A 115343-nucleotide genomic window follows, 5' to 3' on the forward strand; every position below is an offset into this window, starting at 1 on the left:
CCCGCGCCGCCCGCTGCAACAGCGCCTTGGCCCGGACCAGATCGCCCAGTTGCGCCATGGCAATTCCGCGCAATGCCAACGCCGGCGCATCGTCGCGCAGGGCGACCCGGTTCAACGCGCCGAGCGGATCCCCCGCCGCCAGTGCCTGCGCAGCAGCCGTGATCAGCGAATCCATTGCAGCCCACTCCCACCGTCGAATGCTCGACGTTGAGTCTATCTCACCACCGCCCATACAGACGCCGGAACGCACACGACGCCGTCGAACAACAATCGAGCCGTGCGCATCAAGCCACACCCCGCCAACTGGCCATTGTGCAGGCGCAACTCGACGGTGAACTCGCCCGTGGGATGCTCGACCGACAGTCGCTTGACCTCGCCCTCACCCACGCTGGCCAGTCCCGCTGCCACGCTGCCCTCAAGCAAACAGGCCGCCGCCACACTGACCGCCCCGAACACACCGATGCTGGTGTGGCAACGATGGGGAATGAACGACCGGGTACTGAGCGCGCCACCGGATCGGGCGGGCGCGACGAGGCACATCTTGGGCACGTTTCGCGCGCGGACATCGCCCAGGTTCATGCGCGGCCCGGCCTGCAGGCGGATCGATTCGAGACGGGCCTTCAGATTCGTATCGGCGTCCAGTTGCTCCGGGCTCGCGTAGCCACTGCAACCGAGGTCTTGGGCACGGATGATCACGACCGGCATGCCGTTGTCGATGCACGTCACCTCGACACCGTCGAAGGTGTCAGTCACGTTGCCGGTCGGCAGCAGCGCGCCGCAACTGGAACCTGCCACCTCTTCGAATTCGACGATCAACGGCGCACCCTGCCCCGGCACACCATCAATCCGCGCATCGCCTGAATAGCTGACCTCGCCATTGGCCGTGGGCACGTGCGCCACCGCCATCTGCCCGGTGTTTTCCATGAAGATCCGCACTGGCGTGACATCGCCTGTCACAGGCACCAGCCCGCGCTCCAGCGCAAACGGCCCGACACCGGCGAGGATGTTGCCGCAGTTCTGGCCATAGTCGACACGCGCTTCGTCGACCACGACTTGAGCGAACAGGTAGTCAACATCGGCCCCGGCGCGTGCGCTGGGCTTGATGATCGCTACCTTGCTGGTCAGCGAGTCACCGCCACCGATGCCATCGATCTGCCGCGCGTCCGGCGAGCCCATGACCGCCAGCAGCACACGGTCGCGAAGTGCCGGTTGTTCCGGCAAATCACGGGCCAGAAAGTACGCCCCTTTGGAGGTGCCACCGCGCATCAGCAAACAGGGAATGCGTGTCTGGCTCATGCTCAGTCCTCGAGTTCGTCGAGGCTGTCGATGTAGCGCAAACCTTTTTCCGCCAGCCGCGTGCGCATGTTGTAAATATCCAGACCCAGTTCGCCCTTGGCCAGGCGCAAGGCTTTCTGCTCTTCCAGATCGGCGCGTGCGCGGCTGGCCTCGACCACCTGCGGGACTTCGGCACGACGCACGATCACCACGCCATCGTCATCCGCCACCACCACATCGCCCGGGTGCACCAGTTGACCGCCGCACACCAGCGGCAGGTTGACCGAGCCGAGAGTCTCCTTGATCGTGCCCTGGGCGCTGATTGCCCGGGACCAGACCGGGAAGCCCATCTCGCGCAAGGTATGGGTGTCGCGCACGCCGGCATCGATGATCAATGCCCGCACGCCATGCGCTTTAAGCGACGTCGCCAGCAGGTCGCCGAAGTAACCGTCGGTGCACGGTGACGTGGGCGCCACCACCAGAATGTCCCCCGGGTGGCACTGTTCCACGGCCACATGGAACATCCAGTTATCGCCCGGCGCGACCAGCACCGTCACCGCCGAACCGCTGATCACCGTCCCACGTTGAATCGGCGTGATCGATGACGCCAGCAAGCCCTTGCGGCCTTGCGCTTCATGAATGGTCGCGACGCCATAGCGCTTCAACTCATCCACCAGCGCCGCCTCGGCCCGGGGAATGTGACGCACGACAATACCGGTTTTGCCGATGTGCTCGCTCATGCCAGGTTCTCCGTGACACGCGGGAAGATGCTCTGGTAACCCTCGCCGTAAACGATGTTGCGGGTAGACGTAATGCCGACGTTGCGCTTGGCCTGTACGCCGCGCTGCAGGGCGACGCGGGTGTAGTACTCCCACAGGTGTTCCTGGCCGGCCATGCACTGGATCGCCGCGTACTTTTTGTCCCAGACATCGGTGATGTCCAGCAGCACGTCCGGGCGCCATTCGCATTGCTCGGGCTGATGCGGTTCGAAGCTGTACACCGGCGGTGCGCCGACAATCTTCTCGCCCGGCTTGTAGCCTTCGGCCTGGGCGATGATGCGCGCCTCTTGCGTCAGGTTCATGGCCAATGGGTGATCGTAGTTGTAAGGGTCTTTCAGCGAGTGGCTGAGGACAAATTCCGGCTGGACCTTGCGGAACACGTCGGCCAGGCGAAACAGCGTTTCCTTGTCAGCGCGCATCGGGTAATCGCCGATGTCAAAGAACTCAACACTGGCCCCCAGGATATCCGCGGCGGCCTGAGCCTCTTCGCGGCGTGCAGCCTTGACCTTGTCTTCGCTCATCTCTCCTTTGCGCCACAGCTTGGCGGACTCGCCGCGCTCACCGAACGACAGGCAGACGATGTGAACGTTGTAGCCCTGTTGCGCATGCAGTGCGATTGCACCGCCCGCACGCCAGACGAAATCGGCAGAGTGTGCGCTGACAACCAGCGCGTTTTTCGGTGATTCGATCATTGCGGGTGCTCCTCCTGCGTGTCGAAAGAGCATCGCACCCGCACGTGCCGGCGGAGTAATGCGTTCGAGTGTTCGAGGTATGCGTTTTTTTTATTGCCACTCCATCCGGGCAACGGCATAGTCGTCGACGACATTTGATTGCAGAGCATGAACCGCCATGGAGCCTTCGGAATTCCCCAGCCTGATGCACGTCCGGGCCTTTGTCCGGGTGGCCGATCACGGCAGCGTTTCCAAGGCCTCGGTGGCGTTGTATCGCGCCCAGTCAGTGGTGACCCGGGCCATATCCGAACTGGAAACCCGGCTGGACGTGCCCCTGTTCGAACGGCACGCCAACGGTATGCGTTTGACCGACTTTGGCGAGCGCTTGCTGCCACGGGCACGCCGCGTTCTGGCCGAGCTGGACAGCGTGCCGAAACTGCTGGGCAACCCGGACAAACAGGCCGTCGAACCGCTTTATCTGTTCCAGGCCCGGCGCCTGCAAGTCTTCGTCAAACTCTGCGAAACGCACCACATGCAGACGGTCGCCAGCCTGCTCGGCCTGAGCCAGCCCGCCGTCAGCTCGACGCTCAAAGTGCTGGAAAGCGGGTGCGGGCAAACGCTGTTCGAACGCACGCCTCGCGGGTTGCAGCCGACGCGCGCCAGCCTTGAAATCCTCTTCCCTGTTCGCCGCGCACTGAACGAACTGCGGCATATCGAGACCGACATCACCGCCATTCGCGGGGCCTTGCAAGGTGTGGTGCATGTCGGCGCCCTGCCCTTGGGCCGCACGCGCATATTGCCCGAGGCGATTGTCCGCCTGATGGCCAGGCATCCCGGGATTCAGGTGATCACCAACGAAAGTCCGTTCGATCTGCTGGCGACGGAACTGCGCGCCGGTGACGTCGACTTTATCTTCGGCGCCCTACGCTCGGCGGCCTACGCCAGCGACCTGATCGGCGAATCGTTGCTCACGGAAGAAATGGTGGTGGTGGCGCGGCGGGACCATCCGCTCTATGCGAAAAGCGCGTTGCAGGATGAGCTGAGCGGCGCCCGCTGGGTGTTGCCTCGGGCCGGTTCACCCGCGCGAACAATGCTCGACGATTGCTTTACGGCGTTCGGCATCGCACCGCCCCGGCCCGTGGTGGAAAGCGCCGACATGGCGATCATTCGGGGGTTGTTGTTGCGTTCGGACATGTTGGCGGCGGTGTCCGCGCACCAGCTGGAACAGGAGATTGCCTCCGGCGAACTGTGCATCCTGCCGCTGGAGCTGAAACAGACCACCCGCGCCATCGGCCTGACCTATCGCAACGGCAGCCTGCACTCACCCGTGGCGCAAGCCCTGATGGACATGATTCGCCGGGTGATTCAAGAACAGACCTCCGAACGACACACAAACCTGTAGCAGCTGGCGAGTCACGAGATGCAGTTGACCTTGTAGCAGCTGCCGAGCTTGCGAGGCTGCGTTGGACTGCGCAGCGGCCCCCGAGGGCGGTCCTGCGGACACGCAACGCAGCCTCGCAAGCTCGGCAGCGGCTACAGGTTGTCAGCAACAGCGGCTACAGCAGGTTCAACGGATAGCTCACGATCACGCGGTTTTCGTCGAACTCGTTGGTGCTGAAGTCTTTACGGATGCTCGAGTTACGCCATTTGACGTTGAGGTTTTTCAGCGCCCCGCTCTGCACCGTGTAGGCCAGTTCCGATTCGCGGCCCCATTCCTTGCCGTCGGTAATCGCGCCGGTGTGCACGTTATCGCCGCTGATGTAGCGGTTCATCATCGTCAGGCCAGGGACGCCGAGGGCGACGAAGTTGTAGTCGTGGCGCAGTTGCCAGGATTTCTCCCGGGCGTTGTCATAGCTGGAGTTGTAGCTGTCGTTGGCCAGGGTGCCACCGCTGGTGCCATTGACCCGCATCCACACGCTGTCCCCGGTGAGTTTTTGCAGCCCGACGTAGAACGTGCTGCCGCCGTACCTGGCCGAGAGCATGGCGAAGCTGGTTTTGTTGTCGAGGTCGCCCGCCAGCGCGCTGCCGCTTTCCTTGCCGTTGAAGAAGCCAAGGTTGGCGCCCAACGTCCAGTCACCAAGCGGCTGACTGTGGTTGAGGCTGAAATACTGCTGCTGGTAAATGTCGCTGAGTTCCGAGTACCAGACACCGACCTGGGTGTGCTTGTCGTTGAAGCTGTATTCACCGCCGCCGAAGTTGAAACGGTCCGACGTGAACGACGCTTTGCCGTTCATGGACATGTCTTCCATGCTCGCATCGTTGCGCGGGCTGTTTTGCTGGAACTGGCCACCGTAGAGCGTCAGGCCACTGATTTCAGTAGACGTCACCTGAGCGCCGCGGAAGGTTTGCGGCAGCGAACGGCCGTCATCCGAGCGCAGGATCGGCAACACCGGCATCCATTCGCCGACCTTCAATTCGGTTTTCGAGAACTTGGCTTTCAGCGCCACACCCAGGCGACCGAAGTTATCGGCGGGACGACCGTCATCATGGATCGGCAGCAATTGCGTACCGCCGGTGCCTTTGCCGCCGTCGAGTTTCTGCGAGTACAGGCCCAGCACATCGACGCCAAAACCAACGAAGCCCTGGGTGAACCCGGACCTGGCGTCGAGAATGAAGTTCTGGGTCCACTCCTCTGCCTTACCTTGCGGGTAGGCCGGGTTGGTGTAGTTGCGGTTGATGTAGAAGTTGCGCAGGTTCAGGTTCGCACTGGCATCCTCCAGGAAACCGGCGGCGGAACCCTGTTGCGGTAGCGTGGAGACCACGGCCAGCGTGAACAGGATTCGAGGTTTGACGGTGTTTTTCATTGTTATTGTTATCCGGTTTTTGGGTATAAAAATCCGCTGCGCCCAAAAAGGTCGGGCGCAGTGAGCTCAATCAAGTTCGTTGCAAGGGCGTCCAGAAAGCGCCGCCGGAGACTATCGGAGGGTTAGCGCGGGGCTTTGCCCGCCACCGAATACAGCACCTGCTGATTCCGGGTTTTCATGAAGTCCTCCAGGCTTTGCCCGCGCATTGCGGCGTAGACCTGCAGGTTGGGAATGCCCAGCACCGCGGCGAGCTTTTCCAGCACGAAGAAGATCGCGCCGTACTGGATCAACCCACGCCAGTCACGACGACGCAGCAAATCGCGCTCTTCGTCCGTCAGCCCGGCTTCATCGAACAGCACGTCGGGCGTTTCGAGAAAACGCTGACGCCACTCGGGTTCGATCATGCGATGCAAAAACTTGTTCAGGCGATAGCCCTTGGCGCTGCGCTCCAGCGTGAACGGATACGTCCCTTCAAGCTTCTCGATACCGGCCAACTGGTGCTGCATGTGCTGCAAATGGCGGGCATTGATGTCGGCAGGCACCGGTCGGTCCTGGTTTTCCAGGAGCAAGGTGGCGATACCCGTCATCGACGGCAGGTAATAATCCTGGTGCAAATTCTTCACCGTGGCTGACAGCGCACCACGCATGATCAGCCAGGTAATCACCTCCGAACCTTCCAGCCCGCCGAGGGTGGCGAATTCCGCCAGGGTCATCTCGGTCAGGCGGATCGGGTCGTTGACCAGCAGATCAATGAACTGCTGATCCCACTGCGGATTGTTGAAACCGCAGCGCTCGCCATGCACCTGATGGGACACGCCGCCCGTGGCGACGATGGCGACCTTGAGGTCCTCCGGATAACTTTCGATGGCCCGGCGCAGGGCCAACCCCAATTTGTAGCAGCGCAACGCACTGGGGATGGGGAACTGCAACACGCCGACTTGCAGCGGTACGATCTCCACCGGCCACTCGGGCGTGCTCGGCAACAGCGCCGACATCGGCGAGAAGAAGCCGTGGTCCAGCGGTTTGTCGCGGAAGAAACTCATGTCGAACTCGTCGGCCATCAGGCTTTCGCCGATGTGTCGCGACAGCGCCGCATGCCCGCCAATCGACGGCAGTTCACGGGGATTGCCGCCCTCGTCGGCGACCTCGTAACGCTCATCGACCCCCAGGGAAAACGCGCCGTAGTGATCGAAGAAAAACGAGGTCACATGGTCATTGAAGATGTAGAACAACACATCGGGTTGTTGCTCTTTCAACCAGACCTTGATCGGTTCGAAGCCTTCGAAAATCGGCGCCCAGGCAGCCTCGTTCTGTTTGTCGTGATCGACCGCGAAGCCGATGGTGGGTGTGTGGGAGACAGCGAGGCCACCGATGATGCGTGCCATGACGAGTTCCTTTGTTCAAAAAAAGTTTAGTGCGCAACCAATGCCCGGCTGACCCGGCGCCGCGCATGACCGTTGGCCAGAATCGCCAGGGCCGCAATGAAGGCCGGCAGGCCCAGCAAGGCGAACAACAGCGGCAGGCCCAAGCCCAGGCTGAGCACCGCGCCACCGATGAGTGAGCCAAAGATAGCCCCGAAACGGCCGATCCCGAGCATCCAGCTCACACCCGTGGCGCGGAAGTCCGTCGGGTAGTAGCCGGGGGCAAACGCGTTGAGGCCGGTTTGTGCACCGCTCATGCAAAAGCCCGCGGCAATCACGCCGAACGCCAGCAGGCTCGACTCCAGGCTGAAGGCGCCCAACAACAGAATGAACGCACCGCCCAGGGCATACGAGGTCGCAATGACCGTGTTCGGATTGCGTCGATCCATGGCCCAGCCGACCACGATGGCGCCAACGGTGCCACCGATCTGGAACAAACCGGTGATGGTCGCCGCCCGTTCAATCGACAAACCACCTTCGCGCAACAGCGTCGGCATCCAGCCCATGGTCAGGTAGATCACCAGCAGACCCATGAAATAGGTCAGCCACAGCGCCAGCGTGCCAAACCGATAGCCCTCGCTGAACAACATGCGCACCGGCGCTTTGTGCTGAACCTGAGGTTCGGCCAGGGTGAAATTCGTGGTCGACGAAAAGGTCCCGCCCAACTTGTTCAGCACCTTGGCGATCTGACTGGCCGGCGCATTGCGAGCCGCGAGAAAACGTGCCGACTCCGGCAACAACAGCCACAGGAACGGCAGCAGCACCAACGGCAAGATCCCACCAGCGAGCAGCACCGATTGCCAGCCGTGGTGTGGAATCAGCCACGCCGCGAGCAAACCGCCCAGCCCCGAACCCATGTTGAACCCGGTGAACATGATGGTGATGAACAGCGAGCGATTACGCTCCGGCAGGTATTCAGACAGCAGCGTGGTGGTGTTGGGCAACGCAGCGCCCAGCGCCACGCCGGTCAATAACCGCAATGTCGCCAGTTCATAGGGATTGCTCGCGAACGCACATGCCAGGCTCAGGACACTGAAACCGGTCACGGCAAACAGCAGCACCTTTTTGCGCCCGATACGGTCGGCGTAAGGGCCGGCCGTCAACGCACCAATGGCCAGGCCCACCATGCCGGCACTCATGACCGGGCCAAACGCGGCTTTCGACAGCCCCCACTCCTGAATCAGGGAGGGCGCGATAAACCCCATGACCGCGACGTCGAAACCATCAAACAGCACAACGAAGAAACACAGGCTCATGATGAGCCACTGGTATCGGGCAACCGGTCGGTTGTCGATCCACGCTTTGATATCGACCGTCTCGTGACTCATGCTTTTCACCTTCTTATTTTTGTAGAAGTTCCGGCAGCAGAACGCTGGGCGTGACTCTAAGGCCGCAAGCGCCTGCCCCGCCTCTGGGAAATCCTTAAGCGGGTATCGGTTTTTCTTATCGGGTGAAAAAACTGCGTGAGTGCTGCGGGCCGGCTTACCCCCAGCCATGGGCCTCTTCGATGAAGTGCAGCACCGCACTGGAACGCTCATCAATGCGTGAAATCAGCGACAGTTCACTGACCATTTCTGGCTGTGCCAGCGGCACGATCCGCACGCCCGGCATCGTCAACCGGGCCATGGTTTCCGGCACGATACTCAGGCCGATCCCCGCCGCCACCAGCCCGGGAATACTCATCAGCGACGGGACATACAGAATGTTCTCGGGGTGCAGCTGGTTTTGCCGACAGGCCTGAAGCGTGTGGGAAGTCAGGCCGATGCCGGCTGCGTCCTGAAGGAAGACGAATTTCTCGTGCCGCAGTGTTGCCAGCTCGCCGGTAAAACTGTCCGCCAGCTCATGGTTGTCCGGGATCAACAGCACAAGGCTCGACTGACTGAAGTGATGCGTGCGCAAGCGGTCCGGCAAGTGGTCCTTGAACACGCGGGCAAATCCCAGGTCGAGTTTATGGTCGAGCAACATGTCGAACTGCGCGCGAATACCCGCGTCCACCAGCGACACCTTGACCTCGGGAAACGTGCTGAAGTAATGCCTGAGCAACTGCGGCAGGTTGGCCTCGAGCAGGGCCGAGTGGTAACCAATGTTGATCTCGCCGACTTCGCCACGCCTGGCACGCCGGGCAGCGGCCGTTGCCAATTCGCTGGACTCGATGGATTGCCGCGCATGCGGCAAAAACGCCATGCCGGCAGCGGTCAGCGCCACACCGCGGTTTTCACGGCGGAACAGCGCCAGCCCCAATTCGGATTCAAGCGTGCGCATCAGCTGGCTCAACGCCGGCTGCGCGATGCCCAGTTGCTCAGCCGCCCGGCTGAAATGTTGCAAGTCCGCCGCCACGACAAAGGCTTTAAGGTGACGCAGTTCCATAACGCTCACTCATAAGGTTGGCTTATCTATTTGTCTGGATTTCGATAATTATTCTGCAAGCGAGATGCGCTAACGTCTACCCACTTCAACGATTCCTGCCCAAGCCGGAACGTGTGAGTACTCCATAACCATAAAAACAAAGACGAGCACCTCTATGAGCACGACCAGTCACGAGACTCATGATTTGCGCATGCCCCGCAAAGCGGTGACCGCCGCAACCATCGGCACCGCCCTGGAATGGTTCGACTTCACTCTCTACGGAGCGGTATCGGCGACCATCCTGCCCAAGCTGTTCTTTCCGGCCATGGAACCCACCGCCGGTTTGCTGGCCTCGCTGGCAACGTTCGGCGTTGGCTTGGCTGCACGGCCATTGGGGGCGATTACCTGCGGTTACCTCGGCGACAAACTGGGTCGCCGCAACCTGATGCTGGCCACCGTGACGATGATGGGCCTGGCCTCGGTGATGATGGGTTTGTTGCCCACGTATGGTCAAATCGGGGTCTGGGCGCCCATTCTCCTGGTGCTATTGCGGATCATCCAGGGCTTCGCGCTGGGCGGTGAGTCCACCGGGGCGCAACTCATGGCACTCGAACACGCCTCCCCCGACCGCCGTGGACGGTATTCGGGGTTACTCGGATTGTGCTCGCCGCTCAGCCAGATTTTGGCCAACGCCGTGTTGATGGGACTCGCCGCAACGTTGAACAGCGAACAATTCGAAAGCTTTGGCTGGCGCATTCCCTTCCTCCTGAGTTTTGTCCTGGTGGTCGTCGCGATCTTCATCCGGCTCAAAGTCGATGAGACACCGGCCTTCGTCGCCTTGAAGAAAACCCCGGTCAAACAGGAAAAAAGTCCGCTCAAGTCCGCGCTGGGCGGTCATTACAAAACCATTGTGCGGTTGATGCTGTTCTTCTGCTCGCCTGCAGCCCTGTTTTATCTGATCGTGATTTTTTCCCTGAGCTACCTTACCAAGCACTTGGGCATGAGCCAGTCCATGGGCTTCATGTCTTTGATGGTCGCCAACGTCTGCGCAATTTTCGGTGCACTGGCTGCGGCTACCTGTCAGATCGCTGGGGCCGGAAAAAGGCCTTGATCCTCGGTTCGTGCATGACGCTGCTGATCCTGATGGTCTACTTCCCGATCCTGAACACGCAAAACGTCAGCGCCATCATGGCGATCATGGGACTGTTCCTGGGCTTCACCCAGTTCCAGAGCGGCATCCAGCCCGTGGCATTCGCAGAAGCGTTCCCGACTCAGGTCCGTTATTCCGGCTCCGCCCTGGCCTACACCGGCGCCAACCTGCTGGTCGGCGGCCCGATGCCGATGATCGCGGTGTGGCTGATGAGTCAGTCCGGCAATTCACCCTGGCCACTGGTTTCGCTGTGCGCCGTAATCAACCTGATTTCCCTGGCCATGATCGTCATCGGCCCTGAAACCCGCGGCATCGACCTCAACGCCGTCACTGAACAAACGCCGGCCGACCACAACGCCACCGCCATCCTTTCCAAATAAGCAGCAGGACGACCATGAACCGCACCGTCTTCATCCTCAACGGCCCAAACCTCAACCTGCTGGGCCGCCGCGAGCCGCACATCTACGGCCACACCACCCTCGAACAGATCCGCCAAAGCAGCCTGTTGCTGGCCGATGAACTCGAGCTGGCGTGCGACTTTCGCCAGACCAACCACGAAGGCGTGATGGTCGACTGGATTCAGGAAGCGTTCGAACAAGGCGCGGCGCTGATCATCAACCCGGCGGGGTTTTCGTTTCATTCGATCCCGGTGCTGGATGCGTTGAAGTTGATTGAAGCGCCGTTGGTTGAGCTGCACCTGTCGAACATTCATGCGCGGGATGAACTGCATCGGCATTCGATCATGTCCGGCGTCGTCGACACCGTGATCTGCGGCCTCGGCGCCGAGGGTTATCCGCTCGCCATCCGTGCCGTCGACAGCCTGCTGCGCAGCAAGATCGTCGCCCGGTAAATCCCGGCTCACCTGCAAAAAAAGCCCCGTTCCTTCAAAAGAAACGGGGCTTTTCTTTGATCAACGCGATCCCCTGACACCCGCGTGCTTGACGCTTCACGTCATTCAATGGGACAACGTGCGCAGCCTCAACGGGCACCACGAGCATCAAGGACGAGGCCTCCCCCCCCCATGAAAACCTTATTGTGTTTACTCATCGCCATCGGCGTTGGCGCCGCGTTGCAAGTTGCCGGCGTACCACACGGCCTGTTGCTCGGCTCGATTCTCGCGACGGCGTTGCTCGTCAGTAACACCGGTTTTGCGCCGAGGCTGCGCTTCGGCCTTGGTTATGTGCAAATCGTCCTCGGGATCGCCACCGGCCTGATGTTCAAGGCGTGGGACAGCCAGGTCGCGGCCGCCATGCTGCCCAGCCTCGGCTTCCTGTTGGTGTGCCTGTCGGCCCAGATCGCCGTCGGCGGTTGGTGGTTGTACCGGGTGTCGGGGTGGGACCTGAAGGATGCCCTATTGGCCGTCTACCCGGGGGCATTGGCGGCGGTGTTCGATTTGCTGGAGTCCGAGCGCGCGTCGAGCAAGGTGATTGTCGTGCACCTGGTCCGGCTGCTGCTGATCACCGTGCTGGTGAGTTTTTGCATTCCGGGGGTTCCCGGGGTGGCGCTGGTCGACAACCGTCCGCTGGACGCTGGCAACCTGCTGCCCCTGTTGACGCTGATCGTCGCGAGCATCGCCATCGGCCGCGTGCTGTTAAAGGGCGGCGTCCCCGCACCGTTCATGCTCACCGCCATTGTGGCCACCGGCGTCAGTATCAAGCTCGGCTATTTCCAGAACTTCCACATGCCCGAATGGAGTGTCGATTTCGCGACGGTCATCCTCGGCATGCTGATCGGTTCGAAGTTCAAGGGCATCAGCCTCTCGGAACTGGTTCGCCACGGTCGCGCCGGGCTGATGTCCATCGCCCTGATGCTGCTGATTGCCGCTGCGTTTGCCGGGCTGGCCGGCCGGAGCCTGGGCAGTGATCCCTTGTCGTTATGGCTGGCGTACATGCCCGGCGCCATCGAGACGATTGCCATTGTCGCGTTCAGTGGCGGGCTCAACGTCGTGTTTATCCTGTCTCATCATCTGGTGCGGATGGTCGTGCTGCACTTTGCACCGGCCCTGCTCATTCAGGCGCGGCGCTGGCGTGAAAGTGCCTGACCGGAGGGGGCGGCGTGTCCAGCGTCGCCAGGTTATTGCCCAACAGCACCGGTGATTCGCCGGTGATTTCGCGCAGCAGCGCGGTGATGACCTCCCCGCTCACCGAACCCCGCATCTGCAGCAGATCCGCCACCATCGTTACGGCGAGCCAGTATCGATGCACCAGGCAACTGGACCGGGCGATGGCGCGGGTTTCGGCGTCGAGCAGCTTTCGGGCGGGCAGCAAGCTGATCAAGGCGTAGCCCCGGCGCTGATCGCCCTGACCGCTGCCGCGCAAGAGTATGTCGGATGGGCTGTGCCGGTAGACGGCTTCGGCCACGGGACCGGCGAAGCAGTCGATCAGGTCACGTTCAATGGGGTCGATCATGGAGGGCAGGTATTCCGCGATGCCGGGCGGCTCCTTTGCCGGATGCGGCACAAGGTAGTCCGCCTCGACCAGCCCCTCCGCCGGTTGCGGGTTGCCCCGTAGATCGAACATCGGCCCGGCGAACGCTTCGGCATGGGTGCGCACCGTGACGCGCTCGATGTGCTGGCCGTTCCACCAAAAGGCCAGCACATGCCCCGCTTCGTGGATAGCCGTGCCGCGCAGGCGCTTGTTCATGGTCGGGTCCTCTCCCCTGACAGCCGGTTTTATCATCGGCCCCGCCCCAGGGCCCCGATAAAAGATTATAGCTATCGCGCACCAATAGTCCGGCTATTAGCTGACTTCAAATCCGACGTCTACCCTTATCCGAGCGCTGGCGCCATAAGCTGGCCGGTTTAGTGCTGATAAGGAGACAGGAATGAGTCCGAAGCTTGACTAGGCCACCCGTGGGCCATCGCGCAGACCACTCGATTAACGCTGTTCAGAATGCCCGCGTGGTTAAAACAGTCGGTTGATTCAACCGTTGGCCCCTGCCGCCCCTGTCATAGATTCCGCTCGTTAGCTATCCAACGCCCATCCCGGGCGCGATAGCCGGATGAACACGACCAAAGGTAGCTCACACATGGCAAATGAATCGAAATGCCCCTTCAATCACGCCGCTGGCGGTGGCACGACGAACCGCGACTGGTGGCCGAACCAACTGAATCTGAAGATCCTGCACCAGCACTCGTCCCTGTCCGACCCCATGGACGAGAACTTCAACTATGCCGAAGCGTTTAAAAGCCTGGACTTCGGGGCGGTCAAACGCGACCTGAACGCGCTGATGACCGATTCTCAAGACTGGTGGCCGGCGGACTTCGGTCACTATGGGCCGCTGTTCATTCGCATGGCCTGGCACGCAGCGGGCACCTACCGTACGGGGGACGGCCGTGGTGGTGCCGGTTCTGGCCAGCAACGTTTCGCGCCGCTGAACAGCTGGCCGGATAACGTCAGCCTCGACAAGGCGCGCCGGCTGCTTTGGCCGATCAAGCAAAAATACGGCCGGAATATTTCCTGGGCCGACCTGATTGTGCTCACCGGCAACGTCGCGCTCGAGTCCATGGGCTTCAAGACCTTTGGTTTTTCCGGTGGCCGTCCGGACGTCTGGGAACCGGATGAAGACGTGTACTGGGGTTCGGAAAACAAGTGGCTGGGTGGCGACACCCGCTACGACAAAGGGCAAAAACCCGTGGAGGCGCCCGGTGATGTCCCGCTCGTGGCCGAGCCCGGTCGAAATGAAGACAGTCGCACTGAGGGGGGGCGCAATCTGGAAAACCCACTCGCCGCCGTCCAGATGGGCTTGATCTACGTTAACCCCGAAGGCCCTGAAGGCGAGCCAGACCCGGTCAAGTCCGCCCTGGACATCCGCGAAACCTTCGGCCGCATGGCCATGAACGATGAAGAAACCGTGGCGCTGATCGCGGGCGGCCATGCCTTCGGTAAAACCCATGGCGCCGGCCCGGCCGACAATGTCGGGCCCGAACCCGAAGCCGCGGGCCTGGAAGCCCAGGGGTTTGGCTGGAAAAACAGTTTCGGCACCGGTAAAGGCCCGGACACCATCACCAGCGGCCTGGAAGTGACCTGGACCACCACGCCGACAAAATGGAGCAACAACTACCTGGAAAACCTGTTCGGCTTCGAGTGGGAGCTGAGCAAAAGCCCGGCCGGGGCCAACCAATGGGTCGCCAAGAATGGCGCCGGTGCCGGCACCATTCCGGATGCCCACGACCCGTCGAAACGTCGCAATCCGACCATGCTGACCTCGGACCTGGCCCTGCGCTTCGACCCGATTTATGAACCGATTGCCCGGCGCTTCCTGCAGAACCCGGATCAACTGTCCGACGCGTTCGCCCGCGCCTGGTTCAAGCTGATCCACCGTGACATGGGGCCACTTTCGCGCTACCTCGGCCCGGAACTGCCGAGCGAAGAACTGCTGTGGCAAGACCCGATCCCCGCCGTCGACCACGACTTGATCAACGACGGCGATGTGGCCGCGCTCAAAAGCAAAATCCTGGCCTCTGGCCTGACGGTTCCACAGCTGGTATCCACCGCTTGGGCGGCTGCTTCAACTTTCCGTGGTTCCGACAAACGCGGCGGCGCCAACGGCGGACGCCTGCGTCTGGCCCCGCAAAAATCCTGGCAGGCCAACCAACCTGAGCAATTGGCGAACGTACTGTCGAAGCTCGAAAACATCCAGCGCGAGTTCAACAGCGGCGGCAAGAAAGTTTCGCTGGCGGACCTGATCGTGCTGGCGGGTAACGCGGGTGTCGAACAGGCCGCGAAAAATGCCGGCCACAGCGTGACGGTGCCGTTCACCCCCGGGCGGATGGACGCCTCCCAGGAACAGACCGACGTCGAATCTTTCGGCTTCCTGGAGCCCATCGCCGACGGCTTCCGCAACTACCTCAAGACCCGCTACCGCGTGCCGGCCGAACACCTGTTGATCGACAAGGCGCAACTGTTGACCCTCACCGCGCCAGAAATGACCGCGCTGGTGGGCGGCCTGCGCGTGTTGAACACCAATGTCGGGCAGACCAAGCACGGGGTGTTCACGAAGCAGCCGGAGGCGTTGACCAACGACTTCTTCAAGAACCTGCTGGACATGAGTGTGGAATGGAAACCGGTGTCAGAGGCGAATGAGGAGTTCGAAGGCCGTGACCGCAAGACCGGTGAAGTGAAGTGGACCGGGACCCGGGTTGATCTGGTCTTTGGTTCGAATGCGCAGTTGCGTGCGCTGTCTGAAGTCTATGCGCTGAGCGACTCGAAAGAGAAGTTCGTCAACGACTTCGTGGCGGCGTGGACCAAGGTGATGAACCTGGATCGCTTTGATGTGAAATAGACACGGCGCAGAAATGAAAAACGCCATCCCGACTCAGGCCGGGATGGCGTTTTTTTATGCCGTGACTGCTGTTACAGGTCAGTGATTTCCTTGTGACGCGGCACCAGCGTTTTCATCACGCTCCACGCCACCAGGTAGGCCACCGCACAGATCGCGAACATGATCATGTAGCCGGTATGGATATCGTTGAGCATTTTGTAGTGGTCGATCACCCAACCGCCGGTCTTGGTCATCACGACGCCGCCCAGGCCACCGGCCAGACCGCCAATGCCGACCACCGAAGCGATGGATTTTTGCGGAAACATGTCAGACACGGTGGTGAAAATGTTGCACGACCACGCCTGGTGCGCCGACGCGCCCACACCGATCAACAGCACCGGCACCCAGAAACTGAGGTAGCCGAACGGCTGCGCCAGCAAGACCACCAGCGGGAAGAACGCGATCACCAGCATGGCTTTCATGCGACCGTCATACGGCGCATCGCCGCGGGACATGAAGTAGCTTGGGAACCAGCCACCGCCGATGCTGCCAATCATGGTCATGCTGTACAGCACCGCCAGCGGCCACACGATGGCCTGGCCTTTCATGCCGTATTGCGCCGCCAGGTAGGTTGGCAGCCAGAACAGGAAGAACCACCACACGCCGTCGGTCATGAATTTGCCGAAGACGAAAGCCCAGGTCTGACGGTAGGTCAGCAGCTTGAACCACGAGACCTTTTTAGCCGCTTCACCCGAGTCGGTGCCGGCAAGCGCCTGCGCGCCCTGGTCATGACGGATGTAGGCCAGTTCTTCGGCCGACAGGCGTTTTTGCTCTTCCGGTTTCTTGTACAGCGCAATCCAGACAGCCACCCAGACGAAGCCCAAGCCGCCGATCACGATGAACGCCGCTTCCCAGCCCCAGAGGCCGGCGATCAGTGGCACGCTGATCGGTGCCAGGATGGCGCCGACGTTGGCGCCGGAGTTGAAAATGCCGGTGGCGAACGAACGTTCTTTCTTCGGGAAATATTCCGCGGTGGCCTTGATCGCGATCGGGAAGTTACCCGCCTCGCCTATCGCCAGCACGGCGCGCGACAACATGAAGCCGGCGATCGACACCGGGATCACGGCAACGCCAAGTGCGCTGCACACACCGGCGATCCCCTCGCCCATCGGCACTGCAAAGGCGTGCATCATCGCACCGGTCGACCAGATGCCGATGGCCACGATATAGGCGGTCTTGGTGCCGATCTTGTCGACCAGGCGGCCGGCGAACAGCATGGAAATCGCGTACACAAACTGGAACACGGAAGCAATGTTGGCGTAATCGGTGTTGCTCCAGCCGAATTGCGTCGACAGGTCCGGCGCCAACAGGCTCAGTACCTGACGGTCCAGGTAATTGACGGTGGTGGCGAAAAACAGCAGTGCACAGATCGTCCAGCGGTATTTGCCGACGGCCTGACTGATGCGTTGTGGATTGATGGGCTCGTTCAGATTCATGGCATCACTTTTATTGTTGGTTGTGGTGATGATCTCTCGGTTTCAAGCGAGATCAATTTGAAACATTGAGCATTGCCCCACGCAGGCTTTGCTCGGTGCAGATCTTCAAATTAGAGGCAGACGTTATCCCCGGGGCTGGCCGTGGGATGGGCAAGCGGCACCGGTCAAGGAACGGGAAGCGGCATTCAGGGGGGCGCGTGAACGGATTGATTTCATGATGGGGCCGACACCAGTTTTTATTTTTATGATGAAACAAACGATTATTCGTCTGTCGTCGTACAACCTTGCCAGCGTATATAGCCAGTTCATCGCGGGGCTGTCAATCATAAAAAATGGGTGTGTATATCAAGGAAACCGCCAGCCTTAGTTAACAATATAGGGATTGGCAGCGTTAGGCTTTTGTTTTTTATGGAGGTTGCGGAGAGGGTTCGCGTTTCGCGATTTAACAGGGTTGTACGATAACAAGCCCTGCCCCGCCCTGCTTTCTGTGGGAGCGAGCCTGCTCGCGATGGACTCAAGAACGCCGCGTTCCTTCAGAAAGCCCGCGTTATCGTTGACGACCATCGCGAGCAAGCTCGCTCCTACAGGGATTGCGTCTAATCAGAACCGTGGCTTGACCGCTTTCCAGTCAGGCTTGTAACGCTGCATCTGCTTCACATCATCCCGCTGGCGAATCCCGCAGGTCAGGTATTGATCGTGCAGCTTGCCCAGTTGATCCCGATCCAGCTCCAGGCCCAACCCCGGTGCGCGAGTGATTTTCACGCAGCCATCGACGATCGGCAGCTTGCCGCCCTTGATCACCTCTTCATCCGGTTCCTGCCACGGGTAATGCGTGTCGCAGGCGTAATCGAGGTTGGGCACGGACGCGGCAACATGGGCCATGGCCATCAGGCTGATGCCCAGGTGCGAGTTGGAATGCATCGACACCCCAAGGCCGAAGGTGTCGCACATTTTCGCCAACGCCTGGGTGTCCCTCAAACCGCCCCAATAATGGTGGTCGGCCAGGACAATCTGCACGCTGTTTTGCGCCACGCTGCGACGAAATTCGTCGAAGTCCGTGACCACCATATTGGTCGCCAACGGCAGCCCCGTGCGCCGGTGCAGTTCAGCCATGCCGTCGAGGCCCGGCGTCGGGTCTTCGTAATATTGCAGGTCGTCGCCAAGCAATTCGGCCATGCGAATAGAGGTTTCCAGGGACCAATTGCCATTCGGGTCGATGCGCAGCGGGTACCCCGGAAAGGCTTTTTTCAAGGCCTTGATGCACGACACTTCATGCTCCGGCGGCAGCGTGCCGGCCTTGAGCTTGATGCTCTTGAAGCCATAAGCCTCGATCATGCGCCGCGCCTGGGCGACGATCTGCTCCTCGTTCAGGGCTTCGCCCCAACTGTCCGGCTGGTACGGCGAATCAACGTGTTGGGCATACTTGAAAAACAGGTAGGCGCTGAACGGAATCTCGTCACGAATCGCGCCGCCCAGCAAGTCCACCAACGGCACATTCAGCGAATGCGCCTGCAAGTCTAGGAACGCCACTTCGAACGCCGAATACGCGTTGCTCACCGCTTTGCTGGCGTGGGAACCGGGGGCCAGTTCTGCGCCGGGGATGCTCGCCGGTTTGTTCGCGGCCACCGTCGCCTGCACGATTGCGCGCAGCTGGTTGAGGTTGAACGGATCAAGTCCGATCAATTGTGACTGTAACTGCTGCTGTATCAACAACGCCGGGGCGTCGCCGTAACTCTCGCCCAGGCCGATGTAACCGTTGTCGCTTTCGATCTCGATGATCGAGCGCAGCGCGAACGGTTCATGAATGCCGCTGGCGTTGAGCAGTGGCGGATCGCGGAAAGCGATGGGGGTGACGGTGACTCGTTTGATTTTCAAATGGCTGCTCCCTTGGTACCTGAGCTCAGGCGTGATGACTGACAGATTTTTGAGGCGATACGGCAACATCGGCTGGCGTGCGAGTGGGCGTGTTCCGGGGCGCGGTGCGGGCGAAAAAGATCACCACCGCCGCCACCAGCGAAGTGGCCGCCAGGCCGTAGAGGCCGCCTTCGATGGAGCCGGTTTCCTGCTCCAGGAAACCGAACGCCGTTGGCGCAACGAAGCCGCCGAGGTTGCCGATGGAGTTGATCAAGGCGATCACGGCAGCGGCGATGCGAGCGTCCAGATAGCCTTGCGGAATCGGCCAGAACAGCGCCGACGCGGCCTTGAAACCAATCGCGGCAAAACAGATGGCGACGAAGGCGAAGATCGGCCCGCCGGTGGTGGACATGAACATGCCGAACGCGGCGATCACCAGGGTCAACGCCACCCACGCTTGCTGATGTTTCCATTTGCTGGCCATGGCGGCGAAGCCATACATGGCGACGATGGAAATGATCCACGGGATCGAGTTGAACAGGCCGACCTGGAAGTCGCCGAGGTTGCCCATTTTCTTGATCATGCTCGGCAGCCAGAACGTGGCGCCGTAGATCGTCAGGGCGATGGAAAAGTAGATGAAGCAGAACAGCGCAATCTGTCGGTCCGCGAGCAATTTGAACATCGACGGCTTGACCGTCTGCGTGGCTTCGCGGGCTTGCTGCTCCAGGGCGATGGCGCCAATCAGCGCGTCCTTTTCCTCGGCGCTCAACCAGTTCGCCTCGCGCGGGTGGGACTGCAGCCAAAACCAGACGAACCCGCAGAGCACGATCGAGGCAAAGCCTTCAATCAGGAACATCCACTGCCAGCCGTGCAGGCTGAAACCGCTGACGTTCAACAGCGCTCCGGACACCGGCCCGGAGATCACCGAAGCAATGGCCGAGCCGCTTAAGAAGATCGCCATGGCCTTGCCGCGTTCGGTCGACGGCAGCCATTGGGTGAAGTAATAAATGATGCCGGGGAAGAAACCGGCTTCGGCCGCACCGAGGATGAAGCGCAGCACATAGAAGCTGGTTTCGCCGCGCACAAAGGCCATCGCCATGGCGGCGGCGCCCCAGGTGAACATGATGCGCGTCAACCAGGCGCGCGCTCCGAAGCGCTGCAGCAGGATGTTGGAAGGCACTTCGAAGATGGCGTAGCCGATGAAAAACAGCCCGGCACCCAGGCCATAGGCCGCCGCACCGATCCCGAGGTCGGTTTCCATGTGGCTGCGCACGAACCCGATGTTGACCCGGTCGATGTAGTTGACGATGAACATCACCACAAACAGTGGCAGCACGTGGCGCTTCACCTTTGCTGCAGCGCGGGCCAGCACAGTTGGGTCGGGTGGACTCTGGACAGTGTTCAAGGGGCGACTCCCGTTCATTGTTTTTTTAGGGACGAGTCGATCATGGACGCGGCCATTGATCCCGTCTAATCTAACTTGGCATTCGATTGATACCTGGATTAGATCAATGTTCGAACTGACCCAATTACGCTGCTTCACCACCGTGGCGACGGAACTGAATTTCCGCCGCGCCGCCGAGCGGCTGAACATGACGCAACCCCCGCTCAGTCGGCAGATCCAGTTGCTGGAACACCACTTGGGCGTCGAGCTGTTTACGCGCAGCACCCGCAGCGTCGCCCTGACCGCCGCCGGTCGCGCCTTTTTCATCGAAGCGCAAAACCTGCTGGAGCGCGCCCAGCAAGCGGCGGTTACCGCGCGACGCTTCGCCGAGGGTGACATCGGCACCGTGACCATCAGCTTCGTGGGCAGTGCGGTCTACGAATTCCTGCCCAAGGTCATCGCCGAGGCGAGGCTCAAGCAGCCTCTGGTGAAAATCGATCTGACGGAGATGAACACCTACCAGCAGCACGAAGCGCTGCGTGCCCGCCGCATCGACCTGGGCATTGCCCGTGCGCCGCTGCTGGAGCCCGGCTATTCCACCGAATGCCTGGTGCGCGAGCCGTTTGTATTGGCCGTGCCCAGCACCCACCCCTTGGCCAGTGCCGACACGGTGACGGTCAACGACCTCGATGCGCAGCCGTTCCTGATGTATTCCCACGCGGCCTATCCACCGTTCAACGAACTGCTGACCGGCATGCTGCGCTCTGCCCGCGTCGCGCCGGACTACGTGCAATGGCTCGGCTCGTCACTGACCATCCTCGCGATGGTCAACGCCGCCATGGGCCTGGCCCTGGTGCCCCGCTGCGCGACCAGCGTGGTGTTCAAGAATGTGGTGTTTCGCGATATCGACCTCGGGGAAGGCGTGCAGAGCGAGCTGCACCTGATCTGGCGCGAGAACAATGACAACCCGGCGTTTGCGATGTTGCTGGAGGCAATTCGTCGGGCGGTGCGCGAGGGTTGGGGCAACTGACAAAAATAATTTCAATTTTCACTGATACCTTTTTCGCCGTCGTTCGGTAGGTAGAGGAATTCTCAATTTCTCTCGCGTTCCACAGGCATGCCGAATGACTTCAAGACCGCTCCCGTATTTGTCCCGAATCCGCCCCGCTCGTCTTCCGCTCAATGGCCTGAGCCTGGCCATTGCGCTGAGCGTGTTGGCGCCAGCGCACAGCGTCTGGGCGGCCGATATCACTGGAAGCGAAGCCACGCACAGCTATGCCATCGCACCCGGCAGCCTGAGTAGCGTGCTGGCGAAATTTGCGGCGACGTCGGGCGCTCTGTTGTCGTTTGATGCGCAAACGCTGGGCGATCTTCAAAGCACGGGGTTGCAGGGCACCTACTCCGTGCAGTCGGGCTTTTCGAAGTTGCTGCAAGGCAGCGGCTTCATGCTGATCAATACCGGGGCGAACAGCTACACCGTCGCGCCGCAGGTTGACGCCGGGGCCGCGCTGGAACTGGGCGCGACCACCATCAGTGGCACCAACAGCCCGTCGGCGGACACCTACCCCGGTGGCCAGGTGGCGCGCACTGCACGCCTGGGCGTGCTCGGTAATCGTTCGATCAGCGACGTGCCGTTCAGTGTCGTCAGCTACACCGCGAAAACCATCGAAGACCAGCAGGCGAGAACCGTGGGCGATGTGTTGCTCAACGACGCATCGGTGCGCCAGTCCTCGGGCTTCGGCAACTTCTCCCAAGTGTTCACCATTCGTGGCCTGCCGCTGGTCAGCGACGACATTTCGTTCAACGGTTTGTACGGCGTGCTGCCACGGCAGATCATCACCACCGAAGCCCTGGAGCGCGTCGAACTGTTCAAGGGCCCGAATGCGTTCATTAACGGCGTGGCGCCGTCCGGCAGCGGTATCGGCGGCAGCGTCAACCTGGTGCCGAAACGCGCGCAGGATGTGCCGACGCGCAGCGTGACCCTGGATTACGCCAGTGACAGCCAGGTCGGCGGCCACATCGACCTCGGCCAGCGCTTCGGTGAAGACAATCGCTTTGGCGCGCGGGTCAATCTGGCCGAGCATGGCGGCGACACGGCGGTGGATGACGAGAACGAACATTCACAACTGGTCGCCGTCGGCCTGGATTATCGGGGCGATGCACTGCGGGTTTCCACCGACCTGGGCTATCAGAAACAACGCATCAACAACGGCCGCTCCGTGGTGTATCCGACGGGCACGAAAATTCCCCATGCGCCGTCGGCGAATGACAACTACGCCCAGGACTGGTCGTGGTCACAGCTCGAAGACACCTACGGCATGGTCAATGCCGAATACGACCTCAACGACAACTGGACGGCCTACGCCGGCGGTGGCGCCAAGCACACCCGGGAGAACGGCCAATACTCGTCGCTGTATGTGGCGAACGACGGCAGCGGCAAGGTCGGCTTTCTCTACTCGCCCCATGATGAAGACAACCAAAGCGCCATGGCCGGGTTGAACGGTCACTTCAGTACCGGCCCGGTCACTCACCAGATGAACTTCGGGTTGTCGGGCATCTGGGGCGAGCAGCGCTCGGCGTTCGAAGCCATCCTGGTGGCCAACCGCGTGCCCGGCAATCTGTACAACCCGACGCAAGTCCCGCGGCCGACCAAGACCTATTTCGGCGGCGACATCCATGACCCGCGTGTCGTCGGCAAAAACCGCATCAAGAGTGCCGCAGTGTCCGACACCTTGGGCTTCATCGACGACCGCGTGCTCCTGACCCTGGGCGTGCGCCGCCAGTCGCTGGAAGTCGACGCCTGGAACACCACCAGCGGCGCGCGCACCGCCAATTACGATGCGTCGATCACCACGCCGGTTTATGGCCTGGTCATCAAGCCCTGGGAGCACGTGTCGTTCTACGCCAACCGCATTGAAGGACTGGCCCAGGGCCCGACCGCCCCGTCCACCGGCGTGACCAACCCCAACGAAGTGTTCGCGCCCAATCGCAGCAAACAGACGGAAGCCGGGGTCAAGCTCGACTGGGACAGCTATGGCGCCACGCTGGGCGTGTATCGCATTGAGCAGCCGAACAGTTCGACGTCGACTAATCCAGGCTCGACGCTGGGCACCTTCAGTGTGGACGGCGAGCAAGTGAACAAGGGTGTCGAGTTGAACATCTTCGGCGAGCCGATTGACGGGTTGCGCCTGCTGACTGGCGCCACCTGGATGGACACCGAACAAAAGAAAACCTCCAACGGCGTCAACGACGGCAACCGCGCCGCCGGTGTCCCGCGCTTCCAATACAACGTCGGCGCCGATTGGGATGTTCCCGGCGTTCAGGGTGCGGCCATCAGCGGCCGCATGCTGCGCACCGGCGGCGAATACGTGAACGCGGCCAACAGCCTGAGCATTCCGGCCTGGACCCGCGTCGACCTCGGCGCCCGCTACGGCTTCAAGGCTGACGACAAGTACATCACGCTGCGCGCCAACGTCGAAAACGTCGCGAACAAGGCGTACTGGTCCTCCGCCTCGACGGCCAACAACTACCTGACACAGGGCGAACCGCGCACGTTGAAGGTGTCGGCGACGGTGGATTTCTAGGGGTATTCGGTCTGTCGCTTGTCACGCCACGCGCTCAATCGTATCCGCGCTGCTCTTCTTCCCTCCCCGGTTCCAACGCAGCAGCACGATCCGAACGAACTTGTTCCACGAATAACCCACCACAATCCCACCGACAACAGCAAACACCACCGCGAGCGCCGGCTGGTTAATGATGTGACGGGCGACGGACTGGAACTGGAAATGGGTCAGATAAATAAACAGTGTTGAAGACGCGATGAGGGCGGCGCCCCGGGCAATGAGGCTTGGCACGGGAATAGACCGGATCCAGATCAATGCCAGCACCGCAGGCACGGCGATATCGACATATTCCCTGGCGACGAGGGCGTACGGGCCATAGCCGAAGATGGCCAACGCATCTTGCCAACCGGTAATCATCACCGCCACCACACTGACGATGCATTTCTGGAAGTTCGATTGGGCGTAGTGGATGGCCATGCCGAGCACCATGACCGCCAGATAATGCTGTGGCACCCGGTTATGAAGTGCTGAAGCATCGAACACATAGGCGTTGATCAAGACGCCGGCGACGGCCAGTACGCATGACGCACTGACCAGATAGAGAAACGGGTTGGAGAGTATTATTTTCCGGACTTTCGAGAACGATAGCGCGAAGCCGATAATCGCGATCATTTGCACAAGGACTTCAAGGTACCAATAGGCAAACACCCCGATGACACTGGGGGGAAACCAGTTTGAAATCAGCAACAGGGTCTGCCAGTGAATCCTGTCGAACGCTATCTGTATCAGCACGGTATAGAGAATGGTCGGGACCGCGATACTGACCACGGACTTCACCAGCGTCTGTACATTCCCGCGTTCATCAATGGCTTTGAACTGGAACCTTGCCAGGCTGATACCGGAGATCAAAAACAACAGCGTCGTTTCGCCCGCCAGTAACCATTGTGAAAACAAATTAAAGTGCCCGATCACAATCAGCAGGATGGCGACCACGCGCATAAACACCGGTACTTCCATCTCCCGAATGGATGACTTGGGTTTGCCGGTGGCACTGGCCAGTTCACCGAGTTCGCGTACCGGCATCATTTCCCATTGTTCCGGCAACCGGCCAATCAACCTTTCAAGCACCATTGAAGCCTGCACAAACGACAGCGAATCCCCGCCCAGTTCCACAAATGAAAGGTGTGTGTCGATGCTCGGCACTTGAAGGATTTCAGCCCAGGAATCCGCCAGCTTGCGCGTGAGTGGCGACAGCTCCTGACTCGAATTTGCGGAGGGTGCATCGGCATTGCCGGCAACCGGAGGCAATGCCCGCTTATCAATCTTCCCGTTCGGTGTCAGGGGAATAGCGTCGAGGAAAACGAACTGTGCCGGCACCATGTAATCGGGAAGTTGTTGGCTCAGGTGTTCACGCAACTCAGCCGTCGCAACCGTGGTCGTTGACACGCAGTAGGCCACCAGCCGGGTATTCGAACGTTCATTGGCGGTCACCACAACGCACTGTTTGATTCGCGGATGCCGTGCCAGCACCCCTTCTATTTCTGTCAGCTCGATTCGATGGCCGCGAATCTTGACTTGATTGTCGCCACGCCCCAGAAAACTGACACTGCCATCTGACAGATAAGTCCCCAGGTCGCCGGTTCTATAACAGATGTCGTCCGCGAGATTGGTAAACGGATTCACCACAAACTTTTCCCGGGTTTGCGCGACATCTCCCCAGTAACCTTGGGACAAGTAAGGACTGCGTATGAAAATTTCGCCGACTTCGCCTTCGCGAACCAATTGATTCTTGTCGTCCACGACCAGCAATTGCGCACTTTCAATGCCTTTGCCCAGTGCAATACGGGTCGTGTCGGCTTCAGGGTCGACGTGATGAAAACCCATCGCCTGCGGGGTTTCCGTGGTCCCGTAGAAATTCACGCTAACGGCATTGGGCGCAATGGCGCGCATGTGTTCACACAGCAAAATAGTCAGGGCATCCCCGCCCCAGAACAGGTAACGCAGTTTATTGAAAGTCAGTTGTTTGAGTTTCGCACCTGTTTCGATCAACCGCCCCAACGGGGGTGTCAGGTGAATAACCGATATTCCACGCTCTTCGATCCACGTCGCCAATGCCGACGGATCGATGACCGTCGACTGCGCAGGAATAACAACTTTTGCGCCAATGGACAGCGGCGTAAGGACATCCCGATAGACCGGGTCATGACCCAGGCCGGACAGTAGGGAAAAACAATCGTCCTGGGTTAACGAATGATGTTTTGCATGCCAATGAACGAAATGAACCAGGGGCGCATGGGTGGCCACAATCCCTTTCGGCTCTCCGGTGCTGCCAGAGGTGAACGTTATATAGGCCGGGTGAGCGGGATCGACGTCTGGCAAGACCGTTTCGTTGATGACGAACGCACGCTGTGCTTCAGCGGGCGCTTCCGGGATTCTGACGACTTTCGGCGCCGGCTCAAGGTACTGAAAACCGATGTCGCCGGTCATTTCGCCGCACACCAGGACAAACGAAGGCGATAGCGCCCGGATGATCTGATCGATACGCGCCGGCGGATAAGCGACGTCGGCAACGCTGAAGGTCAAGCCGGCACGCAAAGCGCCGAGCATGGCGTAAACCAGCCCCGCACAACGACTCGACACGATGACAACCCGGTCGGACGGGGTCGCTCCCTGTTCAATCAGATAGCCCGCAATGCCCCGGCTTATCGCTTCCAGCTGTTGATAGCTGCACGTGGCGTCCTGAGCGATGACGCCGATGGCTTCAGGGGTGCGCCGCGCCTGCTCCAGGAAATCCGCGAATATCGGACGCTCGACACTGTATGCCAGAGGAAGCGATGGGTTTGGGCGGGCGTCCTGCATGGTATTTCTCTACTCCGCTTGATCTGCACGAGGTTAAAGTCGTGAACCGAAAATCCTGAGTGAGGCGACGCGCAGTTCATCGGTGGTCGAGGCGCCCCCCCTGCAACGAAACTTTGCGGAATCAAGCGTAGTGCATGAATCGTGGAGCTGCCTGTCCAGCGGTTCAGATTGGATGATTGAACGTTAGTGCACCGTGGCCCGCCGCGCCAGCGAACGCCTCGCCAGGCAGTGGCGCGGAGAAAAAGTTGCCTTGCCCGATCTCGTAGCCCTGGGCCTTGAGAATGTCGCGCTGGATGGCGCTCTCGATGCCTTCCGCCACCACTTGCAAGGAAAGCCCCTTGCCGATGCCAATAACGGACTCGCTCAAGGCCCGGCAGGACGTGTCGAACTCCAGGTCATCGACAAAACTTTTGTCCAGCTTCAATTCGCTGATGGGCAGATGCCGCAAATACCCGAGGCTGGAATAGCCGGTGCCGAAATCATCGATCGCCAGCCGCACGCCCAGTGCATGCAGGTCCCGGATGGTTTTCTCGGTGCCCAGGCTCTTGCACAGCATGACGCCCTCGGTCACTTCCACGCACAGGTCGCTGGGCTGCAAGCCGCAGCGCTGCAATTGCCCGGCAATCATGGCGGCCAGGTCGAGGTTGTGAAAGTTGATCGGCGACAGGTTGATCGACATCGATGGGATCACTACACCTTGTTGACGCCACTGTCGCAGTTGCTCGCAGGCTTCCTGCAGCACCCATTGACTCAGGTCGTTGATCAGCCCGCACTCCTCGGCCAGGGGAATGAATTGCGAGGGTGAAATCTCACCCAGCGTGGGATGCGTCCAGCGTGACAGCGCCTCGACACCGACCAGACGCCCATTGCCGAGATCGATTTGGGGTTGATACACCAGGCGCAGGCTATTGCTGGACAAAGCGGTGCGCAGGGCCGTTTCCAGCACCAATCGGCTTTGGGCGACCCGGTTCATCTCTTCGACAAAGAAACTGAAGCTGCCGCGCTCGCTCCGTTTGGCCTGGTACATCGCAATGTCGGCACGGTGCAGCAGCCCTTCCATGTCCTGGCCATCGGCCGGGAACAGGCTGATCCCGACGCTCGCCGACACCACCACGGACGTGCCGGCAATCGTCGCGGGGCGGCTGAGGAGTGTCATCAGTCGCTCCAGAAACGTGGTGATCTGGGTCGCGTTCATTCGGGGCAGGACCAGCACGAACTCATCCCCGGACAGCCGCCCCACAAGGTCAGACTCCCGGAGCACGCTGCGCAACCGCTGCGCCATGACGCGCAATAACTCGTCCCCCGAGGCATGCCCCAGCGCATCGTTGACTTGTTTGAAGCGGTCCAGATCGATAAACAGCACCGCCAGTTCAGCCTGCTCCCGGGCCATTTCGAACAGGGTCCGCTGCGCCTGGGCCAGCAGGAACGTGCGATTGGGCAAGGCCGTCAACGCGTCGTAAAAGGCCATGCGGCGAATGGACTGGCGTGCTTCTTCACGCTCCAGCGCCAACATGCACAGGTGCGTGCCTGCCGTCACCAAATGAGCATGCAGCGGATCCGGCCCACGGGCCTCCCTGAAATAGAGGGCAAACGTCGCCGCGATTCGCCCTGCGCCGTTGCGCACCGGCAGCGACCAGCACGCCTGCAAACCCGATTTTTGCGCCAGGTATTTGTACTCGGCCCAGAGCGGGTCGTTATTGATGTCCGTCACCAGCACCGGCTCGCCCCGATAGGCCGCCGTCCCGCAGGAGCCCGCCACCGGGCCGATGGACAAGCCCTCGATGGCCCGGGAGTAATCCGCCGGCAGGCCCGGGCTGGCCAAGGGGTGGAGGATTCCGTGTGGGTCCACACTCAGGATCGACACAATGACTTCGGGGGCAATGCGCTCAATCTCGTGGCACAGCAAGGTCAGCACACTTTCCACGGACTCCTCTTTGAGCAAGGCGCCGATGACTTTTTCCTGCAGCACCTCGTGCAGCTTTGACTGGGTAATGTCCGTCAGCACGATCACGATGTTTTCGACCTGGCCTTGAGCGTCGAACACCGGCGTCGAAGAGACGTGCACCCACAGCCGCTGACCATTGCTTTTACTGATCAGCGCACTGAATTCATGCGGCTGGCCACCGAGAATTCGCTCCAGCCCCGGCCCCGCTTCTGCCCGGGCGTCGGACACAAAGAACATCATCGGTGATTGCCCGATCACCTCTTCGCGGGAATACCCCAGCAACCCGACAAGCCCGTCGTTGACGTAAATAAGGTGGGCATGGGTGTCGACGATGCACGTTGCCGAGCGGGTGGCATTGACCGACATCGACAGCAAGCGGTGCTCGATGTCTTGCAGGCGCACCTGCGTGACGTCCTTGAGGAACGCCGCATACAGGGTTCGGTCCTGCATGGCGATGGTCGACACCGACATGACGCCCCAGCGCTCCTGGCCATCCTTGCGCACGATCCGGACATCCCGGCTGATGCCCGCGACCTTGTTGGCGCCGCCTAAGTCATCCGGGTGCAGGCTCAGGGCCTGGGGCACCAGGGCATTGACGTCACTGCCCAGCACTTCCGTGCGCGAACAGCCCCAAAATCGCTCGGCAGAGGCATTGAAAAACACCACGCGGTTATCGTCATCTACGACCACCACGGCATCAATCGCCTGCTCCAGCGTCTGTACAAAAAAACCTTCCGCCTCTTCGCCGCTCGTCAGCTCGACTCGTGTGTTCATGTGTTGCCACTTTTACCCATGCAACCACTGCGTTTCATCCTGAAAAGCCAGTGGCGCGCCATAAGACCCTTCGTCACCGGGAGGGACCTATCATCGATAGCAACTTTGGATTACGGCTTTTGACGCTGAACCGACTGATTCACCTGCTGACCTGCAGGTTCATGAGAATGCCCGGTTAAACACAGAGGATAGTCGCGAAGTGGCGAGTGCATGAGCGTCGGGGGGAAGTTTCGGGTGTGCGGATCGAAAGACTCACGACTCGCCGTCAACAAGCCTCACCCTGTGACAGTCAAGGGGACCCAGTTTCTGACCGTTTGCCGAGCGAACCTCAAGCGGCATCAGAGGTTGGCCGGACGCGTTGTCCAGGAGCACAGAACGCGTTTCCTCCGGTTTAAACAGGAACCGTTCGCCCCACTGCCGCAGGCTGATCACAATCGGAAAGATCTCCCGTCCTTTGTCCGTCAGGACGTACTCCTTGTAGGCGCTGCCATCTGACGCCGGTCGAATGTCGAAGACTCCCACCTCAACCAAGGTTTTCAGGCGCGACGCGAGAATGTTTTTCGCCACCCCCAGGCTCTTTTGAAATTCGCTGAATCGGCGAATGTCGTCAAACGCGTCGCGGATGATCATCAGCGACCAGCGATCACCAATGGCCTCAAGTGTTCTGGCTACCGGGCATTCTCGGCTTTGCGTTGAAACGTCTTCCACCATCGTTTTTCACCTTACTGAATTGGGTTTTACCCGGTATGCCGACTGGGCTGGCTCAGAGTGGTTGCAATTCGAAACAAGATACGACAACAATAATCCGGTCTCGAATCGAAACCAGTTTAACCCCGCGGAGGCGTACATGACAGCAGATGCCGAATCAGCCAGCCAACGTTTGTCCCCACAGCCGTTGGAATTACCGCCTACGGCAACGGGAGAACGCAGCAGAATCGACCGGCGTTCAGGGCTGTCTGCGTCGCTCACGTTATTGTTTTCCGTCACCTGCGCACTGGCCGTCGCCAATGTTTACTTCGCCCAACCCTTGCTCGCCTCAATGGCTGAGAGCCTGGGCGTTACCTCTGGATTGATCGGGGTCGTGGTGACGGCCACTCAGGCGGGATACGCGTTGGGGTTACTGTTCATTGTGCCGCTGGGCGACCGGGTCAACCGTAAACGGCTGATTCTGACTCAAGTGATGCTGTCTGCAGTGGCGCTGGCGGCAGTCGGTGCATCGCACCACTGGCTGGCCCTGCTGGGCGCCATGATGGTGACGGGCTTGCTGGCCGTGGTGGTTCAGGTGCTGGTGGCCTATGCCGCCGTATTGGCAAGTCCCTCACAACGCGGGCAAGCCGTGGGCACCGTCACCAGCGGCATTGTCCTGGGCATTCTCCTGGCACGGTTTACCTCTGGGCTGATCGCCGATCTGGCGGGCTGGCGCGCGGTGTATTTCGTCTCCTGCGCATTGATGCTAATGATTGCGGCAGTGTTCTGGAAAGCCGTTCCGGCCGCAGAGTCACCCCGCAATCAACCCGCCTACCTGGCGCTCATTGGTTCGCTGTTCAAACTGTTCATCACCGAACCGGTTTTGCGGATCAGGGGTTTGCTGGCCTTGTTGATCTTTGCCGCGTTTTCCGTGTTGTGGACCGCCATGGTGCTGCCGTTGAGCGCCCCGCCGCTGTCACTTTCCCACACGGCCATCGGTCTGTTTGGCCTGGCCGGCGTCGCCGGTGCCCTGGCGGCCAGACGAGCCGGTCGCTGGGCCGATCAAGGTCTGGGGCAACGAGTGACCGGCCTTTCGCTAGGGCTCCTGACGCTTTCCTGGTTGCCCATCGCGTTTGCCGAGACGTCCCTGATCGCCCTGGTCTGCGGCGTGATCCTGCTCGACTTCGCGGTGCAGGCCGTACACGTCACCAACCAGAGCCTCATTTTCGCTGCACGACCCGACGCCCAAAGCCGCATGGTCGGCGCCTACATGTGCTTCTACTCGGTCGGTAGCGCGTTGGGCGCGGCAGCCGCGACGCAGGTGTATGCGCTCTGGGGCTGGATGGCCGTCAGCCTGCTGGGCGCCGTGATCAGCGCTGCCGCGTTGGCACTGTGGTTTGTCACCCGCCATTCCTCAATAACCCTTCAAGGACGATCCATATGAAAACCAGGCACCTGCTACTTGCCATCCTGATTACCGCCATCTGGGGTGTGAATTTCTCGGTGATCAAACTCGGGCTCACCACCGTTGACCCGCTGATTCTGGCCGGCGTCCGCTTCACGCTTTGCGCACTTCCAGCGATCTTTTTCATTCAAAAACCCGATGTGCAGTGGCGCTACATCATTGGCTACGGTCTGGTCTTCGGTATCGGGTTGTGGGGGGTGGTCAACATTGGCATCCAGTCCGGTCTTTCAGCCGGCATCGCTTCGCTGGTGCTTCAGTTCAGCGCGTTCTTTACCCTTCTGCTGGGTTCATGGATCTTCAAGGAAGCGATTTCCCGCTACCAACTGGCGGGGATCGGCATGGCCTGCGGTGGCTTGCTGAGCATTCTTTCGATAGTTGACGGGACAGTCACCACAGCCGGGCTGATCCTGGTACTGCTGGGTGCGGTCGCTTGGAGTGCGGCCAATGTCATCATGAAAAAAGCGAAGACCACGCAAGTCTTCGCCTTCCTGGTGTGGTCCAGCGCGTTCTCGCCCATCCCGCTTTTCGCGCTGGATTACGCAGTCAACGGCGCGGCGGGCTACAGCGCACTGGTAAATCAACTCGACTACCGCGCCGTCCTGTCGATCTTGTTCCAGGTCTATCCCAATACACTGTTCGGCTACTGGGTATGGAATTCACTGCTGAAGCGATACCCCGTGTCCACCGTCGCGCCGTTGTCGTTGTTGGTGCCGGTGTTCGGACTGCTCGGCTCGGTCATCATTTTCAATGAGAGCCTGTCCCTCAACAAAATCGTCGCAGTCGTCCTTATCGTGTCGGGTCTTGGCGTCGGTTTGTATGGACAGCGCATTCTCAATGCAGTGCTGATGCGCTCAAGGTCGAGGCCATCAAGTACGCCCTACGGAACCCGAGACCGGTAAATTGCCCAGCAACTTGAGCCCCGTGGTTTTCACGAAAGCGTCGTAGTCCATCGGCTTCTCGATCCGGGTTTCGGCATTGGGCAGCACGTAGGCCCATGCCCGCTTGGACGACGCGTCGTAAACCAGCTTGAACAGGCGCGTCGGCACCCAGACCTTGTTGTCACCAATGGTGGCGTGGCCCGGGTCAAAGAGCGGGCCGGTGAAGACAAACACATTGCCATCCGCCCGCTTGGCAAACTTCCTGACGTCAGACTCGACTTTGCTCCAGATCTTGCGATTGTTGGTCGGGTCTTGCGGCACCATGTTCGACAGCGCAAAAGACTGCGCCATCGCGTTGGGGTCCGGTGCATCGGCCGCCGGGGACTGATGACCACGGTCCACGGCCGGATGCTGGCTACGGTAATCGCTCAACTCTGCCCGCCCACCCTTGGGAATGCGTGGGTCCGGATAGAACTGGTTGGTGCGCTCCTCGCCTTTTGCATCCTGGAGCTGGGCGGCGTTTAGACGCTCGACGACCACCAGCGGCGTCTTGCTGGTTTGGGAATACAGCACGGCGAAGTTGTCGGAACACAGCGCCATGGGGTTCATGGTTGATGGGACGGTCGCGATGTTGATCGGTCTGGCTGCCGGGAACAGATCGGCGCAGCCGTCGAACGATGCCTGTTTCTGTTTACTTGAATAAAGGTCGAGCGCCGCGCCCTGACTGATCGAGCCCGAGCGGGACGCTTTTTCCTGATGCTGAGCGGGCGGTGTGAGCAGATCCAGCAGACTGCGGGCTTGCGCCCCAGGCGACAGCAAAACAAGGGCCGACAGCCCAACTGCAATTTTGCGTAGGTGCATGCTTTGAATTCTTCGAATTGGATTGAGGGATAAACGTAGGGTGAGGCCCGGTTGGTTGGGCCAGCGGGGGTTTGGCTGATTACATGGCGGCGAGCATTCTTTCAGTGTCCTTCATTAAAATGCCGATGCGGGTCTGATTGGCAATGGGCAGTTCGACCTCGGGAGGGCCGTGCGGGGGGTATTGACCGTGACATGTCAGATTAGTGCTGAGGGGCGTTTGCATTCTTCTCGACTGTGAACTTTTACGCCTTTGCTTTCGGTTGGTCTGCTGTTGACGTTGCTGATGGGCGCGTCTTCCTGGCACTTAATGTATCCAGGTTCCCTCGCGTTCTTATGCGGGTCGCAAGGGATTGTGGCCAGCGTGCTGCTGATGATCAATCTGGTTCGGAAAAAGTGCCAGGCGAGAAACGTGCATTCGGCTCCATAGTTAAACCCCAAACGACAGCGCACCGCAGTACATCAGGGTGTTGCACACAATCATCTGCGCGACCATGAATCCCAACGCAGCTCCCAGAAAACCAATGCCTGCGACGATCCACGGCAAGCTCGCTTTCACTCGGTACCTCAACAGCCAGGCTGACACGCCTGCGCCAACCAACATGCCAGGCATAGAGAATACGTGCCCGAGCGCAAACATCCCTTCGGTGTGGTCCAGGCTGGACATAATTTTCATATAGATCAATAGCGAGGCCACTGCTGTGGCTGTCGTTCCGGTGAGAAATAGCGCGGGAACTCGCAAGATCAATCCAGGTACAAACGCTACGACGGGAACAGCAACGAGGTACCAAATGCCTGTATGCAGTGGGTTGACACCCATGCTGGCGTATAAAAGAAGAACGGAAATCATCAGCAGGATTGAATAAGTAAAATCATCTCTACGGCCAACTGTCATTCCTGACCTCGCTTTCAGCTTCGTGCTTGCTGGAATAGCGTAGATGACGAGGACGTTCTTGCTCTGTGGGTCTGCTTTGGATCGGAAACGGTCTTTCGTGACAGGCGGCAATCGGCCAAAAGCGGACGTTCGGAAATAGACGCCGCATAAGATCGAAGCAACGCCTTTAATGTCAGGGGCTGTCTTGACTCGGTACTGCCAGCTTAATGATCGATGCGAATGACAAGAATTGAGCATTCGACTCTGGCCCCGGCCTTCCCCTGTGAACCCACTCGGATGCTAAAGTTTTTCGAGTCGTTGAAGCATCAGAAGTGGATTTCGCGCACGACGTTTACTGCTCACATAATCTGATGAGATATGCGTATGATCGCAATAAATAGCTCCTCTCTCTCTGCCTTCTCACCAACGGACGGTGACCTCCCCAATAACCCTAGGGTTGGCATACGCTCGGAAATCAAATCATGCCGCAAATATCAAGCCTAAAAAAATCTATTCTTAAGCCATTGATGCTTACCCAAGTTATAGGATTATTATGCTGGATTGCCAGCTGGTGCTTGAATCCATTTATTGACCGCACCTTTGACATATATATTTGGTGTGTCGTTCTAGCCAATGGAATATGCATACTTACAATTTACAATATAAAAAATTTCGTTCTGTGGCGAGTTTTCGGAATCGTATACATTGAAACTCTTGTATTTTTGTTCAAGATAGAAGCCGAGCGCATGGGTGTAGAGGCGGCAATGTGGGGATTGATAATTACATCCCTACTTATCACTGTCATGAGCGTATTCTTCGTCAAAATTACTGACTATGCTTTTGCAGTAGCGCTCGCATGGATGATCATGTGGCACACAAATTTGTTACCAATAAGTGACGTTCAATTACCGTTGTTTTACGTTTTGTTGGTGGGTTCAACACTGTTAGGAGGGTGCCTGAACGCAACCTTCGTAAACTTGGTCTTAAAGGAAATTCGAGCAAGAGACAAATTTAAAAAACTTTCTGAGACAGACCCCTTGACCGAATCTCCGAACCGCCGGGCAATGGTCAATAGTTTGAAAGACTCACTGGCCTCAAAGGATAGGACTTCACTTTGGTTCGCAATGCTAGACTTGGATAATTTCAAATCCATCAACGATCAACATGGTCATGACGTTGGTGATAACGTCCTGATCAGCTTCGCAAAAATGATCAAAAATACAAAAGGGATAGTCAGCTATGGTCGCTTGGGCGGGGAAGAATTTGGTGTGTTATTGTCAGCAGTCACCGCGACGGACGCGATAAGTTCATTAAACGATCTGCTGCTCCGCGCGAAGAAAGATGACTCCGCACAAGTTCAGTATTCCTTCAGCGCAGGCATAACAAGTTTGGCATCCACTGAGATTGCCAGTGAACTGTTAAAAAGCGCAGACGACAACCTGTATCATGCCAAGCGAAGCGGTCGAAATTGCATTTCTTTTGAAGCCATGATAGTGGCCAACGCTTCCGAAACTTGAAAAAGAACTTATCATAAAATACGTACAGGCAATTCTTCAAGATTTCCGCCCCCCTTAACGCCTATCCATATAGTGCATATGCAGCACTTTGGCCGAGGCGGGTACAAAACGAACGACCAAGGCAATCCATTGGTTGGACGAGGAGATGTGAAGATACCTTTCAGGAATGTCGCCTCGATAACTTAGTGCAGTGAAGAACAACTGGCCAACTTTACCTGTGCCGAATACTGAGAGTCAGCTTTGGGTCGGATGCAATCACTTCAGGCAGTGATCGACCAGAAGCTCCCATTGCGCGCAAGGATTCAGGCATCGGATGATTAGCACACCTAAGCAGCAAACACGGCCTCAAAACATTTCGGTTTGGAGAGCATGGATCAACTTAAATACCCTATCGCTCCCAGAGCCTCAACCAGAAGCAACAATGCTGGTTTTTCGGTTGGTTTTTCACCAATGCAACACACTTCCGGGTCGCTGAGAGAGTACCAAACCGACACCGGATCGCCCACCTTCAGCCCATATGAGGCTTTACGCAGCGTTGCAGTTGACCAAGAGTCAATGGTTTCGTTGAGAGACTTGTGAAACCGCTTCCCATTGGCGCTATAACTGAAGCTCATGAACTGGGCTCCGATCCACGGCTCCTCTCTCCCCACAAAGGTTACGTAGCCTTGTACCACTTGCCCCACAGGTACATCGCTAGCGCTCATCAATTATCTCCTGAGAATGTGCCCGACATGACGGGACGACTCGATCATCCGTGTTCCGCTGCCAAGCTCTCTGAAGAAAGCCCGGCACCTTCAAATACTGCGCAGGCGGTGCCTGGAGCAGTGATGATGCGGTCTGCCATCACCGCTATTGAGCTGATTCGGTAAACCGGGTGTCAGTATCAAATCCACGCGTGCAATCAGTCAGAATCCCCATGAATGCCCGTAACATATGACGACAACAAACAGACATCAATGGCTGCTTTGGGTCGGATGCGGCCCTTCACGGCAAGAGAAACGGCAAGGCGCTACAAGTGCAGCGCAGTAGACGAACGGAGAAGAAAAACCCGGCTCACTGGCCGGGCTTTCTCTCCTATCTCCTATCGTCTGAAAGCGGTGTCTGTTCATCCGCCTCTGGGGTAGTTCTCTCACCTGGTTCCTTCTGGTTTTCAGGACGATCATCGCTTGGATTTTTCAACGGATCGTATTTGTTCGGATCGTCTGGATCTAGCGTCGGCTCATCAGAACCTGGCTCAGGTTTGGATGGAAAGGAACCTTGTGTTTGGTTTTGAACACTCAAATCGATAGACATACCCACCTCACCTATGAGGTCCAGCTTTTCTGGGCCGTAATCGTTTGAAGTTGGCTGGTTAAAAGTGTGCGACTGAGCGGATGAGCGGGTAGTAAAGAGCCCTGCAGGCGGCTGCAAGCAGGCTCGCTCCTACAAGGAAATGAGTACATCGGCAAAATCACACCAACGCTTCGCTCAATGCCGCACGTTCGGCCACATGCCGCAAGGTATCGAAATTGATGTTGGCTCCCGAATCGATAGCGATCAGGGTCTGCCCCCGCACTCCCGTGCGCGCCACGTATTGCTTGATGCCGGCCACGGCCAGGGCGCCGGATGGCTCGGTGATCGAGCGGGTATCGTCGTAGATGTTCTTGGTCGCAATGCAAAGTTCATCATCGCTGACAGTCAGCACTTCATCGACACAAAACCGACACACCTCAAAACCATGGGCGCCGATCTGCGCGACTGCCACGCCATCAGCGAACGTGCCCACACGGGGCAACACCACGCGCTCATCGGCCTGCAAGGCGGCGTGCAAGCAGGCGGAATGCTCCGACTCAACGCCAATGATGCGCACCTCGGGCCTCAGGTACTTGACGTACGCTGCAATGCCGGCGATCAGACCACCACCGCCTACCGGGACGAAGATCGCATCCAGCGCACCCTGATGTTGACGCAGTATCTCCATGGCAACAGTGCCCTGCCCTGCGATGACGTCCGGATCATCAAAGGGCGAAACAAAGGTCTTGCCGGTTTGCGACGCCAACGCCAGGGCATGGGACAAGGCAAACGGAAAGCTTTCGCCGTGCAACATTGCCTCGGCGCCACGACTGCGTACCCCTGACACCTTCAACAGCGGTGTGGTGGTGGGCATGACAATGGTCGCGTCGATACCCAGGTGTCGTGCGGCCAACGCCACGCCCTGGGCATGATTGCCGGCAGAAGCTGTGATCACTCCGGCTTTCTTTTGCGCAGCGCTCAAGTTCACCAGTTTGTTATAGGCGCCACGGATCTTGAAGGAAAAGGTCGGTTGCAGATCTTCGCGTTTAAGCAGGATCTGGTTGCCAAGTGTCAGGGACAGTGCAGGTGCGGGTTGCAGCGGTGTGTGCACGGCCAGTTCGTAGACCGGCGCGGCGAGGATCTTTTTGACGTACTGCTCAAGCAAAGCTTGTTGAACGGGCGTACTGGGCATGATCGCTTCCTTGGTTTGATCAGAGCCCCGAGACAGAAAATGAAAACCCGCCTCAAGGGCGGGTTGGGTGCTGCAGTCGTGAGCTAGCCCGCCAAATGAGGAATGGCGGTAATAATGCTTGGCTGGCGGCGCAACATGTTCGAAGTCATGGATTGAAATTAGCCGGGGGCCGATGGCAAGTCAACGGTCAATTTTCGTGGGGCTCTCGCAACGCCGTGAATCACGACGCTGGTTGTTTTAGCGCTCGAGGTAACGGGTCAACGCCGCCCCCAGGGCATCGAACGTATGGGCGATGCGCCCGACCTTGCGCAGATCGTTGTGCATGGCGATCCACACATCGACTTCCAGGCCCAGGCTGTCCGGCAGAACCTCGATCAGGCCATGGGTCGCCGCCACCGTGGCCGGGCACAAGCCGAAACCCAGACCGGCCTTGAGCGCAGAAAGTTGGAAAAGGTGATTGTCGCTAGCGATGGTGAATGACTGGTCTGCTTCGCACAGCCCCATGTCGACCAGTCGGCGCAGATCGGCAGAACGTCGGTCGGGCCCAATCAACGGAGCCTTTCGCAGCGCCTCGATACTCGCCGGTTCGCCGTAGCGCTCAAGGCATTCGGCACTGGCGTATATCCCGACATGCAAGGCTCCGACGCGTCGCGCGACGATCCCTGCTTCGTTGGGGCGCTGCAGACGCACAGCGATGTCCGACTCTTGGCGAGAAATATCTTCCAGCGAATCGCCGATGCTCATTTCAAGCTTTAAGCCCGGGTGCTTGTAGTGAAACTCGCTCAGCAACCCTGGCAGCACCTCGACGCCCAGAAATTCGCTGCTGGTCAGCCTGACAATGCCACAGGACACCTGCGTTTCACCGCTCGCCATGCGATTGAACGCCTCGGCCGCGATCGCCATGGACTCGACATGATGGATCAGCCCCCGTGCCGACGCAGTGGGCGTGAGGCCCGTGGGAGTACGAGTGAACAGGTTTACGCCCAGTCCTGACTCGAGACTCTCCAGTCGTCGACGCGCAGTGGCCTGGGCAATGCCCAGCATCCGTGCCGCGCCGGACAGGCTGCCACTGCGTAATACGGCCAGAAACACTCGCTGACTTTCCCATTCAAGGCCGCTCATACATTCCTTACCAACGGTTGCTCCATTTGTTGTCTTCTGCCCGGTGCGAGGAACAGCGATCATGTGCCTCTCATATGTAAAGCAACAGTATAAGGAGCAGCACCATGGGTTTCACCGGTCAATGCCGATGCGGACGCGTCCATCTCCAATTGCGCACTGAGACGACTGTGCCGCTGTACGCCTGCCACTGCCTGGACTGCCAGCGCTGGAGCGGCAGCGCGTTCGCCTTGCACATGCTGTGTGGCGCCCAGACGCTGGACGTGTCCGGCGACACGCTCACTTACAGCCATGCCCATGAAGGACAGATATCGACCCAATATGCCTGCGGAACCTGTTTCACCCGGCTGTTCAACGAGACGACGGCCGCCCCCGGTATGCGCGTGGTCCGTGCGGGGGTATTCGATGGCGCGGAGCAGTGGGTGCCCATGGCGCATATCTGGGTCAAGCGCAAGCAACAGTGGGTCTCGCTGCCAGAGGGTATTGCGCAATGGGTACAAAGCCCGACACCTGAGGATTTCGCATGTGCTCTGGAAAATCAGGTGCGAAGTCTGGCGGGTTGATATGGGTGGTGTAATGCCTGTGTTTGGACGAATGGTTGAGGTGGATGTGACCGCTATCGCCTAAAGCAGCCCTTCCTCAAATATCTAAACAAGCTTACAAACTAGATACCGGCGCAGGTTTAGGCGAGACCGCATGACACTTTCTAAAATCGCCAGTCAGCGAAGCGAGCACTAGCCGGGCCGGGCCGGGCCGGGCCGGGAAACGCTGGCCCACCGTGCAAGTCGTCGACAGTTTGTTCCACACCTCAAAGCCGCTGCCAACGCTAGGGCAACTGCCGCCCCAACGGCGACGTATTCGCCTGCAAAAACCTCATCAACGCACCCGCCGCAGGCGACAGGCTCCGCCCTTTGCGCGTAAGCATCCCAATCTGGCGTTCCACCTTCGGTTCGGCCAAAGGTAGAAACGCGAGCTTTTCGTTCTCCTGAGGAAACGCCAGATACGGCAAGGTGCTGATCCCGACGCCCTCCTCCAGCATCGCAATGAGCGAGATCATGTTGGAGATGGACAGGCGACTGTGTTCCAGCAAGCACTCGGCATCGGTGCCTTCCAACAACCGTGAGGTGCCGTTCCGGATCATTGGCAAGCCCTGCAGCTGCGACCAGTGCAAGGCCCCTTTCGCCAGTACCAAGGGGTGGTCGGCCCGGCACACCACGCCCACCTGGTCGTTGATGATCGGGGAGAACTCGACCTGCTCGTCGGCCAGCCACATGCTGCTGATGGCGAAGTCCACCTGGCCTTGGGCCAACAACTGCTGGACGCTGTCGGCGGTGCCGTCCTGGATGCTGATCTGCACATTGGGATGCTCTGCCACGAAACGCGCCAAAGGTCCGGGCAACAGCCGGCTGGCCACGGACGGCACGGTGGCGATGCTGACCTGGCCTATCTCATGCTGGACCAACAGGGTGACCTCACGGGCGATGCGGTCGTGGTGTTCGATCAAGCCACGGAACAGCGGCAGGCAATGTTCGCCGAAGGGCGTCAGCTCGACCCGGCCGCCACCCTTTTCGATCAGTCCCTGGCCCAGCTTCTGCTCCAGCTCGCGCACCGCCAGCGACATCGCCGGTTGTGTGCGATAGGCCTGGCGTGCTGCTGCGTGGAAGCTCTTGAGCTCGGCCACCAACAGGAAGTAGCGCAACTGGGCGATTTTTAGCTCGGGCAACATGATCAGTAATCCTTATCGAATCATTTTTTTTATTAATTTTTATTTGCGCCATATTGCTCGCAAGATGAGAGCCACGCAAACGGAGGCTTCTCATGTCACTCACTCCCTACAAAAACTACATCGATGGACAGTGGTGCGACGGTCTCACCACGCTGAACAACCACAGTCCCTCGGACAGCCGCGACCTGATTGGCGAATACCATCAGGCCAGCGCCGAGCAAACCCGACTGGCCATCCAGGCCGCCCGCGCCGCGCAACCGCTGTGGGCCGCCACGGGTCTGGAAGCGCGCCAGCAAGTGCTGACGGCTATCGGCAACGAGCTGATCGCCCGCAAGGAAGAGCTCGGCCAACTGCTCTCCCGTGAAGAAGGCAAACCTCTGGCCGAGGGCATCGGCGAGGTTAACCGCAGCGGCCAGTTCTTCCATTACTACGCGGCCGAAGTGCTGCGTCAGATGGGCGAAACCGCCGACTCGGTGCGCCCTGGTATCGAGATCGAAGTACACCGCGAGCCTGTCGGCGTGGTGGGCATCATCACCCCCTGGAACTTCCCCATGGCCACGGCGGCCTGGAAGATCGCGCCAGCCCTGGCCTTCGGCAATGCGGTGGTGTTCAAGCCGGCCAACCTGGTGCCGGCGAGTGCCTGGGCACTGACCGAGATCATCAGCCGCCAGGCGCTGCCTCACGGCACGTTCAACCTGGTCATGGGCAGCGGCGCCAGCGTCGGTGAAACACTGATTCAGTCGCCCGATATCGATGCCCTGACCTTCACCGGTTCACTGACCACCGGCAAACGTGTCGCGGTCGCTACCGCCGGCAACCTGGCGCGTTGCCAACTGGAGATGGGCAGCAAGAATGCGCTGGTGGTGATGGATGACGCCGAGCTTGATGTGGCCGTGGAATGCGCACTGAACGGCGCGTTTTTTGGCACCGGGCAGAAATGCACGGCGTCCTCGCGGTTGATCGTCTGCGATGGCATCCATGACCGTTTCGTCGAGGCCCTGCGCGGGCGCATGCGTCAGCTCAAGGTCGGCCATGCCCTGGAAGCTGGCGTGCAGATCGGCCCGGTGGCCGAGGCGCGGCAACTGGAGCAGAACCTGGAATACCTGCGCCTGGCCCAGGCCGAAGGCGCGACGCTGGTCGAAGGCGGCGAGCGACTGCAACTGGACACCGACGGCTACTTCATGCGCCCGGCCCTGTTCATCAACAGCCGCAATGACATGCGCATCAACCGCGAAGAAGTCTTCGGGCCGATCGCCTGTGTCATCCGCGTCCGTGATTTCGACGAGGCCGTGGCGACCCTCAATGACACCGAATACGGCCTCACCGCCGGGATCATCACCCAATCGCTGCGCCATGCCAGCGAGTTCAAGCGCCGTGCCCAAACGGGCTGCGTGATGGTCAATCTGCCCACCGCCGGCACCGATTACCACGTGCCGTTCGGCGGCCGCAAAGCCTCGAGCTTCGGGCCACGCGAGCAAGGGCAATACGCCCGCGACTTCTACACCGTGGTCAAGACCACTTACGTCCGGCCTTGAGGGAGCACCCGCCATGAACGACCTGCTGATGATCGACGGCCTGCAGTACTCCAACTGGAGCCCGGAAATATTCCAGCAAATGCTGGCCGGCGGCCTGTGCGCGGTGCATGCCACCATCGCCTATCACGAGAATGCCCGTGAAACCCTCTCGCGCCTGGGCGAATGGAATCGTCGTTTCGAAACCTGGCCCGAGCTGATCCGCCCGGTGCGCTCGGCCAGCGATATTCGCCTGGCCCATGAGGAAGGCCGGGTGGGTGTGTTCTTCGGCTTGCAGAACTGCTCGCCGATCGAAGACGACATCGACCTGGTGGAAATCTTCCGTCAGCTGGGCGTGTTCGTCATGCAGTTGACCTACAACAACCAGAGCCTGCTCGCCAGCGGCTGCTACGAGCAGGAAGACAACGGTATCAGCCGCTTCGGTCGCCAGGTCATCGCCGAGATGAACCGGGTCGGCATGCTGATCGACATGTCCCACAGTGCCGAACGCAGCACCCTGGAGGCCATTGAGCTGTCGAGCCGGCCGGTCATCATCTCCCACGCCAACCCGTCGAGTTTCCATGCAGCCAAGCGCAACAAGTCCGATGCGGTATTGCGAGGGATCGCCGAATCCGGTGGGCTGCTGGGCTTCAGCACCTATCCCTTCCACCTGAAAGGCGCCTCGGCCTGCAGCCTGGAAAGCTTCTGCGACATGATCGCCAGCACAGCGGACCTGATGGGCGTCGAGCACATCGGCATCGGCACCGACCTGTGCCAGTCGCAACCGTTGTCAGTCCTGGAGTGGATGCGCAACGGACGCTGGAGCAAGGAAAAGGACTACGGCGAAGGCACCAAGGACAACGCCAGCTGGCCGGCACCGTTGCAATGGTTCCGCGACAGCCGTGACTTCCCCAACATCGCCAAGGGCCTGCGTGCCCGAGGTTTTGCCGAGGACGACGTACGCAAGATCATGGGACTGAACTGGCTGCGCCTGCTGGAAACCGCCACCACGGCACAGGACTGAGCCCTCCCGGCACGGACAGCTTGAACAATAAAAACAATCGCAGGTTCCGGAGACTTCATGAAAAATCAAAGCACACTGGAAGCAGACGGCCAGGCCATGAGCTTACCGATCGCCCGAGACATCGACTGGCCACTGTTCCTGATCAGTGGCGGTTTCCTGGGCGCGTTCCTGGTAGCGGCGCTGGTGGATATCGACGCGGTGTCGGCACTGGTCAACACCCTCTTCGCCTGGTCGACCAAGGCCTTCGGCCTGTACTGGCAGGTGTTGATGCTGGCGACCTTCGTGGTCAGCCTGGGCATCTGTTTTTCGAAATGCGGACGCGTGCGCCTGGGTGGCATCAACCAGCGCCCGGACACCAGCACCTTCAACTGGATCGCCGTGATCATGTGCGCCTTGCTCGCCGGTGGTGGCGCCTTCTGGGCCGCCGCTGAACCGCTGATGCATTTCGCCAGCCCACCGCCGTTTTTCGTCGGCGTGCAACCGCACACTGAAGCGGCGGGCACCGCGGCACTGGCGCAGGCGTTCGTGCACTGGGGCTTCCTGGCCTGGGCAGTGCTCGGCAGCCTGCTGGCGATCGTGCTGATGCATTTGCACTATGACAAAGGCCTGCCGCTGGCGCCGCGCACCTTGCTCTATCCGTTGTTCGGCGAACGCGCACTGAAAGGCCCGATCGGCACCTTCGCCGACGCCACGTCGATCATTGCGGTGGTCGCCGGCACCATCGGCCCGATCGGTTTTCTTGGGCTGCAAATCAGCAGCGCCTTACACGCGGTGTGGGGCGTGCCCAACGGCCTCGTCACCCAGTCGATCACCATCGTGCTGGTCACGCTGATGTACACCACTTCCTGCCTGGTCGGTCTCAAGGGCATCCGCTTCGTCAGCGAGATCAATGTCTGGCTGATGCTCGGGCTGGCGCTGTTCATGGTGGTGTTCGGGCCGACGCTGTTTATCCTCAGCGGTTTCCCGGCGGCCTTCGCGCTGCACGTCGAGCAGTTCATCCCGTTGACGATGTTCCGCGCCGATCCGAAGTGGCTGGACTGGTGGACGGTATTCTACTGGGGCTGGTTCATCGGTTACGCACCCATGGTGGCGCTGTACGTCGCACGGATCTCGCGGGGCCGCACCATTCGCGAGATCATCATGACGCTGTCGATCATCGCCCCGCTGGTGACCATGTTCTGGTTCACCGTGGTCGGTGGTACCGGCATCGGCCTGGAGTTGCAGACACCCGGGATCGTCACCGCCCATGGCACCCAGCCTGAAGACCTGCTGCTGGGCGTGACCCAGAACCTGCCGCTCGGTGGCCTGATCAGTGGACTGTTCCTGTTCCTGAGTTTCATCTCGGTGGCCACCAATGGCGACGCCATGGCGTTTACCGTGGCGCTGGCGATGTCGAGCACCGACAAACCGAAAAAATGGCTGTGCGGTTTCTGGGCCATCGGCATGGGCCTGGCGGCGGTGGTGCTGATTACCATCGGCGCGGGCGGCGTGACCGCCCTGCAATCGTTCATCGTCATCACGGCGGTGCCGGTATCGCTGGTGATCCTGCCGGCATTGTGGGATTCGGTGCGCATCGCCCGGCACATGGCCCGCGAACAGGGCCTCTGAATCATGACTTGCCCAGGAACAACAATAATGTCCAACACCGTGTTTGTAGCGCCTGCGCTGCGCCCCGCCAGCCAGGTCATGGACCTGGCCCGGCTGGGCAGCCACTTCCAGAGCCCGCTGAGTTTTGTGCGCAGCGCCATGCGCCGGATGATGAACCAGCAATGGCGCATCCAGCGCAGCCGTTTCGACCTGGATGGCGAAGGCTTCGGCACGGTCATCTACCGCATCGACACGCCGAATGCGCACTACCACTGCGTGATCTTTTCCGCCTACCTGCCGCCAGAAAAACGCAGCGACCGGGTGATCGCCGATCAATGGGACGTCAGCTTCGTCCTGGTGGCCGGGGATGTCGATGAAGTGCAACTGGCCGACCTGCAACGCAACGTGCCGTTGCAGGAAGCCGGCCGCTTCGACGCGCGGGTGCTGGTGTTGTCCCGTGCCAATCGCAGCCTGCGCAACTTCGATCGATTCCTCGCGGCCCTGGCCGAAGGCAATCAGCCGGACCCACGCCAGCTGGCCGACGTGGGTTACCTCTATCGCACCACCGCCGTGTACGGCAATGGCAAGTTTGGCATCGCCGACTTCGGCTGCCTGCAAGACAACGCGGATTTCAATCAGCCCTTCAGCGCGCAGATGTTCACCGTGTACCTGTTGCGCCATTTCAGCATCGAGCAGATCGAGCACATGGCCCGGGCGCGCAATGCGCAGCGCGCGGTGAAACTCGATGTCGAGCTGCAGCGCTATCTGGGCGTCGGCAACGCCACAGGACTGGGCATGGCGCCCTTCCTGCTCAACCATCCGCAGCTGATCAATCAGTGGATTCTGGCGCGGGAAACGGCCCTGTCCCGCGTCCTGGCACAACCCGCCGACCCGGCGCACATGCAGCGCTTCCACGAGTTCCTGCAACGGGCACGCCTGCACCTGCAACAGACCCTGACCGAAGATGTCCGCCAGCATGAGCAAGACGTGCAAACCCTGGCCGACCTGACGCAACTGACTGACTGGCTCAACCGCCAACCCGCCAGTGATGATCTCTGGTCACGCTTGCTGGCCTGGAGTGAAACGCACGCGGGCATCGGCTGCCAGGAACTGCTGGTCAGCCTGCTGCTGGAGTTGTACCCCGAACAGGTGACGCCATTGGCGGACCAGATGGGTGTCGTCGAAGGCTGGCGCCTGGATGCGCAGATGCCCCTGACCGCGCTGCGCGAGCTGATCGAAAAACACTATGGCTGGGCGCTGGCCTACGACTTCAGCGACACCGATGCCGAGCACTTCTTCTGGTACCGCTCCGCGGAAAAAGAAGAGCCGCGCCTGGGCATGCGCGCCGAAGAACCGGGGGCCGAGAAGGAAATGCAACTGGGCATCGCACGCAACATTCAGCGCTGTCATCGCGCACTGATCGAGCATCTGCGCGCGCACCCCGGCGAGCTGACTGCGCACTTCCTGATCGCCCATCCGGCGTTCAAGGGCACAGTCCGTCGCCTGCAGGACATGGCTCAAAGTGCCTACGGCGAGATCCGCGCCAACCTGCTGTCCCGCGACATGCTGCCGATCCACTTGTTGCGCTGCAAACTGGCGTTCTTCGGCGCCGGCAAGTTCGACCCCAAGTCCAGCCGCTGGGTGCGCATCACCCTGTTCCAGGGTGCGCCGCTAGTAAGCGAAATCGGTCAGCCGTTCGCCGACGACTGGAACTTTGCGGTCATGCCGAACGGAGATCACTGACCATGCGCGTATCCCTCAACGAAATTCAGGTGATGTGCCGCAAGGCCTTCGAAGGCATGGGCTTTGCCGCCGGCGATTGCGAGGACGCCGCCGACATGATCGGCTGGCTGCAACTGCAAGGTCTGGACGGCGTCGCTGCGCTGGAAAAGGCGCTGGATTACCTGCAAAACGAAGCGGACCAACCCTTCGCGCTGCTCTACGAAGACAGCGCCCTGCTGGTGATCGATGCCAAGGGCCAGAGCGTGCTGCGCTGCGCGGCGACCGCGGTGGAACTCGCACTGGGCAAAGCGCTGCGTTGCGGCCATGCCGTGTTGCAGATTCATCATTGCCACAACCGACTCCTGTTGCTCGGCTACCTGTGCCGGGCCGCCGAACTGGGGTTGACGGTGCAAGCCCGCTGGGGCGACGCGCGCCAGGTCCGCATCGCCGCCTTCCACGCCGGCAACACCCGCCCCGACCTGCGCATTGAAGCGCGGCCGACAGCCAAGGATGTCGAGCAAAGCATCACCGTCACCTTCAGCCAGTCGACAAAACCGGCTCGCCCCCAGGCCTGTCCGCCAGCCACGCTCGCGCAGGGTTTCACCGTCAGCGAACAGACCTGGCAGCGTCTCAAGCAATTGGCTGAAAACGTCCTCGTCGAAAGCACCGAAGCCTCGCGCCGACACGGCGCCGGCGGTGGCAGCGATGCCGACTGACACGCCCCGTTCACTCAGGAATACACCGATGAAATACGCCATCAAAACCGACCTGTTCGCCTCCAAAGCCCCGCTGGAGTGGGCCGTCGTTGGCAACGGCACGCTCTACACCGCACAGATCCCCATCGATGCCCAAGGCCAGGTGGTCGACGGCGGCATCGAAGCCCAAGCCCGCCAGACCCTGGACAACCTGCGCCATACCCTGGAAGCCGCAGGCAGTTCGCTGGACGCCGTGACACAGGTCATGATCTACGTCACCGACCGCAGCTACCTGGCCACGGTCAATGCGGTGTATGCGCAGTACTTCCAGGCGCCTTACCCCAACCGCGCGGCCATCGTGGTGGCGGGACTGGCGCGCGAGGAAATGCTGGTCGAGTTGGTGGTGTACGCCTGCCTGCCACAGGTGGCTTGACCCGCCGGCTCATATACCTGCTCGACTTCCAGCCATTCGTCAGACGCGCCGCACTCTATTTTCTGCCCGGTTTCCAATCCGATACATCCCCCCACAGGAGATTCGGGCATGAACAGAACAGTTGCCGCTCTCGCGCTCTCGGCCCTGGTAGCAACCTGCACCCTCGCCGCGGTTGCCGCCGATAAGACGTCGGAATCCGCTGTCCCGCCTGCCGCCCTACCCGGCATCAATCAGGGCCACGGTTCTGAATCAAAAGACGATAAGGCCAGTAAAAAGGGGGAGGAAGCGGCAGGTTCGAACTCCGGCGCCGATTCACAAGCCACGGAAAAGGATGCTTCCACATCGAGTCAATCCAGGCACAAGGAAAAAAAACCAAAGCAATGACGACGTAGTACGGCGTGTGTCATACACCTGTCACACGCCTCCAGCACACTGCGATCAGCCAAAGGGATTTGGCCCATCTACAGAGAGCCCGGCTAAATGCCGGGCTTTTTCATTTCTGCGACACGCTTTTTACGAAACGCTCACAAGTCCAAGCGCAGATTGAGCACACAAAAGGATTTGACCCCAAACGAAGAGCCCGCTCACTGCGGGCTTTTTGTTGGTCAACATTTGCCTGATAGAAACAGCTGCAATCGCTCGAGAACAACAGCAAGCCCTCTCGATCGGCTCAACGCAAGGCGTCGCAACGACTAAGCTTTTTCGGACGAACCTCATCTTTCAAGGGTGACCCCATGAGCAGCGCCCCGCTGTCTGAACTGGATGCCGCGCTACCCGGTCTGGCCCGCAAGATCCGCGTACTGGATGCTTTGTCCTGGCCCGATGGCGTCGAGGAAGTTTTCCTGGCGCGTTGGCGTGAAGGAAAAGCAGAACTGCCCAGAGTCGAATTGGCTCCTCGCGATCACAGCGCCGACATCGTCGCACTAGAAGCCTTTATCGGGCGTTGCGATCAGGGTCATCCCGCCGGCAACTATCTCGCCATGACAGCGCGCAGCTATGCCACGGCCGGGCGCATGCTGGGCGCAATTGGCACCCCCGACTTCACTCACCATTCATCCGCGTTGTACCGACGTCCGGATTTCATTTATCCGAACCAGAATCTCAGCATGCTGGACGCGGCGCAGTTCTTTCTCAAGACCACCGACGCGCTACTGGGCGGAGCGCGGATTCCACCGACTCAGGCCGAGATCCCTGCCGAGACCTTCGCCGCGTGGATGCAGCCAGAACTGGATCGCTTCTTCGGCGAAGGCCGGGTCACGGTCGTGCTCGATCCGACGCTGGCGGCCAAGGCGATCGCCGGGGCCAGCCGCATACGCCTGCGTACGAGCGCCCTGTTTTCTGAGCTGGACAAGAATCAGCTGTTGCAGCACGAGGCCTTCGTGCATGCCGCTACCGCACAAAATGGCGCGCTCCAGCCCAACCTCAAAAGCCTGGGTTTGGGAGCGCCACGCACAACCCAGACACAGGAAGGCATCGCCACCCTGGCCGAACTGTTCACGGGCAGCATGGACATCAACCGCTTGCGCCGCCTGGCGCTGCGCGTGCTCGCGGTCCAGCAAGCGTTGGACGGCGCCGATTTCATTCAGGTATTCGAGGGTTTTCTGGCCGCCGGTCAGTCGCAAGAGGAGTCCTTCCGCTCGACCCAGCGGGTCTTCCGTGGCGCCGACCTGCGGGGTGGCTCGGCGTTTACCAAGGATGCCGCCTACCTGACCGGTTTGCTGGGTGTCCATACCCTGCTGCGCATCGCGATCCGCGACAATCGACCGGAATTGGTGGGTTACTTGTTTGCCGGACGCCTCAGTCTGGCGGATACCGTGCGCCTGGCGCCGCTCTTCGAGTCCGGCTGGCTGCAGAAACCCACCTACCTACCGGCCTGGGCCTGTGACCTGCGGCTACTCGCCGCCAACTTGGCCTTCTCCGCGTTCATCGCCCAGATAAAGCTGGATTTGATCGATCTGGAGGTGCTCATGGCATTTGCGGATGATCACGAAAACGATGCGAGCGCCTTGTGATCATGGCAGCATGCCCTGGCCAAGGTACTACGTGACCTACCGCAAGATTTTCCCCTGACGCCTGTCATCCGGATTCAAACCGCGGCTTTCAGTCAGTTCTCGTAAGCCTCCCTCCCTCCCAACACCAAGTCCATAAAAGCGACTGACGCCGCGCTGTGGTAGTTGTTTTTGCGCCGCAATAACACCGCCTCGCGCTTCGGCGCATCCCTGACCAATGGAATCCTGCACAAGGCGCGATCGACAGTGGCGATGGGTTCGGGGAGGATCGTCGCAATCGCGGTGTGACGAATGACTTCCAGCAGCGTGTTTACCGAATTGACCTCGATCACTACCTTCGGTGTGATGTGCATCGCGGCAAAGTATTCATCGATGCGGGTTCGGGTGACGAAGTCCGTGGCCAGCAGGGCAAATTCCAACTGCGCCACTTCCTCCAGCGCCAGCGCGGCCTTGCTTTCCCATAACGGGTGACTGCGTCCGACCATCACCCCCAGTGTCTCGGTAAACGCCGGAATCGACTCGATATCAGGATTCCTCACCCCATCAAACGCAATCGCGATATCCAGTGAGTCATCCGTCAGGCCAACTTCGATGTCATCCATCGACAGTTCGAAAATCTCCAGATGGATGTTGGGATACCGCGCCACGTAATCGCGTACCAGCGGCCCCACCAGATAGGCCATGAACGTCGGCGTCATAGCCAGGCGCAACGTGCCGCGGGACAAATCCTTCACATCATGCAGCGCGCGCTTGCCAGCCTCCAGCTCCACCAGCACTCGACGAGCACATTCGATATAGGCCTGCCCCGCATCGGTCGGCTTCACCGTGCGCGAGGTTCGGTCGAACAAGGTCACGCCCAGAGTCTCTTCCAGTTGGCGGATCTGTTGCGACAAGGTCGGCTGCGAAACGTGCAACGCCTCCGCAGCGCGGGTGAAGCCGCCGTTGTCGGCGACCGCTAATAAATACCGCAGATGTCGTAGCAGCATGAACACCCTCTTCTATAGGCATTACTTATGCTGCGCATTGTATATCGACTTTTGACGCTATTAATCGAACGATAGAAAATGACTTCACACCCATCCAGCTTCACTGCCGTGTCTTCACCGTGACGAACATTTTGATGCGGTCGTGAATTTCCTGGAGTGCATGCCGGAAAGGCTCATGTTTTTCACTGGTGGTCGGGTCTTCAAAACTCCACACGATCACCTCGCCGGAAGTCGGCATGCGTGAGGCTTCTTCCGAGGATTTGTCACATAGCGTGATGACGTAGTGAAATTCTTGCCCCTCGTATTCACCGATCGATTTACTGCGCAGCCCGTCGGTTGCTACGCCGATGTGTTCGAGCGATTCCAGGGTTCGAGGATCTACCTCACCGGGTTCAAGTCCGGCACTGAACGCTTCGAAGTTTGATGAATCAGTGTGGCGAAGCAGCGCTTCAGCGAACACTGAACGGACGTCATTTTTGTTGCAGACAAACAGCACCCGGATTTTGTCAGCCATGCTTTTCTCCCCGCTCGACTACCCATCTGAGAAAACGACATTGCTCAGTTAAGCAGCGTTTGTGAGCGCCCGACTTCAATTCGATGGAATGCACTATTTCCAAATCTTTCAGTGCCAGAGTCGACTCAGTTGCCTCCTCCAGCACCTGCAACTGATCAACAAACTGGCAGTCACCCCAGCGGCAAAATGTTCCAGACTATCAATTTCCTGCGAACTCACAGCGCCAGCTTGATGAATTTTATATTGCAGTTCCGGTACCCAAAGGCTGCAACGAGCCAAAGCCCTGCTACGCTCTGCAAACTCACTACAAGCGAGGATGATGATGTCTTTTGTCGACGACTTCGTGGCACAGATCATTTCTCTGGAAGTTTCCCTCTACCACTCGCGCGCTCGGCTGCAGGCCGACAGTGACAGCGAAGCCCTGCATGAATTGAGGATTGCAGTGCGCAAGATTCGAAGCCTCTTGCGACCGTTGCGCAACCTGCCGGAGGTTGTCGAATTGAATCAGGCTGCCGCTGAAGTCGGCAGAGCCACTACCCCCACGAGAGATCTCGAAGTCATCGTTGATGAGCTTCAGAAAATGGGGTATCCGCGCCAGGCGATGAACCGCCGCGCAGCCCTGAAAGAGCAATACAAAAAGATCGCCGCAAGCGCCCCGCTCGACACACTGTTTGGCGAACTGGATCGATGGACGGAGTCGTTCAGAGCCGCCGAGAGAGCCGGCGATCTTGTCGGTATCAAACGACAGATTCGCAAAGCCTTGAAGAAAAGGATTCACCAACTGACAGCCGGGCTCAGGGACAAACATTTTGATCGACACGAGCTAAGGATCATCGTGAAAAATGCGAGGTACCTCAGCGATGCCTTTCCAACGCTGTCACCACTCAGAGCCGAATCCAAAGCGCAATTGAAGTCGGTTCAGGCGTCGCTTGGCTCATGGCACGATCATCACCAATGGAGCCTGCGGGCGGAGTCCGAACCTGATCTGCTTGGCATTGCACCTTATTGGCAAGCCGCTTCGGAGCAGGCACTGGCCGATGCGGAGCTGAAACTGGCGTCGCTGCTCGGTCACCTGGATAAAGACCTGGCGAGGGCTGAAGATTGAAACGCCTGCGCCCCATGAGCGTCTTTGGAAACCTATACCGCGTGACTGGATACCCCCGACTATCTACACTGCCGCAAACGCCAAAACCTTTGGCCGACCGGGGCAACACGCATGGACCTTCAACATCGCAATAACGTAAAAGTGATGGGCGATGGTCCTTCAACACTGATCTTTTCCCATGGTTTCGGCTGCGATCAGACCATGTGGCGTTATCTCGCCGAAGGCTTCACTGATCGCTTTACAGTTATTTTGTACGACCTGGTCGGTGCGGGTCAGTCGGACCTCGAGGCCTATGATCGGGAAAAGTACAACTCGCTGGTCGGGTACGCCCGGGACCTGAATGAAATCATCGACCATTACGCCCGCGGCCCCGTGATCGTTGTCGGCCACTCTGTCAGCAGCATGATCGGTGCACTGGCTGACCGCCAGGCGCCCGGAAGCATCGCCGCCCATATAATGATCGGTCCTTCCCCCTGCTACATCGACACCGACGATTATGTCGGAGGTTTCAAGCTGGAAGACATCCACTCGCTGCTCGACACACTCGACAGCAACTACCTTGGCTGGTCCAGCACCATGGCCCCGGTGATCATGGGCGCACCAGGGCAACCGGCCCTGGGCGAAGAGCTGACCAACAGTTTTTGCCGCACCGAACCCGATATCGCCAAGCAATTTGCGCGAGTGACGTTCATGTCCGACAACCGACAGGACATCGTCGGGCTGGCGACACCCACGCTGATCCTGCAATCCACCGACGACCTGATCGCCCCCGTCGCCGTTGGCGACTACCTGCACGCAGTGCTGCCCAACAGCACGCTTTGCCTGGTGGCTAACGTCGGCCATTGCCCTCACATGAGCGCGCCAAGTGCATGCTCCGAGGCCATGGAGAACTTCCTGTCACCCTGGATGGGCGAACATGTCGACTGACCTGCCGTTGCTGCCCGATACGCAGACGTTATTCGAAGAAGCCCCCTGCGGATTGGTGGTGACGAAGGAAGACGGCACGATTCTGCGCAGCAACAAGACGTTCAGCCATTCGATCGGCCTGGAAGCCCAAGCAATCATCGGGCGGCGTTTTCAGGACCTGCTGACCATGGGCGGACGAATTTTCCATCAAACGCATTGGTCGCCCCTGATGCAGATGCAGGGTTCGGTCGCCGAGGTAAAGCTCGACCTGGTTCACCATGACAAACACATCGTGTCCATGCTGCTCAACGGCATCCGACGCGAGCACCCTAGCGGTGCGTTTTATGAGCTGGCACTCTTTGGCACCAAAGATCGCGACAAGTACGAGCGAGAGTTGCTCAACGCCCGCAAAACCGCCGAAGACCTGCTGCGCGAAAAAACCGCCGCTGAAACAGCCCTGCGGCAGGCTCAGGCCGAGCTGAATATCGCCTATGAAAAGGCCCAGCTTCGCGCCTCGTTTGCCGAACAAATGGTCGCCATCGTCAGCCACGATCTGAAAAATCCCCTGACGGCCATCAAAATGGCCTCTGACATCCTTGCCCGAGGTGAACGCACCGCCCGGGAAACCAAAATGCTCGGGCACATCAGCCAGTCGGCTGACCGTGCCGAACGCATGATTGCCGACCTGCTGGACCTGGCATTAACCAGAGTTGGGCAAGGTATTACGATCAGTCCATCGACGGTGGATTTGCACGCCTTCGTTGGCGCAAGCGTCGATGAATTGCGCATGGCGTTCCCCGAAGCCGCGTTGTTGCATCAGTGCATGGGGACTGGTAATGCCTGCCTGGATGCGGACCGGGTGCAGCAAATCATTGGCAATCTGGTGGCTAACAGCGTGGTTTATGGTGATTTACACCAGCCGATTACGATCACTTCACGCATTGAAACAAATCACACCGTTGTATCGGTGCATAACCATGGGCCGGTCATTCCCGAACCGTTGATGGCCGTTCTGTTTGAGCCAATGATCCGGGGAACAGAGACCGGCAGCGATGCACGAAGCGTAGGGCTTGGACTTTTCATCGTTCGAGAGATCGTCAGGGCGCATGACGGTGACGTGTCGGTGAGTTCAACGCCAGAAAGTGGCACCACATTCACCGCGAAATTTCCGAGGGCATGACTGAATAGGCTGCCCGCTCGGCGTTCAGCTTGGAGTTGTTGAGAGAATCATTTGTGACCGGTTCTGCGCCCGTATCCTCGTGCATGGCCTTGAGCGTCACGGCACCGCTACCGGGTTCGAAGTGGCCTGAACGTGCTTTACCCGAGCCACCGGCAGTTGCCACTCGCGGTGTCGGCGTTCATCGGATTGGTGATCCAGAAGATGAACGCGACAGACATACCGCAGGAGTGACGCTGGATCAGAAGGCCGCCGGCGTTATGAGGTTTGCCCGGAAACAGGGTTGGATTCAGCCGGTTTCGACAGGCAGGAATCGGTCAGAAGCGGACGCACGACTCCAACGATAAATTCCCCCCTTTGCTCGTGAAACTTGTGTTGAGGCCCACAGTCTTAGCCCGGCCTCGGAATCCATTTGCGAGCCAACACAGCGAAACGCTCTGCGGTCATTCCTCAGCCCACTATCGCCATTACCGTCGTCATCCCATCAGAGCTGCCCGCCTCATGCGCCAGACCGTTCGCTCCTCCTGCGTTTTCTCGCTCTGCCTTATTCCTTTGCTTCCCCTTCTCGCCAGTCCCGCCCATGCCGGCGGGGAAAGGCAACTGGTGGAGGACATCAACGATTACCGCAGCCAACCGCAGCGCTGCGCTGGGCGCACGGTCCAGGCCTTGACGCCGTTGGTGGCGAAGTCGAACCTGGCCTTGCCGATCGGCTTTGGAGGCGTCACGCTGGAGACGTTGAAGGATGTCGGCTATCAGGCGGTGTCTGTACGGACTATCCATCTGGTCGGCGCTGAAGATGCCGAGGAAGCCTTTGACATGCTCCAGAGCCGCTACTGTAGAACCCTGCTCGATACCCAGTTCGCCGATATTGGCGTGCATCGCGACGAGAGTGAATGGCAGGTGGTGCTGGCGCGGCCCCTCGATGGGCATCTGGATGACCTGCGAGCGGCGGGCAAGACCTTGCTGGCACAAGTCAACGCGGCACGGGCGAAACCGCGCCTGTGTGGTCGCCAGCGTTTCGCCGCTGCACCGCCACTGACCTGGAATGCCGCCCTGGGTACAGCGGCGCAGAGGCACAGCCGGGCAATGGCCAACGACAATTACGCCGCGCACCAGGACCCCAACGGTGATATGCCGTGGGACCGAGCAAAGGCCGCCGGCTACGGTGGCCGGCAGATCGGAGAGAACATCGCCGCCGGGCAGCGTTCGCCGGGCAAGGCTATGGAAAGCTGGCTGGCCAGCCCCGGGCATTGCGCCAATCTGATGAACCCGATGTTTACCCAGGTTGGCGCGGCCTATGCCGCGAACTCGCGTAGCGACAATGGCGTCTATTGGACGATGCTGTTCGGCGCGAAATGAGGAGATGGGGGGCACCTGTTAGCCGGTCCTGCGTCAAGATCAAGCACGCCAGCCACTTCAGCTTTTTGTCGATGTGCAAACCTGGCGCGGTGGCGCTGCTCGAAGAAGACGCACCCGGCGATGGCATGATTTGCTGGCGCAGACATTTCGCAACTGAAGGACATTCGAGCCTGCTCCACCGAGCGGTGACTGGCAGACGAGTAACGAGTGAATTCTTGTGCTAAACCTCAAGGATCCAACTCACCGCTCACGACCGTTGGGGCAAGCCAAATGTTGAACATCAAGATGCTGAAAGCAGCCACCTGTGCGTCTGCATTAGCCGCTCTGCTCCCACTGTCAGGGGTACGTGCCGAGTCGGGGATTACCCCTGAACAAGCGCACTCAATAGGCATCGACGCTTACACCTACCTCTACCCGCTGTTGTCGATGGACATCACCCGCAAGCAGTTCACCAACATCGAGCCCGGCAAGGAGATTGGCAAAGGCCCGATGAATATGTTCGTGAACTTGCCCAAGTATCCGCCCGCCGACTTCAAGGGGGTGGTGCGGCCTAATTTCGACACGCTCTACTCCACCGCGTGGCTGGACCTTACCAAGGAACCCTTGGTGATCTCCGCGCCGGACACCGACGGACGTTTCTACCTTTTGCCGATGCTCGACATGTGGACCGATGTCTTTGCGTCCCCCGGCTGGCGCACAACCGGCACCCAGGCGGGCAATTTCCTGGTGACCCCACCCGGTTGGAGCGGCACTGTTCCGGAGGGGTTTACGCAGCTGCCCGCACCGACGCCTTACGTCTGGATCATCGGCCGTACCAAGACTGACGGGGAGGCGGATTACCCGGCGGTGCAAAAGATCCAGGCCGGCTACAAAGTCACCCCACTCTCGCACTGGGGCAAGGCAGCAGAGCCGACGACAGTGCAGATCGATACAAGCGTGGACATGAAAACCCCACCCAAGGCGCAGGTCGACTCCATGTCGGCCGCCCAGTACTTTGCCTACGCCGCCGAATTGCTCAAGCTCAATCCCACGCACAGTACTGACCTGCCTATCGTGGCGCAGATGAAAAAAATAGGCCTGGAACCCGGCAAGAGTTTTGATATCGACAAGATCGATCCGGCGCTGAAGCAAGCGCTTGAGACGGTGCCGGCCGAAGCGCAAGCGCTCATGAAATGGAAGGTGGCGACGCTTGCCAGAATCAGCAATGGCTGGTCAATGAACACCGATACGATGGGGGTCTACGGCAACTACTACCTCAAGCGCGCCATCGTCGCGCAACAAGGCCTCGGCGCTAACCTGCCGGAGGATGCGATCTACCCGTTGAACCTCGCCGATGACACTGGAAAGCCGCTCGATGGCGCCAACAAATACACGCTCCACTTCGACAAAGGTGAAACTCCACCCGTCAACGCGTTCTGGTCTGTCACGCTGTACGACAGTGACGGCTTCCAGGTAGGGAATGTGCTCAATCGCTTTGCCGTCAGCAGCTGGATGCCATTCAAGAGCAACGCAGACGGGTCGCTCGACCTGTACTTCCAACACGAGAGCCCCGGTAAAGACAAGGAATCCAATTGGCTGCCTGCGCCCGAAGGGGCCTTCAACCTGACCATGCGTCTTTATGGCCCGAAGGCAGACGCCCTCACCGGCAAATGGAATCCGCCAGCGGTCAAGCGGATGTAGGCGATCAGTCAGACCACTCGTAACCGGCGCCTGTCTGTTGCGCTTTCAGGCGGGCTTGCGAATGCCATTGAACAGCAGCTCGATAAAGCGCCTGACATTCTGTCGCCTGCGCCGATGAACATCGAACGCGCGATCACGCGATCACGCGCAGCTGGAGCAAAATCAATTCCGGCACTTGAAGCCAGAGCCCCGCCTCACTGAGAAGTGAGGCGGGGCGTTTTTTGAGGTGCTCAGACAGAAAGCGGCCAGGAGCAACCTATGGCAATGCCTTGCCGCTCTCGGCAAGCTTGTGCTGCCGACTCCCCCCAGCGACCCGCCAACGCCCTGAAAAACAAGGCACCAAGCGAATGGCCTGACTTTTGCTCTGCTACCGGGTTACCAACCAAGGAGTGTCAATATGATCGGAAGCAACTTACCTGCGCTGCCCTACGTCGATGGGCTCAGAAAGTCTTTGGAGAGTGGCAAGGTGACCGCCGGCAGGATCGAAGTCGCCAATGCGACAGCGGACGTCCAGGCACAGATCGATAAAGGTTTTCGCGAGTCAGAACGCGATCTGGAGCAGCTCAAAGCACGCTTCAAATTCGACCCAGACGCGGCAATGTACGACGCGAAAGGCAACACCATCGAACAGCCCGATGTGCAGTCCCTCAGCAAAAGCGACGCTTCGTCTGTCCCGGACAGCCTCCAGCCGCTGATCGAGATCGAACTCACAGACGAGAAAGCCTTCAACGCTGACAATGGGGTCTTATCGATTACCAGCGCTGCGGTTTATCAGAAGTGGTTGCTGGCTCGTGGGAGCGTTGATGTGTCTGTGTAGGTGTCCATAGGACATTTATCGATAGGCCGGTGAGAGGCGGCCTATCGCGATAAACAGCCATCGGCCAAAAGCGGACCCTCCCCTCAGGGCGTCTAATCGATAGCGCTGATGATTACTATCGAAAGGCCCGCCTGTTTGGTTGCCAAAACCGACTCCTATAATCGCTTCCGATTCTCCCCCCGCTTTCCCCGCCTGTTTTCAGGCGACATTCCCCTTGGAACCCAGCACCATGCCAAGCGCCAACCAGCCCCATCACGGCCTGCCCGAACATAATCAACAAAGTGTCAAACAGCAGTGGCTGGCGATTCTCTCGGTCGCCGTGGGTGCCTTCGCCTTGGTCACCAGCGAGTTTCTTCCGGTGGGCGTACTCAACGATGTCGCCAGCGACCTCGGTATCAGTGCAGGACACGCCGGTCTGATGGTGACCCTGCCCGGCATAGCGGCTGCCCTCGCCGCCCCCTTGCTGTCTCTGGGCATTGGTGCCTCGGACCGTCGCTATCTGCTTATCGGCTTGACGCTACTGATGGTCATCGCCAACTCGGTCGTGGCCTACGCCAGCGACTTCAGCCTGCTGCTGTTCGGTCGCGTACTCCTGGGCATCAGCATTGGCGGTTTCTGGGCGACTGCCATTGCCCTCAGCGGCCGCTTGGCTCCCAAGGGAGTTGGCGTAGCTCAGGCGACCTCGATCATCATGGTCGGTGTGACCTTGGCCACCGTCTTGGGCGTGCCCGTAGGTACTTGGCTGAGTGGGCTGATGGGTTGGCGCATGACCTTCCTTATCACCGCGCTGCTGGGCGTGCCGGTGCTACTGGCGCAGATTTTCCTGCTACCGCGGCTCAACCCGGACAAGGCCATTCGCATCAGTGACCTCCCGGCCTTGTTTATCAATCCACAAGCTCGGGTCGGGTTGATCGCTGTGTTGCTGATTGGCCTGGCGCACTTTGCCGCGTACACCTACGTCGCCCCCTTCTTCAAACAAAGTGCAGGCTTCGATGGGCCGACTATTGGCTCACTGCTGCTGCTCTATGGCGTGGCAGGGGTAATGGGTAATATTTTCGCCGGTTTCGCCGCCAACCGTAGCGTGCGGCACACCCTGTTGCTGGTCGCATTGATGATCGGCAGCAGCACCGCCCTGTTCCCCCACTTCGCCACCAGCATGACCGGCGCAGCGATGCTGATCGCGCTCTGGGGCTTTGCCTTCGGCGCCTTCCCGGCCTGCGCCAGTATCTGGATGTTTGTCGTAGCGCCCAAGGATGTCGAACGTGGCATGCCACTCTTTGTCGCCATGTTCCAGGTCATTATTGCGTTGGGCTCGTTCTTCGGCGGGCAGATCGTCGACCAACTGGGCAGCTCGGTGCTGCTGAGTTTAGCTACGGGCTTGGTAGGCTGCGGTTTTGTAACGGTACTTGTGTTGGGGCGTAACGTCAGTAATAACCTGGCGGCCCAGCCCTGCTAGCCGGATGACGGGTTTCGGCTTACGGCCAGAAGCGGACATGTCCCGCATCGTTTTTTACAAGTCAGTAAGCCATGTACGGAACCGCTCTCAGCGAACGTGTCGGCCTTATACCGCCATTACAAAGCGGTGACCAACTTGAGCCCGCTGCAGTATCAGAAGCGCGTTCGGCTGCTCCAAGTCTGCACGCTGTTGGTGGCCAGCGCCAAAAGCGTCACCACAGCGGCAGTTGAAGTGGGCTGTGAAAGCCGTACCCAGTTCAGCCACGATTACGCCCGTGTTTTGGACATGTCACCTGCGCGGGATGTCGCAAGGATTTTGGCGAAAACACGGGCTTAGGCCATTTAGCTGTTTTGGCCACCATCCACATTCAAGGTGGTGCCGGTAATATACGCGGCGTCAGGCCCGACCAAAAATGCAACTGCACCGGCCACTTCTTCAGGCTGGCCGTAGCGACCCAGTGCTGTCATCTGTTTAACCATCGCGGCCACTTCACTGGTCTCGGGGTTCATCTGGGTATTGATCGGCCCCGGCTGCACGGTATTAACGGTGATATGACGCTCACCCAGATCCCGCGCCCAACCACGACTATAAGCAGCAACCGCCGCCTTGCTCGCGGCGTAGTCAGCGATACCTGGGAAAGGCGCACGACTGGCAAACATGGTGCCGATAGAAACAATTCGTCCACCGTTAGCTAACAGCGGCACCGCCGCACGAACGGCAGCGACAACGCCACCGACATTGACGGCCTGCTGGCGGTCAAGCTCGGCGATATTCGCCTGCGGGTCACCAATTGCGCCAGTAACAAACACGCCGGCGCTGTTCACCAGAATATCCAGACGACCAAAGTGTGCGTGTACGTGGTTGACCATCGCAGCGACCGCGCTGGCGTCCGCCTGATCGGCAACCAGGGCCAACGCCTGAACACCCAGCGATTCGATGTGATGGACCACCGCACGGGCCTGCTCCGCTGATGCGGCGTAGCTGAACGCCACATCAGCACCTTCAGCGGCCAGACGTTTGGCAATGGCGGCACCAATACCACGTGAACCGCCGGTAACCAATGCAACTTTACCTGCCAGGGATTTGCTCATGATGTGTTCCTGTTTAGTGAGGGGCTCGTCGCGAATGACGAACCGTGCCGCCACACTAGCTACCACCATGAAAGTGATAAACTGACAATAGCTGTATGCACTATCACCAATTTGGTGATAAACGTGCTTCTTCTGATTCCCCAAACGGTGCCCGCGGTGGACTACTTTCTTGCCGTACAAGCGTTCAATCGCATTGTCGAAACCGGCAGCTTCGTCAAAGCGGCAATGCAAATGGACCTGCACCCCAATGCCGTGACCAAGCTGGTGCAAGCGCTGGAATCCCACCTGCGAGTAAAGTTGCTCAACCGCACCACACGGCGGGTCACACTGACCAACGAGGGAGGCGTCTATTACGAGCAAATGAGCCGGGTGCTTGACCGCTGGCTAGAGGTTGAAGCGGAAATTGCAGTTATCCAGTCGGCCCCGAAAGGCAAAGTTCGTATCGATATGGGCACCACCATCGCGACGCTATTGGTGATACCGGCGCTGCCTGAGTTTCACGACCGGTATCCGCAGGTTCAGATTGATATTGGAGCGAGCGATCGCACAGCAGACCTTGCCAGCGAAAACATTGACTGCGTGATTCGCGGGGGCATCCTGCAAGACTCCTCGCTGATTGCGCGTCGCCTGGGCAGCCTGCCATTTGTAACCTGCGCAACGCCGGCCTACCTGGCAGCTCACGGCGTGCCCTGCCACCCGCGTGAACTGGAAGAAGGGCATGCGCTGGTCCGTTACTTTTTCCCAGGCTCGGGAAGGCAAAACAACCTTGAGTTCACCAAGGGCGATGAGCACGTCACCGTGCAAGGCCGATACGTAGTCGCAGTCAACGACAGCAACGCTTACCTCGCAGCAGGCCTTGCCGGATTAGGGGTGATTCATACGTTACGGTTTATGGCACAACCGCAAATCGACGCAGGCACGTTTGTCCCGGTGTTGCAGGATTGGCAGTCCGAGCCCAACCCGCTGTCGATCGTGTACATGCCCAACCGACATCTGAGCGTTCGTGTACGCGCATTTGTCGATTGGCTGGTGGACCATTTCGCAGCCCACCCACATGTGTTGCCCTGAGCTGCAACCGGAGGAATCGAGCAACGATCCACAACGTGGCGCCCAAAGTACCTGGGCGTCCTTGTCGGAAACCTGAGGGCATACAGGCGTACGTTACCGAACGCCTGTGGTTATCCGGCAGATTTTAGTAACCCACGCCACGCACGCCACCGGACGCCCGGATGGATTCACCTGTTACCCAATGGGCATCTTCGGACGCTAAAAACACGGCAAGCGGAGCAATGTCTTCAGGCTCGCCGAAACGTCGCAACGGCGTACCCGCGATAAGTAGTTCGCCAAATTCACCTGCGAAATTGCCGTCAGTGGCAGGCGTGTTGGTATGGCCTGGAAGAATGGAGTTAACCCGAATTCCTCGTGGCCCGAGCTCTCTGGCCAAGGCAAGGGTCAGCGTATCGACTGCGCCTTTGGTAGCCGAGTAAACGCTAGAAGCGAGGTACGGGTCGGTGCTGAGGATCGAGCTGATATTAATGATGCTACCGGAGGTACCCAGCAATTTTACAGCCTCCCGCGCTGCCAGCAGATAGCCGAGCACGTTGAGGTTGAACTGCTTGTGGAAGGCCTCTTCGGTGAGGTCTTCAATCATTTGAAACACCGCGATCCCGGCGTTGTTCACAAGAATATCCAGCCTCCCGAAATCAGCCCCGACGTTTGCGAACAGGCGAGTTACATCGGCGCCGTTGCTCATGTCCGCTTGTATGGCAACGGCATTCCCGCCTTGCGCTTTAATATGCGCGACCACCAAATCCGCGTCGCCTTTGCTTAATGAATAATTGACGATGACGGTGGCACCGGCTGCGCCCAATGCCTTGGCAATACCAGCACCGATGCCTTTGGAAGCACCAGTCACTACCGCGATTTTCCCTTCAAGTTTCATATGAGACCTTACTAAAGTGGCGAGTGACGCAGCGTCAGTTGTTGGCTCCCGATTAGTCATTGAGGCCACACGCTGCTTGCCAGCAGTATTAGGTCTGCATCGCGTAAAGCCGTTGCCGGTTCCTCTCACACCCTTGCCTATTCTTCTCACCTACGTTGCTTTATTTGTCGGTCTGCGCCATCGTCGCCCACATGAACGACGCCATGAAGGAACTGCGCAGCATCGTGATGCGCGCCAAAAGCCAGTGGACGGAAACCGGATTGCCACGTGTGGCGATGGTCCACGCCGAAGCCTGCGCCAGCCAGGTTTACCAGCCAATGTTGCACCTCGTGCTGCAGGGCTCGAAAACCTTGTCCATCGGTGATCGAGTTTTGAGTTACGGGCCGGCCACTTACTTTGTAGTGCCTATCGATGTGCCGGCGACCGGCGAGATTTATCCAGGTGGACCGGACGAGCCGTATCTCGCTGTCAGCTTGACCCTGGAGCCGGGGACTATCGCGTCGCTGCTAGCGGACAGACTAAAAGCAGAAAGCCAGGTCTATCCCAGTGACTTCACGCCTGCGTTGGCTGCCCCAGAAATGCTCGATGCCTGGTTACGCATGCTGCGTCTCATAGATCTCCCCCATGAGGCTCCTGTGCTTGCCCCCATGATCGAACGCGAAATTTTGTTTCGCGCGTTGCACGGGCCTTTTGGCGAGATGTTGCGCGAGATAGCGCGCCCGGATGGCCGGCTGTCACAGATCCAACGAGCGACCCAATGGATCCGCGAGCACTACACCGAGCCCTTTCGAGTGGAGCCTCTGGCGGCCATGGCCGACATGAGCGTCGCTGCGTTCTATCGGCATTTCAAAGCCATTACCGCGATGACACCGATCCAATACCAAAAGCGTCTGCGCCTGCTCAGAGCGCGATGGCTCCTGTTATTCGAAACACACAACGCCGCCGCTATCGCATTCACGGTCGGCTACGAAAGTGCCTCGCAATTCAGTAGGGAGTACGCACGTTTGTTTGGGTTGCCGCCGGCCCGAGACGCCGCAAGGTTTAAAAATCCCGCGGATGTCATCGACTCAGACCAAAAACCCTCACCTGCCTTTCCTCCCAGAAGGCGTTAAACAGTCCGCCAGCACATTCAACAACGCCTGAATCTTCGGCAACACCTGCCGGCTCTTGACCCACGCCAGATTAATCGCCAAACCATCCGTCGCCAGTTGCGGAAGCACTTCAACCAACGTCTCCTCTTCAAGCTGACTCTGAATCAACCACGTCGGCAACTGCGCGATTCCACAGCCCGCCGCGAAAAATGTGTCGACCGGTGCCCAGATAGTAGTGCCCCACCGCCGGAGGCCAGACATCCGGACCGCCGACTTGAACGACGACATCGATGCCCTCTTCGACCGGGTCGACGATTCGATTGGAGAACGTAATGTGCGGCGAGAGCAACGGGTACTTGTCGATGAACGCCAGGACGACCGGCAGCGCATGCATCCGACCGTAGGACGCCGAGAGGTCGATCCGGATCCGGCCCTGGGGTTCGGTGTTTTCGTGCAAGGACGATTCGGCCTCTTCCAGGTCGGCGAGCACGCCGATGCAGGTTTTATAGAACGCGGTTCCGGCATCGGTCAGTGACAAGCGTCGCGTGGTGCGGTGGAACAGCCGCGTGCCGAGTCGGCTCTCCACTTTCCGAGCAGATTCTGCGACTGGAAGAACGCCTCGGCACGCATGTGTTTATTCGCACTAACCGCCGCTTGATGTTGACCGAGGCCGGACGGCGCTTGCAGCGGAGATCGCCGAACTGGTCAGCCAGGGCGACTTGAAGCGGGTCTGGTCATGCTGCCCATCAAGCAGCAAAACCTTACGGTGAGCGAGTACCGTGGAGCATTGTTGCGCTCTTGACGCGAGGGGATGAACAGGACGTTGCCAGTACGTTGTATAGGCGATGCCTATACTTGAAAGTGTTGGGCCTCACTGGCATGAGCGAGTGTCGATCATAGAATTTTTGAACTCCTGATCCGCAGGCCACCTCCCAAATCACAAAGCACAATACATGACCGCGATGTGACGATGACCCACCAACCGCTGTCTAGCCGCGAGCCCGGCGCGATATTTGAAACCGATCTTCCAGCACGCCTGGACCGCCTGCCCTGGAGTCGCTTTCACTCCCTGCTGGTGGTCGCGCTAGGCATCACCTGGTTGCTCGATGGCCTGGAAGTAACCCTGGCCGGCTCGGTATCCGGTGCGCTGAAAGACAGTCCCGACCTGCACATGAGCAACGTCGAAATCGGACTGGCCGGCGGTATCTACATCGCCGGCGCAGTGCTCGGCGCCTTGCTGTTCGGTTGGCTGACCGATCGCCTGGGGCGGCGAAAGTTGTTCTTCATAACGTTATGGCTGTACGTCGGCGCCACGGCGGCCACGGCGTTTTCCTTTAATCTGGAAAGCTTTCTGCTGTTCCGCTTCCTCACGGGCATGGGCATCGGCGGCGAGTACACGGCGATCAATTCAACCATTCAGGAATTCACCCCCGCGCGCTATCGCGGCTGGGTCGACCTGACCATCAACGGCACCTTCTGGTTGGGCGCGGCGCTTGGTGCCGGCGGGGCCATTGTCCTGCTGGACCCACAGGTGGCCGGCGGCGACCTGGGCTGGCGCCTGTGCTTCGGCATCGGTGCAGCGCTGGGTCTGTTGATCCTGTTGATGCGCCTGTGGCTACCGGAAAGCCCGCGCTGGCTGCTGATCCATGGTCGGCACGATGAGGCGCGACGCATCGTCTTCGGCATCGAAGCGCGCCTGCGCGACAAGGGCCATGAACTGCCGCCCCTGGCCGGCATGCCCTTGCGTCTGCACGCCCGGGACCATACCCCCCTGGCGGAAATCTTCCACACCCTGTTTATCACCTACAGGCGCAGGGCGCTGGTGGGGATGAGCCTGCTGACCGCGCAGGCCTTCTTTTACAACGCGATCTTCTTTACCTATGCGCTCGTGCTCACCGACTTTTACCAGGTGCCCGCCGAGCATGTCGGCTGGTACGTATTACCGCTGGCCTTGGGCAATTTCAGCGGTCCGCTGTTGCTGGGGCGCCTGTTTGACGTGATCGGCCGCCGCGTAATGATCAGCTTCACCTACGCGACATCCGGGGTGTTGCTGGCACTCAGTGGCTATGCCTTCGAGCAAGGCTGGCTGGATGTCACCCAGCAAGCCGTGGCGTGGATGGTGATCTTCTTTTTCGCTTCGGCTGCGGCCAGTTCGGCCTACCTGACCGTGGCGGAAACCTTCCCGCTGGAAATACGTGCCTTGGCCATCGCCGTGTTTTACGCGTTCGGCACGGGCCTGGGCGGCATCATCGGGCCGATGCTGTTTGGCCAATTGATCCAGACCCAGCAGCGCAGCAGTTTACTGATGGGTTACCTGACCGGCGCCGCGCTGATGTGTGCCGCAGCCGTGGTGCAAGCGGTATGGGGCGTGGCGGCGGAACATCGAGCGTTGGAACAGGTGGCGAGGCCGTTGTCGCAGGCTGAAGATTGACTGGAGGCTGCTGGCAAATAAGCAAAGACATTGGCCCTTTCATCAGGTTTTGCTGTAATCCCTCCGGGGCAGGTAAGGGCTTGAATGGCTAGATGGAACGTTAAACGACTTATTGGTTGGAGGCATTGCAATGACAACAATCGATGTGAAATCCCGATTCGAAGCAAAGCTTCTTCGTCCGGCAAAACCTGGTGATGATAAGTCGTGGGCGTTCGTGGTATTGCCAAAAGAGGCGAGTGACCAACTTCCGAGGCGAGGAAGGACGACAGTCGAAGGCACAATCAACGGGCAGCCTTTCCAGGCAACCCTTGAGCCGGATGGCCAGTTGAGCCATTGGCTGCAGGTCAGTAGCGCGTTACTCGACGCCGCAGGCGCGGTTGTTGGGGACATCGTCACACTGGAACTGGCCCCTGTGAAGAAAGAACCCGAGCCCGACGTCCCGGCAGATTTCCAGGAGGCACTGGCGGCCGCTCCTGAGGCCCGTACCGTCTGGATCGATACGACGACCCTCGCACGGGTGGACTGGATTCACTGGATCACTTCAGCCAAGCAACTCAAGACCCGCGCCAAACGAATCGCTGATGCCTGCGATATGCTCGCCTCCGGCAAGAAGCACGTTTGCTGTTTCGACCCGTCTGGCTACTACAGCAAGGCATTCCGTGCGCCAGAGGCAGGAAGTCTATAAGTGGAACATAACGTTGTTTCAGGCCCAGGCAAGAGTCTTACAGGCGACAATCGGCCAGAAGCGGACGTTCAATCCGAGGCTACTCAGATTGCTTTCGACGTACAGATAAGGATAACTGGAGCCTTGTCCTGTCTGGAGGTAACTGGCGATGGTTGATCTCGCAACTGTCTTGACGTACGTAGCGGTAGTTATCGGTCTTTTTTTGATCCCGGGCCCCGCCGTGTTGCTGGTCATCACGAGAACCCTTCAAGGGGGTCGTAAAGTCGGTATTACCACAGGGTTAGGCATTGCGACCGGTGACCTGATTCACACGTTGAGCGCAGCACTAGGTTTATCGGCAATTCTGATGACTTCAGCGCTCGCGTTTGACGTCGTAAAGACGGTAGGCGCCTGTTATCTGATCTATCTGGGCGTTCGGGCATTTTTTGCTGAATCAAGCAGCGGCACCCGAATCCCATTGGCCGACGTGACATTGCGGCAGGCTTTTGTTCAAGCCGTCGGCGCAGAAGTACTGAACCCGAAAACCGCCTTATTTTTCCTGGCATTTTTGCCCCAGTTCATTCACCCGGAGTCTGGCTCTTCCTTGAGTCAGTTCGTGGTGCTCGGCTTGATATTTTCGGGACTGAGTGCGGTCTATACCAGCATCCTGTCCATCACCATTCGTCCGTTGAGCGGTTGGCTCAAGGGCCTTTCAGGATTGCGACGCTGGGAAGGAAAAATAATAGGAACGTTGTTTGTAACGCTCGGGGTCAAGGTGGCTTTTCAGCAACGATAGGACTGATTTGAGGGTTAGCGGTATCTGGTCAATATCTACCTTTGCCGATTGGCAGTCATGGGCCGGCAGCTGCCCGTCACGATAAACAGCAACCAACAGCGGACGCTCGACACAAGGTCTGCTTACGACATACAACCACCGGCGACAGAAGTTTGCCCCGCTAAAACTACTTCAAGCGCCCCGCCCCTCCCAGCCAACCTGACGCACCTTTCTGCAACCACTCCGTGGCTGCGGAATTGTGTTTGACGCGGCTGTCAAGAAACGCCACACCCACTGCCTGAATCGCAGCCACTTGCTTGGAATCCGGGGCAGGCTCGCCCATCGGGCCATGGGAGCCGCCGCCATTTTTTGCGCCGTGCTTGTGCCCTCTGCCTTTGGAAGCACCGCCGGACGCATCACCGCCCTTGTCGCCCTTTTTCCCCGGACGGTTGAACAATTCGGTACCGGACAACGTCTTGTGCGTCGCATTGTCCAGCTCCAGCTGAACGCTGCCGGCCACCGTCACCGACTCGCCCAACAGTTGCCGCTGGCGGTAAGAACTGACCCAGTTGAACGGATCCTCATCCTCCTGACCAGTCACCGACAGCACGGGCGCCGACATCTGGGTGAACATTTCTCGCCGGGCGCCAGCGTCCACATAAGGGCTGAGCAGCAACACGGCTTTGGGCTGAATCGCGACGCCCGACGTAACGCCAGATTCCAGCGCCCCACCCAACACTTCAGCGGTCTGTGCCCCGAGATCAAAGCCGGCCACCGCGATCTGGTTCCAGTCGATGGCAGCCAGTTGCGCGTCTCCTTTGGCGGCACGTGCCCGAACTTCGGTCAGGACTTTCTGCAAGGTAGACAACCTGTCGCGCAAGGCGGCAGCGCTGTAGTTATTGCTGGCCACTCCCCGGAAGTCGCCATCCAGCGCCTGCCTCGACGAAAAAATCGACTGGTCGTAAGCGTGCCCTTGTACCGACAGCACCGCATAACCGGCGTGCGCCCAAGCGTTGCGCCACTCCGCGCCGCCCGAGGCCGACTCACCCAGCCCCGGCAAGTAAATAATTAACGGCAAGCGCGCAGGGGTAGACGGCGCCAACCACGCCACATTCACCGATTGCTGATCGAGTTGCCAAATAGCGTCCCAGCCAGCCGTTTCCTTGTGAGCCGGTTGATAGGCGGTGGCCAGATGATCATTGACCCGTTCGCTAAATTTGATCCGCGGGTTTGGCGGATCGCCCGCACAACCCGCGATCAATCCCAGACTGCCCACCAAGGCGCCCACCGCTAGCCAGTACCGAGGTTGAAGGTTCATTCGATTCACACATTTGTCCAGATCAAGATGGCTGGCAGCGTAACTGCACCGCGGGGAAATGAGGCGTGAGGACAGGTAAAGAATGGGTAAAGGCGTATTGCTGTCGGTCAGGCGACTTCTCGTCCCACTCGCGCGCCCCTTGTTCGAGTACTTCAGCCTTCTTGCGCGCCTCAGCGACATAGTGGGCCGAATCCAGCAGGGGGCAGTATGAGTTGCGCTTGATTGTTTGGACACACATGACTGGCAGCGTTGCGTTGCTGCCCCATCACAGCCGATTGTTGCCAGTCCCGATCAGCATCATCAAATTTTTCGGCGATGGATCGGGGGTACTTGTAGCCCAAACCAACGAAAAGCCAGTGCGCACCCTTTCATTAAACATCGCCAGAAAGTGCTTGTTTAAGCGGCACGAAAAACACCTCCTTAAGGCTACAAAACCTTGCGCCGTTGCCTACGTGTACGCCAGAATCCGCCGGCTTGTGCGCCTTAGAGCCTGCCGGTAACTTGATCCATGCCACTGCCCATCAGTGGTCGGGTTTAGTCGCCTGTGTTAACTCAGTTGTGCGTGCATCTGTCCTGCAGGTCTTTCATTGCCTGTCTTGATGGTGGCTGTACGTAGGGCACCTTCGGGTGCGCCGGATTGCTGAGTTTCCCGGTCGACTAACCTGCGTGCAGCTGCCTCCCCTTTCGTTTAGTCGCAAGAGGGGTGGCACCCAACTGGAAACTCAGCATATGTTCAAAGTAACGCCGAACCCACCAGACACCGACCCAGTCTCCCCTTACGCCCCCGACTCAACCCAACTCAACGAAGCCGCCGAACGCGCCCTCGACTACCACTTCCCCTCAACCGCCGACATCAAAGCAAAACCCCGCACCCCCAGCACCCTGTTCACCGTAGACCCGGCAGTGACAACCCAAACCCTGATGGTTTACCTGGTCGAAACCCTCGCCTCCGTCGACGTCATGGTCCATCACTTGGTAGACCTCTTGGACGGCGGATCACGCAACGCCCTGCTGGGCATTTCCAACAGCATCATGCTCGCGGAGATCACGGCTAACCGGGTGCTGGATCAGATCGATCCGCCTCAGTAACGCTGATTCGTTTTGGCGGGAGGGGCTTGTCGGTGTGGGCCGTTGTGAGACGGCCGCATCGGTGGGACAGCTGCGCAGTCCAGCGGGAGCAAGCTCCCTCGCCACGGTTGTTCGTCGCTGTCTGTCTGTCTGTCTGTTGCGGGCTGGCGTTAATCTCGGGAAAGGGGACACCCATTTGGGTAGCTACCTGCGTCCCTGTATTTCGCAGGACGCGGTTCAGCCTATTGCGATTCGCCGCCAGCGGTAGTCGTCGTGGTTTTCAAGTATTGATCCAGTGGTATCAGCAGGTTTTCGGCCTGGCCTAGCTCATCCGAAAGTGTCTGGGCCGTTGTGATCATGTTGGTGGTTAAACCCCTGGTCGCTGCAATGTTACTTTTGGCTTTGTTTGTGGGCGAGTTATCCATGGTTGCCGACTGCATAAGCAGAGCCAGGCCGAGATTTTTGTCTACCTTCACGCCATCGCCGCGCATATAGAGCATGCCCAGATTACCGACGGCGAGCGCATCGCCTTGCGCTGCGGCCTTGCGATACCACTGATTGGCCTGCGCAAAGTCCACGGCAGTGCCACGACCGTTTTCATACAGCACACCGAGATTGTATTGCGCGTTGGAGTTGCCTTGCTGCGCAGATTTTTCATACCAACTCATTGCTTGTTTCTCGTCCTTGGCGACCCCGATACCCTGCTCGTACATTAGAGCCACGTTGAACTGGCCATCGGCGTTGCCTGTGTCCGCAACAGTGCTGAATTCCTTGAATGCCAGCGACAAGTCACCGGCTTGATAGGCCGTAACGCCTTCCTCTAAACCGGCTTGCGCCGGTCCGCTCAGGAAGCTGAAGATCATCACGAGCGCTAGGGCGGTGGTGGGGTGAAGTATTCGATTCATCGCCATCATGTGAAAGTCTCTGGTTCGTTGGTGAAAGACCGCTGATCTATGTTTAGCACTTCTAAAGTCTCAAACCTTCCTGCCCCCTGAATGTTTACGAAGATAAATATTCAGGATCACAACTTTCCGAAACCCTGCTTAGCTTGATCGTGATATCGCCAAGGAGGGTTCCCATGACCAGAATGTTCGCCGCTTTACTCGTGATCACTTTAGGTACGAATGCATGCCTTGCCAGCGAAGGTGATGACCAGGCCAACTCGTTCGCCAAAATTTACGTATCGCTTTGCATGAAGAACCTTCCAGATCTGGAAGCACTCCGAGAAAAGCTGAGGCCAATCCCAAGTCTTCCTCCCGAAAAGGCGGCGCTGTTCCTGGCAGGCAGTCCTGGCGACGCCTGGTCTGTTCCAGACAAGTACGGAACCTTTGTGCTCGCGCTGCCCAGCGGCAAGAATTTTTGCGCCGTGCATGTCCGCAGGGCCAGTACTGAAACCGCGATAAAACTGTTCACTGCCATGGTCGCAAACCCACCCTCCCCGTTTATCTCGACACTGGTAAAAAACGAGCAAACGCAATCGCCCGCCAATGGGCAAATTCAAACGCTGTCCTACGAGTGGTCAGCGCCCAGCACCCCGCGAAAAATGTTGTTTACCCTCACAACCGCCGCCGCTGAAACCGCACAACTTCAAGTGTTTGGCTCAGCAGCACTCATCAGTCAATAGCATCAAGCCATGCATTCAATGGGTTGTAAGTTGTCATCAAATGAAAAGTGTATGTCGCCAAATGAAAAGTCACCTTCTAAACAATCGCGTAGAAAAAACGCTGGCAGTGCGCACTGACCTTGTCTCCTTCAACCACCCTACTCCCGTAGAAATGTGCAAATTGTTCAATGGTTACCGGTAATGCAGTAGTTGCGTATCTGCGTTCTGAATGCTGCTCGCTCCACATCTCCACTTTCCAGCGATTGGCACTACTGGGCGGAAGCCAATTGCACAACCACATAAGAAGAATCCAATGATGATCAGGAATATTAGTATCGCTTGGCGTGCGTCCATCGGTTTCAGCCTGGTTGTAGTGCTCACCGCAGGATTGGGGATATTTACGCTGTCCAAGCTGGACGCCATGCGTGAAAGCACCCGGCAAATCAGTGACGATTGGTTACCCGGAGTGATGACCTTGAGCCAAGGCGCGCAAAACGTTCAACGTATCCGCGCCTTGACCCTGCGCGTCATGATCAGCCGCGATCCGCAGACCCTTGAGCAGAACTACAACAAAATTGAGCTGCTCAGGGCCGAATCCCGAAAACAAATGGAGCAGTACGAAAAAACCATTCTCGCCGATGAAGACAGGGCCATGTTCGAGCGCTTCAAGACCGCTGCAGTGGCCTACATGGCGCTTCAGGCTAAAGTGATAGACCTGTCACGCAAGGATCAACTCGACGAAGCCCGAAATATTATCAATGGTGAGATGAACCCGCGCGCGGATGCTTTGAGCAAGGCGCTCGCCGACCTGATCGAGTTCAATAACCATGGCGCCCTGGGTGCGGCCTCCAGCAGTGTCGACGTCTTCAACAGTGCACGCAGCGGTATTATCGAGGTGCTGTTGGTCGTCGCGTTGGCTTCCTGCGTCGTCGCTGTCGGCCTGATCCGCAGCATCGTCCTGCCGTTGCGGCAATCGGTCCAGCTGGCCGAGACCGTGGCCACCGGCAATCTCACCACCCGCATCGCCGTTGTCGGCACTGATGAACCCGCGCGGTTGATGGGTGCGTTGGCAACCATGCAAAGCAATCTGCGTGACACCATCATGGCGATCTCCGAGTCCTCCAATCAACTGGCGTCGGCTGCCGAAGAGTTGAGCGCCGTGACCGAAGATGCCAGTCGTGGGCTTCATCAACAAAACGGCGAGATCGAGCAGGCGGCCACGGCGATCAACGAGATGACCAGTGCCGCGGAAGATGTTGCCCGCAACGCCAGCTCGACAGCCGATGCCACACGGGCGTCGGATCAGACCGCGCAGCTCGGGCGGCAGCAGGTGTTGCGCACCGTTGACGCGATCGGCGAACTGGCCAGCGGCGTCACGGCAACGGCGGGGGAAGTGGAAAACCTGGCAGGCCGGGTCCGGGACATCAGCCTGGTGGTCGATGTCATTCGCACGGTGGCCGAGCAAACCAATCTGCTGGCACTTAACGCAGCCATCGAAGCGGCCAGGGCCGGTGAGGCGGGTCGTGGTTTTGCCGTGGTCGCCGATGAAGTGCGCAGCCTGGCGCATCGCACCCAGCGCTCGACCCAGGAAATCGAGCAGTTGGTCATGGCCATCGAACAAGGGACAGTGCAAGCGGTCAACGCGATGCAAGGCAGCAACACCCGCGCGCACGACACGCTTGAAGTGGCCCAGGCAGCGGGTCAAGCCCTTGATCAGATTGCCAACTCATTCACACAGATCAATGAGCGCAACCTGGTGATCGCCAGCGCGGCCGAGCAGCAAGCGCAAGTCGCCCGGGAAGTGGATGGCAACCTCGCCAATATCCGCGAGCTGGCGACGCAGACCGCCGCCGGCGCGACCCAGACCAGCGCGGCAAGCCAGGAACTTTCGCGGCTTGCCGTTTCACTCAACGGCCTGGTCTCGAGGTTCGTGGTTTAACCCGAGTGTCGGAAAAGGGGACAAGATCTAAAAATAAATCTGTTCCCCTTTTTGAAAATAAATCCATTGTAGGAGCGAGCTTGCTCGCGAAGGTCGTTAACGAAACCGCGTATTGGCTGATTAAACGCAGCGTACTTGAGTCCATCGCGAGCAAGCTCGCTCCTACAGAATCCTTGCGTGTTGCCGGGTAACCTATTGTGAGCCACCCACCTGCGCAGCAAGCACCACATCAAAAAACGAAGAAATCAGCCGACTGGAACGACGCTCCGCCAGGCAATACAGATAGGTTTCCGTGTACAGCGGATCGCCTTCGATCCGGATGGTTCGGATACGCGGATCGGCGATGAACTCCGCCTCGGACACAACGCCCAGACCAAGCCCCCGCACGACCGCTTCACGCATGGCTTCACGGCTGCCGATTTCCATGGCGATGCGCGGGACAATTTCCGCCGCGATCATGGCCTGTTCCAGCACCAGCCGCGTGGTAGAACCCGGCTCTCGTTGCAGCAACCGCTGCCCTTCCAGTTCCTCCAGCCTCACCGAACCCCGCCCCGCAAAAGGATGTTCGTGGTGGGCAAACAGGATGATGGCGTGACGGGCGTAATGCAGGGCGCAGAGCCCGGGATCTTCATGCCGCCCGGCCAGTACCGCGATGTCCGTGACGTAACCTTCAAGGTCAGCCAGGACCTGCGCCGAGTTGCCAACCCGTATCGACACGTCGATGCGCGGGTGGTGTTGAAGGTAGTTGTCGACCATTTCGATCACATGAAAGGGCCCCACCGCGCCCAGCTTGAGCTGGCCGCTGTCGAGCCGGCCGGAGTCGCGCAGCAGGTTGTGTGCGTCCAGATCCAGTGCCGCCATCGCCTGCGCAATCGGCAGCAGTTGCCGGCCGACATCGGACAGCTCGATGCGCCGTCCGCGCCGGTGAAACAGCTCAAGGTTGTACTCGCGCTCCATGCCCTGCACCTGGGTGGTCAGCGTCGGTTGGCTGAGCCCCAGCGCCCGAGCCCCGGCACTGAAACTTCCGTGGCGAGCCACCGCGAGAAAGGCGCGCATCTTGGCGGTCGACATCCATAGACTCCATCAATAGTTAGCTGCGAAAACCCATATTGAATTGATCGTATGACTGTCACGTGACATTTCTAGCCTTGAGGTCACTCCAAACAACCTCCTGGAATGCCATGAACAACGTCTCCAGATTTTTGCGTGTCGCCGTCCTTGCCTGCCTCTCGATCAGCGCCGCCTGCCAGGCAGCCGCGAGCGACAAACTGCGAATTGGCCTGATTCCATCGGAAGATTCCCAGGCCATGATCGAGTCGAGCAAACAAGTGCTGAGCAGTCTCGAAACCGGACTGGGCATGCCCGTCGAACCCTTTGTCGCCACCGACTACAACGGCATCATCGAAGCCCTGCGCGCCGGCAAGCTGGACGTGGCCTACCTCGGGCCTTTCTCCTATGTGCTGGCCACGTCGGTGGCGGATGTCGAAGCCTTCGCGGTCGCGGTCACCAAAAAAACCGGTCAGAGCGCCTACAAGAGCCTGATCCTCACGCGCAAGGACAGCGGCATTCATCAACTGTCCGACCTCAAGGGCCACACCTTCGCGTTTGTCGACCCGAGTTCCGCTTCGGGTCACCTGTTCCCCAAGGCCGGGCTGGAGCAGGCGGGGTTTGATCCGCAAAAACTGTTCTCGCGCGTGATTTTCTCCGGCTCTCACGATGCAAGCATCCTCGCCGTGGCGAACCAGAAAGTGGACGCGGCCGCCGTCGCTGACCGCATTCTGGCCAACGCGGTGGCCCGGGGCCTGGTGAAGCAGGATGACTTCGAAGTGGTGTGGAGTTCGCGTCCGATCCCGGAATCGCCGATGGTCTGGCGCAAAAACCTCGACCCGGCCCTCAAGCAAAAAGTCGCGGCGGCCCTGGCGTCGATCAAGGACGTGCCTTGGGGTGATCAAGGTCAGCTGGACGGCTTCCAGCCCACGACCGATGCCGCTTACGACGTCGTACGCGAAACCGCCAAGGTGCTCGATCTGGACCTGCGGAGGCTGAAATGATCAGCATCCGCCAGCTGACCAAGCAGTACGGAAGCAACCCGGTGTTACGCGGCATTGATCTGGACGTGGCGGCGGGTGAATTTGTGGTGGTGCTGGGTCAGTCCGGCGCCGGAAAGTCCACTTTGCTGCGCTGCATCAATCGACTGGTCGAGGCCGACTCGGGCACGCTCACCGTGGCCGGCATCGATGCAATGGCCTGCCGCGACACCAGCGTATTGCGGCGTCAGGCGGCGATGATCTTCCAGCACCACAACGTCGTGCCACGGCTGAGCGTGTTGAAGAATGTGCTCACTGGGTGCCTGGGCGCTGTTTCAACGTTGACCTCGATCCTGCAGCTGTTTCGTCGCGAGCACGTGGCGTTGGCGATGCAATGCCTGGAGCGCGTAGAGCTTGCGCATAAATCGGGCGAACGGACCGATGCACTGTCCGGTGGGCAGATGCAACGCGTGGGCATCGCTCGCGCCCTGGCGCAGCGGCCACAAGTCATCCTCGCCGACGAGCCGGTGGCCAGCCTGGACCCCAAGACGGCGCGCCTGGTGTTGCAATACCTGCGCGATGCTACGCGAGAGCTGGGCATCACCGTGTTGTGCAACCTGCATCAGGTCGATTACGCCCGCGAGTTCGGCGACCGCATTGTCGGCCTGGCCCACGGAAAACTGGTGTACGACGGTGACGCTTCAAGCCTGACCGACGCCGATTTGCAGCGCATTTATCCGGACCAGGCAACGGAACCGGAGGGTGCGCCAGCGAACCCGGCCAAGCCGATGGTCCACGCCGCGCCAATGAGGGTTCCAGCATGAAAGCACGCAATTATCTCTGGACCGTGGACCTGCCAAGCGGCACCCGTGGCTGGCTGTCCAAGGGCGCGATGGTGCTGGCGGTGATCCTGACACTGCAATGGAGCGCCACGGGCGCACAGCTGAGCGTGGGTGAACTGGCCGCCGGGTTGCCGCAAATCGGCGACTTTCTGTCTCGCACGGTCCCACCCGACTTGAGCATTCTCCCGCGATTGCTGGCGCCCGCCGTCGAGACGCTGCAAATCGCGATCTGGGGAACACTGCTCGGGGTGTTGATGGCCATTCCGCTGTCCTTTCTCGCGGCGCGCAACCTGAGCAAAAACCGCTGGGTTTTCCACGCCACGCGCCAGTTCCTGAATTTCACCCGCAGCATTAACGAATTGATCCTGGCGTTGATTTTTGTTTCGGCGGTGGGCTTGGGGCCCTTCCCCGGCGTGCTGGCGCTGGCCCTGCATGGCCTGGGCATGCTCGGTAAGTTCTTTGCCGAAAGCATTGAAGAGATTGATCAAGGCCCGATCGAGGCGCTAAGGGCCACGGGTGCCCGGCCGTTGCAGGTCATCGTGTTTGGCGTGCTGCCGCAAGTGATCACCGCGTGGATTGCAGTGGTGCTGTACCGCTTCGAAGTCAACCTGCGCTCGGCCACGGTGCTTGGCATGGTCGGGGCCGGGGGTCTTGGGTTTGAGCTGGTGAGCAGCCTCAAGCTCTTCAAATACCAAGAGACCGCCACGTGCATCATCGTCATCACGCTCATGGTGATCGTGGCCGATGCGGTGTCCGGCAGGTTGCGCAATGCCATCCAGCGCGGCGCTCACGAGTAAAAATTTCTCAGCAAAAAACTGTCTTCGAATCAGGTATCGGTTCAGCCGATTGAAGCCTGCGAATTATCGATTTGAGCTGTTGTTGAAGGCCCCGGAGTATGGGGCCACTTCCAACAACAAAAACCAAGGACCCGCCATGACTGCCAAATTTCACAATCCAGTTGATACCCGTTTCGGCTGGGGCAGCCTGCTTGAGCTTGCCGACATCACCGAACACCAGACCGTCGCTCTGGTCACGTTCCCTGAGGCGCGTGGGTTGGGACTGGTCGATCGCATTCAAGCGCTGCTGGGCGATCGGCTGATCTACGTGATCGAGGATGTACAACCCAATCCTGACGTGGCCCACCTGCGTGAGACCTACGAACGTTTTTGGCAGCAGGCCGGCGAATGCCACTCGGTCATCGCGGTCGGCGGAGGCAGCGCCATCGATACCGCCAAGGCGTTGATCGTGGGCACGGAATCCGGGCGATTTGATGAATTGCTGACGTTGCTGGCCACCGGCAAGCCGTTCACCCCAGCGCGCAGCAAGCGACTGATCGCCGCGCCCACCACGGCGGGCACGGGCAGTGAAGTCACGCCTTGGGCGACGATCTGGGATTCGGCCAGCCACAAGAAATATTCCCTGCACCTGGAATGCACCTGGCCGCAAGTCGCGATTATCGACCCGGAGTTGATGCTCACGGTGCCGGGCAGTGTCACGGTCTCGACGGGCCTGGACGCGCTGTCCCATGCACTGGAAGCGGTCTGGAACATCAACGCCAACCCGGTCTCGGACACCTTGGCCATCTCCGCCATTGCCGACATCCTGGAATGCCTGCCGCTGCTGCGTCGTGACCTGTCCAGCAAGGAACTGCGTTCGCGCATGGCCTTGGCCGCGCTCAAGGCCGGGTTGGCGTTCTCCAACACCAAGACCGCCCTCGCCCATTCCATCTCCTATGAAATGACCCTGCGCTACGGCCTGCCGCACGGTATCGCCTGCTCCTTCACCTTGCCGCTGGTATTGGGTCTGGCTTGGGGTCACGACGAGGCGCGAGACAAAACCCTTCAGCGAATATTCGGCAACGACCTGGACAAGGCCCAGGTGCAACTGCGTGATTTCCTGCACAGCCTGGACGTGAAAACCGAGTTTTCCGACTACGGTGTAACGGCTGCACAAGCCGAGCAAATGATCAATTTCGCGATGCAGGGCGCCAGGGGCAAAAACTTTATCGGTTCCCAAGCCGCCTAGAGCCCGTCCACCCCAACCACGCACTGTCAGCGGCATGACGAGCCGCGACGATTTCCTGCTGCACCCATAAAAGCGTGCACCCGCCGACACCCCTCGACGGGACCGGACAATAATAGGAAAAGATCATGAATCGTGCCCAAACAATGCCTGCTCTGGCCGTACCCACCGCGTCGTTTCGAGTCGCTCAATGGCGCATGCTGCTGGCGGCGATGTTCTGTTACCTGTTTTTCTACACCGGCCGGCAGACTTTCGGTTTTGCCATCCCTGGAATCCAGGCCGAGTTCGGTTTTACCAAGGAGCACCTGGGGTGGGCATCGGCCGCCATGCTCTGGGCCTATGCCATCGGCCAGGCCATCAACGGTAACCTCGCCGACAAGTTTGGTGGCCGCCGCATCATGACCGCCGGGGCCGTGTTGTCCTGTGCCGCCAACTGGGTGACCAGCTTCGCCGGCAACTTTGCCGCGCTGATTCTGCCGTGGGGCATCAACGGTTATTTCCAGGCCTTGGGCTGGGCGCCGGGCAGTCGGCTGATCTCCAACTGGTGGAGTGCCGGCGAACGCGGCAAGGTGTACGGCTTATACGTGTTTGCCGCCGGTTGCGCGTCGGTCCTGTCGTACGTGACTTCGATTGTGGTGCTTGAGGTGATGCACCTGGAATGGCGCTGGATCTTCCGGTTGCCCGTGTTGCTGATGCTGTCGGGCGGCATCATCTTCTATCTGGTGGCGCGCGAACGTCCGCAGGACCTGGGCTTCGAGCCACTGGCAGACACCGGGGTCGCCAACGCGGAAGACAAAAATCACGAAGTGGCCCATGGCGAAGTCGAAACCTCAGTGCAACGCTACAAAGCTGTCCTGAAGAACTTTCGGCTGATCATTGCCGCCGTGTCCCTGGGGTTCCAGAACGCCGCTCGCTACGGCCTGATCGTCTGGGTGCCCGTGCACTTTCTGGGTGCCAACTGGAAGAGCGGCGACAGCATGATCGATCCTAAGTGGATCACCGTTGCCCTGCCGGTGGGCATGGCCATCGGAGCGCTCAGTAATGGCTGGATATCGGACAAACTGTTCGGCTCCAAACGCTACCTGGCGATCATGCTCTACATGGTGCTCGGTGCAGCCACCAGCCTGTGGATGTGGACCCTTGCACCTCACAGCGCTACCGGTCTTGTCGCGTTGTTCCTCTGCGGTTTCTTCGTGTACGGACCGGCGTCGAGTTTCTGGGCGCTGTGCCCGGACCTGGTCGGCGCCAAGCGCGCGGGCACGGCCACCGGTGTGATGAACTTCTCGTCCTATCTGTTTGCCGGCCTGGCGGAACCGCTGATCGGCAGTATGCTCGACAGCACCGGCAACACGTCGCTGATCTTCATCGTGGTCACCTCAGCCTGCCTGTGCAGTGCGGTGGTCGCGCTGTTCATCAGGCGTTAAGCGCACGGCTCAGGAACAGGACCTTTTATGTACCAGTACCACAAGTGGCTGCGTTCTTTTCATGCAGTCGCCAAGACCGGCAGTTTCACCCTCGCCGCCGAGTACCTGAGCGTCGGCCAACCCACGGTCAGCGAACAGGTCAACGCGCTGGAAAAGAAGTTTTCCGTGGAACTGTTCCACCGTCGCGGCCGCTTTATCGAAATGAGCTCGGCGGGCCACAAGCTCTATGCGATCACCCAGGGCCTGTTCGGCCAGGAGGATGAAGCCGTGCAACTGCTGCAAAGCTTCAAGCAACGTAAAACCGGCATGTTGCGCCTGGGCGCGGTCTCCCCGCCCATCGCGATGAACCTGACGTACGAGTTGATGCAACAGCACCCGGACATCGAACTGGAGACCTCGTTTTCTCCGGAAAAAGAGACCCTGGACCGGCTCTTCAACTTCGACATTGATGTGGCGATTCTGGCGTTGTCGGAATTCGACCAGCGTTTTGATACGCGGCTGTACCGGCGCTATCCGATCATTGCCGTCGTGCGTGACGACCACCCCTGGGCCAGCCAGCAACAGGTGCACGTCGAGCAGATCAGCCATGAACGGTGCGTGCTTCGGGAAAAAAGCTCACGCACTCGCCAGTTGGTGGAGGAAAGCTGCAAGCGCCTCGACGTCTCGCTGAACTGTGTCATGCAACTCAACAGCCGCGAAGCCATTGTCCACGCCATCGCCAAGGGCATCGGCATTGGTTTCGTGTCGGCGGTCGAGTACACGCATACACCAGGCACCAAGCCGATCACCTTTGTTAATCACCCGTTTTCGATCGACTACCACCTGTGTTGCCTCGGCATCCGCCGGAACCGGCCGATGATCGCGGAGTTGTTCGACGCGAGCCCGACGCCCGCCATTTGATTGTGTAACGCACTTGAACCCTCGACAGGCCTACTTCTCATGAGTGAGAGGGACGGCCTTCCCCTACCCAAACGTGGAGATTCACCATGCATTATCAACAACCTGCTCAACTGCAAGCCGTGGTTCTGGACTGGGCCGGCACCGTGGTTGATTTCGGCTCCTTCGCCCCTACGCAAATTTTCGTCGAGGCCTTTGCCGAGTTCGGCGTGGCCGTGTCATTGGAGGAAGCGCGAGGCCCGATGGGCATGGGCAAGTGGGACCACATCCGCACATTGTGCAACCAGCCACAGATCGCCGAGCGCTACCGCGCGGTGTTTGATCGCTTGCCGACCGATGAGGACGTCACCGCGCTCTACGAGCGCTTCATGCCGCTGCAAATCGAGAAAATCGCTCTGCACTCGGCGTTGATTCCCGGTGCGCTGGACGCTATCGACGCCTTGCGCGACAAAGGCCTGAAAATCGGCTCCTGCTCCGGTTACCCGGACGTCGTCATGGCGAAAGTGGTGGAACTGGCGCGCCACAACGGCTATGTCGCCGACCACGTGGTCGCCACCGACGAAGTGCCCAATGGTCGCCCCTACCCGGCCCAGGCCCTGGCCAACGTGATTGCGCTGGGCATCAGCGACGTCGCCGCTTGCGTGAAGGTCGATGACACCTGGCCGGGCATTCTCGAAGGGCGCAGCGCTGGTATGTGGACCGTCGCGCTGACCTGCTCCGGCAACGCCCTGGGCTTGACCTACGATCAGTACAAGGCCCTGCCCGGCGACCAACTGGCAGCAGAACGCGCGCGCATCATCAAGATGTTCGACGGCTCGCGCCCGCACTACTTGATCGACACCATCGTCGATTTGCCGGCCGTCATCGAAGACATCAATGCCCGCCTGGCGCGAGGTGAAACCCCTCAGGGTTCCTGACTTCTGACATCGGCTGAAAGGACTGTGGCCGTCTCCCGGACGGCCACAACCTGCGAGCTCAAGCGGTTCCCTCACCACCGTTGGTCGCCTACTCACCGACTTTGCAGTCACTTCAACCAGACAATCCGCTCGTCTGGTCTATCGTCGATAAGGTTGCCGATCAGTGCCAAACACTCATGGGACACCTGCGCACCCAAGCCGGCAAACCACTACGCAGATGATGCAGGACAGTACAAAACACCAGTCGCAGCATGCGACCCACCGGCAAAGGAGCAAGTCAGATGACATGCGTACGCAAGTGGCTTCCCAAATTCGCACTCGTGGCGACCTCGCTTCTCACGTTATCAGGGGCCGCACTCGCGGCCGACAAACCCAACATTCTTGTGATTTTCGGCGACGACATCGGTCAGACCAACATCAGTGCCTACGCGGACGGCGTAGTGGGCTATGAAACGCCGAACATTGACCGAATCGCCAAAGAAGGCATGAAGTTCACCGACTATTACGCCGAGAACAGCTGCACGGCCGGACGCTCGACCTTTATCACCGGGCAGTCGCCCCTGCGCACAGGCCTCTCCAAGGTGGGGATGCCAGGTGTGGCGGTCGGTTTGCAGGCCCGGGATGTGACGATTGCCCAGGCGCTCAAGGCCCGCGGGTATGCGACCGGACAATTTGGCAAAAACCACTTGGGGGACAAGGACGAATACCTGCCCACCAACCATGGCTTCGACGAGTTCTTCGGTAACCTCTACCATCTGAACGCCGAAGAGGAACCTGAGCGCCCTTACTGGCCGAAAGATAACGCGGCGTTCGTCAAGGCCGCCTCACCGCGTGGCGTAATCCACAGCTTCGCCGACGGCAAAATCGAAGACACCGGCGCGCTGACCAGCAAACGCATGGAAACCATCGATGACGAGACCACCCAGGCGGCCATCGGCTTCATCGAGAAACAGGCCAAGGCAGACAAACCTTTCTTCGTCTGGATGAACACCACGCGCATGCACGCGTTCACCCATATCCGCGACTCAATGAAAGGCCAAAGCGGCATGGCCGGCAACGATTATGCCGACGGCATGCTGGAACACGACGGCGACGTGGGCAAGCTGCTTAAAAGCATCGACGACCTCAAGCTCGCCGACAACACCATCGTGATCTACACCACCGACAACGGTCCTAACCAATGGTCCTGGCCGGATGCGGCGACTACCCCATTCCGTAACGAGAAAAACTCCAACTGGGAAGGCGCCTACCGGGTTCCGGCGATGATCCGCTGGCCTGGCAAGATCAAGGCGGGTGTAACGTCGACCCAAATGTTCTCCGGGCTGGACTGGTTTCCGACCTTGCTGGCTGCAGCGGGAGACACCGATATCAAGGACCGGCTGCTCAAGGGCGCTGACGTCGGAGGCAAGAACTTCAAGGTCCATCTGGACGGTTACAATCAACTGGACTACTTGACCGGGAAATCCAATCAGAGTGCGCGTACCGAGTTCTACTACTTCAGCGATGACGGTGATCTGGTGGGCATGCGCTACGACAACTGGAAAGTCGTCTTCTGCGAACAACGCGCCCCCGGCGGGTTGAAAGTCTGGAGCGAACCGTTCACCTGCCTGCGCGTGCCGAAGCTGTTCAACTTGCGCATGGACCCGTATGAACGAGCCGACGTCGTGTCTGATCAATACTATGACTGGCTGACGAAGAACGACTACCTGCTGTTTGAAGGCACGCAAAAAGCAGCCGCCTTCTTGCAGACCTTTGTCGACTACCCGCCCAGCCAACGCCCGGCGAGCTTCAGCATCGACCAGATTCGTGAAAACGTAGACAAGCAAATTGCCGAGAAAATGAAACAGTAGAAACCGTGAAACAGGCGTCCTTAAGCGTCCGCCTATAGGCGGACGCTTTGTTTCCACTAGGCCGAACGTCGCATCGGCGTGATATTGAGTGACGCTGGCTGCCTGGCGCCATCGGACTCAGCCAGCAGGTGCGTGGCCATGAAGTCGACAAACACACGCAGCTTTGGCGACCGGTAAGGGCTGGCGGGCCAGACGGCGCGAAAGGTGCCGCTGTGCTCGACATACTCGGCCAACACCTCAACCAGCGTGCCGTCAGCCAGTTGTCGCCGGCAAGCCAGATCCGGAATGCACACAATGCCCATCCCCGCCTCCGCGAGCGCAATCAAGGGCTCGACGGTGCTGGAAATGGTCGTCACCGGCACCACCACTTCGTCACCCTCAAGGTCGGCACGCAGCGGCCAGCGCTCCAGCTTGCCGTTGCTGGGGAAGCGATGATGCAAACAGGAGTGATCGACCAGGTCGGCCGGTTTGAGCGGAATACCCGCACGCTTGAAATAGGCCGGCGACCCCACCAGCTTGAGTTGGTAGTTGCCCAGGTTGCGGGCAATCAGCCGCGAATCGGAAGCCTCTCCGGCGCGCACCACCACATCGAATCCTTCGTTGACGATATCGACCAGGTGATCGGAAAAATGCAGGTCGAGCTCGACCTCCGGATAGGCCTGCATGAAGGCTGTGAGTGTCGGCATCATCAACAGGCCGGTCAGCGGCAGGCTCACCCGCAATTTGCCACGAGGCGCACCACGGTTTTGTGCGAGTCCCGCTTCGATGGTTTCCAACTCATTGAAAATGCGCTGGCTCCCGTCAAGCACCTGCTGCCCTTCTTCGGTCAGCTGAATGCTGCGTGTGCTGCGATGAAACAAACGCACACCCAGACGCTGCTCAAGCCGTGCCACCGCCTTGCCCACGGCCGATGCTGAAATCCCCAGCTGATTTCCAGCCTCGGTGAAACTGCGGGTCTGCGCCGCGCACGAGAAGATTTTCAGGGTACTGAGGTTTTCGAGATCGTTCATGGGAGGCAGGCCTTTTGGTTGAACCGAGGCCCATGCTAGGCGCGAACCCACCATCAAATGGGCCAAAATACCAACGTTTCGGGCCATTCATTTGATCGTTGCTGGCGGTAGCTTTATCGCCTTTGAAGGGGTCGTCAGTTAAGGGGCTTGTCCGTTGCCAACCAAATTGTTTAAAAAATCTCAGTGAATCTGTAGGAGCTAGCCTGCTCGCGAAAAACTTCAGGGCCTCGAGGTGAGTCAGGCAGCCAGCGTTATCGTTGACGACCATCGCGAGCAGGCTCGCTCCTACAGGGTTACTGATAGCGACTAGAGCGACGCCTCGATCCGTTTCGCTGCACCTTCATCGACCCAGGCATGCCAGACTTCCGGGTGTTCCTTGAGGAACATCCTCGCCAGCTTCGGCGATTCGATGCGTTCGCGGGTCATTCTTGCCAGGTTTTTGTTCAGCAGATCGATGGGAATGTTGACCTTTTCAAGCACCGCGACCAGTTCGGGGGCTTGTTCATGGAACGCCTTGGAGAGCCCGACCATGGTGACGACGTCTTTGTTGGCGCCGGTCTTTTCTTCCAGTCGTACCGCGTCGATCTGCCCCATCAGCGGTGTCGGTGACCAGTAGTAGAACAGCACCGGCTCACCGCGCTTGTAGCTTGAGAGCACAGCGGCATCCAGGGCGGCACCGGTACCGGGGCGGAAGTTGGTGAAGGTGTTTTCCAGGCCGTACTCCTTGAGCATCTCGGTGTTGTCCTGCTCACAGATCCAGCCGGCTGGACAGTTGTAGAAGCGGCCCTTGGACGGCTCCTCTGCATCGTGGAAAACAGTGGCGTACTTGCTCAGGTCGGCGACGGTTTTGAGGTCGGGAGCTTGGGCCGGCCGGTTGCGTTTGGCATCGCCCTCGACGACATAGCGCGGTACGTACCAGCCTTGAGTCGCGCCAATGATCGGGGCGCCAACCCCGATGACCTTGCCGGCGGCCGCCGCTTTTTTCCAGACTTCGCTGCGCTCCATCCACTCTTCGCCAAACACTTGGATGTCGTTGCCGGCCAGCGCGGTCTCCAGAATGATCGTGTTGCCCACCAACTGATCCGTGGCACAGCCGTAGCCGTCCTTGAGCACGATCATCATGATGTCGGTGAGCAGCATCCCGCTCTCCCAGTTCAGCCCGGCAAATTTCACCGGCTTGCCCGACTCGCACCATCCCGACGCCTGGCTTGAAGCACTGCCAACGAGCAGGCCAAGGGTGAGCAACGAGGCCAGCAAACTCTTCCTGTTTTTCATAATCAGACGCTCCGAATCATTATTGTTGGGGGCAGCGAACTGTTGTGTGCGGCGTGCGCAAACATGTGAAGCGAAGGTGTGAATCAATGGCTCTTATTATTGGGGCAAAACTTATACGGTCGGGTCAACGGAGGTCCGCCCGTAGAACAATTGGCGGGCATAGGCGCTGAATTCGACATTGGGCTGATCCACATACGCGAACACCGCATTGAGCCTCAACCTGTCGCCTTCTACCGGCGTGACCCGGTGCAACGAATAGCGGCCACGGAACAAGGTCAGGGTGCCCGGCACTTGAGGCAGAACCTCGATCTGTTGCGTATGAGGGTCATCGAGGAACGCTCTGACCGCGTCATAACAATCGTCGTGTTCATTGCGCAGCATGCGCACGTACTCAAAATCCCCGCCCGCGCTCGCGGCCTGAAGGGACAGCGTGACGCTGAAGTCGGATCGGTCGAAGTGCCACCCCAATTCCTGCCCCGCCGTGAAGCCCTGCAGGTTAAGGGCGGCCAATGGATCGGCATGGCGATAGAGCGTGTCCAGGTCCAGCACATCCTGGATGAAAGCAAGCACCTCGTCTGATCCGTAGATCTGCCGGATCAAATGCTCGGCCGGAATATCGGCGTACGCCACGGTGTCTTTAGCCGTGTTCATCAAGCGTCGCAGCGGATGGCCCAAATCAACGCTTTCGTCCTGCGGCTTGAAGTAAACCGTGTGGGTTTCCCGAAAGTGAAACATCTGCGAATGCAGCGCAAGGGTTTGCTCCGCCATCGCGACAACCGATGGGTCGCGAACGAAACCCGGGAAAATCGCAACGCCCTCTTCACCCAGCAACGACTGGCTGTGAGCGACCAGTGCGAGGTACGCGGGGCTGGCGCGATCGGTAATGGGGTAACGCTCCAGATCGACGAGATCGCCCAGGGTTGGCGCAGGTTTGAAAGGCAGGGTAGTCATTATTGTGGGTCTCCGGTGGCTCTGCTGGATTCAGATTGCATCGGCACCAAAAACAAGTCACGCTCATAATTTTACGCAATTTTGTGAATTATTTTCAGGTCGAGACCCCATGAGACTGACGCTGGATCACCTGGTGATGTTGCAAACCCTGGCGGAAGTCGATTCGGTGACGGCGGTCGCCGAGCGTCTATGGCTGACACCTTCGGCCGTCAGCCACCGCATTCGCGAAGCCGAGCGGCGACTGGGGGTGAACCTGACGGAACGCTCAGGAGGAAAGCTCAGGCTCAGCCCCGCCGGCGTGCGCCTGGAACGCGCCGCCAAAGACATCATCGCCATCCTCAACGAGGCCGAGTCGGAAGCCCGGTCCATGGCCGGCGGCGTCACCGCGTTTGTCCGCATGGGCGTCACCTCCTACGGCCCGTTTCGCTGGATTCCAAAATTCATCAAACACTACTCGAGCCTTCGCCCCGACATCGAAATCACCCTGGTGACCGTGCCCCGCAACGACGTGTACGCGAGCCTGATGCAAGGCAGGCTGGATGTGTCCATCATCGATGACGGCATGGTGCCGAGCGGTGTCGCCAAGCTGCCGCTGTTTCGCGACGACTTGATTGCGATCATGGCCACCGATCATCCCCTCGCCGGAAGGAAAAACATCTTCGCGGAGGACTTCAAGACCTACAACCTGGTGACGTATTCAACGGACCGCGCCAGTGGCTGGGAATACGACCGGTTCTTCGCGCCGGCCAGCATCTTGCCGCGCCGCATGATCACCGTGGAGTTGATCGAAGCCATCGTTGAACTGGTTCGCTCAGGGTATGGAATCAGCATATTGCAACGGGACTTGGTGACCCCCAGCCTTGAGCGCGGGGAACTGGCGTGGGCCGCCCTGAATGACGGCCTCGACATCGCCTGGAACGCTATCGTCCGCCCTTCGGAACGAGAAGACAGCGAGGTCAATAAAATGGTGATGGAGTTGAACACCTGGATTAAACATGCAGGGAATTCTGAAGCCCGCTGATCCATCGCGGGCCCGCGAAAACAAACGCCTTATCGGCGACCCTGCATGCTTGGGGTTTACCGTGAATGTTCTGTTTGTTCAGGCAAACCACTGCTCAACGCTTACCAGATGCTCACCGTGTAACTCACCAGCAGCCTGACCTCATCGGCATCACGGGCAAAGTTTGAGCGATAGGTCGCGTTACGCAGCCGCACGGCGACGTTTTTCAGTGCGCCGCTCTGAACCACGTATTTGATTTCGCTGTTGCGCTCCCACTCTTTGCCGGTACTGCCGTTTTTCAGCTTTACATCATCGCCGCTCACATAACGGCTCATGAAGCTCAGGCCGGGAACGCCCAGGGCAACGAAGTCGTAGTCATAACGGGCTTGCCAGGAGCGCTCTTCGGCGCCGGCAAAGTCGTTGATCTGCACGAAGTTGACCAGGTAAGGGTCAGTGCCATCCACGTAGGGAAATGCGGTATCGCCGGACATCTGCTGGTAGGCCGCACTGAACTTGTGGCCACTGAGGCCATAGCTGACCAGACCGTTGAGCGAGGTGTTGTCGATATTGCCGCCACGCGCCTGCCCCTGGTCACTGCTGAAGGCGGCGCGCAGGTCGCTGGCGAAGGTGCCCGGCCCCCATTTCTGCGAGGTGGTCAGCCCTGCAAAATGCTGACGATAGACATCGTCAAGTTGGGCGAAATAGTAACTGCCGGTGATCTTGTCGGTGAACTTGTAGTCCAGCCCCGCCGTATCGAAATGGTTGCCGGACACGGTGCCGAGAAACCGGCTGTTCTTGTTGTTCAGGGCGATGTCTTCCCGGTTGGTGTCATCGCGGTCCTTGGCCTTTTCCAGGCGCCCACCCGTGAAGGTCAGGTTCTTGATTTCCTTCGACGTCAGGAGCCCGCCTTCAAAAGTCTGCGGCAGGATGCGTCCGTCATTGGCCTTGAGGATCGGCAGCTCGGGGATCTGCGTTCCGACCTTCAACTCCGTGGCGGAGATCTTCACTTTGCCGGTCAGGCCGAGCTTGGAGTACTCATCGGCGGCGCGGCCATCATCATGGGTCGGCAAGAGGCCTGTACCGGTTCGGTCCGGGCTGGAGTCCAGTTTGACCCCGAGCATGCCCAAGGCATCGACCCCAAACCCGACGACTCCGTCGGTGTAACCCGACTCCAGATTGAGCATGAAGCCCTGGGCCCATTCGTCACGCTTGGACTGTTGGGCGCTGGTGCCGTCGCGGAAATCGCGGTTGAAGTACATGTTGCGGGTTTCAAGGCTGGCGCTGCTGTCTTCGAAGAAAGCGGCGTAGCCCGATGGCGAGACGCCTGCCAGGACGGCGGCGCTGGCAAGGGCAGCGGGTTGCAGGCGGAAATTACGGACAGGCGCAACGGCCTGAGGCTGCAGGAACAGCTTCATTGACGACTCCACTATTGTTCTTATAAGTGCCGGAAACACAAAGAGGTGTATGCCGGTGGCGCAACAGGGTGACGTGTCAGGTCGACCCGGCAGCGATCCTAAGGCCGGGAGCTTTCGACAACCTTTCAGCGCGGATTCTTTGTGGGGCTGGCGTCACTGGCTGGGGAAGCCGAGTGCAATCTGCGAAGCGCATTCACCGAGAGGCAGCAGAGGCAGGATCGCTGTCGGTGCAGAACGAAGACGCGGGGAATCAACTTCCCCGCGTCCAGAGGCTTACATGTCGTAGCGCAGAACCAGACCCACCGTGCGCGGTGCGCCGGCATCAATGATGTCGCCGCTGCGGTTGTTGGTGATGTATTCCTTGTCGAAGGCGTTTTTCACGTAACCGGAAACCGCGACGTTCTTGGTGATCTTGTACTCGGCGTTGAAGTTGGCCAGCCAGTAGTTGTCGGCCTTGCGCTCCCCGGTGACCTGACCCGCGTCATCGAACTCGTACTCCGACGGCGACGTGCTCTGCCAGATGACATCCGAGTTGAGGGTCACACGGTCATTCCAGCGATAGGTCGCGCCCAATGCCATCTTGTACTTGGGCGAAAACAGGAAGTCTTCGCCGCTCATGTCGCGGCCGTCGCTGGTGACGAAGTCCTTGTACTTGCCATCGGTCACCGAGGCACCGGCGTTCAGGGTCAACTGCTGGCCGACGTCTTTTTCGACGGAAACTTCCAGGCCCTTGATATCACTGCGGCCGGCGTTGAACACATCAAAGAACTCGGTTTGCGGGTTCACGACACTGACCTGCTGGTCTTTCCAGTCGGTGTAGTACAGGTTGGCGCGGGTACGCAGGGTCTGGTCCATGAACGAACCACGGTAGGACAGCTCGTAGTTGGTGGTGAATTCCGGATCGTAGGCCTGGTGACCACTGCCGGCACGGACGTTGACGCCACCGCCGCGATAACCTCTCTGCACCATGAAGCCCACGAACTGATTGTCCGCCAGCTCGTAATCGATACCCAGTTTCGGCAGGACGGCATCGGACGTCTGCTTGTCTTTGCCCGGCTCGGAGAAATCATCGGCCTTGACGTCGGTGTCGTTGGTTTCGTGGTCGTAGCGCAGGCCGGTGATCAAGGTCCAGCGCGGGGCGAAGGTCCAATTGACCTCACCGAACACGGCCTTGTTCTCGATCGTGGTATCGCCCTTCACGGTGCCGGCTAATTCATCATCGAAAAACAGCCGATCGCGGAAGTTGTTGGTGTTGTGGCCGTAGTAGAGGCCGGCAAAACTCTTGATCGTGTCCGAGCTATAGTTCAGGCGAAGTTCCTGGCTGAACAGGTCGCCGTATTGCTTGCGCAGTACTACTTGGTTATCGACAGCGGATTGGTCGAAATCCAGGCGCGCATCGTAGTCGGAGTCGGTGTTGGCCGTGAGACTGGTGATGGACCAGGCATCATTGAGGCGGTAGTCGACCTTGGCACTGACGGTGTCCTGCTTGAGTTTGTCGTAGGCGTCAGTGTTGGAGTCGATTTTGTAATAGCGGATCTTGTCGCCCTGGCGAATGACCGAGTTATCGCCCTTGCGGCTTTCACCGTGGGCATAGGTCAGCAGCACATCAAGATCGTCGTTGGGCAGAATCAGCAGCTTGCCACGGGCGTTCGCGGTTCGGGTCTTGTTGGCGTCATCGCCGTTGAAGAGGTTGTCGATGTAGCCGTCGCCTTCCTGGTAATCCACGGCGATACGGCCGGCGATCTTGTCGTCGACGATTGACCCGCCACCGGCCAACGCGCCGCCGCGCTCACCGTAGGTCCCCCCGCTGGCCTGCGCTGAAAGGCTCGGTTCGAAGGTCGGATTCTTGGTTTGAATAACCACTGCACCGGCCAGGGAGTTGCGGCCCTGGGTGGTGGATTGCGGGCCCAGGAACACTTCGACCTGCTCGACGTCCCACAGCGGCATCGGGCTCAGGGTCAGGGCACGGTTGGGTTGCACAGCGCCGTCGACGAACACCGAGACCGCGCCATTGAGCGCGGCCGGGCCCTGGTCGTCGAAGCCGGAGACCGGCACGCCACGGATACCCCAGTTTTCGTTGCCAGACGTGTTGTAGACACCCGGTGTGCGGGCGAACACATCGACGAGGCTATGGTCTTCCTTCTCGCGCAGTTGCTTGTCTGTCACCACGGCGACGCTCGACTGGGTCTTTTCCAGGGAGCGGTCGATTTTTTCGCCCTTCACCGTGATCGGCGCGATCTCGAGGGCACTTGGCTTTTCATCCGCCCATGCACTGGTGGTCAGACACACTGCCGACCCTATAGCCAACGCCATTGTATTCTTTTTGAAATTCACGCCCCGCCCCCCTGCGCCCGATTATTTGTATTTTTTCCTACGTCCTTAACGCCACATTCCTACGGCCGGCGGGAGTCTAATTCAAAAAAAACGCCAATGGAACAGTATTGATAATCTATCTCATTAGCGTTTTTATCAGCGCTATGTATCTACATGGATACATTTGAGGGGGCATTTTTGACGAGCCGCTCAGCTGTCCTGGTAGATGTAGTTCAGGTAGCTGACCTGCTCAGCCACAGGCAGTCGATGCAGCTTTGGGCAAGATTCGCAGAGTACCGGTGGCGTTCCTTCGACAGGCTCGTGCAACTGATAGTGCAGGCAGCAATGCCGACGCAATGGCAGGCTGGGACAAATGTGCGGCGCGGGTGATTCCACGATGCGTTGCAGGCTTCGCAACTTCAGGCGCCCCTCGTTCACCGTGGCCTGCTCCAGCCACTGGTGCGCCTCGGCGAATCCGTCCCGTGACAAGTCGGCATCCATTCTGGCGAACGCGCCGTCCCAGATCGCGACCATGTTGCCCCACAAAATTTTGGGGGCCAGGCCGCCGGCGGCAGCCAATGTGGTGAACAGCGGAGCCAAGTGTTCGTGTGTAACGCGTGACCAATAGGCCGACCTTTCTTCAGCACTTATGGCCGGTAGCCGGGCGCCCAATCCCAGTGCCAGGGGTTGGCCGTCATCGTGAAACAGCACGACCTCCTCGCCCCAGAAATCGATCGCGCAATCACGCGTGAGGGCGCACGCCAGCGCGGCTGGCAAAGCGATGCTCATGTAGTTCATCGACCACTGCGACACCACGGCCGCACGATTCACCCCCGGATACAGCAGGGCGAAATGGCTCAGCAAAGGATGCAGCACGGCCGCTTCAGCCAGTTGGCTGACCGGGATAGAAGGCTGATCTCCCGGTTCACTCCGGATCACACGCTGTATCGGCGGCCACGCCTGGCTTAGCCATTCTGGGAATTCGATGGCAGGTCTCCCGTGGCTTTCCCTAATGAATGCAAACGATTAGCATTGGCAGATCCTATCCTCCCTCCCCTGCAAACTCAACGTCATCAACGACCGGGCTCCCCAGATACATGCACACACTCCGCAACTTCTGGCGTCTCGCACGACCTTTCTGGGTATCCGAACAACAATACCCGGCGTTGCTGCTGCTGTTGGCCGTCGTGCTGATGACCCTGTGCCTGGTGGGCGTCAACATCCTCACCAACTTCTGGAACCTGCACTTCTACAACGCCTTGCAGGACAAGGACTACGCCGGATTTCTGCTGGGCGGCCTGCAGTTCATCCTGCTGCAGATCGGTACGGCGGCCTTCACCGTGGGCGCGTTTCACTTCCAGCAAAAGCTCACTTTGCGTTGGCGCCGTTGGGCTACCCAGCATCTGCTCGGCCAATGGCTGGGCAGCCAGCGTTACCAAAAACTGAAACTGACCGAGACCGACGTCGATAACCCCGATCAGCGAATCGCCGAGGACATCGACCTGTTCATCGTCAAATCGCTCAAGTTGAGCCTGGGGTTGCTGACGTCGGTGGTGTCGCTGTTTTCTTTCCTGCACATCCTCTGGCAGGCGTCCGGCCTGGTCAGCGTGCCGTTCGCCGGCGAGTCCGTGATCGTTCCGGGTTTGCTGGTGTGGATTGCCCTGGTCTACGCGCTGTTGGGCACCGGCCTCGCGTTCTGGCTGGGCCGCGCATTGCCACGGCTCAACTTCATGCAACAGCGCCGCGAAGCCGATTTTCGCTTTTCGCTGATGCGCCTGCGGGAGAACGCCGACCCGGTCGCTCAATACCGGGGCGAAGCCGTGGAAAACGCGCGTTTCAACCAACGCCTGGAGGCGGCGCTGGAGAACTTCTGGGCGCTGGTGAAGAAGCAGAAACTGGTCATGGGCTACTCGACCTTTTATTTGCGCAGCGCCACGGTCATCCCGATGTTCATCATGGCGCCGCAGTTCTTCGCCGGGGCTTTTCCCCTCGGCCGCCTGACCCAGATCAGCGCCGCCTTCGGCGAAGTGCACGCGGCCATCGCCTACCTGGTGGAAGTGTTCCCCGAGCTTGCGGCGTGGAAATCGGTGATCGACCGTTTGAACGGTTTCCAGGAGCGTCTGGACAACGTCGAGATCACGTCAGGCGTGACCTTTGAGCATGAGCCTGAAGGCCTGCATATCAGGGATCTGGACATTTGGCTGCCGAACGGCCGACGCTTGCTCGAAGGCTTCAATCTTTCACTTGAACCCGGTGACAGCCTGCTGCTCAGCGCGCCCTCGGGCTTCGGCAAGTCGACACTGATTCGGGCGATCACAGGGCTTTGGCCCCATGCCTGCGGCTCGACCCACTACGACCGCGAGCGCGCCCTCACCCTCTCACAAAAACCCTACCTTCCGTTGGGCAGTTTGCGCGAGGCGCTCTGGTACCCCAGCCCTCCGAAGCTCAACGAAGAGGCCGCGCTGCGCCACGCCATGCAGCAACTCGGCCTGCAACACCTGAGCGAACAACTGGATGAGGACAGCGACTGGACGCAGACCCTGAGCGTCGGTGAACAGCAACGCTGTGCGTTCGTGCGCGCACTGCTGGCACGCCCGGCGGTGCTGTTCCTCGATGAGAGCAGTTCGGCGCTGGATTCGGAAAACGAAACCCGCTGCTATCAGTTGCTCAAACAAACACTGCCGGAAACGATCCTGATCAGTGTCGGCCACAACGCCTCGCTGGAGCGCTTCCATTGGCACGTGCTGGAACTGCAAAGTGAGGCGCAGTGGGTGCAGCGAAAAGTGAAGCAACCCGTATGAGTTCGGGGTGCTTCACGGACTTTTTACTGCCGCTCGTTCAGCAGCTCGGCGATCAATTGCGCGGGCTGCATTTTCGCTGACTGCGCCACCTGATTGAGCGAATCGCTGGACGACGTCACCGCCAGCCCGCGTTGACGCAGTCGCGTCACCAGTTCATCGGGCGTGTTCTTGAACAGTGCTGCGCTGTCGGTCAACGGTGCTTTGGTCACCAGTTGCACCGCTGCAAAGGCCGGGTTACCGCCTGGCTTGCCACCGGAGTTCGGGATGGCGAAAGGCATCGCCACCAAGAGCGACAGCAACAGCGGAACGAACATCGTCTTGCGTTTGAAGTAGCCCATCAACGGGCCCCAGTTCTTCCACAAGTGCAGCACGAACGGCACGAGCAACACCATGCTGAGCCATTCATGCATGCCATGAAACAGCGCGGGCGCCCAGTGGAAGAACAGCGCCACTCCGGAAATCATCGAGACGAGGAAGAAACCGGTGGTCAGGGGAGTGGCATAACGATTGATCAGGTTTTTCAAGGCGGGGGCATCCATGGGTCCGTGTTCCTGATAGCCGGGGGTGGGCTTACGGGATTGATCACAAACAAAATTATTCGATGTTATTACGCTGCGAATGATATCGCTGATGGATGTAAAGAGTTTGTAAGCCAAGGTAAAGATTCAAACTACATTGAGCTAAATACGGTCGACTTCACGCATACCTGAGGTGGTACCAGCCTCTGTCTTTATCAACTTGCAAATCGACTTGATAGAGTTCTGAAAGAGCGTGCGCCGTCAACACTTCGTCCTTGGGACCATCGATCAAAATACGACCTTGTTGAAGAAGAATAACCCGGTCTATTTCAGGAATTATTTCGTGGACATCGTGCGTGGTCAGAATGACGCCGCGTGTGGCATGACAGAAATCCCGCATCAGATTCAGGACCGTCTTGCTGGCACCCACATCCAGGTGATTGGTGGGTTCGTCAAAAATCAACAGTTCAGGGTGATGAATGAACGCCCTGGCCAGAATCAGGCGTCGCTGCTGTCCGGCGGAGAGCCTCTGGAACATCAGGTATTGACAGTCAGGCATCCCGATGACCTCCAGCATCGCCCGCGCATGGGCATATTGCTCGGGTGATGGAATAAAGCGGTCATGACAGCCAATTGAACCAAAGAATCCGGACACCACAACGTCCAGCGCTTGAGTGAACGGGGTGTAGTCCTCCTGGAATTCCTGAGACATAAAACCAATTCTTTCACGCAGTTCCCACAGCGTGATCTTTTCGCTTTCAAACAACTTGAAGTAACTTCCCTCCCCTTCCACGGGATAAATTTCGCGAGCGATCAACTTCAACAAGGTGCTCTTGCCCGCCCCGTTCGGGCCTAATATCGCGACACGCTCACCTGCTCCAATGGTTAACGAAAAGTTGTCCAGCACTTGAGTTTGATGCTGAAAGGCACTGACGTTCTTGAATTCGATCATGGGCAATGACTACTTGAAATAGCTCAGGTCAGGACAGCACCCGGATGTGTTCGGAATGACAAAAACAGTGAAGGCGTTTGACTTCCGGCCCGACCCGCAAAGTCTCTTCATCTGTTTTTGGCATCCCTCTTGGCTGTTTGCCGGCCCGCTTCAACCAGCGACCCAGCGGGTCAGGCTGGACTCAGGCACTGTGTGAAAAAACGGAAGCAAAATCCTTACCCTCCGCCTTCTCTTCAGTTGGCCGTTTCATGCCCGCCATCCGGTGGTACTCATTGAAAATTGCGTCGGCCTCGGCAAACGGCAATACGTTCTCGATGTCCTCGAAACGCTGGCCACCGGTGCGTTCTTCAACGATGCGCCGCACCACTTCAGGGCCATCACCGCGGTTGGCCATGACGATGCGATTCGCGATTTCCCGGCGCTGGGCTTCGTAGTGTTTCAACGCTTCGACCGGGTCTTCAATGGTCGCCAGCGCCTCGGCAATGACGCGGGCATCAACCAACGCCTGGCAGGCACCATTGCCCCCACGCGGGTACATCGCATGGGCCGCATCGCCCATCAATGTCACACGGCCGAACGACCATTGCGGCAATGGATCGTGATCCACAAGGGGAAACAGATAGACCTCACGGGCATTGCGCAGCATCTCGCCGACGTTGATAAAGTCGAGTTCGCACTCGTCGAACATATGCGCAATTTCGGCGACATCCGCTTCCTGGTTCCAGTCTTCCATGCTCTCTGGACGACCGTTCTGCTCCACCACCCAATTGACCAGCGTCAGGCCGCTGTCGTCGGCGTTGTCCAGAATCGGGTAGACGATCAGGCTGCCTTTGCTCGGCGCACCAATGTGCAAAATGGTGCCGCCCTCTTTGAACGGTTTCATGAGGGTCACGCCCCGCCACAGGGTGATCCCCGAGTAGTGCGGTTCAGTCGACTCGGGAAACAACTGATTGCGAATGGCCGACTTGATCCCGTCACCGGCAATGGCGATGTCGGCACGCACTTCGATGGGCAGGCTCATCGCCTCGTTGGTGGTGGAGACAAAGCGCACGGTCACCCCGGAATCGTCTTGTTCGAAACCGGTGCAACGCACGCCCATCACCACCGAGTCCGGCCCCAGGCGCTCGATCACCGCCTTGTACAGGATCATCTGCAAAATGCCGCGGTGAACAAAGCGCTGGCCATGGGGATAGCCCATGTGCACACCGCACTGCTCGGTGTAGATCTCCTGGCCGTACTGGTTGAAATAGGCCGACTCCACGGCATCGACCGAACGCGCATTGAGCTCATCCAGCAGCCCGACTTCGGTGATTTCACGCGTGCCGTAGGGCTGGGTGACAATACCCACGCCCAGGGGACGCAGTTCAGGGGCCGCTTCATAGACACGCGGTTTGAAACCTTGCTCGTGCAAACGCAACGCGGTCATCAAACCACCAATGCCCGCACCCACTATCGCGATATTCAACATCACTTCTCTCCAGCAAATGGTGAGGTTGAAACAGGTCAACCCCGGTACTTTTTGTTGTCGAGCCAGCCCCTCAGGATGCGCCTGGGAGACCGACCCGGATGAATAAACGGCGTCGGCTCAATGCCCGGCGACAACCACGCTGGAACCATCGGACCACTTGGGAACGATGCCCCGGGCCAGGATGGGCAAGCGGGCAACGCAGGCCAGGAGTGCAATGACGATCACACCCTGCATGGAAATCGGCAGGTCACCGCTCATCGCGGCAAAACAGACGGGACCGCTGAGCAATACGCCCAACAACGTCAGCTGCGTGACCAGACCGCTGGTAGCGCCGATGCTGCCGGCCGATGGCGAGACGTTCGGCACGAACGACCACATCCCGGTGAGAATGCCGCTGAAAAACATCAGCACCCACGAACAGGCAATGGAACCGGCGATACCGATGGGCAGTGCATAGATGGCGAACGCCGGGACGCCCGTGGCAATGATCGCAATGATGCCGACCCTGACCGGCGAGAAGCCCTGGTTCAGCAACTTGCCAAACAGCAGGCAACCCATTGCGTTGAGCACCATCGCACCAATGTTCCAGGCGTTGATCTCCAACGGATCGGCGCCGTAATGGTTTTGCAGGTAAGGCGCCAGCGTGGCAATCACACCGACATGCAAAAACGCATCGCCACCAATCGAAATGCCCAACAGGTAAGGCCATGGCGAACGCAGCACCGACACCAGGCCACTGGTGCGTGAAGGCTGCTCGGACACTTTGACCCGCGCCGGAACACACAGGTAGGCGACCAGGGCAATGACGATCGTCACCACCGCATGCCCCCCGAACGCAAAGCGCCAACTGCCCGCACTCGCCACCCAGCCCGCCGTGAGGAAGGGAATGATGAAACTGACGGGGACGAATGTCGCCCAGACGGCGATGGCCATGTGGCGCTGTTTTTCATGGGTGATGCGGATCAGCAAAGTGATCGCCGAGACCGCCATCAACACATACCCCACCCCGGAAATGCCGCGCCCCACCAACAGGGTTTGCAACGTTGGCGCTGACACGACCACCGCATCACCGACGACCAGGGCGACGCTGCCGATCAACAACACCCGTTTGTCGCCGAAGCGGTCCACCAGATAGCCGACCAGCAAGGCGCCTACCACCACCATGACCGAAGGCAACGACATCACCAGCCCGATCACCGAGGGGCTTTCGGGATGAAATTCAGCCGCAATCGCGTCCAGTTGCGGAACTGCCCCGCCCACGGTCATGGCCGCCAATACCCCCAGGCTATAAATTACGGCCACACGAAAAACAACCGACTCAAACAACTTGTTCATTTAAGACTCCAGGATTATGTGCAGCGCCATTACTTCCACCGCAGGCTTCATTCAGTGATCGTTCAATCGATCAAAACATGTGAATCCAGCGAATATTCATATGAAACCCGGAAACGGCATTTTTCTCGGTGACCGGCACATAAACGTTACTCAGCAAGACATTGTTTCGATCAATCTGCCAGGCACCGCCCGGCCCCATGGAAAAGTCCGTAGTACGACTGTCCGTGGTGCGATGACCGTTTTCCTTGTCTTCTTGAAGTTGCTGGAAGTAATAGCCGTTAAGCCCAAGCCGCACACTGGGCCAAAACTCATAGGACGCCGTAAAGTTGGCCCACAGTGCATCACCGGCTTGAAAGTCATCAACACCTGGTGGAACAGCGTTAGGGTCGTTATTGGTAAAGTTGTACAGGTAGTTGATGCGCGTCGACAATTCCACTTTCGGGGTCGGCAAATAAGTCATTGCCCAGTAAGGGTTGATCGATGAGAAACCGGAGCTTGCATTGACCGCCTTGGAGTTGTCGTAGCCACCGGTCGGCGACATCACGTTCAAGGCAAATCGCTGCACAAACACCGGGCGCCCGTCACTCATGACCGGGTCCATCTGCAAGAAAGCGCCCCAGGTAATGTCGCCGAAGTTCACACCGGGATCGTCCTTGAACTCAACCATGCTGCCAGCGTCCTCTCTGGCTTTGTTGTAGACGATGGGCAACAGCGCCTCGACGCCGATATGCCCATCAAACAATTTATAAGGCGTGGTGTAGGCCAAATGGGAAATCAGTACCGTCGAGTCGACTCGTGGATCATTGAAGATCGGTTTTTGATCCCCGGCATGATCGCTGATTTTATCAACGGCTTTATATTGAAGCAGTTCAATCATGGTAAGACCCGGATCAAACCGGCCGAAACCATCCATGAAACTGGTGCCACCCAAGTTGATGCCCGCAGGTTCGTAACTGGACGCTTGTGCAGCGAAGGCAAAAGCAGTCAATACACTAACGCTTACTGGACGCGCAAGGCGCCCGGCAACTTTCGACAAGGTATTCATTTTTATTGTCCTTAACGATCATTTTTATTATTTAAACAACAGCAGACAGCACGGCAGGCGAACCTGCCTTACAACAACAAACATGTAACTAACAAAAACTTAGAGAGTGACTTCCCTGACAAAGGAAACACTGCCCATTTTCTGGTCGGCATCCACAATCAATCCCTCCAGGCTTGTCGGGTCACGGGCGATACCAAAGGCCACGCCATCAGGTCGTACCAGGACTGCAACCGCCTCGAATTGCTCGAGCCAGCGCGTGATGAAACCACCTTCTTCCGCGCAATAAATGGCTTCGTTCTCGAAACCGGGTTGCTGACGGTTATCGAGGCAGACCACTGCACTGGCAAACAGGCACGTACTGTCGGCAAACAGCGCGTTGGCTCGCTTGACCCATCGAGCCTCACGACACACCAGGTAGAACTGCCCCCGGGTGACATCATCCAGACGCGCCCGCGGCAATGACGGCCCACTGACCCATGGCTGCGGGAACAACTGACCTGCCCCGGCGCCCAAGACCGCTTCATCGTCGAAGTGCAAAAGGCCTGCGGTCAGCCCGGGAATGAATGACTGGCGCACGGTTTGCGCCACGCCCGAGTTCAGCTCCGCAAGCAGTCGCTCGTCGCGCAAGCGAGCAGCGCCTTCATCCAGCTCGCCGATGATCAGCCCGAACGACTTGGCGGTGGCGACGACTTGCTGCACGTGGGGCCGTCGTTCCGCCATGTAGGTGTCCAGCACCGCCGGATCGGCCAGCCCTCTGGATACGGCATCGAGTTTCCAGGCCAGGTTATAGGCATCGCGAACACCGGCACACAAACCCTGCCCCATGAAAGGCGGCATCTGGTGCGCGGCATCGCCCAGCAGGAATACACGCCCGTCGCGCCATTGATCGACCACCACCGCGTGAAAACGGTAGATCGCCACGCGTTGCACCTGGACGGAACGGGTATCGACGAAGGTGGACAGCACGGCCTCCAGGTGGGCTGGATCATTGAAGGACTCCGGCGATTCACCCGGCAGCACTTTGATCTCCCAACGCCGCAACTTGTCCGGTCCGACGATGTAGGTCCCCGGCCGGGAAGGTCGGCAGTACTGCACGCACCGTTCAGGCAGTTCGATGTCGTCGAGCAACTGCACGTCGACCACGACCCACCACTCGTCAAAATCGAGGTCGTGGATGCTGGCGCCCATTTGAGTACGCACCGCACTGCGCGCGCCATCACACGCCAACAAGTAGCGCCCGCTCAGCGTCTGAACCTGGCCCTCGCCATCGACCAGATCGACTTCGACACTGTGTTCGCTCTGGCGATACTCGACCAGACTGTGCCCCAGGAAAACCTTGACGTCGCTGAAGCGTGCGACGCCTTCGCGCAGCGTGGCCTCCAGCGCCGGCTGGTAGAACATATAGGTCGGTTCCCAGCCCAGCGGGCCCGGTGCCGGCATGGGGTAGAAGCGCTTGATGACTTGCCCTTGCACACCGACGAAATCGGTTCCCGGGTGAGCGCAGGTTCCCCGCATGACCTCATCGGCCAGGCCCGCCGCCTGGAACGCCCGGGTCGCTTCGTGATCGGCGGTGATCGCGCGAGGCTTGTCGAAAATGGCCTTCTCGCGTTCGATGACGGCCACGCGCATGCCCATCGTGCCTAGCAGGTTGGCCAGGGTGGCACCGGTGGGTCCGTAACCCGAGATGATTGCGTCGAATGTCTGCATGGTTGTTTTCTTCTTGTTCAAGACACTTGAATCGTTAACGTGAAGGCTAGAGCCCCGGACTCTGGAAGCCGTCCCACACCCCGTCGTAATCGACCTGGCGATGGTCGGCGTCGAGTGCTTGTCGACTCAACCGGAACACCCGACGGCTTTCGAACATGAAGGCCATGGTGTTATCCACTTTGTGCGGCGCCAACTCGGCGGTACTGGCCTTTTCGAAGGTCGCGACATCCGGGCCGTGCGGCAACATGCAGTTGTGCAGGCTCACGCCGCCGGGCACGAAACCCTCGGCCTTGGCGTCGTAGATGCCTTTGATCAGACCCATCATTTCGCTCATCACGTTGCGATGGAACCAAGGTGGGCGGAACGTATCCTCGGCCACCAGCCAGCGCGGCGGGAACACCACGAAGTCGCAGTCGGCCACACCCGGGTGCACGGAAGGCGCCGTCAGCACGGTGTAGATCGACGGGTCCGGGTGATCGAATGAAATGCTGCCAATGACCATGAAGTTGGCCAGGTCGTATTTGCACGGCGCCAGATTGCCGTGCCAGGCGACCACGTTCAGCGGCGAATAGTCCTGCGCGGCTTGCCAGAATTGCCCAAGGAACTTGCGCACCACACGGACATGGCGATGACCCGACTCATAGGCCGCGACCGGAACGAGAAAGTCCCGTGGATTGGCCAGGCCATTCGAGCCGATGGGGCCCAGCTCCGGCAAACGGAAAGGTGAACCGTAGTTCTCGCAGATATAGCCCGCCGCCGTCCCGTCGAGCAGTTCGACGCGAAAGTGGATGCCGCGGGGAATCAATGCGATTTCACCCGGACCGGCCTGCAAGGCGCCCATTTCCGTGTGAATCAGCAATTGGCCTTGCTGCGGCACGATCAGCAGTTCGCCATCGGCATTGAAGAAGTAGCGATCCTGCATGGAAGCGTTGGCGCGGTACACATGCGCCACAATGCCTGACTGCTCATCGACATCACCATTGCCACCGACCGTGGCGATCCCGTCGATAAAGTCAGTCCCGGCGGCAGGTTCCGGCCAGGGGTCCCAGCGAAACCGGTTGGCCGGCGTTGCAACCGCCTTGAACGGTGCCGACTCCCAGGTGGCATGCGGTACGGGCTCGAATGCACCGTGCACCGCCGAAGGCAGCAGCCGATAGACCCAGCTGCGGCGATTCTCTGCGCGGGCGACCGTAAAGGCGGAGCCGGAAATCAATTCCGCGTACAACCCGTGCGGTGCGTTTTGTGGCGAGTTGCGCCCCTTGGGCAGGGCGCCCTCCAGCGCTTCGGTGGCAAATTGGTTGCCGAAGCCGCTCATGTAGCTCAACGGTAGTGACGAAGTGGAGTTTGTCATTATTGTTCCACGCGACTCAAAGAGTGGGAGAGAGATGCCGGCTCGGTTCAAGCCGGCAGCCGCCATGACTCAGTGTTTGAATGGCTGAATTTCTTGATCGATGGCGCCGAAAATCGAGCGCCCCGCCGCGTCGAACATCTCGACCCGCACGCGATCGCCGAACTTGAAGAACGGGGTTTTCGCCTTGCCTTCGTTCACCACTTCCAGGGCGCGTTTTTCCGAGAGGCAGCAAAAGCCCTGACTGCGGTCATGGTTGGACACCGTGCCCGAACCGATGATGGTGCCGGCCGTCAGCGTGCGGGTCTTGGTGGCATGGGCAATCAGCCTGGAGAAGTCGAAGTAGTTGTCGACGCCCGCCAATGGCGAACCCAGTTTTTCGTCGTTCACATGCACGGTCAGTGGCAAGTCGACTTTTGCACCGTTCCACTGCCCGTCCAGTTCATCGGGGGTCACCGCAACCGGCGAGAAGGCGGTGACCCCTTTGCCGTTGAGGAAGCCGAAACCCTTGTTCAGCTCAGCCGGGATGATGTGGCGAAGCGAGGTGTCGTTGACCAGCATCACCAGCTTGATGTGCTGCTTTGCCTGCTCGGGCGTGCACAGCATCGGCACGTCATCGGTGATGATTGCCACCTCGGCTTCAAGGTCCACTCCCCAGTCTTCACTGGCGACAATGACCGGGTCCCGCGGGCCGGTGAAGTAGTCCGAGCTGCCTTGATACATCAGGGGTTCCTGCAAGAACGAATCGGGCATTTCCGCACCGCGTGCCTTGCGCACCAGCTCGACGTGGCTGAGGTAAGCGCTGCCGTCCAGCCATTGAAAAGCCCTTGGCAGTGGCGAGGCGACCTTGGTCTGGTCGAACGCGAAACTACCCGGCACGTCGCCGGCGTTCAGCGCATCGGACAGTTCCTGCAACTGTGGTTTGACCGATTCCCAGTGCTCAACCGCCCACTGAAGGGTCGGTGCAACACCGAGGGCAGAAACGGCGCGGGACAGATCACGGGACACCACAATCAGCGCGCCATCACGGGTTTCAGATTTGAGCGAAGCCAGTTTCATACATGCATTCCGGTAGTCGAAAGTTACTGTGGTCACACACTGCTGGGTGCGGTTGATCACTAACTTACGAAACAAACTGCATAACAGATATGCGTTTTCCACCTGCCGGAAACGAGCGTACTTGCGGGTACTTCCTGGGCTCACAGACGAAATCGGCAAGCCATTTCCACCTGGCAGACATCGGGCAGCCCAACCCCTCGAGAACAACGAACATGGCCTCGCGAAAGGTGAAATCACTCGATAAACAACAGGAAATCCCATGATCATCGAACACCGCACTTACCTGCTGCACCCCGGCAAAGTGCCCGCCTATTTCAACTTGTATATGCACAGCGGCCTGCCCATCCAGCTTGAATACTTACGTCAGCCAATGGGCTACTACACCACTGAAATCGGGCCGCTCAATCAGATCGTTCATCTGTGGGGATACGACGACCTCAACGACCGCCAGCACTCGCGCAACCGGCTCAAGGCCGACCCACGATGGGCCGAATACGTCGCGCACCTGATGCCGTTGATCCAGCACCAGGACAGCAAGATCCTGACGCCCGCGCCGTTCTTTACACCGCAAACGGCCACCTACCGCTTGCCTTGAACGACAAGCGCCCAAACGCACAGTGCCTGGCGTAAAGCCAGGCACTGTAATTGAGTTCAATGAGTGAATGCAGCGAAAGAGCGAACCGCTTTAACCTGCCAACACAATCGCCGCACCCGCCAGCAACCCACCACCGCAAACCTTCTGCAGGCGTGGGTACGCGGCCAGCCAACATCCGGCGGCAAAGCCCGCCATCAGCAATAAACCGCTGACGACCGCAAAACCCGCACTGAACCACCAGAACGCGCCGGGAGTGGCTTCCACGCCATGAGACCAACCGTGAAACAGCGCAAATACCGGCATGACCATGGCCAACAGCGCCTGACGCTGTGGCAGCAACATGGCGGCGCAAAGCACCAACAATGAAACGAGGATCATGCTCTGCACGCCCACCAGGTCACCCAGCAAGTGCCCCATCAACGCACCACACAACATCGTTGCCAGGGTGATGACGGGTAATGTCAGCGAGCGTCCGGACAGCGCGGCCAGGATGCCGGTGCCCAGCAACATCAACAGGTGATCCAGGCCGGTCAGCGGGTGCAGCAAGCCGTCCTGCAGCGGGCTGCCGTCATGCCCGGGATGGGCAAAGGCCGGCATGGCGATCAACAACAGGACGAGCGTCAGGGTCTTTCTCATGGAAACGTTCCGAATGGGGATGTGGTTCGTGACGATAACGCGAGACGATACGAGCCCCCCGAGCGTTTCCACCTGACGGAAATGATTTGCTGCGACGTGGGAAGTCCGCGCGGGGTCAGCGCGTTGCAGGCGGTTGAGCGGAACTGAACAACGACTCGATCACTTCATCGATGGCGTCCTGGATGAGCTGTTTATCCGGCAAACGCCCGGTCAGCAACGCATCCATCAAGTGGTAGCCAATCGACGCGCCGAAGATCATTTCGACCAACAGCAAGCTCTTTATTTTCAGGTTCCATCTCGATGGCTCAATGCGCTCTACCGCCAGAATCAATGAACCCCGACTGGCACTGATACCCATCTCGTAGAACATATCGGCAATTCTGGTATGCCCCACCCGCTCACCGATTGCCAGGCGGCACAAGCGCAAATGGTGCTCACACAGCACATGTTCGGCAATGCCATGCAGCCGCAGCCTGAGGGCGTGAACCGGGTCCGGCGATGCATCTTCCTGCGCCTTTTGCGGCCAGACATAGGAAGACGCGACGAGCGACTCCATCAATTCATTCTTGTCAGCGAAGTACACATAGAGCGTCTTTTTCGACATGCCTGCCTTGGCCGCGATCTCCGACATCGTCACCTTTTCGTAGGCACGCTCGGTCAGGAGTTGTTCAACCGCCACATAGATTTCTTTTTTTCTTTCTTCAGCCGGCATGGCCAAAGGACGTCCAGTGCGCGCCATCGCGACCTCGTTGACTTAGGAAACCAATCGGTTTCATAATTAAAATCCCCGCCCATCCTAAAGAAAATCTCTTCATGCGGTCCACCTCTACACGCGTCATCCCCTTTGTACTGGCGGCCCTCAGTGCCGCCGGACCTATCGGCATCGATATGTATCTGCCAGGTCTCCCCGACATGGCGCGTGATCTCGGCGTCGATGAAGGGGTCATGCAACTGAGCCTGATGGTTTACTTTCTGGGCCTGATGCTCGGCCAGCTGGTGTACGGCCCGCTTTCCGATAAGCATGGACGCAAGCCGGTCATTTACCTCGGCCTCGCCGTCTTCATTGTTGGCTCCATCGGCTGTGCATTGAGCACCCGATTTGAGCAGCACCTGTGGATGCGCTTCTTGCAGGGCCTGGGGGGCTCCATTGGCCTGGTCATCGCCTTTGCCATCGTCAGGGATGCGTTCCGCGACGGGGAAATGGGCAAGATGATTTCGATCATCCTCGCAGTACTGGGCCTTTCGCCCGTCCTCGCCCCGATGGTGGGCAGCGCCCTGCTGACGAGCACTTCGTGGCACAGCATCTTCTGGGCACTCGCCGGGTATGGCGTGATCGTCGCCGCAGCGGTTGCCCTGGTGCTGGAAGAAACACGTGACGCTGAACTGCGCAAACGTTCGGCCCTGAAACAGGTACTGCACAACTACGTGAGGATTTTTTTCGAGAAGCGTTTCTTGCCGTACGTCCTCGCACTGTGCGCGGCGCAGGCAGGCTTCTTCGCTTACATCGCCGGTTCCGCCAGCGTCTTCATCTCTGAATACGGGCTCTCCCCTACCCGGTTCAGCCTGCTCTTCGCGCTTAACGCGCTGGGCCTGGTATCCGCTGCGCTGATCAATCCGTGGATACATCACCGCCTGGGTGCGTTGCGAAGTTTCCGACTGCTCAACATCGCCTACGTGATTGTCCTGACCTTGCTGATGATCTATTTGGCCAGCGGGCATCGCGACCTTGTCGTGCTCAGTGCCGGCCTCTTCATCACCGTTGCCCTGCTCGGCTCGATCATGCCCACCGGCAGCCATTTGGCGCTGGTTCAACAAGGCGAATATGCCGGCACGGCCTCAGCGCTCATGGGTTCACTGCAATTTGGTGCCGGCGCGCTGGTCACCGCGGTTTCAGGCGCACTGGCGTACCTGGGTAGCGTGGGATTGATCATGGTGATGCTGATCTGCGCGGCAACGGCCGCACTGCTGTGCATCGCCTGGCTACCGAAAAGAATCGAGTTTTAAGCAAGACCCTTGAACCACGCGAACCGCTCACACCTGAACAACAATGAAAAAGCAGGCATAGCCATGGCGATGAACAAGTCAGAGATAGGAACACTCAACCGCTCGAGCACCATTTTGCGTTTACTGGCAACGGCCGGTAAGCGCGGATTGGCCCTCACGGACATTGCCAGCCGAAGTGCGCTGCCCCATGGCACGGTGCATCGATTGCTCAAACAACTGGGTGATACCGGGCTCACGTTCCAGAGCGAAGAATCCAGGCGCTACCTGCTCGGCCCGGTGGCCTACGAACTGGGCCTCGCCGCGGCCGAGATATTCGATTTTCGCAGCTTGTGCCGCCCTGCCCTCGAACGGCTGTGCCAGGAGAGTGAAGCCACCGCCTACTTTGTCATGCGCAGCGGCTACGACGCGGTGTGCATTGACCGCATCGAAGGCCCCTTCTCTACGCGCACCATCTCACTGGACATCGGCAGTCGCCGGCCATTGGGCGTGGGTGCCGGGGGCCTGGCGATATTGGCGGCCTGCTCCGATGACGAATGCGAGCGCATCCTTGAAGCCACCGCCTCACGCCTGGGACAGTTTCATCACCTGAACCTTGAACAGCAGCGCCAGGCGATCCTGGAAACCCGAAGCCAGAATTACTCGCTGATCCGCAACCGCCTGACCCTGGGTGTCACCGCGTTAGGCATGACATTTCGCGACTCCATGTTGCGCCCAATCGGTGCCATCAGCATCGGCACGATTGACTCCAGGCTCAAAGAGCCGCGCCGAAAAAACATCGTGCAACTGCTCAAGCAACAGGTGCTGCTGATCGAAAAATCCATGCGTGCATCACGCCGCGTCCTGATCGAACATTTCTGAATCGACACGCCCTGAGCACCTCGTTTCCACAGAACGGAAAGCGTCCCCGCCGAGGCTTTGACCCACGTTATTGTGGCTTCCACTTAGAGACACGCACGCCTGCCCACCAAGGGGACGCTGCGTCTCTCTCGACAATAAAAAAGTGGAGAGCGCGTGTGAAATCAACCGTCAACAAACCTCTTGAATACGTCCACGACGATGCCCGTCTGCTCGGCTACTTCAGCCAGCCGGAAGGCGACAAACTTCCGGGCATCTTGCTCGTCCACGATGCGTTTGGCGTCAGCGACTTCATCAAAGGCATCGCCGAAAAACTGGCTGGCGAGGGTTATGCCACACTGGCCGCGGATATCTGGGGCGACGGCAAGGTGCTGTCCAGCGAGAGCGAAATCGGACCGATGATCGGGCGATTCGCCGCCGATCGTAAAACGTGGATGGGTCGCCTGCAGGCCGCCCGCGAAGCACTGGCGGCCCAACCGGGCGTCGATGGCGAAAGAATCGTCATGCTCGGCTATTGCTTTGGCGGCGCCTCGGCACTCGAGTATTTGCGCACGGTGGGCGATGTCCGGGGCGCGGTCAGCATCCACGGCGGGCTCGACCTGGTGTCTGAAGAATGGGCCCACTCCCCGTCACCGCGCAAAGCCCTGCTCCTCACCGGTTACGAAGACCCGATGGCGGCACTGCCCAAGCTCGCAGCGCTGCAACACAACATGAACGGTGCCGGTGTGGATTGGGAGGTCAATCTGTATGGCCATACCAGACACGGTTTCACCCGTCCTGACTCGGATCGCGCCAACAAACCTCACGTCATCGCCTATCACGCTCAAAGCGACAAACGCGCGTGGGCGGCCTTGAAGCGCTTCCTGGAAGAAAGCCTGGCGAGTTGAAGGGAGGCGCCAAAGGCCTTGGGCTGGCCAGCGCGGCAGCCCCATCAATAACAAGTAGCGAGGAATGCAAACGCTATGAGCAGCAAGAACTTTCGTGACTATCTGCTTCCCCTCGATTCCCCACGAATCGTCAACGCCCGGGGCCAGGATCCTTTTGAATACGCCAAACCCATTATCGCCTCCGCCAAGGCCAAGTCCCTGATCGATACGTGGCAAGCGCTGTATCAGGAGCCCTTCAAGGGCATGACGGCCGATGGCCAGGTGGAGCCAGGACTGTTCCGGCTCGCGAACGAAGGGCTCGACATCCACAAAGCAGTGGCGGCCGGCCAGGCGCTGCTGGCCAGTTTGAACGAAGGCGAACGCCAGGCGATGCAGTACCCGATCGACGCACCGCAATGGCGCGATTGGTACAACCCGGAGTTCCCCATGAACGCCAATGGCGTTCGCCTGGATTACCTCTCAACCGCCTCACGCGAAGCGGTGATGAAGGTGCTGCGGGCCAGTTTGAGCGCGGAGGGTTACCTCAAGACCGAACAGTGCCGCATCGCCAACCTGTTCCTCGGCGAGCTGTACGACCTGCGCAACATCATGAACGAGTGGAGTTATCACTTCCTGTTGTTCGGCACGCCTTCGACGACCGAGCCCTGGGGCTGGAACCTCTACGGTCATCACCTGGCACTGAACTGCTTGATGGTGGGCGGCCAAATGATCATCTCGCCCACGTTCATGGGCGCAGAACCGACCCACATCGACCGGGGCCCCCACGGCGCGTTTTCGCTGTTCCAGAACGAGGAAAGTTTCGGGCTGCAATTGATGCGCTCGCTCTCACCGACGTTGCGCGAACGGGCCACCACCTACCAGCAGATGAAAGACCCGGCGATGCCCGAAGACCGTTGGCACTTTGCCGACGAGCGCCAGCTGGGCGCCGCTTATCGCGATAACCGGATCATTCCCTATGAGGGGGTTTGTGCGGCGCAGTTTTCATCGGGCCAACAAGAGCAACTGCTGAAGATCGTCGACGCGTTTATCGAGTACTTGCCAGAGGGTCCGCGGGAGGTACGCCTGCGCCATGTCGAGTCCATGCTCGAGCGTACGTACTTCAGCTGGATTGGCGGACACGGTGACGACGACCCCTTTTATTACCGCGTGCACAGCCCGCTGATCATGGTGGAGTTCGACCACCATAGCGGCGTCTGGCTGAACAACGAGACGCCGCAAAAATTCCATATCCACACCGTGGTCAGAACCCCCAACGGCAATGACTACGGCAAAGACCTGCTGCGCCAGCATTACCTCAACGAACACCGCCAGGGTTCGCCGCATATGGCCCGGCACGGGGGTGGCCACGATCACTCCCATGACCACCCGCAGGACCATGACCACAGCCACCCGCACGGACATGACCATTCGCACTGACACACCCGTCGCGGCGGCCGGCGAGTGCTGCCACCTGCTTTCGATTACATCAGAGGAAAAACAACAATGGATTTAGGAATCAAAGGGCGCACAGCCTTCATCTCGGCTTCATCCCAAGGGCTCGGCTATGCCTGCGCACGTTCCCTCGCTCGCGAAGGCGTAACGGTGGTCCTCAACGGACGCAATGAAGAAAAACTGCAGCAGGCCGCCGACCTGTTGCGCACAGAGGTGACGGGCGCACAGGTCTTGATCGTGGTTGCCGACCTGACCACCGCCCAGGGCCGCGCGGATATCCTGGAAGCGGTGCCAGAGGTCGACATCCTGGTCAACAACAACGCCGGCCCTCCTCCGGGACGCCTGCAAGACTGGGACGAAGCGGCGCTGCTGGGCGCCCTGCAAGCCAACATGATTCCCGCCGTGCAACTGATGCGCACCTACATTCCCGGCATGCAGTCACGGGGGTTTGGCCGGATCATCAACATCACCTCGGCCATGGTCAAATCGCCGCACTACATCATGGGCTTGTCCACGTCCGCACGGACTGCGCTGACGGCCATCAGCAAGGCGATCAGCGTTGAAGTCGTGAAGGACAACGTGACCATCAACAACCTGCTACCTGAGCGCATCGATACGCCGCGCCAGGAATTCATGGCGCAGCGCCTGATGAAAGAGCAAGGCGTCAGCCATGAAGAAGCCCGGCGCCAGATCGCCTCGACCATCAGCGCAAAACGCCTTGGCCGGCCCGAAGAGTTTGGCGATGCCTGCGCGTTCCTGTGCAGCAGCCAGGCCAGCTACATCTCTGGCCAGAACCTGCAACTCGACGGCGGCTCGTACGAAGGGCTGATCTGATCACTGTTTCGCGTCATGCACAGGTATCCCCCATGTTCGATCAACACACGGAACACGCGATTCTGGCGTTGGAACGCCGCAGGCAGCTGGCATTGGTGGCCGTGGACATCGATGAGTTGAACGCGCTGTTCGACGACGATCTGGTGCATGTCCACAGCACCGGCCTGGTTCATACCAAAACCCAGCTGATCGAGCACATTGGCCGTAAACGCGGTTTTGTCGACGTCCAGCGTGGCGACCTGAGCATTCGCGGCAGCGATGACATGGCCGTCCTGACGGGCCCCATCGTCAATCACCTGCGCACGGCCGATGGCGCGCAGGAGCTCATGCGGGGCTTTGTCACCCAAGTGCTCCGGCGCACCGCTTCGGGATGGAAGTTCATCAGCTTCCAGCTCACGGTCGTGCGCGACTAGCGGTTACTACCTCCCGACTACTTCAACCAAAACCATAAAAAAAGACGGCAGACACATCCTATGAAAATCGTTCGTTTTACCGAGAGCGGCCGCACACGCATTGGGAAACTGGAAGGCAACAGCGTCATCGATCTTTCTGGCATTCCCGGGGTGAATGACTCGATGCGCCATTTGCTGGGGCATCTTTCTGAACTACGCCCGGCACTGGAGGCCGCCACTGCACCCGCCTTCCTCCTGTCGGCAGTGCGCCTCGAGAATCCGGTCAACGACCCGCAAAAGTACCTGGCCATCGGCTTGAACTACAAAGCCCACGCCGAGGAAGCGCGCGCGGCCGGTATTCCGATTCCGACCAGCCAGCTGTGGTTCAACAAACAAGTGTCCTGCCTGACAGGCCCTTACGACCCGATTCTGTTCCCGTCGGCGGTCAAGCAACTGGACTATGAAATCGAGATGGGGGTGGTCATCGGCCAGCGTTGCCGTAACGTCAAGGCATCCGACGCGCGAGCCGTGATCGCCGGTTACCTGGTGACCAACGACGTCAGCGCACGTGACTGGCAACACCGCTCGCCGACCTTCACCCTGGGCAAGTCGTTCGACAGCCATGGCCCGATTGGCCCCTGGCTGACCACCGACGACGAAATCGCCGACCCACTGGCCCTGGAAATGCGCCTGACGGTCAATGGCGAAGAACGCCAGAAAATGACCACCGGCGACATGATCTACGACATTTACCAGCAGATCGAATACCTCTCCACGGTCATGACGCTGGAGCCTGGTGACATTCTCGCCACCGGCACACCGGCGGGTGTCGGCGTGGCCTTGGGTAAGCTGCTTCAGGTCGGCGATGTGGTGCGCGCCGAAATCGAGCAACTGGGCTACATCGAAAACCCCGTGGTTGCAGCGCCGTGACCGGCAGCCCTGCCCTGCGCCGTTAACGCGCAGTCGAAACGAGAAGTGCCTGCGCCGCAGTAACGGTCACTCAGGGGGTCCGACAGGGCGCGGGCGCTTTTTCTTCATTCGCACGCCCGGTGGAGGGTGCATTGGCGCGCGACCTTTCCGTGGGGGCTCCATGTTCAGATGGCTCAGCAATTGTTTCTGCAACATCAGGATCAACGCCAAACTTTCCATAGGGTTTGGCCTCATTCTTCTGTTAACCGTCGTGATCGCCGCGACCGGTTGGTACAGCACCCACAGCATCATTTCGCGCAGCGACAAAATCAGCCAGATCAGTAACATCAACAGCCTGATCAGCTCGCTGGGTACGCAATACGCTCAATACCAGCGTCACCACAGTCAACCGGCCGCTACCGCCCTTTTTCAAACGCTGGATACGATCGAAGCCCAGCACCTGCAACTCGCCTCCCTGCTGACGGCACCGGAGGAACGGCAACTGCTCACTGAGCAGCAACGCATCATCAAGGATTACCGCGCTCACCTCTCGCGTATCGGCGAGAGTTTTGCCAATCGCGACGCCGAATTCACGACCCTCGACAGCACCATCGGGCTGGCCAGCAAACAACTCAACGACGCGGTCAACGACATTGTTCGAGCGTCGGAGAACGCGCAGCAGAATGTGATCAACCTGCAAGCGATCAGGCAACTCTTCCAGAGCATCCAGCAACTCATGCTGCAGGTGCATGACTTTGACTATACGAATGAGGCGCAAAAGGGTCGCGGCGCGCTGGAAGGTATCGACAGCATCGTCCATGCCGTCGACAACATCCTCGGCGCTTCGCATGGGGAACCCCAACCCAACCTGCAGCGCGCCGCACAGACACTCGCTCAATACAACCAGCACTTGCAGCGCTTCGCCCATGAAGTTGCCAGCAGCGAGGCGGCGGGCAAACAACTCTTCGAGGCCAGTGCGCAGCTGGACGCCCTCAATCAACAGCTGATCGACTATCAAGCGACCAAGCGCGCCGGCGACGTGCGCAGTGCCCAGCGAATGATCGTCGTCAGCCTGATAGTGGCGATTGTCCTGGGCGTACTCGCGGCCTGGTTTATTACTCGGCAAATTGTGCAACCACTCTTGCAGACATTGGCACTGGCCGAACGCATCGCCTCCGGCGACCTCAGTCAGGACATCGTGGTTGACCGTCAGGATGAGATGGGCCAGTTACAGCGCAGCATGCAGCGGATGGTGGTGAACTTGCGCAACCTGGTCGGCAACATCAGCAGCAGCGTGAAGCAAATCGCTGGCGCGGCAGAGCGTCTGTCGAACGTGGCCACGCAAACCAGTTCGGGCATTCACACGCAGAAAAGTGAAACCGAACAGGTCGCCTCGGCCATGAATGAGATGGTCGCCACCGTGCAAGAGGTCGCACGCAACGCGCAGCAGGCGCAGCGCGCGGCGCTGGTGGCGGATCAACAGGCGTGCGCAGGCGAAGATGTGGTGGGCCAGGTTATCGAGCAGATCGAGCGGCAGGCCATCGAAACGGGAAAATCCACTGCCGCGATGAGCCGGCTCAAAGAGCAAAGCGACAAGATCGGCACGGTACTGGACGTCATCAGGTCCGTGGCCATGCAGACCAACTTGCTGGCCCTCAACGCGGCGATTGAAGCCGCCCGCGCCGGTGATTCCGGACGGGGTTTCGCCGTAGTCGCCGATGAAGTGCGCAGCCTGGCGCAACGCACCCAGCAATCGACCGAAGAAATCGAAGAACTGATCATCAGCCTACAGGACGGCACCGCGCACGTGGTGTCCGTCATGGAAACCAGCCGCGCGCTCACCGCCAGCAGTGTCGATTTGACGCGACAGGCCGGCAGCTCCCTGGAAGAAATCACCCGCACCGTCTCAACCATTCAGCAGATGAACCTGCAAATCGCGACGGCCGCGGAGCAGCAGGCGCTGGTGGCCCACGACATCAACCGTAGCGTGCTCAGCGTGCGCGACATCACGCAACGCACCGCCAGTGCCAGCGATCACACGGCGAGCTCAAGTGTGGAACTGGCAAACCTGGGCAAGCAGCTTGAGCACATCGTCAAACAGTTTCAAACCTGACCTCGCCCCCCTGCCTCACAGCGAATCAAGAAATTCGATCAACGCCCGCCGTTGTTCCAGGTCCAGGCCCAGCGGTTTCAAACGGTCGCTGGTCCTGGGAAACAACGGATCGTTTTTCTGTGGCCCGACGGGCTCGGGTCGAGGCATGCCCTGGTTGTAAAAGGCGATCGTGCCTTCCATGTTGACGAACAGACCGTTGTGCATCCACGGCGCGGTCTTGCTCAGCAGGCGCAGCGACGGGGTGCGAAAAGCGCCAACATCCTGTGGGTTTGCGGTCACTTCGTAACGCCCCAGGTCTTCATATTTGCGGCCGTAATACGTCAGCCCCAGGTTATGGAACTGGTCGTCGCTCAGGGTCGGGCCGAAATGGCAATTCATGCAGCGCGCCTGCGTGCGAAACAGGTGCAGGCCGTAAAGCTGCTGGTCACTCATGCGCT

Annotated in this window: 100 protein-coding genes and 8 pseudogenes (1 of these 108 running past the window's edge); 58 read left to right on the top strand and 50 right to left on the bottom strand. The window is 59.3% G+C overall.

Annotation, left to right across the window (positions count from 1 at the left end):
• The 4 genes and pseudogenes from EJA72_RS29400 to galB form a co-directional block, all read right to left on the bottom strand.
• Positions 1–175 (bottom strand): annotated as a pseudogene (locus tag EJA72_RS29400) (helix-turn-helix domain-containing protein); the annotation flags it as partial.
• A gap of 38 nt (positions 176–213) precedes the next feature.
• The gene (locus EJA72_RS25250; protein ID WP_157714606.1) at positions 214–1296 is read right to left on the bottom strand and encodes a 4-oxalomesaconate tautomerase; all 1083 of its coding nucleotides are present in this window, start codon (positions 1294–1296) and stop codon (positions 214–216) included.
• Positions 1297–1298: 2 nt separating this feature from the next.
• Complete coding sequence (locus EJA72_RS25255) at positions 1299–2015, bottom strand: 4-carboxy-4-hydroxy-2-oxoadipate aldolase/oxaloacetate decarboxylase (protein WP_157714607.1); 717 nt, start codon at positions 2013–2015, stop codon at positions 1299–1301.
• Positions 2012–2746, bottom strand: coding sequence for a 4-oxalmesaconate hydratase (galB, locus tag EJA72_RS25260; protein WP_157714608.1), 735 nt, complete (start codon positions 2744–2746; stop codon positions 2012–2014). Before galB ends, EJA72_RS25255 begins: the two co-directional genes overlap by 4 nt.
• 157 nt (positions 2747–2903) lie before the next feature.
• Here galB and EJA72_RS25265 point away from each other — a divergent pair, with 157 nt between their 5' ends.
• A complete protein-coding gene (locus EJA72_RS25265; RefSeq protein ID WP_157714609.1) occupies positions 2904–4127 on the top strand; it encodes a LysR family transcriptional regulator in 1224 nt (407 codons plus the stop codon).
• 154 nt (positions 4128–4281) lie between these two features.
• Here the strand turns inward: EJA72_RS25265 and EJA72_RS25270 are convergent, their stop codons facing one another.
• The 4 genes from EJA72_RS25270 to EJA72_RS25285 form a co-directional block, all read right to left on the bottom strand.
• The gene (locus EJA72_RS25270) at positions 4282–5529 is read right to left on the bottom strand and encodes an OprD family porin (protein ID WP_157714610.1); all 1248 of its coding nucleotides are present in this window, start codon (positions 5527–5529) and stop codon (positions 4282–4284) included.
• Positions 5530–5651: 122 nt separating this feature from the next.
• A complete protein-coding gene (locus tag EJA72_RS25275) occupies positions 5652–6914 on the bottom strand; it encodes a gallate dioxygenase (RefSeq protein ID WP_157714611.1) in 1263 nt (420 codons plus the stop codon).
• 26 nt (positions 6915–6940) lie between these two features.
• Positions 6941–8278, bottom strand: a complete 1338-nt coding sequence (locus tag EJA72_RS25280; RefSeq protein WP_157714612.1) for an aromatic acid/H+ symport family MFS transporter — start codon at positions 8276–8278, stop codon at positions 6941–6943.
• 154 nt (positions 8279–8432) lie between these two features.
• Positions 8433–9317: a LysR family transcriptional regulator gene (locus tag EJA72_RS25285; RefSeq protein ID WP_157714613.1), complete on the bottom strand. Its 885-nt coding sequence runs from the start codon at positions 9315–9317 to the stop codon at positions 8433–8435.
• Between the two features lie 154 nt (positions 9318–9471).
• Here EJA72_RS25285 and EJA72_RS25290 point away from each other — a divergent pair.
• From EJA72_RS25290 to EJA72_RS25300, 3 genes and pseudogenes are all read left to right on the top strand, one after another.
• A pseudogene (locus tag EJA72_RS25290) lies at positions 9472–10826 on the top strand (MFS transporter).
• Positions 10827–10840: 14 nt separating this feature from the next.
• Positions 10841–11296 carry a type II 3-dehydroquinate dehydratase gene (locus EJA72_RS25295; RefSeq protein WP_157714614.1) on the top strand — a complete coding sequence of 152 codons (456 nt, stop codon included), beginning with the start codon at positions 10841–10843 and terminating at the stop codon, positions 11294–11296.
• Between the two features lie 171 nt (positions 11297–11467).
• Positions 11468–12487 carry an AbrB family transcriptional regulator gene (locus EJA72_RS25300; RefSeq protein ID WP_157714615.1) on the top strand — a complete coding sequence of 340 codons (1020 nt, stop codon included), beginning with the start codon at positions 11468–11470 and terminating at the stop codon, positions 12485–12487.
• On the opposite strand, the gene EJA72_RS25305 is transcribed toward EJA72_RS25300, so the two are convergent.
• Positions 12453–13088, bottom strand: coding sequence for a hypothetical protein (locus EJA72_RS25305; RefSeq protein WP_157714616.1), 636 nt, complete (start codon positions 13086–13088; stop codon positions 12453–12455). The genes EJA72_RS25300 and EJA72_RS25305 overlap by 35 nt on opposite strands.
• Positions 13089–13473: 385 nt before the next feature.
• Between EJA72_RS25305 and katG the strand changes: the two genes are divergently transcribed.
• Positions 13474–15729 (top strand): catalase/peroxidase HPI, encoded by a 2256-nt coding sequence (gene katG / locus EJA72_RS25310; RefSeq protein WP_157714617.1) that lies wholly within the window; start codon positions 13474–13476, stop codon positions 15727–15729.
• Between the two features lie 71 nt (positions 15730–15800).
• Here the strand turns inward: katG and EJA72_RS25315 are convergent, their stop codons facing one another.
• From EJA72_RS25315 to EJA72_RS25325, 3 genes are all read right to left on the bottom strand, one after another.
• Positions 15801–17204, bottom strand: coding sequence for an MFS transporter (locus tag EJA72_RS25315; RefSeq protein WP_157714618.1), 1404 nt, complete (start codon positions 17202–17204; stop codon positions 15801–15803).
• Between the two features lie 600 nt (positions 17205–17804).
• Complete coding sequence (locus EJA72_RS25320) at positions 17805–19079, bottom strand: glucarate dehydratase family protein (RefSeq protein ID WP_157714619.1); 1275 nt, start codon at positions 19077–19079, stop codon at positions 17805–17807.
• A gap of 25 nt (positions 19080–19104) precedes the next feature.
• Positions 19105–20463, bottom strand: a complete 1359-nt coding sequence (locus EJA72_RS25325) for an MFS transporter (protein ID WP_157714620.1) — start codon at positions 20461–20463, stop codon at positions 19105–19107.
• A gap of 106 nt (positions 20464–20569) precedes the next feature.
• On the opposite strand from EJA72_RS25325, the gene EJA72_RS25330 reads away from it, so the two are divergent.
• Both EJA72_RS25330 and EJA72_RS25335 read left to right on the top strand, forming a co-directional pair.
• The gene (locus EJA72_RS25330; protein ID WP_157714621.1) at positions 20570–21472 is read left to right on the top strand and encodes a LysR substrate-binding domain-containing protein; all 903 of its coding nucleotides are present in this window, start codon (positions 20570–20572) and stop codon (positions 21470–21472) included.
• A 94-nt stretch (positions 21473–21566) separates the two neighbouring features.
• Positions 21567–24026, top strand: a complete 2460-nt coding sequence (locus EJA72_RS25335; protein WP_157714622.1) for a TonB-dependent receptor — start codon at positions 21567–21569, stop codon at positions 24024–24026.
• A 21-nt stretch (positions 24027–24047) separates the two neighbouring features.
• On the opposite strand, the gene EJA72_RS25340 is transcribed toward EJA72_RS25335, so the two are convergent.
• The 3 genes from EJA72_RS25340 to EJA72_RS25350 all read right to left on the bottom strand — a co-directional run bounded on the left by EJA72_RS25340 (position 24048) and on the right by EJA72_RS25350 (position 30294).
• Entirely contained in the window at positions 24048–26864 is a 2817-nt protein-coding gene (locus EJA72_RS25340; protein ID WP_157714623.1) for an amino acid adenylation domain-containing protein, read from the bottom strand.
• 163 nt (positions 26865–27027) lie between these two features.
• Positions 27028–29583, bottom strand: coding sequence for an EAL domain-containing protein (locus EJA72_RS25345; protein WP_157714624.1), 2556 nt, complete (start codon positions 29581–29583; stop codon positions 27028–27030).
• A 252-nt stretch (positions 29584–29835) separates the two neighbouring features.
• Positions 29836–30294 carry a helix-turn-helix domain-containing protein gene (locus EJA72_RS25350; RefSeq protein ID WP_157714625.1) on the bottom strand — a complete coding sequence of 153 codons (459 nt, stop codon included), beginning with the start codon at positions 30292–30294 and terminating at the stop codon, positions 29836–29838.
• A 136-nt stretch (positions 30295–30430) separates the two neighbouring features.
• On the opposite strand from EJA72_RS25350, the gene EJA72_RS25355 reads away from it, so the two are divergent.
• Complete coding sequence (locus EJA72_RS25355) at positions 30431–31714, top strand: MFS transporter (protein WP_157714626.1); 1284 nt, start codon at positions 30431–30433, stop codon at positions 31712–31714.
• The gene (locus EJA72_RS25360) at positions 31711–32634 is read left to right on the top strand and encodes an EamA family transporter (RefSeq protein WP_157714627.1); all 924 of its coding nucleotides are present in this window, start codon (positions 31711–31713) and stop codon (positions 32632–32634) included. The genes EJA72_RS25355 and EJA72_RS25360 overlap by 4 nt, the downstream gene beginning before the upstream one ends.
• Here EJA72_RS25360 and EJA72_RS25365 read toward each other — a convergent pair.
• Together EJA72_RS25365 and EJA72_RS25370 are read right to left on the bottom strand one after the other, a co-directional pair.
• A complete protein-coding gene (locus EJA72_RS25365) occupies positions 32602–33474 on the bottom strand; it encodes a DNA/RNA non-specific endonuclease (RefSeq protein WP_157714628.1) in 873 nt (290 codons plus the stop codon). The two genes, EJA72_RS25360 and EJA72_RS25365, sit on opposite strands and share 33 nt — an antisense overlap.
• 427 nt (positions 33475–33901) lie before the next feature.
• Entirely contained in the window at positions 33902–34366 is a 465-nt protein-coding gene (locus EJA72_RS25370; protein ID WP_157714629.1) for a hypothetical protein, read from the bottom strand.
• Between the two features lie 461 nt (positions 34367–34827).
• Here EJA72_RS25370 and EJA72_RS25375 point away from each other — a divergent pair, with 461 nt between their 5' ends.
• Positions 34828–35862 (top strand): GGDEF domain-containing protein, encoded by a 1035-nt coding sequence (locus tag EJA72_RS25375; RefSeq protein ID WP_157714630.1) that lies wholly within the window; start codon positions 34828–34830, stop codon positions 35860–35862.
• A gap of 374 nt (positions 35863–36236) precedes the next feature.
• Here EJA72_RS25375 and EJA72_RS25380 read toward each other — a convergent pair whose 3' ends face one another.
• The 5 genes and pseudogenes from EJA72_RS25380 to EJA72_RS25395 all read right to left on the bottom strand — a co-directional run bounded on the left by EJA72_RS25380 (position 36237) and on the right by EJA72_RS25395 (position 39448).
• The gene (locus EJA72_RS25380) at positions 36237–36566 is read right to left on the bottom strand and encodes a hypothetical protein (protein WP_157714631.1); all 330 of its coding nucleotides are present in this window, start codon (positions 36564–36566) and stop codon (positions 36237–36239) included.
• 44 nt (positions 36567–36610) lie between these two features.
• Positions 36611–36733 (bottom strand): annotated as a pseudogene (locus EJA72_RS29410) (glutamine amidotransferase); the annotation flags it as partial.
• A gap of 203 nt (positions 36734–36936) precedes the next feature.
• A complete protein-coding gene (locus EJA72_RS25385; protein WP_157714632.1) occupies positions 36937–37155 on the bottom strand; it encodes a hypothetical protein in 219 nt (72 codons plus the stop codon).
• A 157-nt stretch (positions 37156–37312) separates the two neighbouring features.
• Positions 37313–38326 (bottom strand): threonine ammonia-lyase, biosynthetic, encoded by a 1014-nt coding sequence (gene ilvA / locus EJA72_RS25390; protein WP_157714633.1) that lies wholly within the window; start codon positions 38324–38326, stop codon positions 37313–37315.
• 237 nt (positions 38327–38563) lie between these two features.
• Complete coding sequence (locus EJA72_RS25395; RefSeq protein WP_157714634.1) at positions 38564–39448, bottom strand: LysR family transcriptional regulator; 885 nt, start codon at positions 39446–39448, stop codon at positions 38564–38566.
• 104 nt (positions 39449–39552) lie between these two features.
• Between EJA72_RS25395 and EJA72_RS25400 the strand changes: the two genes are divergently transcribed.
• Positions 39553–40008 carry a GFA family protein gene (locus EJA72_RS25400; protein WP_157714635.1) on the top strand — a complete coding sequence of 152 codons (456 nt, stop codon included), beginning with the start codon at positions 39553–39555 and terminating at the stop codon, positions 40006–40008.
• 263 nt (positions 40009–40271) lie between these two features.
• Here the strand turns inward: EJA72_RS25400 and EJA72_RS25405 are convergent, their stop codons facing one another.
• Complete coding sequence (locus EJA72_RS25405) at positions 40272–41171, bottom strand: LysR family transcriptional regulator (RefSeq protein ID WP_157714636.1); 900 nt, start codon at positions 41169–41171, stop codon at positions 40272–40274.
• 92 nt (positions 41172–41263) lie between these two features.
• Between EJA72_RS25405 and EJA72_RS25410 the strand changes: the two genes are divergently transcribed.
• The 8 genes from EJA72_RS25410 (at position 41264) to EJA72_RS25445 (ending at position 50155) form a co-directional block, all read left to right on the top strand.
• The gene (locus EJA72_RS25410) at positions 41264–42706 is read left to right on the top strand and encodes an aldehyde dehydrogenase family protein (protein ID WP_157714637.1); all 1443 of its coding nucleotides are present in this window, start codon (positions 41264–41266) and stop codon (positions 42704–42706) included.
• A gap of 13 nt (positions 42707–42719) precedes the next feature.
• Positions 42720–43706 carry a dipeptidase gene (locus EJA72_RS25415; RefSeq protein ID WP_157714638.1) on the top strand — a complete coding sequence of 329 codons (987 nt, stop codon included), beginning with the start codon at positions 42720–42722 and terminating at the stop codon, positions 43704–43706.
• Positions 43707–43763: 57 nt separating this feature from the next.
• Entirely contained in the window at positions 43764–45314 is a 1551-nt protein-coding gene (locus EJA72_RS25420) for a BCCT family transporter (protein WP_157714639.1), read from the top strand.
• Positions 45315–45341: 27 nt separating this feature from the next.
• Entirely contained in the window at positions 45342–47036 is a 1695-nt protein-coding gene (locus EJA72_RS25425) for a hypothetical protein (RefSeq protein ID WP_157714640.1), read from the top strand.
• A 2-nt stretch (positions 47037–47038) separates the two neighbouring features.
• Positions 47039–47731 (top strand): DUF3726 domain-containing protein, encoded by a 693-nt coding sequence (locus EJA72_RS25430; RefSeq protein ID WP_157714641.1) that lies wholly within the window; start codon positions 47039–47041, stop codon positions 47729–47731.
• 28 nt (positions 47732–47759) lie between these two features.
• Positions 47760–48143, top strand: coding sequence for a RidA family protein (locus EJA72_RS25435; protein ID WP_157714642.1), 384 nt, complete (start codon positions 47760–47762; stop codon positions 48141–48143).
• A 108-nt stretch (positions 48144–48251) separates the two neighbouring features.
• The gene (locus EJA72_RS25440) at positions 48252–48527 is read left to right on the top strand and encodes a hypothetical protein (RefSeq protein WP_157714643.1); all 276 of its coding nucleotides are present in this window, start codon (positions 48252–48254) and stop codon (positions 48525–48527) included.
• 350 nt (positions 48528–48877) lie between these two features.
• Positions 48878–50155 (top strand): flavohemoglobin expression-modulating QEGLA motif protein, encoded by a 1278-nt coding sequence (locus EJA72_RS25445; RefSeq protein WP_157714644.1) that lies wholly within the window; start codon positions 48878–48880, stop codon positions 50153–50155.
• 92 nt (positions 50156–50247) lie between these two features.
• Here the strand turns inward: EJA72_RS25445 and cynR are convergent, their stop codons facing one another.
• Together cynR and EJA72_RS25455 are read right to left on the bottom strand one after the other, a co-directional pair.
• Entirely contained in the window at positions 50248–51138 is an 891-nt protein-coding gene (gene cynR / locus EJA72_RS25450) for a transcriptional regulator CynR (protein WP_157714645.1), read from the bottom strand.
• Positions 51139–51238: 100 nt separating this feature from the next.
• The gene (locus EJA72_RS25455) at positions 51239–51652 is read right to left on the bottom strand and encodes an arsenate reductase ArsC (protein WP_157714646.1); all 414 of its coding nucleotides are present in this window, start codon (positions 51650–51652) and stop codon (positions 51239–51241) included.
• Positions 51653–51974: 322 nt separating this feature from the next.
• Here EJA72_RS25455 and EJA72_RS25460 point away from each other — a divergent pair, with 322 nt between their 5' ends.
• The 10 genes and pseudogenes from EJA72_RS25460 to EJA72_RS25500 form a co-directional block, all read left to right on the top strand.
• Positions 51975–52757, top strand: coding sequence for a CHAD domain-containing protein (locus tag EJA72_RS25460; protein WP_157714647.1), 783 nt, complete (start codon positions 51975–51977; stop codon positions 52755–52757).
• Between the two features lie 111 nt (positions 52758–52868).
• Complete coding sequence (locus EJA72_RS25465) at positions 52869–53684, top strand: alpha/beta fold hydrolase (RefSeq protein ID WP_157714648.1); 816 nt, start codon at positions 52869–52871, stop codon at positions 53682–53684.
• Complete coding sequence (locus tag EJA72_RS25470) at positions 53674–54843, top strand: PAS domain-containing sensor histidine kinase (RefSeq protein ID WP_157714649.1); 1170 nt, start codon at positions 53674–53676, stop codon at positions 54841–54843. Before EJA72_RS25465 ends, EJA72_RS25470 begins: the two co-directional genes overlap by 11 nt.
• A gap of 123 nt (positions 54844–54966) precedes the next feature.
• Positions 54967–55074 (top strand): annotated as a pseudogene (locus EJA72_RS25475) (LysR family transcriptional regulator); the annotation flags it as partial.
• 267 nt (positions 55075–55341) lie between these two features.
• Positions 55342–56199, top strand: a complete 858-nt coding sequence (locus tag EJA72_RS25480; RefSeq protein WP_157714650.1) for a CAP domain-containing protein — start codon at positions 55342–55344, stop codon at positions 56197–56199.
• A gap of 32 nt (positions 56200–56231) precedes the next feature.
• Positions 56232–56423, top strand: a pseudogene (locus EJA72_RS29835) (dienelactone hydrolase); the annotation flags it as partial.
• A 46-nt stretch (positions 56424–56469) separates the two neighbouring features.
• Positions 56470–57879 (top strand): DUF1254 domain-containing protein, encoded by a 1410-nt coding sequence (locus tag EJA72_RS25485; protein WP_157714651.1) that lies wholly within the window; start codon positions 56470–56472, stop codon positions 57877–57879.
• A 397-nt stretch (positions 57880–58276) separates the two neighbouring features.
• Entirely contained in the window at positions 58277–58696 is a 420-nt protein-coding gene (locus EJA72_RS25490) for a hypothetical protein (protein ID WP_157714652.1), read from the top strand.
• 229 nt (positions 58697–58925) lie between these two features.
• Positions 58926–60152, top strand: a complete 1227-nt coding sequence (locus EJA72_RS25495) for an MFS transporter (RefSeq protein ID WP_157714653.1) — start codon at positions 58926–58928, stop codon at positions 60150–60152.
• Positions 60153–60245: 93 nt separating this feature from the next.
• Positions 60246–60488 (top strand): annotated as a pseudogene (locus EJA72_RS25500) (helix-turn-helix domain-containing protein); the annotation flags it as partial.
• A 5-nt stretch (positions 60489–60493) separates the two neighbouring features.
• On the opposite strand, the gene EJA72_RS25505 reads toward EJA72_RS25500, so the two are convergent.
• Positions 60494–61243, bottom strand: a complete 750-nt coding sequence (locus tag EJA72_RS25505) for an SDR family NAD(P)-dependent oxidoreductase (RefSeq protein ID WP_157714655.1) — start codon at positions 61241–61243, stop codon at positions 60494–60496.
• A 3-nt stretch (positions 61244–61246) separates the two neighbouring features.
• Between EJA72_RS25505 and EJA72_RS25510 the strand changes: the two genes are divergently transcribed.
• The gene (locus EJA72_RS25510; RefSeq protein ID WP_372240742.1) at positions 61247–62311 is read left to right on the top strand and encodes a LysR substrate-binding domain-containing protein; all 1065 of its coding nucleotides are present in this window, start codon (positions 61247–61249) and stop codon (positions 62309–62311) included.
• 124 nt (positions 62312–62435) lie between these two features.
• Here EJA72_RS25510 and EJA72_RS25515 read toward each other — a convergent pair whose 3' ends face one another.
• Positions 62436–63185 carry an SDR family NAD(P)-dependent oxidoreductase gene (locus EJA72_RS25515; protein WP_372240743.1) on the bottom strand — a complete coding sequence of 250 codons (750 nt, stop codon included), beginning with the start codon at positions 63183–63185 and terminating at the stop codon, positions 62436–62438.
• A gap of 191 nt (positions 63186–63376) precedes the next feature.
• On the opposite strand from EJA72_RS25515, the gene EJA72_RS25520 reads away from it, so the two are divergent.
• Entirely contained in the window at positions 63377–64297 is a 921-nt protein-coding gene (locus EJA72_RS25520) for an AraC family transcriptional regulator (protein ID WP_157714657.1), read from the top strand.
• On the opposite strand, the gene EJA72_RS29420 is transcribed toward EJA72_RS25520, so the two are convergent.
• Positions 64268–64537, bottom strand: coding sequence for a LysR substrate-binding domain-containing protein (locus EJA72_RS29420; RefSeq protein WP_256679764.1), 270 nt, complete (start codon positions 64535–64537; stop codon positions 64268–64270). The genes EJA72_RS25520 and EJA72_RS29420 overlap by 30 nt on opposite strands.
• Positions 64425–64862 (bottom strand): LysR family transcriptional regulator, encoded by a 438-nt coding sequence (locus tag EJA72_RS29840; RefSeq protein WP_372240744.1) that lies wholly within the window; start codon positions 64860–64862, stop codon positions 64425–64427. Before EJA72_RS29840 ends, EJA72_RS29420 begins: the two co-directional genes overlap by 113 nt.
• On the opposite strand from EJA72_RS29840, the gene EJA72_RS29845 reads away from it, so the two are divergent.
• From EJA72_RS29845 to EJA72_RS25545, 4 genes are all read left to right on the top strand, one after another.
• The gene (locus tag EJA72_RS29845) at positions 64808–64999 is read left to right on the top strand and encodes a LysR family transcriptional regulator (protein WP_372240745.1); all 192 of its coding nucleotides are present in this window, start codon (positions 64808–64810) and stop codon (positions 64997–64999) included. The two genes, EJA72_RS29840 and EJA72_RS29845, sit on opposite strands and share 55 nt — an antisense overlap.
• A gap of 247 nt (positions 65000–65246) precedes the next feature.
• On the top strand, positions 65247–66707 hold the full coding sequence (locus EJA72_RS25535; protein WP_157714658.1) for an MFS transporter: 1461 nt from the start codon (positions 65247–65249) through the stop codon (positions 66705–66707).
• Between the two features lie 130 nt (positions 66708–66837).
• Positions 66838–67392 carry a YdeI/OmpD-associated family protein gene (locus tag EJA72_RS25540; protein WP_157714659.1) on the top strand — a complete coding sequence of 185 codons (555 nt, stop codon included), beginning with the start codon at positions 66838–66840 and terminating at the stop codon, positions 67390–67392.
• A gap of 148 nt (positions 67393–67540) precedes the next feature.
• Positions 67541–68167, top strand: a complete 627-nt coding sequence (locus EJA72_RS25545) for a LysE family translocator (RefSeq protein ID WP_157714660.1) — start codon at positions 67541–67543, stop codon at positions 68165–68167.
• Between the two features lie 166 nt (positions 68168–68333).
• On the opposite strand, the gene EJA72_RS25550 is transcribed toward EJA72_RS25545, so the two are convergent.
• A complete protein-coding gene (locus EJA72_RS25550) occupies positions 68334–69464 on the bottom strand; it encodes an alpha/beta hydrolase (protein WP_157714661.1) in 1131 nt (376 codons plus the stop codon).
• A 729-nt stretch (positions 69465–70193) separates the two neighbouring features.
• Between EJA72_RS25550 and EJA72_RS25555 the strand changes: the two genes are divergently transcribed.
• Complete coding sequence (locus EJA72_RS25555) at positions 70194–70553, top strand: DUF6124 family protein (protein WP_157714662.1); 360 nt, start codon at positions 70194–70196, stop codon at positions 70551–70553.
• A 221-nt stretch (positions 70554–70774) separates the two neighbouring features.
• Here EJA72_RS25555 and EJA72_RS25560 read toward each other — a convergent pair whose 3' ends face one another.
• Complete coding sequence (locus EJA72_RS25560) at positions 70775–71446, bottom strand: tetratricopeptide repeat protein (RefSeq protein ID WP_157714663.1); 672 nt, start codon at positions 71444–71446, stop codon at positions 70775–70777.
• Between the two features lie 164 nt (positions 71447–71610).
• Here EJA72_RS25560 and EJA72_RS25565 point away from each other — a divergent pair, with 164 nt between their 5' ends.
• Positions 71611–72156 (top strand): hypothetical protein, encoded by a 546-nt coding sequence (locus EJA72_RS25565; protein ID WP_157714664.1) that lies wholly within the window; start codon positions 71611–71613, stop codon positions 72154–72156.
• A 292-nt stretch (positions 72157–72448) separates the two neighbouring features.
• On the top strand, positions 72449–74074 hold the full coding sequence (locus tag EJA72_RS25570; RefSeq protein WP_157714665.1) for a methyl-accepting chemotaxis protein: 1626 nt from the start codon (positions 72449–72451) through the stop codon (positions 74072–74074).
• A 192-nt stretch (positions 74075–74266) separates the two neighbouring features.
• Here EJA72_RS25570 and EJA72_RS25575 read toward each other — a convergent pair whose 3' ends face one another.
• A complete protein-coding gene (locus EJA72_RS25575) occupies positions 74267–75145 on the bottom strand; it encodes a LysR substrate-binding domain-containing protein (protein WP_157714666.1) in 879 nt (292 codons plus the stop codon).
• A gap of 110 nt (positions 75146–75255) precedes the next feature.
• On the opposite strand from EJA72_RS25575, the gene phnD reads away from it, so the two are divergent.
• The 8 genes from phnD to EJA72_RS25615 all read left to right on the top strand — a co-directional run bounded on the left by phnD (position 75256) and on the right by EJA72_RS25615 (position 84053).
• Entirely contained in the window at positions 75256–76125 is an 870-nt protein-coding gene (phnD, locus tag EJA72_RS25580) for a phosphonate ABC transporter substrate-binding protein (protein ID WP_157714667.1), read from the top strand.
• A complete protein-coding gene (phnC, locus tag EJA72_RS25585) occupies positions 76122–76925 on the top strand; it encodes a phosphonate ABC transporter ATP-binding protein (protein ID WP_157714668.1) in 804 nt (267 codons plus the stop codon). Before phnD ends, phnC begins: the two co-directional genes overlap by 4 nt.
• Positions 76922–77740, top strand: a complete 819-nt coding sequence (phnE, locus tag EJA72_RS25590) for a phosphonate ABC transporter, permease protein PhnE (protein WP_157714669.1) — start codon at positions 76922–76924, stop codon at positions 77738–77740. Before phnC ends, phnE begins: the two co-directional genes overlap by 4 nt.
• Before the next feature lie 136 nt (positions 77741–77876).
• The gene (psrA, locus tag EJA72_RS25595) at positions 77877–78968 is read left to right on the top strand and encodes an iron-containing alcohol dehydrogenase PsrA (RefSeq protein ID WP_157714670.1); all 1092 of its coding nucleotides are present in this window, start codon (positions 77877–77879) and stop codon (positions 78966–78968) included.
• A 125-nt stretch (positions 78969–79093) separates the two neighbouring features.
• A complete protein-coding gene (locus EJA72_RS25600) occupies positions 79094–80389 on the top strand; it encodes an MFS transporter (RefSeq protein ID WP_157714671.1) in 1296 nt (431 codons plus the stop codon).
• A gap of 27 nt (positions 80390–80416) precedes the next feature.
• Positions 80417–81289 (top strand): LysR substrate-binding domain-containing protein, encoded by an 873-nt coding sequence (locus EJA72_RS25605; protein ID WP_157714672.1) that lies wholly within the window; start codon positions 80417–80419, stop codon positions 81287–81289.
• A gap of 86 nt (positions 81290–81375) precedes the next feature.
• The gene (phnX, locus tag EJA72_RS25610; protein WP_157714673.1) at positions 81376–82203 is read left to right on the top strand and encodes a phosphonoacetaldehyde hydrolase; all 828 of its coding nucleotides are present in this window, start codon (positions 81376–81378) and stop codon (positions 82201–82203) included.
• A gap of 281 nt (positions 82204–82484) precedes the next feature.
• Positions 82485–84053 carry an arylsulfatase gene (locus EJA72_RS25615; RefSeq protein ID WP_157714674.1) on the top strand — a complete coding sequence of 523 codons (1569 nt, stop codon included), beginning with the start codon at positions 82485–82487 and terminating at the stop codon, positions 84051–84053.
• A gap of 56 nt (positions 84054–84109) precedes the next feature.
• Here EJA72_RS25615 and EJA72_RS25620 read toward each other — a convergent pair whose 3' ends face one another.
• The 4 genes and pseudogenes from EJA72_RS25620 to EJA72_RS25630 form a co-directional block, all read right to left on the bottom strand.
• Positions 84110–85063, bottom strand: coding sequence for a LysR family transcriptional regulator (locus EJA72_RS25620; RefSeq protein WP_157714675.1), 954 nt, complete (start codon positions 85061–85063; stop codon positions 84110–84112).
• 190 nt (positions 85064–85253) lie between these two features.
• Positions 85254–85331, bottom strand: a pseudogene (locus EJA72_RS29430) (outer membrane lipoprotein carrier protein LolA); the annotation flags it as partial.
• Between the two features lie 38 nt (positions 85332–85369).
• On the bottom strand, positions 85370–86338 hold the full coding sequence (locus tag EJA72_RS25625) for an ABC transporter substrate-binding protein (RefSeq protein WP_157714676.1): 969 nt from the start codon (positions 86336–86338) through the stop codon (positions 85370–85372).
• Between the two features lie 111 nt (positions 86339–86449).
• The gene (locus EJA72_RS25630; protein WP_157714677.1) at positions 86450–87289 is read right to left on the bottom strand and encodes a hypothetical protein; all 840 of its coding nucleotides are present in this window, start codon (positions 87287–87289) and stop codon (positions 86450–86452) included.
• Between the two features lie 109 nt (positions 87290–87398).
• On the opposite strand from EJA72_RS25630, the gene EJA72_RS25635 reads away from it, so the two are divergent.
• A complete protein-coding gene (locus tag EJA72_RS25635; RefSeq protein WP_157714678.1) occupies positions 87399–88310 on the top strand; it encodes a LysR family transcriptional regulator in 912 nt (303 codons plus the stop codon).
• Positions 88311–88411: 101 nt separating this feature from the next.
• Here the strand turns inward: EJA72_RS25635 and EJA72_RS25640 are convergent, their stop codons facing one another.
• From EJA72_RS25640 to fhuF, 3 genes are all read right to left on the bottom strand, one after another.
• A complete protein-coding gene (locus EJA72_RS25640) occupies positions 88412–89704 on the bottom strand; it encodes an OprD family porin (protein WP_157714679.1) in 1293 nt (430 codons plus the stop codon).
• Between the two features lie 273 nt (positions 89705–89977).
• Entirely contained in the window at positions 89978–92038 is a 2061-nt protein-coding gene (locus EJA72_RS25645) for a TonB-dependent receptor (protein ID WP_178129583.1), read from the bottom strand.
• Between the two features lie 189 nt (positions 92039–92227).
• Positions 92228–92908, bottom strand: coding sequence for a siderophore-iron reductase FhuF (gene fhuF, locus EJA72_RS25650; protein ID WP_372240748.1), 681 nt, complete (start codon positions 92906–92908; stop codon positions 92228–92230).
• A 206-nt stretch (positions 92909–93114) separates the two neighbouring features.
• Between fhuF and EJA72_RS25655 the strand changes: the two genes are divergently transcribed.
• Positions 93115–94818 carry an ABC transporter ATP-binding protein/permease gene (locus tag EJA72_RS25655; protein WP_157714681.1) on the top strand — a complete coding sequence of 568 codons (1704 nt, stop codon included), beginning with the start codon at positions 93115–93117 and terminating at the stop codon, positions 94816–94818.
• A gap of 23 nt (positions 94819–94841) precedes the next feature.
• Here EJA72_RS25655 and EJA72_RS25660 read toward each other — a convergent pair whose 3' ends face one another.
• The 8 genes from EJA72_RS25660 to EJA72_RS25695 form a co-directional block, all read right to left on the bottom strand.
• Positions 94842–95357, bottom strand: coding sequence for a DUF4405 domain-containing protein (locus EJA72_RS25660; protein ID WP_157714682.1), 516 nt, complete (start codon positions 95355–95357; stop codon positions 94842–94844).
• A gap of 157 nt (positions 95358–95514) precedes the next feature.
• Positions 95515–96288 carry an ABC transporter ATP-binding protein gene (locus tag EJA72_RS25665; RefSeq protein ID WP_157714683.1) on the bottom strand — a complete coding sequence of 258 codons (774 nt, stop codon included), beginning with the start codon at positions 96286–96288 and terminating at the stop codon, positions 95515–95517.
• A gap of 181 nt (positions 96289–96469) precedes the next feature.
• Positions 96470–97756 (bottom strand): FAD-dependent monooxygenase, encoded by a 1287-nt coding sequence (locus EJA72_RS25670; protein WP_157714684.1) that lies wholly within the window; start codon positions 97754–97756, stop codon positions 96470–96472.
• A gap of 117 nt (positions 97757–97873) precedes the next feature.
• Positions 97874–99091 (bottom strand): MFS transporter, encoded by a 1218-nt coding sequence (locus EJA72_RS25675; protein ID WP_157714685.1) that lies wholly within the window; start codon positions 99089–99091, stop codon positions 97874–97876.
• A 70-nt stretch (positions 99092–99161) separates the two neighbouring features.
• The gene (locus tag EJA72_RS25680) at positions 99162–100136 is read right to left on the bottom strand and encodes a transporter (RefSeq protein ID WP_157714686.1); all 975 of its coding nucleotides are present in this window, start codon (positions 100134–100136) and stop codon (positions 99162–99164) included.
• A 99-nt stretch (positions 100137–100235) separates the two neighbouring features.
• The gene (locus EJA72_RS25685; RefSeq protein WP_157714687.1) at positions 100236–101843 is read right to left on the bottom strand and encodes a bifunctional 3-(3-hydroxy-phenyl)propionate/3-hydroxycinnamic acid hydroxylase; all 1608 of its coding nucleotides are present in this window, start codon (positions 101841–101843) and stop codon (positions 100236–100238) included.
• Between the two features lie 46 nt (positions 101844–101889).
• Complete coding sequence (gene hmgA, locus EJA72_RS25690) at positions 101890–103194, bottom strand: homogentisate 1,2-dioxygenase (RefSeq protein WP_157714688.1); 1305 nt, start codon at positions 103192–103194, stop codon at positions 101890–101892.
• Between the two features lie 69 nt (positions 103195–103263).
• On the bottom strand, positions 103264–104250 hold the full coding sequence (locus tag EJA72_RS25695; protein ID WP_157714689.1) for a fumarylacetoacetate hydrolase family protein: 987 nt from the start codon (positions 104248–104250) through the stop codon (positions 103264–103266).
• A gap of 259 nt (positions 104251–104509) precedes the next feature.
• Here EJA72_RS25695 and EJA72_RS25700 point away from each other — a divergent pair, with 259 nt between their 5' ends.
• A complete protein-coding gene (locus EJA72_RS25700; RefSeq protein ID WP_157714690.1) occupies positions 104510–104845 on the top strand; it encodes an NIPSNAP family protein in 336 nt (111 codons plus the stop codon).
• A gap of 90 nt (positions 104846–104935) precedes the next feature.
• Here EJA72_RS25700 and EJA72_RS25705 read toward each other — a convergent pair whose 3' ends face one another.
• Together EJA72_RS25705 and EJA72_RS25710 are read right to left on the bottom strand one after the other, a co-directional pair.
• Positions 104936–105481, bottom strand: a complete 546-nt coding sequence (locus EJA72_RS25705) for a HupE/UreJ family protein (protein WP_157714691.1) — start codon at positions 105479–105481, stop codon at positions 104936–104938.
• A 115-nt stretch (positions 105482–105596) separates the two neighbouring features.
• Entirely contained in the window at positions 105597–106220 is a 624-nt protein-coding gene (locus EJA72_RS25710) for a TetR/AcrR family transcriptional regulator (RefSeq protein WP_157714692.1), read from the bottom strand.
• A 74-nt stretch (positions 106221–106294) separates the two neighbouring features.
• On the opposite strand from EJA72_RS25710, the gene EJA72_RS25715 reads away from it, so the two are divergent.
• From EJA72_RS25715 to EJA72_RS29855, 9 genes and pseudogenes are all read left to right on the top strand, one after another.
• Complete coding sequence (locus EJA72_RS25715) at positions 106295–107485, top strand: multidrug effflux MFS transporter (protein WP_157714693.1); 1191 nt, start codon at positions 106295–106297, stop codon at positions 107483–107485.
• Between the two features lie 63 nt (positions 107486–107548).
• Positions 107549–108343, top strand: a complete 795-nt coding sequence (locus EJA72_RS25720) for an IclR family transcriptional regulator (RefSeq protein ID WP_157714694.1) — start codon at positions 107549–107551, stop codon at positions 108341–108343.
• A 155-nt stretch (positions 108344–108498) separates the two neighbouring features.
• Positions 108499–109227, top strand: coding sequence for a dienelactone hydrolase family protein (locus tag EJA72_RS25725; protein ID WP_157714695.1), 729 nt, complete (start codon positions 108499–108501; stop codon positions 109225–109227).
• Positions 109228–109302: 75 nt separating this feature from the next.
• Positions 109303–110643 carry a DUF3500 domain-containing protein gene (locus tag EJA72_RS25730; RefSeq protein WP_157714696.1) on the top strand — a complete coding sequence of 447 codons (1341 nt, stop codon included), beginning with the start codon at positions 109303–109305 and terminating at the stop codon, positions 110641–110643.
• A gap of 66 nt (positions 110644–110709) precedes the next feature.
• A complete protein-coding gene (locus tag EJA72_RS25735) occupies positions 110710–111492 on the top strand; it encodes an SDR family oxidoreductase (protein WP_157714697.1) in 783 nt (260 codons plus the stop codon).
• A gap of 32 nt (positions 111493–111524) precedes the next feature.
• Positions 111525–111905, top strand: a complete 381-nt coding sequence (locus EJA72_RS25740; RefSeq protein WP_157714698.1) for a nuclear transport factor 2 family protein — start codon at positions 111525–111527, stop codon at positions 111903–111905.
• A gap of 60 nt (positions 111906–111965) precedes the next feature.
• Positions 111966–112814: a fumarylacetoacetate hydrolase family protein gene (locus EJA72_RS25745; RefSeq protein WP_157714699.1), complete on the top strand. Its 849-nt coding sequence runs from the start codon at positions 111966–111968 to the stop codon at positions 112812–112814.
• A 160-nt stretch (positions 112815–112974) separates the two neighbouring features.
• Positions 112975–114048 (top strand): annotated as a pseudogene (locus EJA72_RS29850) (methyl-accepting chemotaxis protein); the annotation flags it as partial.
• The gene (locus EJA72_RS29855; protein ID WP_372240749.1) at positions 114043–114906 is read left to right on the top strand and encodes a methyl-accepting chemotaxis protein; all 864 of its coding nucleotides are present in this window, start codon (positions 114043–114045) and stop codon (positions 114904–114906) included. The pseudogene EJA72_RS29850 and the gene EJA72_RS29855, both read left to right, overlap by 6 nt.
• A 15-nt stretch (positions 114907–114921) precedes the next feature.
• Here EJA72_RS29855 and EJA72_RS25755 read toward each other — a convergent pair whose 3' ends face one another.
• A protein-coding gene (locus EJA72_RS25755; protein WP_256679765.1) for a cytochrome-c peroxidase crosses the window boundary here: on the bottom strand, positions 114922–115343 show its 3' end. Its footprint extends 658 nt past the window's final position; the window shows 422 of its 1080 coding nt (coding positions 659–1080); its start codon lies off the right edge, out of view; the stop codon is at positions 114922–114924.

Source organism: Pseudomonas sp. PB120 (assembly GCF_009761815.1).
GTDB lineage: Bacteria > Pseudomonadota > Gammaproteobacteria > Pseudomonadales > Pseudomonadaceae > Aquipseudomonas.

What these genes read in the sequence shown, in the direction of transcription:
- EJA72_RS25250 (WP_157714606.1), bottom strand. Translation starts at nt 1,296, where the DNA reads ATGAGCCAGACACGCATTCCCTGTTTGCTGATGCGCGGTGGCACCTCC.
- EJA72_RS25255 (WP_157714607.1), bottom strand. Translation starts at nt 2,015, where the DNA reads ATGAGCGAGCACATCGGCAAAACCGGTATTGTCGTGCGTCACATTCCC.
- galB (WP_157714608.1), bottom strand. Translation starts at nt 2,746, where the DNA reads ATGATCGAATCACCGAAAAACGCGCTGGTTGTCAGCGCACACTCTGCC.
- EJA72_RS25265 (WP_157714609.1), top strand. Translation starts at nt 2,904, where the DNA reads ATGGAGCCTTCGGAATTCCCCAGCCTGATGCACGTCCGGGCCTTTGTC.
- EJA72_RS25270 (WP_157714610.1), bottom strand. Translation starts at nt 5,529, where the DNA reads ATGAAAAACACCGTCAAACCTCGAATCCTGTTCACGCTGGCCGTGGTC.
- EJA72_RS25275 (WP_157714611.1), bottom strand. Translation starts at nt 6,914, where the DNA reads ATGGCACGCATCATCGGTGGCCTCGCTGTCTCCCACACACCCACCATC.
- EJA72_RS25280 (WP_157714612.1), bottom strand. Translation starts at nt 8,278, where the DNA reads ATGAGTCACGAGACGGTCGATATCAAAGCGTGGATCGACAACCGACCG.
- EJA72_RS25285 (WP_157714613.1), bottom strand. Translation starts at nt 9,317, where the DNA reads ATGGAACTGCGTCACCTTAAAGCCTTTGTCGTGGCGGCGGACTTGCAA.
- EJA72_RS25295 (WP_157714614.1), top strand. Translation starts at nt 10,841, where the DNA reads ATGAACCGCACCGTCTTCATCCTCAACGGCCCAAACCTCAACCTGCTG.
- EJA72_RS25300 (WP_157714615.1), top strand. Translation starts at nt 11,468, where the DNA reads ATGAAAACCTTATTGTGTTTACTCATCGCCATCGGCGTTGGCGCCGCG.
- EJA72_RS25305 (WP_157714616.1), bottom strand. Translation starts at nt 13,088, where the DNA reads ATGAACAAGCGCCTGCGCGGCACGGCTATCCACGAAGCGGGGCATGTG.
- katG (WP_157714617.1), top strand. Translation starts at nt 13,474, where the DNA reads ATGGCAAATGAATCGAAATGCCCCTTCAATCACGCCGCTGGCGGTGGC.
- EJA72_RS25315 (WP_157714618.1), bottom strand. Translation starts at nt 17,204, where the DNA reads ATGAATCTGAACGAGCCCATCAATCCACAACGCATCAGTCAGGCCGTC.
- EJA72_RS25330 (WP_157714621.1), top strand. Translation starts at nt 20,570, where the DNA reads ATGTTCGAACTGACCCAATTACGCTGCTTCACCACCGTGGCGACGGAA.
- EJA72_RS25335 (WP_157714622.1), top strand. Translation starts at nt 21,567, where the DNA reads ATGACTTCAAGACCGCTCCCGTATTTGTCCCGAATCCGCCCCGCTCGT.
- EJA72_RS25340 (WP_157714623.1), bottom strand. Translation starts at nt 26,864, where the DNA reads ATGCAGGACGCCCGCCCAAACCCATCGCTTCCTCTGGCATACAGTGTC.
- EJA72_RS25345 (WP_157714624.1), bottom strand. Translation starts at nt 29,583, where the DNA reads ATGAACACACGAGTCGAGCTGACGAGCGGCGAAGAGGCGGAAGGTTTT.
- EJA72_RS25350 (WP_157714625.1), bottom strand. Translation starts at nt 30,294, where the DNA reads ATGGTGGAAGACGTTTCAACGCAAAGCCGAGAATGCCCGGTAGCCAGA.
- EJA72_RS25355 (WP_157714626.1), top strand. Translation starts at nt 30,431, where the DNA reads ATGACAGCAGATGCCGAATCAGCCAGCCAACGTTTGTCCCCACAGCCG.
- EJA72_RS25360 (WP_157714627.1), top strand. Translation starts at nt 31,711, where the DNA reads ATGAAAACCAGGCACCTGCTACTTGCCATCCTGATTACCGCCATCTGG.
- EJA72_RS25365 (WP_157714628.1), bottom strand. Translation starts at nt 33,474, where the DNA reads ATGCACCTACGCAAAATTGCAGTTGGGCTGTCGGCCCTTGTTTTGCTG.
- EJA72_RS25370 (WP_157714629.1), bottom strand. Translation starts at nt 34,366, where the DNA reads ATGACAGTTGGCCGTAGAGATGATTTTACTTATTCAATCCTGCTGATG.
- EJA72_RS25375 (WP_157714630.1), top strand. Translation starts at nt 34,828, where the DNA reads ATGCCGCAAATATCAAGCCTAAAAAAATCTATTCTTAAGCCATTGATG.
- EJA72_RS25380 (WP_157714631.1), bottom strand. Translation starts at nt 36,566, where the DNA reads ATGAGCGCTAGCGATGTACCTGTGGGGCAAGTGGTACAAGGCTACGTA.
- EJA72_RS25385 (WP_157714632.1), bottom strand. Translation starts at nt 37,155, where the DNA reads ATGTCTATCGATTTGAGTGTTCAAAACCAAACACAAGGTTCCTTTCCA.
- ilvA (WP_157714633.1), bottom strand. Translation starts at nt 38,326, where the DNA reads ATGCCCAGTACGCCCGTTCAACAAGCTTTGCTTGAGCAGTACGTCAAA.
- EJA72_RS25395 (WP_157714634.1), bottom strand. Translation starts at nt 39,448, where the DNA reads ATGAGCGGCCTTGAATGGGAAAGTCAGCGAGTGTTTCTGGCCGTATTA.
- EJA72_RS25400 (WP_157714635.1), top strand. Translation starts at nt 39,553, where the DNA reads ATGGGTTTCACCGGTCAATGCCGATGCGGACGCGTCCATCTCCAATTG.
- EJA72_RS25405 (WP_157714636.1), bottom strand. Translation starts at nt 41,171, where the DNA reads ATGTTGCCCGAGCTAAAAATCGCCCAGTTGCGCTACTTCCTGTTGGTG.
- EJA72_RS25410 (WP_157714637.1), top strand. Translation starts at nt 41,264, where the DNA reads ATGTCACTCACTCCCTACAAAAACTACATCGATGGACAGTGGTGCGAC.
- EJA72_RS25415 (WP_157714638.1), top strand. Translation starts at nt 42,720, where the DNA reads ATGAACGACCTGCTGATGATCGACGGCCTGCAGTACTCCAACTGGAGC.
- EJA72_RS25420 (WP_157714639.1), top strand. Translation starts at nt 43,764, where the DNA reads ATGAAAAATCAAAGCACACTGGAAGCAGACGGCCAGGCCATGAGCTTA.
- EJA72_RS25425 (WP_157714640.1), top strand. Translation starts at nt 45,342, where the DNA reads ATGTCCAACACCGTGTTTGTAGCGCCTGCGCTGCGCCCCGCCAGCCAG.
- EJA72_RS25430 (WP_157714641.1), top strand. Translation starts at nt 47,039, where the DNA reads ATGCGCGTATCCCTCAACGAAATTCAGGTGATGTGCCGCAAGGCCTTC.
- EJA72_RS25435 (WP_157714642.1), top strand. Translation starts at nt 47,760, where the DNA reads ATGAAATACGCCATCAAAACCGACCTGTTCGCCTCCAAAGCCCCGCTG.
- EJA72_RS25440 (WP_157714643.1), top strand. Translation starts at nt 48,252, where the DNA reads ATGAACAGAACAGTTGCCGCTCTCGCGCTCTCGGCCCTGGTAGCAACC.
- EJA72_RS25445 (WP_157714644.1), top strand. Translation starts at nt 48,878, where the DNA reads ATGAGCAGCGCCCCGCTGTCTGAACTGGATGCCGCGCTACCCGGTCTG.
- cynR (WP_157714645.1), bottom strand. Translation starts at nt 51,138, where the DNA reads ATGCTGCTACGACATCTGCGGTATTTATTAGCGGTCGCCGACAACGGC.
- EJA72_RS25455 (WP_157714646.1), bottom strand. Translation starts at nt 51,652, where the DNA reads ATGGCTGACAAAATCCGGGTGCTGTTTGTCTGCAACAAAAATGACGTC.
- EJA72_RS25460 (WP_157714647.1), top strand. Translation starts at nt 51,975, where the DNA reads ATGTCTTTTGTCGACGACTTCGTGGCACAGATCATTTCTCTGGAAGTT.
- EJA72_RS25465 (WP_157714648.1), top strand. Translation starts at nt 52,869, where the DNA reads ATGGACCTTCAACATCGCAATAACGTAAAAGTGATGGGCGATGGTCCT.
- EJA72_RS25470 (WP_157714649.1), top strand. Translation starts at nt 53,674, where the DNA reads ATGTCGACTGACCTGCCGTTGCTGCCCGATACGCAGACGTTATTCGAA.
- EJA72_RS25480 (WP_157714650.1), top strand. Translation starts at nt 55,342, where the DNA reads ATGCGCCAGACCGTTCGCTCCTCCTGCGTTTTCTCGCTCTGCCTTATT.
- EJA72_RS25485 (WP_157714651.1), top strand. Translation starts at nt 56,470, where the DNA reads ATGTTGAACATCAAGATGCTGAAAGCAGCCACCTGTGCGTCTGCATTA.
- EJA72_RS25490 (WP_157714652.1), top strand. Translation starts at nt 58,277, where the DNA reads ATGATCGGAAGCAACTTACCTGCGCTGCCCTACGTCGATGGGCTCAGA.
- EJA72_RS25495 (WP_157714653.1), top strand. Translation starts at nt 58,926, where the DNA reads ATGCCAAGCGCCAACCAGCCCCATCACGGCCTGCCCGAACATAATCAA.
- EJA72_RS25505 (WP_157714655.1), bottom strand. Translation starts at nt 61,243, where the DNA reads ATGAGCAAATCCCTGGCAGGTAAAGTTGCATTGGTTACCGGCGGTTCA.
- EJA72_RS25515 (WP_372240743.1), bottom strand. Translation starts at nt 63,185, where the DNA reads ATGAAACTTGAAGGGAAAATCGCGGTAGTGACTGGTGCTTCCAAAGGC.
- EJA72_RS25520 (WP_157714657.1), top strand. Translation starts at nt 63,377, where the DNA reads ATGAACGACGCCATGAAGGAACTGCGCAGCATCGTGATGCGCGCCAAA.
- EJA72_RS29420 (WP_256679764.1), bottom strand. Translation starts at nt 64,537, where the DNA reads ATGTCTGGCCTCCGGCGGTGGGGCACTACTATCTGGGCACCGGTCGAC.
- EJA72_RS25535 (WP_157714658.1), top strand. Translation starts at nt 65,247, where the DNA reads ATGACCCACCAACCGCTGTCTAGCCGCGAGCCCGGCGCGATATTTGAA.
- EJA72_RS25540 (WP_157714659.1), top strand. Translation starts at nt 66,838, where the DNA reads ATGACAACAATCGATGTGAAATCCCGATTCGAAGCAAAGCTTCTTCGT.
- EJA72_RS25545 (WP_157714660.1), top strand. Translation starts at nt 67,541, where the DNA reads ATGGTTGATCTCGCAACTGTCTTGACGTACGTAGCGGTAGTTATCGGT.
- EJA72_RS25550 (WP_157714661.1), bottom strand. Translation starts at nt 69,464, where the DNA reads ATGAACCTTCAACCTCGGTACTGGCTAGCGGTGGGCGCCTTGGTGGGC.
- EJA72_RS25555 (WP_157714662.1), top strand. Translation starts at nt 70,194, where the DNA reads ATGTTCAAAGTAACGCCGAACCCACCAGACACCGACCCAGTCTCCCCT.
- EJA72_RS25560 (WP_157714663.1), bottom strand. Translation starts at nt 71,446, where the DNA reads ATGATGGCGATGAATCGAATACTTCACCCCACCACCGCCCTAGCGCTC.
- EJA72_RS25565 (WP_157714664.1), top strand. Translation starts at nt 71,611, where the DNA reads ATGACCAGAATGTTCGCCGCTTTACTCGTGATCACTTTAGGTACGAAT.
- EJA72_RS25570 (WP_157714665.1), top strand. Translation starts at nt 72,449, where the DNA reads ATGATGATCAGGAATATTAGTATCGCTTGGCGTGCGTCCATCGGTTTC.
- EJA72_RS25575 (WP_157714666.1), bottom strand. Translation starts at nt 75,145, where the DNA reads ATGTCGACCGCCAAGATGCGCGCCTTTCTCGCGGTGGCTCGCCACGGA.
- phnD (WP_157714667.1), top strand. Translation starts at nt 75,256, where the DNA reads ATGAACAACGTCTCCAGATTTTTGCGTGTCGCCGTCCTTGCCTGCCTC.
- phnC (WP_157714668.1), top strand. Translation starts at nt 76,122, where the DNA reads ATGATCAGCATCCGCCAGCTGACCAAGCAGTACGGAAGCAACCCGGTG.
- phnE (WP_157714669.1), top strand. Translation starts at nt 76,922, where the DNA reads ATGAAAGCACGCAATTATCTCTGGACCGTGGACCTGCCAAGCGGCACC.
- psrA (WP_157714670.1), top strand. Translation starts at nt 77,877, where the DNA reads ATGACTGCCAAATTTCACAATCCAGTTGATACCCGTTTCGGCTGGGGC.
- EJA72_RS25600 (WP_157714671.1), top strand. Translation starts at nt 79,094, where the DNA reads ATGAATCGTGCCCAAACAATGCCTGCTCTGGCCGTACCCACCGCGTCG.
- EJA72_RS25605 (WP_157714672.1), top strand. Translation starts at nt 80,417, where the DNA reads ATGTACCAGTACCACAAGTGGCTGCGTTCTTTTCATGCAGTCGCCAAG.
- phnX (WP_157714673.1), top strand. Translation starts at nt 81,376, where the DNA reads ATGCATTATCAACAACCTGCTCAACTGCAAGCCGTGGTTCTGGACTGG.
- EJA72_RS25615 (WP_157714674.1), top strand. Translation starts at nt 82,485, where the DNA reads ATGACATGCGTACGCAAGTGGCTTCCCAAATTCGCACTCGTGGCGACC.
- EJA72_RS25620 (WP_157714675.1), bottom strand. Translation starts at nt 85,063, where the DNA reads ATGAACGATCTCGAAAACCTCAGTACCCTGAAAATCTTCTCGTGCGCG.
- EJA72_RS25625 (WP_157714676.1), bottom strand. Translation starts at nt 86,338, where the DNA reads ATGAAAAACAGGAAGAGTTTGCTGGCCTCGTTGCTCACCCTTGGCCTG.
- EJA72_RS25630 (WP_157714677.1), bottom strand. Translation starts at nt 87,289, where the DNA reads ATGACTACCCTGCCTTTCAAACCTGCGCCAACCCTGGGCGATCTCGTC.
- EJA72_RS25635 (WP_157714678.1), top strand. Translation starts at nt 87,399, where the DNA reads ATGAGACTGACGCTGGATCACCTGGTGATGTTGCAAACCCTGGCGGAA.
- EJA72_RS25640 (WP_157714679.1), bottom strand. Translation starts at nt 89,704, where the DNA reads ATGAAGCTGTTCCTGCAGCCTCAGGCCGTTGCGCCTGTCCGTAATTTC.
- EJA72_RS25655 (WP_157714681.1), top strand. Translation starts at nt 93,115, where the DNA reads ATGCACACACTCCGCAACTTCTGGCGTCTCGCACGACCTTTCTGGGTA.
- EJA72_RS25660 (WP_157714682.1), bottom strand. Translation starts at nt 95,357, where the DNA reads ATGGATGCCCCCGCCTTGAAAAACCTGATCAATCGTTATGCCACTCCC.
- EJA72_RS25665 (WP_157714683.1), bottom strand. Translation starts at nt 96,288, where the DNA reads ATGATCGAATTCAAGAACGTCAGTGCCTTTCAGCATCAAACTCAAGTG.
- EJA72_RS25670 (WP_157714684.1), bottom strand. Translation starts at nt 97,756, where the DNA reads ATGTTGAATATCGCGATAGTGGGTGCGGGCATTGGTGGTTTGATGACC.
- EJA72_RS25675 (WP_157714685.1), bottom strand. Translation starts at nt 99,091, where the DNA reads ATGAACAAGTTGTTTGAGTCGGTTGTTTTTCGTGTGGCCGTAATTTAT.
- EJA72_RS25680 (WP_157714686.1), bottom strand. Translation starts at nt 100,136, where the DNA reads ATGAATACCTTGTCGAAAGTTGCCGGGCGCCTTGCGCGTCCAGTAAGC.
- EJA72_RS25685 (WP_157714687.1), bottom strand. Translation starts at nt 101,843, where the DNA reads ATGCAGACATTCGACGCAATCATCTCGGGTTACGGACCCACCGGTGCC.
- hmgA (WP_157714688.1), bottom strand. Translation starts at nt 103,194, where the DNA reads ATGACAAACTCCACTTCGTCACTACCGTTGAGCTACATGAGCGGCTTC.
- EJA72_RS25695 (WP_157714689.1), bottom strand. Translation starts at nt 104,250, where the DNA reads ATGAAACTGGCTTCGCTCAAATCTGAAACCCGTGATGGCGCGCTGATT.
- EJA72_RS25700 (WP_157714690.1), top strand. Translation starts at nt 104,510, where the DNA reads ATGATCATCGAACACCGCACTTACCTGCTGCACCCCGGCAAAGTGCCC.
- EJA72_RS25705 (WP_157714691.1), bottom strand. Translation starts at nt 105,481, where the DNA reads ATGAGAAAGACCCTGACGCTCGTCCTGTTGTTGATCGCCATGCCGGCC.
- EJA72_RS25710 (WP_157714692.1), bottom strand. Translation starts at nt 106,220, where the DNA reads ATGGCGCGCACTGGACGTCCTTTGGCCATGCCGGCTGAAGAAAGAAAA.
- EJA72_RS25715 (WP_157714693.1), top strand. Translation starts at nt 106,295, where the DNA reads ATGCGGTCCACCTCTACACGCGTCATCCCCTTTGTACTGGCGGCCCTC.
- EJA72_RS25720 (WP_157714694.1), top strand. Translation starts at nt 107,549, where the DNA reads ATGGCGATGAACAAGTCAGAGATAGGAACACTCAACCGCTCGAGCACC.
- EJA72_RS25730 (WP_157714696.1), top strand. Translation starts at nt 109,303, where the DNA reads ATGAGCAGCAAGAACTTTCGTGACTATCTGCTTCCCCTCGATTCCCCA.
- EJA72_RS25735 (WP_157714697.1), top strand. Translation starts at nt 110,710, where the DNA reads ATGGATTTAGGAATCAAAGGGCGCACAGCCTTCATCTCGGCTTCATCC.
- EJA72_RS25740 (WP_157714698.1), top strand. Translation starts at nt 111,525, where the DNA reads ATGTTCGATCAACACACGGAACACGCGATTCTGGCGTTGGAACGCCGC.
- EJA72_RS25745 (WP_157714699.1), top strand. Translation starts at nt 111,966, where the DNA reads ATGAAAATCGTTCGTTTTACCGAGAGCGGCCGCACACGCATTGGGAAA.
- EJA72_RS29855 (WP_372240749.1), top strand. Translation starts at nt 114,043, where the DNA reads ATGGTGGTGAACTTGCGCAACCTGGTCGGCAACATCAGCAGCAGCGTG.